This window comes from Butyrivibrio sp. AE2015, assembly GCF_000420825.1.
In the GTDB taxonomy this organism is placed as follows: Bacteria; Bacillota; Clostridia; order Lachnospirales; family Lachnospiraceae; genus Butyrivibrio.
In genome coordinates this window covers 1-115,343 of record NZ_ATVR01000005.1, presented here as the reverse complement: position 1 = coordinate 115,343, position 115,343 = coordinate 1, and the positions used below count along the sequence as shown (strand labels likewise).

Sequence of the window (115,343 nt, the reverse complement as noted above, 5' to 3'; positions counted from 1 at the left end):
TATCATGGATGCCTGCCTTGAGTGCAAGGTTGATTACATCGATACAGCAAACTATGAGCCTGAGGATACAGACGAGCCTGTATGGCGTGCTGCATATGAGAAGAGATGCAAGGAAAAGGGCTTTACAGCTTACTTTGACTACAGTTATCAGTGGGCATACATGGACAAGTTCAAGGAAGCAGGAATCACAGGTCTTCTTGGAACAGGCTTTGATCCCGGTGTAACAAGCGTATTCACAGCTTATGCTAAAAAGCACTATTTCGATGAGATCCACACTATTGATATCCTGGACTGCAACGGCGGCGATCATGGCTATGCTTTTGCTACAAACTTCAATCCTGAGATCAACCTTCGTGAAGTTAGCGCAAACGGAAGCTACTGGGAGGATGGCCACTGGGTTGAGACAAAGCCTATGGAGATCAAGAGAGTATACGATTTTCCACAGGTTGGACAGAAAGACATGTACCTTCTTCACCACGAAGAGATAGAGGCTCTTGGTAAGAACTTCCCTGAGGTTAAGAGAATTCGCTTCTTCATGACATTCGGACAGAGCTATCTTGATCATATGCGTTGCCTTGAGGATGTTGGAATGCTTTCAACGAGCCCTATCAATTTTGAAGGAAAAGAGATTGTGCCTATTCAGTTTTTGAAAGCTCTTTTACCTGATCCTGCAAGTCTTGGACCAAGAACAGTCGGAAAGACTAACATCGGATGTATATTCCGCGGAATTAAGGATGGAAAAGAGAGAACAATTTATATCTACAACGTATGTGACCATCAGGAGTGCTATAAGGAACTTGGCAGCCAGGCAATCAGCTACACAACAGGTGTTCCTGCTATGATTGGAACTGCACTTGTTCTTAGCGGCAAGTGGAAGAAGCCTGGTGTTTATACAACTGATGAGTTTGATCCTGATCCATACATGGATATGCTTAATGAATATGGCCTTCCATGGGTTGTTGATGAGAATCCACAGCTTGTTGACTGATATGGGATTGATATTTATAGCTGTATTGATGAGGGGAAATTATGAATCTATCTGAAATACGTACGCCGGCGTATGTTATTGATGAAAAGAAATTACGCGAGAATCTTGAAATTCTTGACAGAGTACAAAAAGAGTCAGGAGCTAAAATACTCCTGGCTCAAAAGGCGTACTCTATCTATCAGACATATCCATTGATATCAAAATATTTAACTGGTGCGACAGCTTCAGGCCTTTTCGAGGCGAGGCTTGCTCACGAAGAGATGCAGGGCGAGAATCATGTTTTTGAACCTGCTTTTGGTGATGAAGAGATGGTTGAGCTATGTGATATTTGTGATCACATTATTTTTAATTCTCTTAATCAGCTTGAACATCACAGATCTGTGTGGGAGAAAAAAGCTGCCGAAGGAAAGCTTTCTGTCGGTCTTAGGATAAACCCTGAGTTCAGTACACAGGAGGGGCATGAGATCTATGATCCCTGTGCAAAAGGATCAAGACTTGGAATAAGGCTAAAGGATATGCCTGAAAGACTTCCTTCAGGAGTTGAGGGACTTCATTTCCATACGCTTTGTGAGCAGGGATTTGAGCCTTTGGAGACCACATTTTTAAAAGTTGAAGAAGAGTTTAAGAGATTCTTTCCAAGTCCTGTACAGGAAAATCTTGAAGGATTTGATGAGGATACACGTGGCAAGATCAAATGGATCAATCTTGGTGGTGGACATCATATAACAAGGGAAGATTATGATGTTGATGGTCTTATCAGACTTGTAAAAAGAATCAGACAGACCTATGGAATAGATGTTTATCTTGAACCTGGAGAGGCAATCGCGCTTGATGCAGGATACCTTGTGACTACTGTCATGGATATTGTAGAAACTGACAGGATACCTGTACTTATTCTTGATACTTCTGCAGCCTGCCATATGCCTGATGTTTTGGAGATGCCATATAGACCGCCTCTTAGAGATGGTGAGGAACCAGGGGAGATGAACTATACTTACAGATTATCTTCCAGAACATGCCTTGCAGGGGATGTAATCGGAGATTACAGCTTTGATACCCCAAAATGTATTGGGGACAGGCTTGTGTTTGAAGATATGGCTATCTACAGTATGGTTAAGAATAATACTTTTAATGGAATGCCGCTTCCGGATATAGATATTCTTCATGAGGACGGAAGTGTCGACCTCATCAGAAGATTTGGCTATGATGATTTCAAGTGCAGGTTATGATATTACCGATAGTTACAGATTTATGATTATACGCAGGTATTTGTAATGGAAATAATTAGTAAGAGAAAGCCTTATGAAGATTCTTTTTTCATGCCGGCAGAGTATGGTGCCCATGAGGGAACGCTTATGATATATCCTGTTCGTCCCGGAAGCTGGGGGAAGGATAGAAGTGGTGCATTAGAGAGCTTCAAGAGGATTTTTATCGAGATAATCAAAAGAGAAAATTTATATCTTCTTGTGAATGAAAAATATTATAGTGAGGCATCCCGGCTCATTTATGGAGCTATAAATGAGTATTGTGATGAGCTTAAGCTTTCAGGTGATTACAATAAGGTTTTCGAGAAGTACATTGATTCATCTGATGATGATGAACTGATACTTGAGGATATCCTTGAAGAGAGATGCTTTATTCTAAAAATTGACTCAGATGATTCCTGGGCAAGAGATGTGGGTCCTACCTTTGTTGTAAATAAGAACAGGGATCTGCGAGGAATAAACTGGAAGTTTAATGCCTGGGGCGGTGAATTTGATGGACTGTACGCTTCATGGGATAAGGACGATGCTGTAGCTGAGTCTTTTTGCAAGATTCTGGAGGTGGACATGTATGATGCAGCACCTTTTGTTTTAGAAGGTGGCTCCATACATACTGACGGAGAGGGCACTTTGATGGTTACAGAGAGCTGCCTTTTAAGTCAGGGAAGAAATCCTTCCATGAGCAAAGAGCAGATAGAAAAGACTTTAAAAGAGTACCTTGGCATTTCAAAAGTTCTTTGGCTCCCAAGAGGAATCTACAATGATGAGACTAATGAGCATGTAGACAATGTGTGCGCTTTTATTGCACCTTCAGAGGTTGTGCTTGCCTGGACTGATGATGTAAATGATCCTCAGTATGAGCTTTCTAAGGCTTGTATTGATTATCTGGAAAAAGAGACGGATGCAAAGGGAAGAAAGATCAAGGTTCATAAACTGCCGATTCCTGAGCAACCGGTATTGGTAAGTGCTTTGGATCTTCAAAACTATGAGTTTGAAGAGGGCGAAGATATGAGAGATGAAGGAGAGCGCCTGGCAGCCAGCTATGTGAATTTATACTTTATAAACGGAGCAGCGCTTGTTCCTCAGTTTGGCGATGATAATGCTGAGAGTGATAAGAAAGCTTTGGAAATACTAAAAAAGATCTGCCCTGATAGGGAGATAATCGGTATTCCTGCCAGAGATATTCTTTTAGGCGGTGGCAATATTCATTGTATTACACAACAGATTCCTGCCAGAAAATAAGTAAAAGAAAATGCGGTGAAAAATATGAATAATAAGATAAAGGTTGCCTGTGTTCAGTTTGCATGCGGCGCGGTTGCTGCAAGTGATGAGGAACAGGTAAAAAGAAATATAGAGAAGGCGGGACAGCTTACAAGAGAAGCTGCAGCAAATGGCGCAAAGATAATTCTTTTGTCAGAGCTTTTTGAGAGAAAGTATTTCTGCCAGGAGAGGCGCTATGACTACTATGAGCTTGCAGTGCCTGTCCTGGAGAATCCTGCAGTTCTTTATTTTAAAGAGCTTTGCAAAGAGCTTAAGGTTGTTATGCCCATAAGCATTTTTGAAAAGGATGGCAATGTTTTTTATAATTCGGTAGCAATGATAGATGCGGACGGAGAGGTTTTAGATGTGTACCGCAAAACTCATATACCAGATGACCATTACTATCAGGAAAAGTTCTATTTCACTCCCGGAAATACCGGTTTTAAGGTGTTTGAGACTGCTTATGGAAATGTGGGAGTTGGAATATGCTGGGATCAGTGGTTCCCTGAAACTGCAAGATGCCTTGCTTTAAAGGGTGCTGATATTATTCTTTATCCTACTGCAATTGGTTCAGAGCCTATTTTGGAAGTTGACAGTTCAGGACATTGGATGAGAACAATGCAGGGACATTCTGCGGCTAATATTATTCCTGTGGCAGCTGCCAACAGAATAGGAAGAGAAGATGTTGAACCGACAGAAGAAAATGGCGGACAAAGATCAAGCCTTACTTTCTATGGATGCAGCTTTTTGACTGATGAAACAGGGGATATTGTTTCAAGGGCAGGTCGCGATACAGAAGAAATAATATATGCAGAGTATGATTTTGAAGAAAATAGAAAAATGAGATCTTCCTGGGGGCTTTTTAGAGACAGAAGACCCGAGTGTTATAAAACTATTACAGACTAATAAATAACTTGTTATGAATTGTTGGGGGAATTATGACAGTTGATGCTTACTTGAATCCGGATTTTACTATAACAAAGAAACTTATTTTTTTATTGTTAACGTTTGCAGGGATGCTTCTTTGTAGCCTTGGCATTTTCATTTATTCGAAAGTCTATGCCCGGAAATATCCATCAGATAAAAGAGAAGAGTATCTCAGCATAGATTTTGAGATAAGACTTCAGAAATTTTTTGAGATGCTCATTGCAGGAACAGCCGTAATGTCTTTTTCCTGTTCTTATGTGATAATCAATCATGTATACAGCCTTGTTGCCTCAGGAAAGGCAACAAATCTTACGAGAATTGAGCGGTATCTTACAAGTACCTGGGCAGATGGTAAAGATTTTATCCTACTGTTTCTGATTCTTTTTTCATGTGTCATAAATACGGTGCTTGATGGCTTTATTATAAGGCTAAAGATCCTGACCAACGAAGAAAAAGCAACAATGCGTATGCTGGCGATGTTCTATGTTATTCTGATACTTATGTATTTAAACAACATAGGCGATGAAAGCGAATATGGTCCTGTAATGATGTATTACTTTGGACTTATGATAGGACGTTTTGTTTACTTTGATGCTTCATTTAAAGACTTTGTGACCAACATAAAGAATGTGTTCATAAATCTTCCATACATGCTTATAGATATAGCGATTACAGGAATTTTGTGCTACACAGGCTTTGTTTTAGGGTATTTTCTTGAAAGGAACTACTATATTGTGGGCCTGTTTCATACACAGATATTTATTCTTGCTTGTACCTTTATAATTCATCATGCAATGCGCTTGCTTTACTTTAATAAAAAGCATTAAATACAAAAAGCCTCTTCCGCAGTGGAAGGGGCTTTTGTTTCTATAAAAGAGATTATTTAGCTTTTTCCTTGATTATTTTAAGGTCGTCTACTGAGAATGTGTAGGCTTTGTTGCAGAAGTGGCATCGAAGCTCAACATCTTTTCCATCGTCAATCATTTCCTGTATTTCTTTTTTGCCGATGAGCATAAGAGCTCTTTCTACGCGGTCTTTATCACAGTTGCAATAGAAGTTAAGATCAACCTTATCAGTAAATTCAATATCAAATCCCTCAAGGATTATCTCAAGGAGCTCTTCAGGTGTCTTGCCGGCTTTTAAGATATCTGTGACTGATGAAAACTTCTGGAGATTGAACTCTAAGTGAGTTATGGTCTGTTCATCAGCAAAGGGCAGAAGCTGAATGATAAATCCGCCTGCTGCTATAACTGAAAGACTTTCTCTTTCTACAAGAACACCAAGGCCAACTGAGGAAGGAGTCTGCTCTGATTTTGTAAAATAGTATGTGAGATCTTCAGCAACTTCGCCTGAGTAGAGGGGGACCTGACCAACATAAGGCTCTTTAAGACCCATATCCCTTATTACAGTGAGGGTTCCTTCACCGATTCCACCGCCTACATTCAAATGACCTGCTGCATTGGGCTCCATGATAACATATGGATTAACTGCGTATCCCTTTACATTACCGTGCCTGTCTGCTGTGGCAAGAACTCCTTTTAAAGGACCATCGCCGTCCATTTTTACGGTGATAAGGTCATCGTCATTATCCATCATTGTTCCCATCATAGCGGTACCTGTCATGAGTCTGCCAAGAGCAGCAGCTGCTATCGGGGAGAGATTATGCGCTTTTCTGGCATATTCTGCCAAATCTCTGGTAGTTGCTGCGAAAGCTCTTATCTGCGCATTTCCTGCTGTTGCACGTACCATGTAATCTTTATATGACATAAGTTTATACCTCATCTTTCAAGTATTAAGCTTTTCCATGATAATTTATTTTACTGGATATGTAAACAGTAAAGCTTAATCAAAATTTAATAAAAATAATATCGATATTACAGGAATTATAATTTGGTTTGCAATATAATAATAAATAATAGTCTGTATTTTATATATTAGTGTTTGATGAAGCAGGAGGGATAAATGGAAGTCAAAGAAAGAAATGGTAAGCTTGTCTTAAAGCTCATTATTGCAGCAGTGCTGGCTATTATCTTTGTGGCAACTGTTTTGACTATAATTAGTGGCATTGAGATTAACAGAATATATAGTGATATGGTTCAGGAAGAACTCAGGGTTGCTGCTGAACAGCTTAACAGTGAAATGAGCAATGTCTGGGATGGAGATTGGAGCCTAAGTGATGGTAACCTGTATAAGGGCGATGAAAATATCATGGAAGAATATAATGAGATCATAGAAGAAATGAAATCTCTTACCGGCATCGAATATTCTGTTTTATATGGCAAGACAAGACAAATCACAACCCTTCTTGATGGAAACGGGAATAAAGCTGTAGGTTATGATGTATCTGATGCTGTATATAATCAGGTTGTTGGGAATAAGTTGGAATACTATGCAAAGAGCATTCCGGCAGGGACCAATGAACAATATTATTTATACTACCTTCCTCTCATGAATGATGACGGTACAGCCATCGGTATGGTATTTGCAGGAAGAGAGAGCGATTCAGTAGATGGCAAGGTCAGAGGTATCATTATCACGATGACTGTTATTTCAATCATTCTTGCTCTTGCTACTTCAGCAGTTGGTTATTTTGTAGCCAATACTGTATCAATCAAGATGAAAGCAATTGCGGATGAACTTGGAAATCTTTCAAGAGGTGAGCTAAAGCTCAATATTGACGAGAAATCTTTACAGAGAACTGATGAGATAGGTCTTTTGGCTGATGGGGCAAAGACACTTAGCGATAAGCTTGGTGATGTCATTACAAGAACCATGGACATGTCCAATGAGCTTAAGAAATCAGGTGCAGAACTTGCTGATTCAGCTAATCAGGCGTCAACAGCTTCAGGTCAGGTGAGTCAGGCTGTGGACGATATTTCAAAGGGTGCTGTAAATCAGGCGGAGAGTGTTGAAACGGCTGCGGGAAATACTCAGGATATCGGTAGAGATATTGAGCAGGTAGCAGATAATGTTGAACAGCTTAATTCTTATTCTGAACAGATGAAGACCTCCTGCGAGGCAGCTATGGAAGCTCTTACCAAGCTGATAGAACAGAGCACTGAAGTTCAGGAATCCGTTAAAGATATTGGAGCAACTATCGATTCAACCAACGAATCGGCAAAAGAAATCTCGAAGTTTTCAGAGGCTATTACAGAGATTGCGAGCCAGACAAATCTTTTGTCACTTAATGCTTCTATTGAGGCAGCAAGAGCAGGCGATGCAGGTAAAGGCTTTGCAGTTGTTGCAACTGAGATTGGACAGCTTGCTGTACAGAGTAGCAACAGCGCAGAAGAAATAAAGAAGATAGTTGAAAAACTTGTGGCTGATTCAGAAGCTTCCGTAGAAGTAATGCAGAGGCTCAACGCCAGCTTTGACCAGCAGTCTCAGCAGCTTGATGATACTAAGACCAACATGCAGAGCATGGCTGAAAATGTAGACAATGTTGCTGATAGTACTGGAAACATTGCAGGATATGTTGATCAGCTCAATGTAGCTAAAGACAAGCTTGTCGAGATTATATCTGACCTTTCTGCTATTTCTGAAGAAAATGCTGCTTCTACAGAGGAAACCAACGCATCCATGCAGGAGCTCAATGCAACCTTTGCAATTATTACAGAATCGGCAGATAAACTTCAGGAGCTGGCTTCAAATATGACCGACGTAATAAGCTATTTTAAGCCATAACAGAGCGCTTTTTCAATTGACATATATTTAACGTGTGGCTATAATATTTTTTGTATAATTATTAACAAACACGCATATTTATATGTATAAGATAGGAGCAGCATATGGCAGAAAAAGAAATTTCTCAGGCGGTTATCGCTAGGCTTCCAAGGTATTTCAGATATCTGGGAGACCTTAAAGAGAAGGGTGTTGAGAGAATTTCCTCTCAAGAACTATCAAGCATCATGAAGGTTACTGCTTCACAGATAAGACAGGACTTTAACAATTTTGGTGGCTTTGGACAGCAGGGATACGGATATAATGTAAGCTACCTTTATGAAGAGATCAGTAAGATCCTTGGCATCGACAAACAGCACAGTTTGGTTATTATCGGTGCAGGACACCTTGGTAAAGCTATTGCAGGTTATACTAACTTTACAAGAAGAGGGTTCGTATTTAAGGGCGCTTTTGACTGCAATCCATCACTTTACGGTACCAGGATCCGAGATGTAGAAGTAAGACCTATCGAGGAGATGGAGCAGTTTGTAAGGGACAACAACATAGAAATAGCAGTTCTTACTATTCCTAAGGATCAGGCAGTTCCAATGGCACACAAGCTCGCGCAGTGTGGTATTAAGGCTATTTGGAATTTTGCCCATGTTGATCTGGAAGTTCCTGACAATATTCAGGTAGAAAATGTTCATTTATCTGACAGCTTGATGAAATTATCATATAATATTAATAGATACGAAAAAAACATTTAACAGTGAGAGAAACTGATGGCAAAGAGTGATGAAGTGTATATGTCTGCTCTTGAGGGGAAAAGTATTCCTATACTGACGCTGGATAATAAATGGCATCAGTTATTTACTCAGACAGAAATGACACCTGAGATCGAGCAGCTAGCAGATCAACTTAATGCACTCGTTGAACGTGATGGCAAGATCCGAAGCGAGACTAAGGATATCAAGAAGCTTAAGAAAAAGCTTCTTGGTGAAATTGTGCCGCTCAGAGATAAAGCCAACAAATCAGGTAATTCAGCCGCCATCGAAAAAGAAATACAGGATAGAACCAGACTTATAAATGATTGTAATGACAGACTTGATTCCCATCAGGATGAACTTCTTGATCTGTCCAGAGAGATATATGATGTTGACTATAAGCTCATGATCGAGACTATGAAGGTGTGTTATGAGACACTTCATGAGAATACAGATTATATCAAGACCATGGATGAGTGGATCTCAAAGGTCAGAATAGAGCTAAAGAAAAATGTTATTCGTCTTCAGGAAACTGAAATGGAGAATTATAATCTATATTCTTATATGCATCAGATTTTTGGACCGGAAGTTATCGAGATTTTTGATCTAAAGTATGATCCTGATAGAAGACATCCAATAAGAAGACCTCTTGCAGGTGACGAGTCGGAATATGTTGAATAAATTAGGCTGCCCTTTGGCAGCCTGCTTTTATATTGGGGAGGGGCAAGAATGAAGTATGCAGTGAGCAGTCAGGAAATGAAGATCTATGACAGAAATACTTCTGAAGTTTTTGGTATTTCCAGTGAAGTGTTGATGGAAAGAGCATCTCTAAAGGTTGTGGAAAAAATAGACCTGTGGGCAAAAGAAAGACAGTGCCAGCGAAGATATAGAGCACTTATTTTTGCAGGTGTAGGAAATAATGGTGGCGACGGCGCTGTTATTGCAAGACTTCTTAAACAAAAGGGCTATCTTGTCACTTTGGTGATTGTAGGGGATCCCACCAAAATGAGTGACCTTCTTCTTAAACAGCTTAAGACCTGTGAAAAATATGGGATCACAACTGACACATTTTCCAATGTGACGGGCAACCTTTACTCCTTGGAATGGGATATCATTATAGATGCATTATTCGGCATCGGATTATCAAGGAATATTACCGGGAGCTTTTTAAAGGCAGTTGAGTATATAAATGCCTGTAAGGAAGAAAAAAAGAGCGACATGCTTGTTATATCAGTTGATATACCTTCCGGTGTTAATGCTGATAACGGCAAGGTTATGGGAACTGCTGTAAGAGCAGATGTCACAGTTACCTTTAACCAGGTTAAACTTGGCGAGATCCTTTATCCCGGATGTGAGTACTGCGGCAATCTTTATGTGGAAGACGCAGGGATAACTAACGATAGCTTTTTGGGAAGAGAACCGTCAGCTTTTTACTATGATGAAAAGATAACTGAGCTTCTTCCTAAGAGACGCAAAGATGCCAACAAGGGAACCAACGGAAAAGTGCTTATAGTTGCCGGCTCCAAGAATGTCAGCGGAGCCTGTGTACTGGCAGCAAGTGCTTGCATTCGCTCAGGTGCGGGAATGGTCAAGATCATGACTGCTATTGAGAATGCAGAAATTGTTAAGTCACTTCTTCCTGAAGCTCTTATTGATGTATATGAAGATTTTGAGCCTGTGGCTGATAAGCTCATAAAGGATATTGAATGGGCAGATGCTGTGGTCATAGGACCTGGAATCGGGATTGATATGAAGGGCGATGAGCTTCTTGGCATCGTTCTTAATAACTGTAATAAGCACCTTGTAATGGACGCAGATGCACTTAATCTAGTAGCTATGAACAACGAGTACAGAAGGCTTTTGGCTCATTACTCAGTTGGAGGCAGAAAACTTGTTTTAACGCCTCATTTGGCAGAATTTTCAAGACTCTTTGGAAAGCCTGTCAGTGATTGCAAGGAGAATATTCTTTTTTATCCAAAAGAACTTGCAAAAGAGCTCAGATGCACTGTTATCTGCAAGGATGCCAGAACTATAGTAAGTGACAGCAACGAGAAAAAGATATATATTAATGTGAGCGGTAATGACGGTATGGCGACTGCTGGATCAGGAGATGTTTTATCCGGCATAATAGGAGCGCTTGTGTGTCTTGAAAACACCAGTTTTGAGGCTGCGTGTCTTGGCACATATATTCATGGTGCCTGTGGTGATAATGCCGCTGCAAAGCATGGTAAATATGCTATGGTCGCATCTGATATTGCGGCCGAACTTGAAGATATACTGAGGTGAAGTTTAGAAATGTTAGAAGAATTTTCCAGAGTTTATGCCAAGATTGACTTAAAGGCAATTGATTACAATTTGGAGAGTATGAGAAAGAATATTCCTGCCGGAACCAAAATAATGGCGGTTATTAAGACAGATGCCTATGGTCATGGAGCAGTCAGAATAGCTAAGGAGCTGGAAAACAAGGATTATATCTGGGGATATGCTGTAGCTACAGCAGAGGAAGCTTTTGAACTTAGAGATAATGCTATCAAAAAGCCTATTCTTATTTTGGGATACACTTTTTCATATGCTTATGAGAGGCTTTTGATAGAAGGTATAAGACCTGCAGTATTTAGAATAGATATGGCAAAAGAGCTTGATGCCTGTGCCAAAAAGCTCCTTGAAAGAGGCGATATTAGTAAAAAGCCTGAGATTCATATAGCTATTGATACAGGAATGTCACGTATAGGAATTACTCCGGATGAAGAGGGAGTAAAGTTTATAAAGGAAGTAGCTGCTCTTAAAAATCTGGATATTGAAGGTGTGTTCACACATTTTGCAAGGGCCGATGAAAAAGATCTTACAAATGCAAAAGAGAGAGAACTTGTATTTAAAGAGTTCATTGACAGGGCTGAGGCTGAATGCGGAATTAAGATAAAGTTACGACACTGCGCAAATAGCGCCAGCATAATATCTATTCCTGAAAGCTCAATGGATATGGTGCGCGCAGGTGTGACTATGTATGGAATGTGGCCATCAGAGGATGTTCCAAAGACAATAGTTGATCTTAAGCCTACTCTTGAACTCATCAGTCACATTGTAATGATAAAGACAGTACCTGAAGGAACGCCTGTAAGCTATGGCGGAACATTTGTAACTGCAAGACCGACTAAGATTGCTACTATACCTGTTGGATATGGTGACGGCTATCCAAGAAGTCTTTCCAATAAGGGATATGTTCTAATTAATGGCGAAAGGGCAAACATCATCGGCAGAGTTTGTATGGACCAGTTTATGGTGGATGTGACACATATAGACAATGTCAAAGAAGGAGATGAGGTTATTCTCATCGGAAAAGATGAAAAATCAGGAGATGAGATAACTGCAGAAATGCTTGGAGAGATAAGCGGAAGATTTAACTATGAGCTTACCTGCAATATAAACAAAAGAGTTCCAAGGGTATTTGTATAAAGGGAAAATTTTGATTTGTACAAGATAACTATTTTGGAGGATGAGCAAAGTCAGCTTGATAAACTGCTGGGAGTCTTATCCAGATACAAAAAAGAAAATCCATCATTTGAATATAGTGTTGATACGTACGATAGAGGAATCAATCTTTTGACTTCTTATAAGCAGGATGCAGATATTCTGTTTTTGGATATCAAAGTGCCTGATATGCTTGGGATGGATGTAGCAAAAAAGATAAGACTTCGTGATGAAAATGTCATGATCATCTTTGTTACAAACCTCACTCAATATGCGGTTGAAGGGTATTCGGTCAATGCTTTTGACTATATCTTAAAACCTCTTCAGTATGCTTCTTTTTCGGCAAAGCTTTCAAGAGCATTAAAGACATTGTCATACAGGAATCCCGGAGTCCTCATTGAGCTGAAAAATAAGGAATCCGGAAGGCGTGTCAGTGCAGATAACATTACTTATGTTGAGAGCTCAGGACATGATATTTTGTTCCATATGGGGCAGGAGACTGTACGGCAGTGGGGGACACTTGGCAAATATGAGCTTCTATTGGAGAAGGCCAAGTTTGCAAGATGTAATGCAAGTTTCCTTGTAAACCTTAAATATGTTGAGGTTATACGAAAGGACGATGTTATAGTGGCAGGTGAGTCAATACCCATATCAAGGGGCAAGAGAAAAGAATTTCTGTCTGCTTATGCTCAGTATAAAGGAGGTACTTTGTGATGCCGGTTTGGTATATGAATCATAGGATAAGTATTCTCCTTTTTCAGTCTGTTGTTGGAGTTTTACCTTTTGGCAGCTTTCTTGGTAAAAGAAAAAACTATGCTCTCAGATTTATTCTTGGAACTTGTTTGGGAATAGTTTTAATAGAAATGCTCCTTGGCTTTGGCATATTAAATCTTGAGCAGCTAAGAAGCGGTATTACACGAGTAGCTGCATCTCTGCTCGTATTTTTCCTTACTATAATTGTTTGTTTCTTGGCTTATGAAGAGAATTTTTATACAGCTCTTTTCGTTGCTTCGTCAGGGTATATTGCGCAGGATATAGCAGGTACTTTCAAAACTGTATTAAAACTGATCCCTGGAATTGGCGAAATAAGTACCACCTTAAATGGGGTGCTTATTCTTGATTTTTTAGTCTACGGGTCTATATATTTGGTTTTGTTTGTCATGTTCAGACCCTTTACCAGAAAAAGGGAGAGTATATTCCATAATAAGGAAAAGGCTATATTTTCAGCTGTGGCGCTTGTTTTCTGCATTGGAATGGCGCGCCTTTCTCAGGACAATTATGATAGAAATTCTCTTGCGGTTGGAGCGGAGGCTGTCTATCAGATATTATGTGATTTCTTTATTCTGTTATTACAGTTTGGTGTCATGGAAAGAGTTGAACTCCGAAATGGTGTTGATACTATGAAAGAGCTCATGCATCAGCAGTATGATCAGATGAAACGCAGTAAAGAGAGTATAGAACTTGTTAATGAAAAGTATCATGATCTGAAAGGCTTTCTTGATGGCTATGATATTGAGCTTCCAAAAGACCAGCTTCGTGCTTTGAAAAAGAAAATTGAAAAGTACGAGGAATTTGTAAGTACCGGAAATCATATCCTTGATGTGGTCATAGCTGAGAAAAAAGAAGTATGCAGTAAAGAAAATATAGAGCTTACGACTCTTGTAAATGGTGCCGAGCTTTCTTTTATGGATGATGTTGATGTATACAGTCTTTTCGGAAATGCTTTCAACAATGCTATCCATGCGACAAAAAAGCTTCCCGAAGATGAGAGATTCATCACGCTTACAGTTTCAAGTGGTGGAGGTACAACAACCATACATATTGAAAATTCCTTTGATGGGAAGGTTATCATGGAAAATGGTATGCCTAAGAGCCAGCGAGATCCAAGATATCATGGTTTTGGAATGAGGAGTATGGAGCGAATAGTTAAAAAGTATGATGGAACTATCGCTGTGAAGACAGAAGATAAGGTATTTAATCTTGATATCATTATGCTTTAATTGAAAATTATGATGTAGAATGTACTGATTGTGCGGTTCGTCTTTAGACGAATCGCATTTTTTGTTATTTTTTTCATAAAAAATTGTTGGAGGTATTTTTTATGAAAAAGTTAGGGATGGCAGCTATGGCTATATTGTTGGGGACAACGATTTTAGCAGGCTGCGGAAAGAATGCGGCACCAGTTAGTGAATCTGCAACTGCATCAAGTGAGTCCATTTCAGTCACTGCTGAGGAATTTGACCTTACAAGCGATGGAAAGAAGATTTATGGCATGATGTACAAACCTGAGGATGGTAAGGAAAAGCATCCCACAGTGGTTTTGTGTCATGGTTACAACACAAATGCTGATATGCTTGACGGTTATGGAAAGTCATGGGCTAAAAAGGGTTACCTTTGCTACGCATTTGATTTTTGCGGTGGAAGTATTGGATCAAGATCTGAAGGATCAAGTCTTGATATGAGCGTACTTACGGAAGTTCAGAATTTGTCAGATGTTATGGATCAGCTTTTGGCACTTGATTATGTTGATTCTTCAAATTTCTTTTTGATGGGACAGAGCCAGGGAGGATTCGTTGCAGCTCTTACTGCAGCAAAGAGATCAGAACAGGTAAAAGCACTTGTTTTATATTTCCCTGCGCTTTCAATTCCTGAAGGACGCAGAGCTCTTTACAGTTCTTTGGACGAAGTTCCCGATGAAGAAGAAATTATGGGTATGACAATCGGAAGAAAGTATACAGAGGATGCATTTAATCTCGACGCCTATGAAGAAATATCCAAATATCACGGTGATGTTCTTATCTGTCATGGAGATAAGGATCAGGTAGTTGATCTTAGTTATTCAGAAAAGGCTGTTGATGTATACGATCATGCTGAACTTAAAGTGATTGAGTACGCCGAGCATGGTTTCCAGGCAAAAACTGCAAAAAAAGCAACAGAGTATACTCTTGAGTTTTTGGATGCTCATTTGGATTGATAAATAGAAAAAGGTCAATGATTTTTTTGTACAGCAAATTATGATGTGAGAAATACCATTTTTGATGTACGTATGTAAATGAAAATTTGTAGATGTTAAATTGTGAAAAGTAAAAAACATATAATTCTTGGAGGAAATCAAAAATGAAAAAATTTTCAAAGTTTTTAGCAGTTCTTATGGCTCTTGTAATGACTTGTGCAAGTCTTACAGCGTGTGGAAGCTCAGCTTCTCTTAGCAAAGCATTTACTTGCGGCAACTCTTTTTACATCGATGCTATCGGCTGGTACAGCAGTGATGTAGTAACTCTTAAGGTTAACAGCGACAACACATATGAGCTCACATATCAGGAGCACATCTTTGGAACAACAGATCCTGGAGTTAAGGGACTTAGAACAGTTGTTTATACAGGTAAGTGCACATCAGCAGCTTCAGCAGATGGTTGGGCAACTCATGTAGACTATACACTTCAGCCTGCTGACAGAATTTATTTTGAGCAGCATGAAAAAGGATACGGTAGAAGCAATATTGCTGGTCACTGCGTTCTTGATACAGCAAACTGGACTGACGACATGAAGGAAATCGCTGATCCTGAGAATGGTGCTATGGATGGAAAAGCATTCCTTTCAAAGTATGCTGAGACACTTACTATCACAGTTGAGGATCCTTCACTTGATCCTGAAGATGTAAGTCTTGGATACAGAATTATCACAATGCCAGAGATTAAGCTCATAACAGAGGCTTGATGGAGGATTTATTTTGAAGAAGAAAAAGAATGTACTTTGGGTTGTCCTTAGTATTGTTTTTACGCTTTTCTTCCTTATCACATTGATTGGTGGCCCCATTGCCAACAACTACTCCCAGATCATAAATATGGTCCTGGGAGTAGAAGGGTCTAAAGTCATAGGTGATGAAGGAATTACATATTTTGAGCCTGATTACACAAGTGATCAGCAGGTTGAAGAAGGGCAGAAAGTGGTAGAAAACGTTGTTGCAAATGGCGCAGTTCTACTTATGAATAAAGATAATGCCCTTCCTCTTAAATCAGGTGACAAGATCACACTGGCTAGTATCAATTCATCTAAATTTGTTTACGGTGGTACCGGTTCAGGCGGAATGAACACTGACGGTGTTGACAGCCTTAAGGATGCACTTGAAAAAGATGGATTTGAAGTTAATCCAACCATGTGGTCTTTTTATACAGAAGGCGCTGGTAAGGAGTATGGAAGAATTCTTGCTTCAGGAAGTTTGAACAACTATATCTTTGAAAATAGCGAGTTCAAGGTTAATGAAGTACCTGTAAGCAAATATTCAAGTAATGAATGGGATTCAATTAAAAGCTATGGTGATGCAGCTGTAGTTGTTTTTTCAAGAGTGTGCGGCGAAGGAGCCGATCTTCCATGGTATGGAGCAGGAGATGCTGATGGTAATATCCTGCAGCTTTCCAAGGATGAAAAAGATCTTTTAGCTAAACTTTCAGAGCTTAAGGCAAACGGATCTTTAAAGAAGATTGTAGTTCTTTTGAACGCTGCAAATGCGATTGAGCTTGATTTCCTCAATCCTGATATATGTGGTGTCGATTATGGGATTGATGCCTGTATGTGGATTGGAGAAGTAGGTCAGGGAATCAGTGCAGTTGGTGAACTTTTGAATGGTACAGTTAATCCATCGGGTAAACTGGTAGATACCTATTGCTATGATAACCTCACTTCACCTGCGCTTCAGAATGCCCATGCAACATCTTATACAAATTCCAAGTCAAAAGGTCTGTCTTTTTCTGAAGGTAATAATGAATATTACGTTGCGTATCAGGAAGGCATCTATGTGGGTTACCGTTACTATGAGACCCGTTATGAAGATGTAGTAATGGGAACTGAAAATGTTGGTGAATATGATTATGCTTCTACAGTTGCATATCCTTTTGGTTATGGTCTCAGCTATAGCGATATCTCCTATGAGAGCATCGCAATGGAAGAAGATGGCGATAATTTGAAATTTACTGTTAATGTAAGCAATAGCTCAAATGTTGACGGAAGAGAAGCTGTACAGATCTATATGCAGTCACCGTACACCGATTATGATAGGTTAAATGGCGTAGAGAAGGCTTCTGTTGAGCTTGTTGGATTTACAAAGGTAGATGTACCTGCAGGTGGAAGTGCTGTTGCAGAAATAACAGTTCCTAAGACTGAGCTTAGAGCTTATGATGCAAACACTGCAGGAACCTATATTTTGGATGCCGGCGATTACTATTTTACATCAGCAAATGGTTCACATGAAGCGTTAAATAATATTCTGGCAGCAAAAGACTATACAGTAGAAAATGGTATGACATCAGACGGCAATAGAGAAATGGTTTGCCAATATAATGTTGCAGTTCAGGATAATACTGTTTTTGCTACAGCTATAACAGGAAATGAAATCCAGAACCAGTTAGACCATGCAGACCTCAATAGAAGGGAAGGCAATAATGGTGATGGAATTGTTTATCTGACAAGATCAGACTGGGAAGGCACAATGCCTGTTGCTAACATTACAAATGGTAACTATGAGGCAGCTTACAAGATGTCTGCATCTGATGACATGGTTGCACAGATGAACGAAGTCTATACAAAGAATACTGATGGAGAAATGCCTGTTGTTGGTAAGGAAGGAAATCTTAATCTTGCCCAGTTTGTAGGTGTTCCAATTGATGGAAGCATTGAAATTGATGGCAAGACTTACACATGGGATGATCTTGTTGATCAGGTTTCATTTAATGAAATGGCTAAACTTATTGGTCAGACATATCATTCCACAGCTCCTGTAGCTTCAGTATCAAAGCCTGCTACAAAGGATGAGAATGGTCCACAGGGTATTACGGCTACACTTACAGGCGGTGGTTCTTCTACAAGTTATACATCTGAAGACCTTATGGCTGCTTCATTTGATGCTGAAGTAGCTACAGCTGTTGGCCGCAGCATGGGTAACGACTGTTTGCTGGCAAATGGCAAGGCATATTCAGGAATTTATGGTCCTGGTGTAAATATTCACAGAACACCATACAGTGGCAGAAACTTTGAATATTATTCTGAGGATCCATTTATTTCAGGTAAGATATGTGCTGCTGAAGTTTCTGGTATTCAGAGTAAAGGTGTATATGTTTATATGAAGCATTTTGCACTTAATGACCAGGAAACAGCCAGAGATGGTATCTGTGTATGGACAAATGAGCAGGCAGCCAGAGAGCTTTATCTTCAGGCCTTTGAGTACCCTGTAGTTGAAGCATCTGCTTATTGTGTCATGACAGGCTTTAACAGACTTGGTTGCGTTTGGGCTGGTGGAGATTATGGTCTCATTACAGGAATTCTTCGCGGAGAGTGGGGAATGCCCGGATTTGTGCTGACTGACTTCTCAAACAATAATAATTACATGGATGTTTTAAATGGTCTTATGGCAGGCGGAGATGGCTGGGATTGCAACGATGGTGCAAAGTGGACACAGAAGCTTGTTGAATACAAGGATGATCCTACAGTTGTTGCTGCGATGAAGGAAGCTACTAAGCACATCCTTTATACAACAGCCAATTCAAATGCAATGAATGGTGTTTCTGCTAATATGCAGGTTGTAGAAGTTGTCACATGGTGGCAGATCCTTATAATCGTTCTTGATGTTGTATTTGGAATCCTTGCAGCATTTAGCATATTCATGCTTGTTCGCAGTATTAAAAAGAATAAATAATATAATATGAATTAAAAGTCTCAAAAATGTAATTTTTGGGACTTTTAGTTTAAATATTGGGGTGAAAAGATGAAAAAAGGAAATTGGGTAGTTTTATTTTTAGTTATAGTATTCATTTCGTTTAACAGTATGGCTTGTGGCAGCAAAGCATCACCGGAAAATTCAAAGGCAGTAAAAGCAAATACTCCTTGGTTTACAGAGGGGAGAAGTCTTGAGAAGAATGATGATTTTGAATCTACTGAATATTACTTGGAAAATAGCGTGACAGGACGACACATCTATTCAGTTGAAACGAAACCAACTGGAATTGCTGATGGTGAAAAAGTACCGGTTGTTATATATACACATGGTCAAAGTGGTTATGCTACAAATTTTTATGCCATATATTCAAGACTTGCGAAGGAAAAGATAGCTGCTTTTTCTTTTGAATGTTGTGGTGGAAATAAAAGCGGAGCGAAAAGCGAGGGAAGTAAGCTGTTTCCAGCTCATTACACATCAAGAATGACTGATCTTGAAACTGTACTTGCCAAGGTAAAAACATTGGATTATGTAGACACCGATAGGATTTTTCTATTTGGCGAAAGCTACGGAGGAGTAACATCTTCATTTGTTGCTGCAAGTCATAATGAAATAGCAGGACTGATTCTTTTGTCAACTGGAATAAATGAGCAAATGATGGCGCGAGAAGAGGATGATGAAACATACATTCCCGAAAATGATTCCGATGAACCATTCGAAAAGATAAAAGGATATACCGGGGATGTAATATTATTTAATGGCGAGCAGGACTTTGCATATGAGGGCGGAAAGAACCAGATTGATGCCTATAATAAGCGAAGCGAAGGAAGTGCAGTCTTTTATTCTTTGCCTAATTCAGGACACAGCTATTCAGAACTTGATGATGCAGGTAAGGAATTTGTCATTACGACTATGATTGATTTTATTGGGGAGAGATGAATATGAGAAAAGGTATTATTTAAAAATTAAACTATATTTTTGCGAGTGCATGCGCCTTGCTTTCTCTCATGTTTATTCAAAACAGAAAACAAGGCGCATTATTTCATCTTAACTGTCTGTTTATGAAAATTTCCGTTTAGCTTTATCGTACTGGACATTTATTTCTTGAAGAGCAGCAGTGTCACCGTCCATGTTATCAGGATGGTAGAGTTTTACGAGAGACTTGTATTTTTTATCAACGCTTTCTTTTGTAGTACAACCGGCAAAGAAGTCGAATGAACTTGATGCAGCTTGTGTAGCGCTACCATTAGTGTTCTTATTGTGTTTTGAATTATTGTATCTTTTGCCATTGCCTGAGTTGTTATAGTTATACTCGTCATTATCTATATCATCGTAATTATCATCAGACTCGTCATCGTAGTCTACATCATCTTCTCCATATGTATCACTTTCATCATAGTCTTCATCGTAATCTTCATCATATTCATCATCATATTCTTCGGCGTAGTCTTCATCATAGTCTTCATCATAGTCCTCATCATAATCCTCATCGTAATCCTCGTATTCGTAGTTTTCATCTTCATAATCATCATCTTCATAGAATGAGGCTCTTTTACTGCGGTGATGATCGTGTTCATCCTCGGAATCGGCATAGGATCTGTTCTTGAGCCATTTCTCATAGTCTTTTTCATAATGTCTTTTGCCTGCATCGGGGAAAAGACGGTAGTAGCGATCGAGAGCCTGGGTTAAAAAGCCTTTGCCAATTATGGCTCTTAAAACGTAAATTACGGCATCTGCAATGATACAGAAGAAAATTATCTTGCTAAATGACATGAATACTGAGATGGAAAGAAGAATAGTTCCAACCGGGATTATCATTATGATGGTAAGTATCAAAAGGAAAATATAAAGTGGAGCACCTTTGTATGAGTAAACCGATTCGATCCACCAGGTTCTGATATCGTTGTAAAAGGAAGTAACAACATAGTTATTTTTTGTAAAACTGTTGTTGGCCTCTTTTACCATCTCCTCAGGAATATTCAGGTCACTGCCCTGGATGTCAAGGGAGTGGGGCGCCTGAATCTGAGAATCCGGCCCGCTTCCAATAGATAATAGACCGAAGTTTCCTCCAAAGAGCAGAAACACGTTTATACATAGTAATAGAAAAAATGAAATTGATGTAACAGGAAGAATACAGAAAAACAGCTTAAGAAATCTGACATAAGCTTTTATAAACCAGGAAAGCATTGAGAAAAATGCTTTTAATACTGAAACAACAATACTTGAGATGGCATTAACGGCCATCATTAAAAAAGAAACCATAATTACTAAAACTCCTTACCCTAAATCCCCACACAAAGAAAATTTTATATGAAAAACGAAAAGGTGTCGAGAGTCTTGAAGAAGTCTCTTTTAAATGATAAGGTTAAAGGTGGCGTTTAGCCGGAAAAGGTGGGTGTATGAAAATAGTAAAGAAGCTTTTGGAAAAATATCCATGGATAAAATATTTGGCAGGGCTGGTTCCTTTTATTCTTGCATGCATAGGTTATGCACAGTCCGGGGAGTTGAATGTATTTCAGGTAATCTACGCAGCTATGGCGATTTATTTTGTAAACCCTGTAACTGACTATGAAACACCAATAATACTGTTCTCAAAAATAGCTGCCGTTGTAGTTACAGCCGGCATTATTTTGAGTTTTGTAAAATACGCATTTTATAAGATTGAGCATTTCTTTTCAAGGTTTTCAAAGGATGCAACAGTAGTTTACACAGATAACGAGCTGGGAAGAGCATTGGGTAAAACTTTAAAACATGGCTATGTGGCTTACGAGTTTTCAAAGCCTGAGAGAGTAAAGGATCATATTCTTATGCTTTCAGATGATGCAGAGAGCATAAGATTTGTCAGCCAGAATGCTAAGGCTTTATCCAATAAGAATGTATACATGATGATGAACAGTATTGATTCATCACTTTTAGGAGCTGGCAATCTTATTAATACCCAGATGCATTTCTTTAATGTTAATGACCTTATGGCCAGAGACTATTGGAAAAAGAATAATCTGTACGACAACAGGGATGACAACTATAAGATAGCTATAGTAGGTTCAGGTGATATAGCATTTGCCATTTTTAAATATGGATATCTTAATAATATCTACGGTTTAAAGCACTCGTTTGAGTATCATCTCTGGGGGATAGAAGGCTCAAGAGCAGACTTTTTGAAGAATCTTTCAACTGAGAATAATGATAAGATCATTGTTCATGAGAATCCATGGGATATGGAAATGGATATTCTTGCTGACATGGACAGGCTTATCTACACTGAAAAAGAAGACCAGATCGATTTTATCCAAAAAGTTCTTTATGTTAATCCTCTTGCTGAGATCCATTGCTATTCAGATGAAAAGATAAGTTACGCCGATATTTATGAAACAGATAAGATCATGGTCTTTGGTGATATGGAGAATATTCTCACTGAAAATAATGTAAAGAGTGAAAAGCTCTATAGACAGGGTAAGCTCTTTAACTATGACTACGCACTTAGATACAGCAACAGGACTGCGCCTTCTGATTATGAAAAAGAGATGGAAGACGAGTGGAAGAAACTTGATGGATTTAAAAAGAGTTCAAGCATAGCAAGAGCAGATCACTACTGGATCGAAAAGCGCCTTAAAAATGATGGCATTATGGATGAGGACAGTGAGGATGCCTGGAGAATCGAGCATATCAGATGGAGCAGATTCCACCTGATCAATCATTGGACCTTTGCTGAGAAGAGGGATAACAGCCGCAGAAAGCATCATCTGCTTGTCCCTTATGAAGATCTTCCTATGTCAGAAAAAGAGAAGGATGGCATTTATGACAGCACAATAAAGGCGGAAATTGACAGGCTTGATAGAGAAAACTAAAATGTGTTATAGTTTAATTTGATATTATGCGTCTTTTTGCAGGTAGGAGGATTGATTATGGACGAAGGCTTGCCTTCTGTCATTTTTATTGCAGTACTTATAGTTCTTTTTATTGATATACTTATTCATTCCATTTTCCGCGTTGTATGGCACTTCAAGGGCGATGAAATGGAAAAAGAAGAGAATATCAGGGTGTTTAAGTTTTTTAATGATGATGCCACAAGTATCGAAGGCTTTCTTATCAATGTTTTTTATAAAGCCATTTTGTATTTGTGCGGAGATCGCGGTGATGCCAGCCTTTCGGATGTGACTGAGGAAGAGATCAAGTCCATGGTTACAGAAGGACAGGAACATGGCGTTATCCTGGAGTCAGAAGCAGATATGATCTCCAATATTTTTGAGCTCTCAGATAAGGAAGCTCAGGATATCATGACAAATAGAAATGCCATGGTGGCTATCGATGCAAACATGACCCTTAAAGAAGCTGTTAACTTCATGATGGAGACCAATAACAGCCGATTCCCTGTATATCTTGATGATATTGACCATATTATTGGAATAATGCATATAAGAGATGCCATGAAAAAGCTCTCAGAGGAAACAGATGAGGAGCTTCCTATAAGGAAGATAAAAGGTCTTCTTCGTCAGCCTAAATTTGTACCTGAGACAAGGAACATTGATTCTCTTTTTCATAGCATGCAGTCATCTAAGACTCAGATGGTCATAGTAATTGATGAATATGGCCAGACTGCAGGACTTGTGTCCATGGAGGATATCTTAGAGGAAATAGTAGGCAATATCCTTGATGAATATGATGAGGATGAGAACTATATTAAACCTACCAAGAACAGAGGCGAATTTATCGTCGATGGTATGACTCCATTGGAAGTCCTTGAAAAGAAATTTGAGATCTCTTTTGAGGATTCTGAGTTTGAAACAATAAACGGTTATCTTATTTCCAAATTGGACAGGATACCGGAAAGTGACGAAGAATTTGATACTTCAGTTGAAGGCTATAATTTCAAGATCCTTTCTGTACAGAATCATATGATCCAGAGCGTTCTTATGACCAAGCTTCCGGAAGATGAGGCGGGCAGTGAGGAAAAAGAATTAGAAATAGCAAAATAGTTAATTATTATGAAAGGAAGTTTTTATGTCAGGACATTCAAAATTTGCTAACATCAAGCACAAAAAAGAAAAGAATGATGCAGCAAAGGGAAAGATTTTTACTATTATCGGTAGAGAAATTGCCGTTGCAGTAAAGGAAGGTGGACCAGATCCAGCTAACAACTTTAAGCTTGCACAGGTTATTGCAAAGGCTAAGGCAAACAACATGCCTAACGATACAATTGATCGTGGAATCAAGAAGGCTTCAGGTGCTGACGGAGCAGTTGATTACAAGAATATTACTTATGAAGGATATGGCCCTGGCGGAACAGCTATCATTGTTGAGGCACTTACAGACAACCAGAACAGAACAGCTTCAAATGTTAAGAGTGCATTCACTAAGGGAAATGGTAATGTTGGAACACCTGGATGTGTATCTTACATGTTCGATAAGAAAGGTCAGATCATTATTGATAAAGAAGAGTGCAAAATGTCTTCTGATGACCTTATGATGCTTGTTCTTGATGCAGGCGCTGATGATTTCAATGAGGAAGAGGACAGCTATGAGATCCTTACTTCTCCTGAGAATTTCCAGCCTGTAGTTGAGGCACTCGGCAGAGAGAATGTTGAGTCTGTTTCAGCAGAAGTAACAATGATTCCTCAGAACTACGTATCTGTAACAGATGCTGATACAGTTAAGTACCTTCAGAGAATCCTTGATCTTCTTGATGAGGACGATGATGTTCAGGCTGTTTACCATAACTGGGAAGAGGCAGACGAATAATTATTATTTTTAATATTTGATAGGCGGGGGGAGTCCTAAAATGAAATTGAAACGTATGTGGCCAGCGTATTGCATCTGGGCTTTGTTTATTATTTTTGATGTGGTGATGGTAGCGAGTTCCAGCTTCTTTTTAGGACTTTTTCCGTCTGATAAAAAAATAATGTATACAGCAGTTCTGACGGTTCTGGGAATTCTTTTGATGTCAGTGCTGATGGTGTTTTTTGGAAAGTTATATGACAGCATTGAAGATGGGGTTGCTTCAAGAGAAAACCTTTTTCACATTCTTTATGGGCTTTTGCTGGGAATCATAGTTGCCAGTGCATTCATTTTAAGGATGAAGGTCTGTGCCAATGGGGCTCTTGAAGTTTCAGGTAAGCTTTCTCTTTATGAAAATGCTGTGATCGGCGGCACAAATGTAACTCCCGAAAATGATCTGTTGTCTATCGTATACACCTTTATTCTCAGAGGTATCCTTTTTCTTACAGGTAATGACATAAACGTTGCGCTGTTCTTTGAGATTGTTTCATTCTGCATTTTTATCCTGTTTTCATCGGCTTCGGTAAAAATGTTATTAGGAAGCCTTCCGTCTATTGTTTTTGCTTCCTTTGTTTCATTTATGCCGATATTTGTTGACAGGTTCAGAATACCTTCTCTTGGAACTGACAATCTTTTTTACGCAATGTTCTCTGTAGAACTCTTTTTGATAGCGGCGCTTTTGAGAGGCACATACCGTGGACACTTTATATCAAGAGTTTGGATCATTTGGTACCTGATTGTTGGTGCTGTAATTGGCTTTATGGGCTATACAGATGCCGGAACACTTTTTACTATTGCACCATTTGTTTTCTCCATTCTGTTTATTGTCGGTCAGCAGTTAAAGAGTGGGCTGTTTAAATTAGTATTTGTTTTACTTGGTGGCGTATGTAGTTTCTTTGGAATGATCATCCAGGAACTTGGACCTGAAAATACGCTTAATACATTAGTGAAATGGGCTACATATTATTTTAAGAATCTTAATACTTTTAGCCTTTTCATGATCTATACGGATTATAAGATCATATATCTTATTACTGTTATCGCCATGTCCGGTATTATCATTGGATTTTGGAAAAACAGAAAGATTGACAGAATCTCTCCATGGCTTTTATCTATGCTTATTATTTATCTGACAGTTCCTTTTATGGGAGCTACACAGATGAATTCTCAGATAATGGTCACTATATTCTATGGCTTCGTACTTGCCTGCGTAGTCAGCCTTATTACAGTATCTCCGGAAGATGATGGACTTATTGTGATAGTGGATGAAGAGAATATAGAACAGGAGGAAACACAGGCAGAGGCAGCTGAAGAAAGCGCTGACGATGCTGATGAGGGCAAGGAAGAAATTGAGGATATTGCAAAAGAAATAGTGAATAAAAAAGTTAGTGAAGTTATAACAAAGGAAAAAGAAGTCAAAGAAGAACAGCGCTTTGTGCCGGAAGGAATGGTACTTCCTATGGAAACAGAAGCGGATTTGGGCGAACGAGATGAGGCACCAAGAATGAAGATGCCTAAATTTGAGGGAACGATCTCCATTGATAGAAAAGAGATCGAACAGGCCCTTAAGGATGATTTTGATATTCCGCTTAAGCCAGGCGATGATTTTGACTTTTAAAATATATAATTTGAAGGGACAATTATGAGAATAGAAGATTTGGACGCTTATGAGATAGTTGAAAAGAGAAGAATAGAAGATCTCAACTCTGAAAGCTATCTTTTGAGCCATAAAAAGACAAAGGCAAGAATTGCTCTTTTGTCTAATGATGAAGAGAATAAGGTTTTTTCTATTGGATTTAGGACACCACCAAAGGATTCTACAGGTGTTGCACACATTATAGAGCATACAGTTCTTTGCGGTTCAAAAGAATTTCCTATAAAGGATCCTTTTGTAGAGCTTGTTAAGGGATCGCTTAATACATTTTTGAATGCTATGACTTATCCGGATAAGACCGTGTATCCTATTGCCAGCTGCAATGATGCTGACTTTCAGAATCTGATGCACGTTTATCTTGATGCGGTTTTTTATCCCAATATTTATAAGACTGATAAGATCTTTAAGCAGGAAGGCTGGCACTATGAGATGGAGGATGAGTCCTCTGATCTCACAATTAACGGTGTTGTCTATAATGAGATGAAAGGTGCATTTTCTTCTGCAGATGATGTCCTTTCAAGAGAAATTCAGAATTCTCTTTATCCTGACACTACTTATGGCTTTGAGTCAGGCGGGGACCCTGATCATATTTATGAGCTCACTTATGAGGATTATCTTAATTTCCACAGGAAATATTATCATCCTTCAAACAGCTATATTTATTTATATGGAAACATGGATATGGCTGAAAAGCTTGATTATATCGATAAAAACTATCTCTCAAAGTTTGATTATCTTAAAGTTGATTCTGAGATTGCATCGCAGGAAGGATTTTCTTCACCTAAGGAGGTCAGAAAGCCATATTCTATCCTTGAGTCTGACAGCGAGTCAAAGAATACATATCTTTCTTATAACTGCAGTATAGGTTCAACCTTAGACAGAAAGACATATATTGCGTTTGATATTCTTGATTATGCACTTTGCTCAGCTCCGGGAGCCCCTATAAAGAAGGCTCTTATTGACAAGGGAATCGGACAGGATGTTTACAGTGAGTATGATAATGGAATCAAACAGCCTGTATTTTCAATAATTGCCAAAAATGCTGACAGTTCTCAGAAGGACGATTTTGTAAAAACTATCGTTGAAGTTCTTGAAAAGCAGGTTAAGGATGGCATTGACAAGAAAGCTCTGATGGCCGGACTTAACTATGATGAGTTTAAGTATAGAGAAGCTGATTTTGGAAGATTTCCAAAGGGACTTCTGTATGGCCTTCAGATTTATGACAGCTGGCTCTATGATGACAAGCTGCCATGGATTCACGTTGAAGCAAACAATACCTTTGCTGAACTGAAGAAAGAGGTTGATGGAGACTACTTTGAAAAGCTAATCGTAAAGTATCTTCTTGATAATAACCACAAGACAGTTCTGATGCTTGAACCTGAAAAAGGTCTTACTGAGAAAAAAGATGCGGAACTTTCAAAAAAACTTGCTGCTTACAAGGATTCCTTATCTGCAGATGAGATAAAGAGAATTGTCAAAGAAACAAAAGAGCTCAAGGAATATCAGGAAACACCTGATGATCCTGAGGACCTTAAAAAGATTCCGCTTCTTAAGCTTGAAGACCTTAAAAAGGAAGCTGAACAGTTCAAATATGAAGAAAGAGAAATGGATGGTGTTAAGATTCTTTTCCATGACATTTTTACTAATGGAATTGACTATCTGACATTTGTCTTTGACCTTAAGAATATAGATGCAAAGGACCTTCCATATGCTGCAGTGCTTAAAAAAGTGCTTGGCATGATGGATACTAAACACTATACATATGGAGATCTTTACAACGAAATCAACATACGAACAGGTGGAATAAGCGGATCTATCAGCACTTATACAGATTCTTCGGATGTTAAGAAGTTCGAAACTGCCTTTGAGATCAGCGTGAAGGTACTTCATGATAACCTTTCGTATGCTTTTGAACTGGTAAAAGAAATCCTTACATGTACTAAGTTTGATGATACAAAGAGATTAAAAGAGATATTTGGTGAGCAGTATGCAAGACTATCATCTGATCTTTCATCTGCAGGACATCAGACAGCGGCTCTTCGTGCCATGTCCTATGTTTCACCGGCAGCTTTTGTTTCAGACCAGGTAAGTGGCATTGGATACTTCAGAACTCTTGAAGAACTTTTGAAAAAAGTTGAAACAGATGAAGGAGCAAAGGAAATATCTGAACATCTTTATAGACTTTGCAAAATTATCTTCAGACCTGAGAATCTTTTTGTTGATATAACAGGAACAGAAAAAGAATATGAAAATGTTCCAAAGGAGAGCGTTTTGTTCTCAAAATCTCTTTTCACAGAAGAATGTGAAAAGGGCCATTTAGAGATCACAACTAGAAGGAAAAATGAGGCGTTTGTTACTGCAGGGCAGGTTCAGTATGTATGCAGAGCCGGCAATTACGCGAATAAAGGTCTAAAGTACAATGGGGCACTAAGAGTATTGAAGGTAATGATGGGCTATGATTACCTTTGGAAGAATATAAGAGTCGTTGGTGGTGCTTACGGATGCATGAGCAGCTATGCTAAAAATGGTGACAGTGCTTTTGTGACTTATAGAGATCCTAATCTTCAGAATAGTATTGATGTATTTGAAAAGGCATCTGATTATCTTAAGAACTTTGAGGCAGATGACAGAGTAATCCTTCAGTATATTATTGGCGCGATCTCTGATCTTGATACACCAAAGACACCTTCAGGCAAGGGAACTTATGGTCTTACTGCTTATATGTGTCACGCTAAAATGGAGAATATTCAGAAGAACAGAGATGAACTTCTTGGAACTACCAAGGAGACGATCAGAAGTCTTGCTGCGTACGTGGATGCATTTATGGAAGATAACTGTGTTTGTGTAATCGGAACAGCAGATAAGATTGAAGAGAGCAAGAATTTGTTTAATGTTGTGGAGCAACTTGTAAAAGCTTAATAGGGGGATTAGTTATGAAAAAGGGGAGCATTAAAGCTTTATTGTTAGGGGTTACAATTGGAACAACAGTAGGTCTTTGCGCATGTGGAAGCAGTGGATACACAGGCGCAAGCTATACAGAGGAATCTGCCGTAGAGTCTGCATATGACGCTAAGGGTTATAATGCATATGAAACGATGGATGCAGAAGCAGCAGAAGCGCCAAACGAATCTGTAGAGATGACAGAGAATGCAAATAGAAAGCTCATTACAACAGTAAATCTTAGCACTGAAACAGAAGATCTTAATAAGACAATGGCACAGGTCGAGAATAAGACCAAAGAGCTTGGCGGATACATTGAGAACAGCAACATCTATAATGGAAGCACATACTCCTCGTATAAAGAAAGCAGAAGTGCCAGCTACACCATCAGAATTCCTGCTGATAAGCTTGATCTTTTTATTGAATCTGTTGAAGCGGGAACCAACATCACTAATAAGTCAGTAAATGTCGATGATGTTACACTTCAGTATGTTGATATAGAAAGCAAGAAAAAAGCATTAAAGACAGAAGAACAAAGACTTTTAGAGATACTTGAAAAAGCGGAGACGGTTGAGGATATCATAAAGGTTGAAGAGAGACTTTCTGATGTAAGGTATGAGCTTGAAAGCATTGAGTCTCAGCTTAGAACCTATGACAACAAGGTCGATTACAGTACAGTTTATATGGACGTCTCAGAAGTTGAGCAGTATACGCCGGCTGAGAAAAAGGGCGTGATCGAGAGAATCGCAGAAGGATTTGTATATAACTTTAAAGAAGTGATCAATGCTTTGGTTGAGCTCTTTATATGGATAGTGATACATATCCCTCAGATCATTATTCTTTTGATCCTATGCTTGGCAGCCACATTTGGTTGCAGAGCATATGCTTCTTCCAGAAAAAAGAAACGCGAAATGAAAATGAGAGCATATATGCAGGCTCAGGGGCAGGTACAGCCACAGGTTCAGCCATCGGCAGGACAGGTAAATACACAAGGAAATGATAATGGAAATAAACAATAATTTTAAAACAGGCTTTATAACTTTAATTGGTCGCCCAAATGTAGGTAAATCTACACTTATGAACCATCTTATTGGACAAAAAATTGCTATAACTTCCAATAAGCCACAGACCACAAGAAACAGGATCATGACTGTTTATACAGATGATGATGCACAGATGATATTTCTTGATACGCCGGGCATCAATGAAACCAAGAATGCTCTTGGCGAATATATGTCAAAGGTTGCCAAAAGTGCCATAGAAGAAGTAGATATGGTACTTTGGCTTGTGGAGCCCAGCACTTATATCGGCGAAGTAGAGAGATCAATTATTGAAGAATTAAAGACATTAAAAAAACCTGTGATCCTTGTAATCAATAAGATAGATACTGTTCCGGCTGAAAAGCTTGAGCTTTTTGAAAATGCTTATAAGAAAGAAATGTCTTTTTCTAAGATAGTTCATGTGGCAGCCCTTAAGGGACAGAATATTGACGGTGTGATGGATGTCATCAAGGAATTCTTACCTGTGGGACCTCCATTTTATGACGAGGATACAATTACAGACCAGCCTGAACGTGATATTGTAGCTGAAATAATCAGAGAAAAGGCTCTTAGACTTTTAAAGGATGAAGTTCCTCATGGAATAGCAGTTACTATTGAGAGCATGAAGATGCGTGAGAAAAAGGCTGTAGAGGAAAAAAGTAAGAAAAAGAGACATTATCATCCCCCTAAACAGTCAGCTTTAGACCTTGATGCAATGCTTAAGGATGCAGCTATTGATTCATCAAGCGGAATGATGGATATAGATGCGACAATTATTTGCGAAAAGGATTCTCATAAAGGAATTGTTATAGGTAAAGGCGGGGCTATGCTTAAAAAAATCGGCACAGCAGCCAGAAAAGATATTGAGGATCTTTTGCAGTGTCAGGTTAATCTTCAGATATGGGTTAAAGTCAGAAGAGACTGGAGAGATGACAAGACTCAGATGAAGAGTTTTGGGTATGATGTGAATAGCTTTAAAAAGTAAGGATTTTTATGGAAGAACTTGTCTATGTACGTGGAATTATAATAAAGCATTCACCTGTAGGCGATTACGACCTTGTGGCAACTATTTTTACAGCTGAAAGAGGTAAGATAACAGCTTTTGCCAGAAATGCCAGAAAGCCTGGCAACAGACTTTCCGGTAATGTTGAGCCATTTAGTTTTGGTACATTTAAGCTGTATGAAGGAAGAAATTCCTATACTATTGTTGAGGCAAATATTGAAAACTACTTTGAAGGATTCAGACAGAATTTTGAAAGTGCCTGCTATGGCTCTTATTTTTTGGAAATTGTAAGTTTCTATACGAGAGAAAATAACGAGGATAAAGAACTCCTTAATCTATTGTATGTTTCACTGAAAGCTCTTTTGAAAAACAATATTCCCAACAAGCTTGTAAGATGTGTGTTTGAACTAAGAACATTAAAGACTCAGGGAGAATATCCGGGAATCCCGCAGAACATCGATCTTCTTGATTCCACCAGGTATGCAATGAATTATATTGCGACAAGTAATCTGGAAAAGCTTTATACTTTCACGGTTACAGATGAAGTTCTTTCTGAACTTGAAAGAATATCGAGCCGCTATATCGAAGATAGTATAGACAGACCACTAAAGAGTCTTGAAATGCTTAATATGATATAGCAATATGTTCTATTGAAAAAGAAAAACTATTTGGATATAATTACTTTGTTTGTTTTGAGGAAAAATCTATGAACGGGTTTATTATGAAAAGATTTGTCGGAGTTATCAGCGCGTTCATGTTGCTGTCATGCCTGTATGGATGTGGAAGTGATGAAGGGCAGCTTACAACTGTAGCACTAGATAAAAATGGGAAGATCACCAATACTATTTATGAAGATTTTGAAGAAGAGTATTATGATGTCTCTGAACTGACTCAGATGACAGAAAATGAGATTTCTACTTTTAATGCAGAAAGACTTACTGAAAAGATCACATTAGATTCAGTTGACAAGATTTCTGATGGTAATGCTGTTAAAATGGTTTTAAAATATGCAACACCGACAGATTATGCTGAGTTTAATGACACAACTCTTTATTTTGGAACTGTTCAGGATGCACTGGACAGAGGCTTTACTATATCCCCAGATCTTATTGATGAAAATGGTCTTAAGATAAACTCGGATACTGTAGAAGATAATAAGAACAACCATATTATTATCACAAAAGATAAATCGGTATTTATTACGCCTTACAATATAGTTTATTCTTCAAACGGAGTTTCTTTAAAAGGAAAAAAAGAAGCTGTTTTGTCTTCATCAACAAGTGAAGAAATACAGCTCATTCTTTCAAAATAATTTTTTTATTAAAATCACTTGCTTGTGATTGATGGGAGGAACATGGAAGCAAAAGCAAAATCAATGGAAAAGATCATAGCACTGGCCAAGGGAAGAGGATTTGTTTACCCTGGTTCTGAGATTTATGGAGGTCTTGCCAATACCTGGGATTACGGTAACCTTGGTGTTGAGCTTAAGAACAACGTAAAAAAGGCATGGTGGCAGAAGTTTGTACAGGAGAATCCTTACAACGTCGGCGTTGATTGCGCGATCTTAATGAATCCTAAGACATGGATTGCATCAGGTCATTTAGGAGGCTTTTCTGATCCTCTTATGGATTGTAAGGAATGCCATGAGAGATTCAGAGCAGACAAGATCATAGAAGATTTTGCTTCTGAGAATGGAATTACTCTTGAGTCTTCAGTTGATGGCTGGAGCCATGAGGAAATGGAGAACTTCATTAAAGAGCACAGCGTTCCATGTCCAACATGTGGCAAGCATAACTTTACAAGCATCAGAGAGTTCAACCTTATGTTCAAGACATTCCAGGGTGTAACAGAAGATGCTAAGGATACAGTTTATCTTCGTCCTGAGACAGCACAGGGTATTTTCGTAAACTTCAAGAATGTTCAGCGTTCTTCACGTAAGAAAGTGCCTTTTGGTATTTGCCAGATCGGTAAGAGTTTCAGAAATGAGATCACACCTGGTAACTTCACTTTCAGAACTAGGGAGTTTGAGCAGATGGAGCTTGAGTTCTTCTGCAAGCCTGGTACACAGACAGAATGGTTTGAGTATTGGAGAAAGACATGTTATGAATGGCTTCTTTCTCTTGGTATCGACAAAGAGCACATCAGACTTCGTGACCATGATCCTGAGGAGCTTTCATTCTATAGTGATCACACAACTGATATTGAGTATGCATTCCCATTCACAGATTGGGGCGAGCTTTGGGGCATTGCTTCAAGAACAGATTACGACCTTACAAGACATCAGGAGACATCTGGTGAGCCTATGGAATACTTCGATGATGAGACTAATGAGAAGTACATCCCATATGTAGTTGAGCCTTCTCTTGGAGCTGACAGAGTAACACTTGCATTCCTTTGCGAAGCATATGATGAAGAGAATATTGGAACAGAAGAGAAGCCTGATATGCGTACAGTTCTTCACTTCCATCCGGCAATTGCTCCTGTTAAGATCGGTGTTCTTCCTCTTTCAAAGAAGCTCAATGAGGGCGCTGAGAAGATTTATGCTCAGCTTTCAAAGAAATATAACTGCGAATTTGATGATCGTGGAAACATCGGTAAGAGATATCGTCGTCAGGATGAGATCGGAACACCATTCTGCATCACATACGATTTTGATTCAGAAGAGGATCACAAGGTTACAGTTAGATTTAGAGACAGCATGGAGCAGGAGCGTATCGCTATCGATGAGCTTGATGCTTACTTCGCTGATAAGTTTACATTTTAAGGAGTTTGTTTGATTATGAAGCAATATACTGCTAACGAGCTTAGAAAAGCTTGGAAAGATTTTTATATTAAAAGAGGTCACGTTGACTGTGGTGCTGTATCTCTTGTTTCTGACGGTTCAACAGGTGTTATGTTCAACGTTGCAGGAATGCAGCCACTTATGCCTTATCTCTTAGGTAAAAAGCATCCTCTTGGAACAAGACTTTGCAATGTTCAGGGATGTGTTCGTACTAACGATATTGATTCTGTTGGTGATAAGAGCCATGGAACATTCTTTGAAATGATGGGAAGCTGGTCTCTTGGAGACTATTTCAAAAAAGAGCGTTGCCAGTGGAGTTTCGAACTTCTTACTGAGCTCTTTGGCTTTGATGCTGATCATCTTGCAGCTACTGTATTTGCAGGTGATGAGAATGCACCAAGAGATGAAGAAGGTGCTAAATACCGTATTGAGTCAGGTTTCAAGCCTGAGAATATTTATTATCTTCCTGCTGAGGACAACTGGTGGGGACTTGAATATGGTCCATGCGGTCCTGACAGTGAGATGTTCTATGTGAAGGATATTCCTGATTGTGGCCCTAACTGCGGTCCTGGATGTCACTGTGGCAAGTATACTGAGATTGGTAATGATGTTTTCATGCAGTATGAGAAGCACCATGACGGACATCTTACACCACTTGCTCAGAAGAACGTTGATACAGGTTGGGGACTTGAGCGTATTCTTGCTTTCCTTAACGGTACTGATGACGTTTATAAGATTGATCTTCATGCTCCTGTAATTTCTTATATAGAAAAAGAGAGCGGAATTAAATATGACACTGATGAGAAGAGCACGAGATCAATGAGAATCCTCGCTGATCACACACGTACTTCTGTTATGCTCATTGGTGACGAAGCTAAGCTTTTACCTTCTAACACAGGCGCCGGATATATCCTTAGAAGACTTATCCGCCGTGCAGTCAGACATGCAAGAGCTCTTGGACTTAAGAAAGATCATATCCTTGGAGTGGCTTCAATTTATCTTGATGAGTATTCTGAGAGCTATGAGAATCTTGTAAAGAACCGTAGCTTTGTTCTTCAGGAACTTGGAAGAGAAATCGACCGTTTTGAGTCTACTCTTGAAAACGGTATGAAAGAGTTCAAGAAGATCCTTGATAAGACAACTTCTGAAGGAAAGAAAGTAATCGAAGGAAAAGATGCATTCTTCCTTTATGATACATTTGGATTCCCTGTAGAGCTTACTGTAGAGCTTGCAGAGGAAGAGGGCTTTACTGTTGATGAGAATGGTTTTGCTGCAGCAATGGAAGAGCAGAAACAGAAAGCAAGAGATAATCAAAATTTTGCTGCAAATCTTACAACAGGCGCAGGCTTATTCGATGAACTTGCAGAGGATATTAAGTGCGAATTTGTAGGATATGATTCACTTTCCTGCGAAGGAAGTGTTGTTGCTATGGCAGGTGCAGAGGCGCTTACAGACAGCCTTTCAGAGGGACAGCAGGGAACAATCATTACTGATAAGACATCCTTCTATGGCACAATGGGTGGCCAGGTTGGAGATATCGGTGAGATAACAGGAAAAGATGGAGCTAAGTTCAAAGTATCAGAAACTGTTAAAGTTGCTGGTGGAAGAACAGCTCATGTTGGAACTGTTGTTGAAGGAAGCTTTAATGTATCTGATAAGGTAACATTAGTTGTTGACGCTGAAAACAGAGCTAAAACATGCAGAAACCATTCAGCTACACATCTTCTTCAAAAAGCTCTTCAGGAAGTTCTGGGCGATGGTGTTGAGCAGGCCGGTTCTTACCAGGATCCTGACAAGACAAGATTTGACTTTAGCTATCATCAGGCTATGACTGCTGAAGAGATCAAGAAAGTTGAAGATATAGTTAATGCCAAGATTTTGGAAGCACTTCCTGTTGTTACAAAGGAAATGACTTTGGAAGAAGCCAAGAAGACAGGAGCTATGGCTCTGTTTGGTGAGAAATATGGCGATACAGTAAGAGTTGTAAATATGGGAGACTTCTCTATTGAGCTTTGCGGTGGTACACATGTATCTAATACAAGCCATATCGGTCTCTTTAAGATCGTTGCAGAGAGTGGTGTTGCAGCAGGTGTGCGTCGTATTGAAGCACTTACTGGAAGCAACGCAAGAGATTACTATCTGAATGTAGAGCAGACACTTAATGCATCAGCTAAGCTTGTTAAGGCAAATGCTTCTGATCTTGTTGAGCATATCAAGAAGCTTCAGGATGAGCTTAAGGCACTTAGAAGTGAGAACGAGTCACTTAAGAGCAAAGAGGCACAGGCTGCACTTGGTGATGTTACAGATCAGGTTAAGGAAGTTGCAGGAGTTAAGCTCCTTGCTACATCTGTTAAGGGCGTAGACATGAATGGTCTCCGTGATCTTGGAGATCAGATGAAGACAAAGCTTGGCGAAGGCGTTGTAGTTCTTATTTCTGAAACTGATGGTAAGGTCAACCTTATTACAATGGCTACAGATGAAGCTCTTGCAAAGGGAGCTCATGCAGGTAACCTCATTAAGGCAATTGCGCCAATAGTAGGAGGCGGCGGTGGTGGTCGTCCTAATATGGCTCAGGCTGGTGGTAAGAATCCTGCCGGAATTAGTGATGCTCTTGCAGAGGCAGAAAAAGTTCTTGCAGATCAGATAAAATAATTCTTGACGCATATACTTTTTGTGTTATAATTGATAATGTTATGTGAGCTATCATGCTCAGAATAAGCATAATAAATAACCCAATCAGTCATGTACTTGAAGGGACTGAAGGGAGGGTAAGAGTAGAGATGTCAACTGTAGTAGTAAAAGAAAACGAGACTTTGGATAGCGCACTGCGTCGTTTTAAGAGAAGTTGCGCAAAGGCTGGTATCCAGCAGGAGATCCGTAAGAGAGAACACTACGAGAAGCCTAGCGTTAGACGCAAGAAAAAGTCTGAAGCAGCAAGAAAGCGCAAATATAACTAAATCTAATAAAAAGCCTTTGGTTTATACCAAAGGCTTTTTTGTTGCACAAGACCGGCATGCATAATGCAATTACAATAAAGGTAGATTGCGTAGAAGGTATTGGAACAACAGTGTTGTATATCATGCTAAAAAAGAATATAATTTTATAGTTATTTTATATTAAGATGCTTGAATGAAATATTGGGGGATAATGGAGAAAATAAGTGATTTTTTCGAAAAAAACTCAGGAATTATATTAAAGTGCCTGATAGCCTCGTTTGTCATATTGGCTATCTGCTCAAAGTCCTCATTTTTATACCCTTTAAACGATTGGGGAGATGTTAGTTGCTATTATATTGAAGGGGAAGGAATATTGCATGGATTAGTTCCGTATAGAGATTTGGCAGAGCAGAAAGGACCAGTAATATTTTTTGTATATGCACTTGCTTTAGCGCTTAACGATAGAACATTTTTTGGTGTTTTTATCGTGGAGCTGATTAGTGCAACGATATATTTGTATTTTTCGTTAAAAACGTTAGGTATTTTGTGTGATGTTGAAAAAAAGAAATTGGTATAGCATTTGCAATAGCTGCTATTACTTTTTCGTCGCGTTTTTTTGCTTCCGGAGGTGGTCCAGAGGAACTTAGCTTGAGTATATTTTCTTTTCTTCTTTATTTGGAAACCAGGTATTTAGAAAATGATTCTTTTCCCAATAAAAGAGAGTTGATCCTTCTTGGCATCGGTGCAGGTCTTTTGTTTTGGACTAAATATATTCTTTGTGCGATGTATCTTGTAATATTTATTTTTGTTCTATTACACGCAATTTCGCGCAAAGAAGTATCCAGGATATGGGAAGCTATATTTTGGATAATCATAGGCATAATAATTGTGTCTGTGCCAGTATTAGCTTACTTTTGGGCGAATAATTCTCTGGAGATATTTTTCAAATCATATTTTCTTGATAACATTTTCCTGTATGGAACCGGTCGTGGCTTTATAGGAAACTTACGATTTGCATTGTTTATGCAGTTAGCAAAAAGAAATATACCTGTTTTGGCTTTGATTTTTGCAGGGTTCATTTGGATGCTGCATAGAAAGAAGACCCGCACTTTTATGTACATGTTTTCTTCTTTCATACTCACATTCGTTCTTTTGAATTGTGGTCATCCACATGCTTATAGTTCTATGCCATTATTGGTTTTTGTTATATGTGGAATATGGCCATTTGTAGAATATGCTAATAAGCATATCGAATGGAAACCGTGGCAGAGCATTTGTATTACATTGTTATTTACAATTGTATCTTATGTTTTTTGCCAAAATACAAATGAAATTCTTGTTTCAAAAGAAGATACAATCCAGTATGCTTTTGTTAGAAAGATGAATGAGGGGAAGAAAGACTATTCGCTATTATATTATGGACAGCTTGATGAAGGCTTTTATTATGCGGCTGATTATACTCCTAAGTGGAGGGCGTATGTTTCTCTTAACCAGGGAGGAACGGAACTTGAAGATTTACAGTATAGTTATGTGGACAATAAAGAACCGGATTATATTGTAACCAGAAAAATTTTATGTGATACTGAGGAATATCATAAAGTGACACAAGGCATGACTGAAGGGCAGATTAAGGACGTTGTTTCTTTCGATGATTTTAGTTATGAGATTATCGAAGAGGGCAGTGTCAATGATAATGGTCAAAAAGCAGCAATCAGGCTTTATAAAAAGAAAAGTTAATAGATTTCCTTTACAATGTTATGCTAAGAGAGAAAGAAAAAGTATGGCAATATATTTGGTAATAGCACTGATTGTGCTGATAATATTATGCGTTCTGGTAATTTATCATGACACGCACAGTTTTGTTGTGAGAAATTATGAGATAAAGTCAAACAAAGTAACTGAAGATTTTAAGTTTGTTTTTCTTTCGGATCTTCATGGGTACGTTTTTGGGAATAATAATGATAAACTTATTACCGCGATTGATGAGATAAATCCTGATGCAGTTATCTGCGGTGGCGATATGTTTACAGCTCATGCCAAAGACGGAAAAATTAAATACGAACCTGGATTTGATCTTATCAAAAATCTTTCCGGCAAGTATAAGGTCTATTATGGAAATGGCAATCATGAGTATAAGGTGAAAACTTTTACAAGAGAATTTGGCAATTTCTATGACAGATATAGGAGCAGACTGACAAAAGAGGGAGTTGTTTTTTTGGAAAATAACTCTGTTTTGCTGAAGGATAAGAATATCAGAATAACCGGGCTTGACCTAAACCATGAATACTTCAGAAAAGTTGTAAAAAGAAAAATGGATCCTTCACTGATGGGGAGGCTTGTTGGAAATATAAATGAAAAAGAAAAAGAGGAGTTTAGGCTTTTGATTGCTCATAATCCCCAGTATTTTGAAAATTATGCATCCTGGGGTGCCGATCTTACGATGTCAGGCCATGTTCATGGCGGAATTGTGAGACTCCCGATACTTGGCGGTGTAATTTCTCCGTCGATAGCTCTTTTTCCAAAGTATGATGGAGGTTTGTATAGAAAGGGCGATAAGACAATGATCCTTGGCAGAGGACTTGGAACTCATACTATACATGTGAGATTTTTTAACCCCGGGGAAGTTTGTGTAGTAAATATAAAAGGCGGAATTTGAGATATTCGGTATGAATTGTTTTTGTGAGGAAATACTATGTCACTAGAGATTAAGCTTCAGGTCTTTGAGGGGCCAATGGACCTTTTGATGCACCTGATAGATAAAAACCAGATAGATATCTATGATATTCCTATTGTAACCATTACGGAACAGTACATGGAATACATCAATGCCATGCAAAAAGAGGATATGGAAGTTACCAGCGAGTTCCTGGTAATGGCTGCAACTCTTATAGATATCAAGTGCAAAATGCTTCTTCCTAAAGAAGTCAATGAGGACGGAGAGGAAGAGGATCCAAGAGCTGAACTTGTTGAAAAGCTTCTTGAGTATAAAATGTATAAATATATGGCCTATGAACTTAAAGACAGGCAGATGGATGCGGGCTTGTCCTGGTTCAGACATAAAGATATTCCCAAAGAGGTAAAAGAATACGAGGCGCCAATAGATTTTAGCGGTCTTATTGGTGATGCGACTCTTACAAAACTTAACGAGATCTTCCAGGAACTTTTAAAAAGGCAGGAAGATAAGGTGGATCCAATCCGTAGTAAGTTTGGAAATATCGAAAAAGAGACTGTGGATATGGATGCCAAGACACTTTATATCAAGGCATATATTAGAGAGCATAAGAGCTTTAGCTTTAGGCAGCTCTTGGAAAAACAGCACAGTAAGACAGAGGTTATAGTTACTTTCCTTATAGTTCTTGAGGAAATGAAGCTTGGAGAAATAGAGATACAGCAGGACGGAACCTTTGCAGATATAATAATTACTTCCAGAAAGGCAAGCTGATATTATGACAAAAGAAGAAGGCGCAGGAATAGTAGAGGCTATTCTTTTTACTATGGGCGATTCAGTTGAAATAAGCGCTTTGGCTAAGGCAATGGAGACTGAGTCAAAAGAGATAAAGAAATATATTGAGTATTTAAAAGAGAAATACGAGAAAAAGGACAGCGGTATAGGCATCATAGAACTTGAAAACGCTGTTCAGCTTTGTACCAAGAAAGAAATGTATGAGTACTTGGTAAAGATTGCAAAAACTCCTAAAAAGGCAGTTTTGACTGACTCTTTAATGGAAACACTTTCCATAATCGCTTATAAGCAGCCAATCACAAGGCTTGAAGTGGAAAAGATAAGAGGAGTAAACAGTGATCACGCAGTTAACAGGCTTGTAGAGTTTGGCCTTGTTCAGGAGCTTGGCAGACTGGATGCTCCCGGAAGACCACTGCTTTTTGGAACAACAGAAGAGTTCCTTAGGAGCTTTGGAGTAAGGAGCCTTGAAGAGCTTCCAACAATAGGCCCTGTGCAGGTTGAAGAGTTCAAAGCACAGGCTGAAGAGGAAGTAAATGTAAAATTGGATATCTAATTTATTAAAAGATAGGGAAAATACTGAATTTTTATGTATTTTCTCTTTTTTTTGGCTTTTTTTATGATATACTATACTCTGACTTAAGTTGCGGGTTTATGCGATTTGAGATTGTGAAAAAATGCACAATAATCAAATAACATAGTTGCACACATTCACATAAAATTTATTGGAGGTTAAACACATGAGTAGTTCTTCACAAGCGAGTCAAAGAATAAATGCTTTGCTCGACGAAAACAGTTTCGTTGAAATTGGCGGCCTTGTGACAGCCAGAAACACAGATTTCAATCTGAAACAGGAAGAAACACCATCTGATGGAGTAGTTACCGGATATGGTGTTATCGACGGCAATCTTGTATATGTATACAGTCAGGATGCGTCAGTACTTGGCGGATCTATTGGTGAGATGCATGCAAAGAAGATTGTTCGCCTGTATGAGCTGGCAATCAAGACAGGTTCACCTGTGATCGGTCTTATCGATTCAGCTGGACTTCGTCTTCAGGAGGCAACAGATGCACTTAATGCATTTGGAGAAATTTATCTTAAGCAGGTGGAGGCTTCCGGAGTTGTTCCACAGATAACAGCTATCTTCGGTACATGTGGTGGAGGACTTGCACTTATTCCTTCAATCACTGACTTTACATTTATGGAAGCTGATAAGGCTAAACTTTTCGTTAATTCTCCTAATGTACTTGCAGGAAATTACAAAGAGAAATGCGATACATCAGCTGCTAAATGGCAGGCTTCAGAGGTAGGTAATGTTGATGTTGTAACAGATGAAGCATCTATCTACACTCAGATCAGAGAACTTGTTTCAATCCTTCCTTCAAATAATGAGGACAGCGATTCATATCAGGAATGCACTGATGATCTTAACAGAGCATGCGAGAACCTTGACGGCGCAGCTGCAGATCCTGCACTTGTTGCTGCACAGGTTTCTGACAATGGTCTTTTCTTTGAGACAAAGAGAGATTATGCAAAAGAGATGGTTACCGGATTTATCAGACTTAATGGCGCAACAGTAGGTCTTGTAGGTAACCGTACAGCTATTTTCGACGAAAACGGCAAAGAGGCAGAGAAGTTTGAAGATAAGCTTACTGCACATGCTTGTGAGAAGGCTGCAGATTTCGTTAACTTCTGCGACGCTTTCGACATCCCTGTTCTTACACTTACAAACGCAACAGGCTTTGGCTCATCAAAGTGTGATGAGAGACATGTAGCTAAGGCTGCCGGAAAGCTTGTTTACGCACTTGCAAACGCTACAGTTCCTAAGGTTAACCTCGTAACTGGTAAGGCTTTTGGTAGTGCTTACGTTATCATGAACTCTAAGGCAATCGGTGCAGATGTAACTATCAGCTGGCCTGATACACAGATCGGTACAATGGATGCAAATCTTGCTGCCAAGATCATGTGCGATGGAAAAGATGCTGAGACAGTAGCAAAGGCTGCATCTGATTATGCACAGCTTCAGAACAATGTTAAGAGTGCTGCAGCAAGAGGCTATGTTGATGAGATCATCGAGCCTGCTGATACAAGAAAGTATGTTATTGGCGCATTCGAGATGCTTTTTACAAAGAGAGATGAGCGTCCTGCTAAGAAACACGGCACAGTTTAATGAAGGGAGCACTCAAAATGAAGAGTAAATTTTTGGTTTTGGGAGTTGTTCTTAGCTGCTTCCTGAGTCTGAGTGCTTGTGGACAGGAAACAAAGACAAAGACAATCGATAGCAGCAAGTACCCGGCTGAAATGTTCAACGAGTCTTCTATTGTTTCTTACATGAATAACTTAGAGGATCAGAATTTCGAAGCATGGTACGCGGACGGAATTACTCCTGACAATTTCGAAGAAAAACTTTATGTTGCACTTGCCATGAAGTTCAGAACTGAAACTTCAAATGGAATGGAGAGAACAGTACTTGATGGCGTTGATGAAGATTTTTACAATGCTATAAAGTCTGGTTACACAAGCTGGTATAAAGCCCTCGATGAGATCGGATATACCAGTGATGCAACACTTGCTGATGAACTTTATATCTCAGATGTTAATTACTACACTAACGATGATGAGCAGCTTGTGATTGATGCTACACTTCAGGGCACAAAACATTCTGCATTGTTCCAGGTATATATGAACAATGAGACAATGGCTACTGACATGGGTATCACAGTTAATAAGTCAAGCGCTGAGAAACTTGAAAATGCCGGTCTTAATACGCTTCTTGGTATGGGAATGGCTTTCACTGTTCTTATAATCATTTCACTTATTATTTCTCTGTTCCCTATCTTTATTGGTGGAAACAAGAAAAAGAAAGTAAATGATAAAGAACTTGCAAAAGAAGCAATGGACAACACAATCAGCCAGATCGAAGAGAAAGAAGATCTTGTTGGTGATGCTGAGCTTGTTGCAGTTATAGCAGCTGCTATTGCAGCTTATGAAGGAAGTGCAAGCACAGATGGCTTCCAGGTTAGATCAATCAGAAAAGTAAATAAAAATTGGAAAAGATAAGGAGTATACACAATGAAGAACTATACAATAACCGTTAACGGAAACGTATATGATGTAACAGTAGAAGAAGGCGCAGGTTCAGGAGCAGCTCCTGTAGCAGCTGCAGCTCCTGCAGTTAAGGCTCCAGCAGCTCCTGCAAAGAAGGCAAGTGCTGGTGCAGGTTCAATCAAAGTTGAAGCTGGTGCAGCAGGAAAAGTACTTAAGATCAATGCAAGCGTTGGCCAGGCTGTAAAGAAGGGTGACACAGTTGTTACTATCGAATCTATGAAGATGGAGATCCCTATGGTTGCTCCTGCAGATGGAACTGTAGCAAGCGTTGATGTTGCTGCTGGCGATTCTGTTGAGGCTGGAACTGTTCTTGCAACTCTTAACTAATTAAATTGTCAGAGAATATTATTGTTGTTTTATAAAAACAGAAATGAGGATAAAAAATGGATTACGTTGTTAATACATTATCTAATCTCTGGCAGCAAACTGCATTTACAACCATGACTCCTGGTAACTATATCATGGTAGTTGTTGCTCTTGTATTTATGTATCTTGCTATAGCTAAGGGATTTGAGCCTTTACTTTTGGTACCAATTTCATTTGGTATGCTTCTTGTTAATATCTATCCGGATATTATGGCAGAGCCTGTAGGCGGAGCAGCCGGCGGACTTTTGCATTATTTCTATATCCTGGATGAATATGCAATTCTTCCTTCACTGATATTCCTTGGTGTTGGAGCGATGACAGACTTTGGACCACTTATTGCCAACCCTATCAGCTTCCTTATGGGAGCAGGTGCTCAGTTTGGTATTTTCTCTGCTTATTTTATGGCTATTTTCTTTGGCTTTAATGATCAGCAGGCTGCAGCAGTATCTATTATCGGTGGTGCAGATGGCCCTACTTCAATCTTCCTTGCAAGTAAGCTTCATCAGACTTCAATCTTAGGACCTATTGCCGTTGCTGCTTATTCATACATGGCTTTGGTTCCTATGATCCAGCCACCTATCATGAAGGCTCTTACTACAGATAAAGAGAGAAAAATCAGAATGTCACAGCTTCGTGAAGTATCAAAGCTTGAGAAGATTCTTTTCCCTATTATCGTTACTATCGTAGTAAGTATGATTCTTCCTACAACAGCACCTCTTATTGGTATGTTGATGCTGGGAAATCTCTTTAGAGAGTCAGGAGTTGTTCGTCAGCTTCAGGAAACAGCTTCTAATGCACTTATGTATATCGTAGTTATCCTTCTTGGTACATCAGTAGGTGCTACAACAAGTGCTGAGGCCTTCCTTAACACAACAACTCTTATCATAGTAGTACTTGGACTTATAGCGTTCGCATTTGGTACAGCAGCCGGATGTCTTTTAGGAAAGCTCCTTTGCTTTATTACAAAGGGCAAGATCAATCCTCTTATCGGTTCAGCGGGTGTATCTGCTGTTCCTATGGCTGCCCGTGTATCCCAGAAGGTTGGTGCAGAGTATGATCCTTCAAACTTCCTGCTCATGCATGCTATGGGACCTAACGTAGCCGGTGTTATTGGTACAGCCGTAGTTGCTGGAACATTCATGGCTGTCTTCGGTGTATAAAAAGACTTTTTATAACTTAGAAAGGATGTAATAGATATGGCAGAATTAGAGAGAAAACCAGTTCGTATCAATGAGACTGTTCTGCGTGATGCTCATCAGTCACTTATTGCAACAAGAATGCCTACAGAGGTTATGTTGCCTATCATTGATACAATGGATAAGGTTGGATATAACGCAGTAGAGTGCTGGGGCGGTGCTACATTTGACGCTTGCATGAGATTCCTTAAGGAAGATCCATGGGAGAGACTTAGAAAACTCCGTGACGGCTTTAAGAACACAAAACTTCAGATGCTTTTAAGAGGACAGAATATCCTTGGTTACAAGCATTATCCAGATGATGTAGTAGAGTATTTCGTACAGAAGTCTATTGCAAATGGTATTGATATCATCAGAATTTTTGACTGTCTTAACGACCTTAGAAACCTTGAGGCTTCAGTTAAGGCTTGTAAGAAAGAGGGCGGTCATGCTCAGATAGCTCTTGCTTACACACTTGGTGATGCTTATACAGAAGAGTACTGGATGAACATTGCAAAGGATATCGAGTCAATGGGTGCAGATTCTATCTGTATCAAGGATATGGCAGGACTTCTTCTTCCTTACGAGGCAGAGAAGCTTGTTAAGGCACTTAAGAGTGCTACAAAACTTCCTATCGACCTTCACACACATTACACTTCAGGTGTTGCCAGCATGACTTACATGAAGGCAGCTGAAGCAGGTGTTGATATTATTGACTGTGCTATTTCTCCATTTGCACTTGGAACATCACAGCCAGCTACAGAAGTTATGGTAGAAGCATTCAAGGGACAGCCTTTCGAGACTGGCCTCGATCAGAAACTTCTTGCTAAGATTGCAGATCATTTCAGACCATATAGAGAAGAGTGCCTTGCTAGCGGACTTATGGATCCTAAGGTTCTTGGTGTTAATATCAAGACTCTTATGTATCAGGTTCCTGGTGGAATGCTTTCAAACATGGTTTCACAGCTTAAAGAGCAGAACGCAAGCGATAAGTATGATACAGTTCTTGAGGAAATCCCACGTGTTCGTAAGGACTTTGGTGAGCCACCTCTTGTTACACCATCATCACAGATCGTTGGTACTCAGGCCGTTATGAACGTACTTATGGGCGAGAGATACAAGGTTGCTACTGACCAGACTAAGGACCTCCTTGCTGGTGAGTATGGTAAGACAATTAAGCCATTCAACCCAGAAGTTCAGAAGAAGATCATTGGCGACAGAGAGGTTATCACATGCAGACCTGCAGATAAGCTTGAGCCAGGACTTCAGAAGTTTGAGAAAGAAGTTGCACAGTGGAAACAGCAGGATGAGGATACTCTTTCTTATGCATTGTTCCCACAGGTTGCTACAGATTTCTTCAAGTATCGTCTTGCACAGCAGGAAAAAGTTGATGTTACAGCTGCTGATACAAAGAATGGTGCATACCCAGTGTGATCTATCACATATAGTAACGGCATAAATGAATAATAAAAGATGGAATTTTGTTATATTTACATACAAAATTCCATCTTTTTTAATTTTTTTACATGATTCATTTGAACAAGCATATGTTAAAATATTAGTATGAATGAGTATAGACGTCATAGACAAAATAGAAAACTGGTCGAAATAGGCGAGCGTCAGGTAAGAGAGCTTAGAAAAACAGATCTCAACCGACAGATGCTGGCCTTAGATGAATGCAATGGATTCAGGATCAGACCGGGATTTTATAATATGAATGGTGCGACCATGCTGGCAGATGGTGTAAACTTTACTGCTTATTCTAAGGGCGCAACTTCAATTACACTTCTTTTGTATAACCGAGGAGAGGCAACTCCTTTTGCGCATATTCCTTTCCCTGAGAGCTACAGGATAGGAAATGTGTATTCGATGATAGTATTTGGCCTGGATATTGAGAATATAGAGTACTGTTATAGCGTTGATGGCCCCTGGGACCCGGAAAAAGGCCTTTTGTTCAATAAAAATCATCTTCTTTTGGATCCTTATGCCAAAGCAGTTTCGGGCCAAAGAATATGGGGACAGAATCCAAATAAAGACGGTGCGTACAGAGCCAGGATCGTAAGAGATAATTTTGAATGGAATGATACAAATAGTCTCTGTACACCGATGAATGACACCGTTATTTACGAGATGCATGTTCGTGGATTTACCATGGATCCTTCATCAGGTGTAAAGTGCAGAGGCACATTTGAAGGCATAAAAGAAAAGGCTGAATACCTTAGAAAACTCGGTATTTCAGCTGTTGAACTTATGCCTATTTTTGAGTTTGATGAAACAAGGGATAAGCGAATTGTAAATGGTAAGACCTTGCTTGATTACTGGGGATATAACACCATAAGCTTTTTTGCCCCTAATACGAGCTATGCTTCGGAAAGCGAATATAATAAAGAGGGCGTAGAATTAAAGCGCATGATAAAAGCTCTTAAGGATAACGGAATTGAAGTTATCCTTGATGTGGTGTTCAATCATACGGCTGAAGGCAATGAAAACGGACCATTTATATCATTTAAGGGCTTCGATAATAATATCTACTACCTGCTGACACCTTATGGTCAGTATTACAATTTCAGTGGATGCGGAAATACCATGAATTGTAATCATCCTATGGTACAGGAGCTGATAGTAGAGTGCCTCAGATACTGGGCTATTGAATACAGAGTGGATGGATTCAGATTTGATCTTGCAAGTATTCTTGGAAGAGACCAGGATGGCTCTCCAATGGAAAGACCACCTCTGATCCAGAGGCTTGCCTATGACCCTATACTTGGAAATGTAAAGCTGATTGCTGAGGCATGGGATGCAGGCGGAATGTATCAGGTTGGAAATTTCCCTGCATGGAAGAGATGGGCTGAGTGGAACGGAAAATACCGAGATGATATCAGATCTTATCTAAAGGGCGATATATGGGCTGCGCCTGAAGCTGTAAAGCGTATTACAGGGTCGATGGATATGTATGGTGGCTCATACCTTGGATATGACTCTTCAGTAAACTTCATTACCTGTCATGACGGTTTTACTCTTTACGATCTGTATTCATATAATGGTAAGCACAATGAAGACAATGGCTGGAATAATACAGATGGGGCCAATGATAACAGAAGCTGGAACTGTGGAGCTGAAGGAGATACCACAGATAAGAATATTCTGGACCTCAGGTTTAGAATGATGAGAAATGCCATAACTGTTCTTATGTGCAGTCGTGGAACTCCAATGGTTTATGCGGGAGATGAATTTGGCAATACTCAGTTTGGCAATAATAATGCTTATTGCCAGGACAATGAGATATCTTGGCTTAACTGGGATCTTCTAAATAAGAATAAAAACTATTTTGACTTCTACAGAAATATGATCCAGTTTAGAAGAAAGCATCCGGCCATAAGGAAGGACTTATCACCTTCACATTGTGGTTATCCTCATATCAGCGTTCATACAGAAAACCCTGATAACGGGAATATTACCAAAGATTCTAAGGTGATCTGCGTAAGATACGCCGGATTTATTGAAAAAAAGAATCATGATGATATAGTTTATATTGCGATCAATGCATACTGGGAGGATATTCAGATCATGCTTCCGAACCCTCCGGAAGGTGCGTATTGGTCACTTTGCGTTGATACAGGTGATGAGAGTGGTAAACATTTCTATAACAGACCAAAACCTCTTACCTGGAGGAACAGGACATTGAAAGCCAGAAGTGTAAACGTATTTATTGTTTCTTTTGGAGCGGAGTATGGCGTCTAATAAAGAAAATAAAGACAAGTTTATAGTCGGTGGCTACGAGTTTTTAACAGAAACAGATGCTGAAAAGGGCACACTTGATCTTTCAAAGATAAAAGTTTTGGAGACCAAGGTTAAGGTCAGCAGACCTGATGATATGCTGGCAGTTTATGAAAAGGCAATTCAAAACAGAATTTTTAAAACTCCTCTTGGCTGGAGATATTTGACTGACCTTAGAGAAAAGCTTCTTGCAAGCGGATTTGAAGAGCAGGATCTTGTTCCTATACCACTCGAGATTCCTATGACCAGGCAGTCTTCTCTTGATAAGCTTTCCTCAAGAAAGAAGGAGAACCCATCAGGAGAAAAAGTACATTTTGGAAGAATTTTATCTATTGTTCTTAACGTAGCGCTTATTATTGTGGTAATCTTAATGTTTGTAATTGCTTCTACAAGTGAAAATGATAATATCATTAATTACAAAAGAAATATCACAAACCGCTACTCTGCTTGGGATGAAGAACTAAAAGAGCGAGAAAAAGCTGTGCGTGAAGCAGAAAAAAGGCTTGGCATCACTGACTCTAAAGGGTATGATGAGGGAGATGTAAGTTACTGATTTTAGGAGGACATAATTAATGGATGATCTTAAGATTCTTGTTGTTGATGACGAGAGCAGAATGAGAAAACTCGTCAAAGACTTTTTGATAAAAGATGGATATATAGTTCTTGAAGCAGGCGATGGACAGCAGGCACTTGATATGTTTTATGAGGATAAGGATATAGCTCTTATCATTTTGGACGTTATGATGCCAAAGCGTGACGGATGGGAAGTCTGCAGAGAGATCAGAACTAATTCCAAGGTTCCGATCATTATGCTTACAGCCAAATCGGAGGAAAGAGATGAGCTTCTCGGATTTGAACTTGGAGTAGATGAATATATCTCAAAACCATTTAGTCCAAAGATTCTTGCTGCAAGAGTTTCAGCTATTCTTAGAAGAACTAATCAGGCAGCAAATAACCAGGTCATGGAACTTGGCGGTATTGTAGTTAACAAGGTTGCACATAGCGTATTTGTTGATGGAAAAGAGATTGAACTTAGCTATAAGGAATTCGAGCTTCTTTCATTCTTCTTTGAAAATAAGGGAGTTGCTCTTTCAAGAGAAAAGATCCTTAACAACGTTTGGAATTATGACTATTTTGGAGATGCCCGTACTATTGATACCCATGTTAAAAAGCTTCGTGGCAAACTGGGATCTAAGGGTGACATGATCAAGACAATTTGGGGAATGGGGTATAAATTTGAAGAAAACTGATGCTCCTATAGAAAAAACCAAAACTCATTCCATAAGATTTGAAATCAGTTCAGCATTTATTTTTACATTGATAATGGCGTTTGGTTTTTGCCTGGTAATAAATCTTTTCTTTATGGAGCAGTTTTATGTTCAAAACAAGAGAGAAGCGATCATTCAGGCTTATAGAAGCATTGCACAGGCCATAAGCGACGGAGACATTACCTCAGAGGAATTCGATGTTGAGATCACCCACATCTGTGAGCGATACAATATTGAGATGATCGTTCTTGATGCTGACTCTTTAACTATAAAATCTTCTGCCAATAATGCTGAGCAGCTGACCAAGATATTATGGGATAATATCCTTGATTCAGGCAATTACAATGATAAGGAGATTATTGATATTGGGGAGGGCTATACTCTTCAGATCGAGAAAGACCGCGCTACCGGACGAAAATATCTGGAAATGTGGGGAGTTGTAGGAGCAGGAAACCTTATTCTTGTCCGCTCGACAATGGAAAGTATTAAGGATAGCGTATCAATATCTAACACCTTCATGGCATATGTAGGTGTTATTGCTATTGTTGTAGGTTCTGTGGTTATTCTTTATATTTCCAAGAAGATAACCGATCCTATAAAGCGTCTTTATCTTATTTCCGATAAGATGAAGAACCTTAACTTTGAAGCCAAGTATGAAAATTCAGAGAACTATAACAACGAGATTGATATTCTTGGCCATAACATGAATGAACTTTCTGAGACTCTTGAGCAGACAATCAAAGAGCTCAAAAATGCGAATATTGCCTTAAAGCAGGATATTGCTCAGAAGGAAGAAATTGATGAAATGAGAAAAGAATTTCTTTCTAATGTATCCCATGAGCTTAAAACACCAATTGCTCTGATACAAGGTTATGCAGAGGGACTTAGGGAAGGCATAAATGACGATCCTGAGAGCAGGGATTTTTATTGCGATGTCATCATGGACGAAGCGTCCAAGATGAATATGATGGTAAAAAAGCTTCTTACCTTGAATCAGCTTGAGTTTGGTAATGAGAAGGCCAATATGGACAGATTTGATATTGTTGAAATGGTCCGTAACTATATTAAATCAGCAGAGCTACTGGCAAGGCAAAAAGAAGTCACAATACAATTTGATGTTGAGGAACCTATATTTGTCTGGGGGGATGAATTCAAGGTAGAGGAGGTCTTGCAGAATTATTACAGTAACGCTCTTAACCATATTGACGGTGAAAAGATCATAGAGATAAAAGTGGTCAAACTTGATAATCATGCAAGAGTTTCAGTATTTAACACAGGAAAACCTATTCCCAAGGAAAGTATTGGACATATTTGGGAGAAATTCTATAAGGTTGATAAGGCCAGAACCAGAGAGTACGGGGGAAGCGGTGTAGGCCTGTCTATCGTAAAAGCTATAATGGAGAGTATGAATCAGGCTTACGGCGTGATCAACTATGACAACGGTGTTGAGTTTTACTTTGAACTAGAGACAGAATAAAGTAATGATATGAGGGTACTTTTATGAGGGTTAAAAGAGCTGTATTACTTTCACTTACTGTTATGATCGTCTTATCTCTTTCAGGCTGCGGAGAAAAATTTCCGGAGCTTACTGAAGATGAGTATAAACAGACTGTCGAATTTGCTGTAGGTCTTTTGATGAAGTATTCAAATAACGATAAAGAGAAACTGACCTACGTCGATGCGAAAGAAGTTCAAAAAGAGCGCGAAAAAGAGGCAAGAAAAGCAGCTAAAGACGAACAGAAAAAACAGGAAAGTCAGGCTACAACTACTCAGCCGACCACTCCTGTAAGAGTAGAAGAGGTTGTACCAACAATGGATTCAAGCGAAGATTTTTCTGAAGTGCCGGATAAAACGGATGATGCTTCATCAGCAATCGGCTCATCTGAGCCAGGTACTGAAGTGGGAGCTGCCGCTACAACTGCATCTACAGCTGCCCAGGAAACTGATGAGGAAGAAAAACCAACTGAAGTAAGCAGCAATGCAATCGTGCTTTCTTCAGATCAGACGCAGGAAATAGAAAGCAATATATTCCTTTCTTACCAGGGATATTCTGTTTCAAGTACATATCCTGAAAGCTCAAAGAGCTATGTTGTAAATGCTGATAAGGGTAAAAAACTACTTGTTCTACGATTTGATCTTTATAATGCATCAGGTTCTACCAAAAAGATCAATATGATAAATCAAAAGCTACTTTTCCAGATACTTTTAAACGGCAAGAATTTGGGCTATTCAGCTGTTACTTTTTTGCCTAATGATCTGTCATCCTATATTGGTGAGGTTGAGTCAAAGGCCCATGAGAGCCTTGTTATACTTACTCAGATAAGCGAAGATGATTCCACATCTATCAAGTCACTTGGTATGATAGTTAGTATGAATGGCGCGGAGCAGGAAGTTGCCCTTAAGTAAATGGCTTGTCAAAATGCTAACAATTGATATATACTATGCAAGGAATTACAAAGCTTTTTAATTGCTTTTAACGTATTACACGTGAAATGGAGGATATATATAATGAGAGGTTCTAAACCAACAGTTCTTTTGATCCTTGATGGATATGGACTTAATGATAATCCGGAAGGAAATGCCATTGCAATGGCTAAGACTCCTGTAATGGATGGTCTTATGAAGGATTATCCTTTTGTAAAGGGATATGCGTCAGGTCTTGCAGTAGGTCTTCCTGATGGACAGATGGGTAACTCAGAGGTTGGACATATGAATATGGGTGCCGGCCGTATTGTTTACCAGGAACTTACAAGAATCACAAAATCTATTGAAGACGGTGATTTCTTCACAAACGAAGGTCTTTTGGCAGCTATCAATAACTGCAAAGAGAAAAATTCAGCTCTTCATTTATATGGTCTTGTTTCTGATGGTGGTGTACACAGCCACATCACACATATCTACGGACTTTTAGAGCTTGCAAAAAAGAACGGACTTGATAAGGTCTTTGTTCATTGCTTCCTTGATGGTAGAGATACTCCACCTGAAAGCGGAATTGATTTTGTTGCTCAACTTGAGAACAAGATGAAAGAGCTTGGCGTTGGGCAGATTGCTTCTATCTCAGGTCGTTACTATGCAATGGACAGAGATAATAACTATGACCGTGTTGAGGTTGCTTATAACGCTATCACAAAGGGCGAAGGCAACAAGGCAAACAGTGCACATGAGTGCATGGAGCAGTCATACAAGGATGGCAAGACAGATGAGTTTGTTATTCCTACAGTTATCATGAAGAATGGTGCTCCTGTAGCAACAGTTAAGGATGGAGATTCAATTATTTTCTATAACTTCCGTCCAGACAGAGCAAGAGAGATCACACATTGCTTCTGCGATGATGAGTTTGATAAGTTTAACAGAGGACAGCGTCTTGATGTTACATATGTATGCTTCACAGATTATGATCCTCTTATCCCTAATAAGGAAGTTGCATTTAAGAAGGTTCTTCTTAACAATACATTTGGCGAGTGGCTTGCTGCTAAGGGAATGAAGCAGGCACGTATCGCAGAGACTGAGAAGTATGCTCATGTTACATTCTTCTTTAACGGTGGTGTTGAGCAGCCAAACGAGGGCGAGGACAGAGTTCTTGTTAACAGCCCTAAGGATGTTCCAACTTACGACCTTAAGCCTCAGATGAGCGCACCTGAAGTTTGTGAGAAGATTCTTGATGCAATAAATTCTCAGAAATATGATGTTATCATTGCTAACTTTGCTAACCCTGATATGGTTGGACATACAGGTGTTATTCCGGCTGCAGTAAAGGCAATTGAAACAGTTGATGAGTGTGTTGGCAAGATTGTTGATGCTGTTAAGGCAACAAACGGAACAATGTTTATCTGCGCTGACCACGGTAACGCTGATATGATGATCGATTATGAGACAGGTGAGCCTTGGACAGCTCATACAACAAACCCTGTTCCATTTATCCTTGTTAACTATGATGAGGCTTATACTCTTAGAGAGAATGGATGCCTTGCAGATATCATTCCTACACTTATAGAGTGCATGGGTGAGGAACAGCCAAAAGAGATGACTGGTAAGTCACTTCTTATCAAAAAATAAGGTTGCATTGTTTGACGATATTGCATAAATATGATAAAGTAATACGTGCTTGTGACTTTAAAAAATTAGCAAGACTATTTTTATACAGGTACTGGGAGGGAAGTTTTTCGTGAGTGCTTTAGATTATGTTTTCGGAGTAGTATTTATTATAGTTTGTGCCGCATTGGTTGTTCTTGTACTTGCACAGGAAGGCAAGAATCAGGGACTTGGAGCAATTCAGGGAACAGTAGAGAATACATACTGGAGCAAAAACAAAGGCCGTTCAAGAGAAGGTGTTCTTAAGAGAGCTACATTTGTTTTATCAGTTTTGTTTATCGTATTTAGCGTAATTCTCAACATGAATATGTTCTAAAGATTATTATTGTTATGTGAGGCACTCTAGAAATAGAGTGCCTTTTAAAATTCCAAAGTCTGGCACTTGCCGAGGTATATATGAGTAAGGGAAAAAAGTTAAAAAGAGTAGAAGAGAGTTCTTTTGGAACTTCAAAGAAACATAAAAACTATATAGTAGGACAGTTCGTAGCAAACCCAAGAGGCTTTGGTTTTGTTGAAGTAGAAGGAATGGATGAAGATATCTTTATTCCTGAAGAGTATGTTCATGGCGCCTTTCATTCAGATACTGTAGAAGTTGAGATTTTGCCTGAATCAACAGGTAAAAGGCAGGAAGGTCGTATCAGGAATATTCTTGTAAGAGGAATGGAAGAGCTTGTGGGAACATACCAAGGGGAAAAGAACTTTGGTTTTGTTATTCCTGACAATTCAAAAGTTCTTCAGGATATTTTTATTCCTATAGAACACCATGGAAGTGCTGTTACAGGTGATAAAGTAGTTGTAACTATAACAGATTATGGCAATCAGGCACTTCACAGAAAGCCGGAGGGCAAAGTAAAAGAGGTCATTGGCAATATAAATGACCCAGGTGTTGATATTTTGTCCATTGTAAAAAACTATGATATTCCTTATGAATTCCCGGAAAAGGTCATAAATCAGGCCAACAGATGCCCAGATCAGATAAGCGAAGCCGACATGTACGGCAGAGAGGACCTTCGCGATGTAATGATGGTGACGATCGATGGCGAGGACGCAAAAGATCTTGATGATGCAGTCAGCCTTACTATAGATGATAAAGGTCTTTATCATTTGGGAGTTCATATTGCTGACGTTACAAATTATGTGCAGGAGAGTTCTGCGCTTGATAGAGAAGCCCTTAAAAGAGGAACAAGTGTCTATCTCGTGGACAGGGTAATCCCTATGCTTCCACACAGACTTTCAAATGGTATCTGCTCTTTGAATCACGGAGAGGACAGACTTGCACTCAGCTGTCTTATGACAATAGATAAGAGCGGTAAAGTTATAGACCATGATATTGTTGAGTCTGTGATCAATGTCAATGAAAGAATGTCCTATACTAGCGTTGCCAAGATTCTTGAAGATAAAGATGAAGAGGAAACTCTGAAGTACAAAGAGCTGGTTCCTATGTTCGAGGAAATGGCTGAGCTTTCAAGTATCCTCAGAAAGAAAAGAGAATCCAAGGGCGCAATTGACTTTGATTTTCCTGAAACCAAGATCATTTTGGATGAAGAAGGAAATCCGATCGATATAGTTCCTCATGAGAGAAATACTGCAACAAAGCTCATCGAGGACTTTATGCTTGCTGCGAACCAGACAGTTGCAGAGCATTTCTTTTACCTTCAAAGTCCTTTTGTATATCGTATCCATGAGCAGCCGGATCCGGAGAAGATCAGCTCCCTTGCTGCATTTGTAAACAATCTTGGTTATCATATAAGAACCAGAAAGGATGAAGGTGTAAGGCCAAAAGAGCTTCAGAAACTCCTAAAGGGAATAGAGGGGACAAAAGAAGAAGCTGTTATCAGCAGAATGACATTAAGGAGCATGATGCAGGCCAAGTACAGCACAGAGTGTACAGGGCATTTTGGACTTGCTTTTGACTATTATTGTCACTTTACTTCTCCTATAAGGCGATATCCTGACCTTCAGATCCACAGGATCATCAAGGACCACCTGAGGGGAAGAATGACAGCGGCCAAGTCCTCGCACTATGAAGCGATTCTTGATGAAGTTGCAAAGCACTCTTCAGAAACTGAAAGAAGAGCTGAGGAAGCCGAGAGAGAGACTGATAAGCTAAAGAAGGCTCAGTATATGGAAAATCATATTGGTGAGCGCTTTGAAGGTATTGTTTCTGGAGTTACAGCCTGGGGATTATTTGTTGAGCTTGAGAATTCCTGTGAGGGCATGGTCAGAGCTGCAGCAATGAGCGATGATTTTTATGTGTATGATGAAGGAAACATGAAGCTTGTAGGCGAGAGAACTCATAAGGAGTATACTCTTGGTCAGAGAGTTGTGATCAAAGTAGCCGGTGCTGACAGACTTACAAAATCTATTGATTTTAAGCTTGTTTTGTCTGAAGATGAAGACGATGAGTTTGACTATGATGGATTTGAAGATATTCCAAAGGCCAAAAAGGTAGCTTTGGACAGAGCAAGGAAGGTCAGAAAGCTTGGAGAAATCGCTCAGGAAGAAAGAAACGGTGACGATGGTTATGAAGAGAGCGATGACATTCAAGCCACTGAGGGACGCCTTGTAGAATATAACGGCAAGCTTATTGATCTTAGCGAGTATGAACCGGATACACTAACTGGCGAGTTTAGGAAAAAGCGTAAATCAGGAAGCGATAAAGGAAAAGGAAGAAAAAACGTCTCTTCCAATAAGGAAAAATCTAAGTCTTCCCGAAAGGTCTATAAGGTTCATAAATATAAAAAGTCTGCTACAAGTAAGGCAGCAAGAAGCTCGCAGCAAAAAGGCAGAAAAAAGAAAAGATAAAATATAAAGTGCAGGTGTATTATGGCAGAAGATAATAAGGCAAGAAAACTGGTAGCAAATAATAAAAAGGCATATCATGACTACTTTATAGAAGAGAAGTATGAGGCAGGTATCGAACTTTTTGGAACAGAAGTTAAATCCATAAGACAGGGAAAATGTAGTATCAAGGAAGCTTGGATCAGTATTGATAAGGGGGAAGCTTTCATTATGGGTATGAACATAAGCCCATATGAAAAGGGTAATATTTTTAATAAGGATCCCCTTCGTGTAAAGAGGCTTCTTTTACATAAAGCTGAGATCAGAAAACTTGATCAGCAGAAGATGGTTCAGGGATACACTTTGGTTCCTCTTGAAGTTTATTTTAAGAATGGCAGAGTAAAGGTGGAGCTTGGACTTGCCAAAGGTAAAAAGCTCTATGATAAACGAGCAGATATGGCCAAGAAAGATCAGCAAAGAGAAGCAGAAAAAGAGTTCAAGGTCAAATTTAAATAAAAACTAAACTGCCGGAGTATTGATTTTATCTGTGCTTACCGATATAATGGGTAAGCACAATTAAATAAGGGTTAGTAAAGGTTTCGACAGGGATTTTGAAGCTGGAGAAGCTATCCGCAGGATGGTCGCGTTAAACCTCAAATTAAAATTAAACGCTAACGATAATTTAGCACTCGCTGCCTAAGCGCAGCCCGTCAGCCCGTGTGCACCTACACACTCGGTAACTGGCGTCAAACTTTGTAGGAAACGACATAGCCTAAGCTTTGCGGTTATGGTCGTATCATGAAGCTACCGATTATTTGTAGTTGCTTGTTACCGCAGGTAAGAGGGAACAGAGATGAAGAATCTCGGAATAATAAGCTATGATAGTAGAAGTACAGGGGATGAATTTTTGGACAGGGGTTCGACTCCCCTCTAATCCATTTTTTAAGGACTACCATTGATTTATGGTAGTTCTTTTTATATAGTATTAACATATGATTTAGCAAGGTAAAGGGGAAAACTATGAGCGTCAGTAAGAAGAGAATAGTTGTAAAAGTAGGTACTTCCACAATAACAAATAGTGATGGAAACGTTGATATAAGGGCTCTTGACCATCTCTGCAGAGCTTTGGCAGGTGTTGAAAATCTGGGGTATGATCTTGTGCTTGTTTCATCAGGTGCTATTGCCGTTGGTGCAGGTAAGATGAGACTTGCCCAGAAGCCAAAAGAGATCAGGATGAAGCAGGCTGCAGCTGCCGTTGGGCAGACAGAGCTTATGCATCTTTATGATAAGTTCTTTAGTGAATACGGAAGAATGGTAGGTCAGATACTGCTTGACAATGAGGATATTGCAGATCCTATAAGGAGTAAGAACTTAAAGAACACTTTTGATGCTCTTTTAGAGAATCATATTATTCCAATTGTTAATGAGAATGACTCAGTAAGCCACGCAGAGATTGAATCTGAAAAGAAGCTCTTTTCTGATAATGATATGTTGTCAGCTTTTGTTGCAGCTTTTTGCAACGCAAGTAAGCTTATAATTTTCTCAGATATTGATGGACTTTATGATGGCAATCCAAGTACTAATCCTGATGCAAAGCTTATTAGCAGGGTTGAAGAGATTACAGATGAATTAAAGTCAATTGCATCAGGCTCGGGTTCAAATCGTGGAACAGGCGGAATGATAACAAAGCTTGATGCAGCAGAGTATGCTACAGAGCATGGAATCGATGTGATCATCACAAATGGTAAGAATCCTGAAAAGCTCTATGATGTCATTGAGAAAAAGATTGTGGGAACTTTGTTTGTGGCAAAATAAGAAGCTTATGCGTGCTCTGACATTGACAATGCGGGCATTTGATGTTATTTTTGTCAGTGCAAATGGTGGCCCAAGGGAGATTCTCCGGGGCACTTAATAGGTAATAAAGTGAGGGAGAATTATGAAAAAGAAAATTCTATCTATTGTCATGGCTGTTGCCATGATGTCTACTTTTGCTGTTGGATGCGGAAATACCACAGCAGAAACAGTTTCAGAAACAGTAGCTGAGGAAAGTGTTACAGCTACCAGCGAAGCATCTACTCTTCAGACAGAATCCACTGAAAATACAGATGTATCAGCAAAGCCAACCACTGATAGAAGTGGCAATGAAGTTACAATTCCTGAAGAAGTAAACTCAATTGTATCAATGGCTCCTTCAACAACACAGATTCTTATAGACCTTGGACTTGGTGATAAGATCGTTGCATGTGATACATATTCATATGCAAGCTACGCAGATTCACTTAGTGCTGATATTCCACAGTTTGACATGATGACTCCTGATCAGGAGCAGATCATTGCTCTTGGCGCAGATGTTGTTTTCACAACAGGTATGAGTGCCAGCCATGGAGATGATGTTTTTGCAGCTGTAAAAGAGGCTGGTGTATGCGTTCTTGATATTCCAAGCAGCGCAAGCCTTCAGGATATTTCTGATGATATCAGATTTATTGGAGCAGCTACATCAACAAGTGAAGCTGCAGAGGCTATTGTTAAAGAGATGGAAGCAACTATTGAAGAGATATCAAAAATAGCTGCTACTATTCCTGAAGAGGAGAAGAAGACTGTGCTTTTCGAACTCTTTACTCCATCTGCTGATTCACCAACAATTTATACATGTGGTTCAAATACTTATATCAATGAGATGATAAGTCTTATCGGAGCAACTAATGTTGCAGGAGAGGAAGAATCACAGTGGCCTGCACTTACAGAAGAAGCAGCTGTAGCTATGGATCCACAGGTTATTCTTACTGCTGACATGTACACAGATGATGTTATAAATGTTATTCTTAAGATGAGTGGATGGGAGAACGTATCTGCTATTAAGGAAGAAGCTGTATATCAGATTGATAATGATACAGTTAACAGACCAAATCATCATGTTGTAAGTGCTATGATCGAGATGGCTAAGGATATTTATCCTGATTACTATGAGGCGTTAGTTGATCCATTTAGCACAGAAGATAGCAAGGAGCAGCCTGCTGCATAATATGAAAAAAGAAAAAGAGCTTAAGATAGTAATTTTAGTATTGATATCGATATTAGTGCTGATCCTTAGTATAGGGCTGGGCAGTGTATATATCCCAGCGTCAGATATAGTATCAGTACTGTTAAACAAGCTCTTTAACCTGCCTTTGACTAAGAGTATTGAGGGTTCTTATATCTCAATACTCTGGGATATAAGGATACCCAGAGCCTTGACCGCTTTTTTTGTTGGTGCAGCTCTTTCGGTAAGCGGGGCAGTGATCCAGTCTCTTTTGCAAAACCCCCTTGCCTCATCCTATACTCTTGGCGTTTCTGCCGGTGCATCTTTAGGAGCTGCAATCGTTATTACTTCCGGAATAACAAGTTCATTACTTGGCTTTTTTCTGCTACCTGCTGCAGGCTTTTTGGCAGGACTTTTTACAGTGTTTTTTGTTATTGCTGTGTCCGGAAGGCTGGATCATAACATGAGCAATCATACGATCATTCTGTTCGGAATGGTCTTTTCTCTTTTTGTAAATGCTATTTTGACTCTTATAAGTGCTTTGAACAGTGAACACATGCAGAGACTTATTTTATGGCAGATGGGTTCATTTTCCGGAAGAAGATGGATACATGTGGCTGTTTTGAGCGTGTGTGCAGTGCTGGGAACACTTATAATATGTCTCTTTGTCAGGGAACTTGATATTATGACCTTTGGAGAGGAAGAGGCCATGAGCATCGGAGTTGAGACAAAGAAAGTAAAAGTTTTTCTTTTGGCTGTTTCAACGTTTTTGACAGGAGCAGCTGTTTGCTTTTCAGGTATCATTGGCTTTGTTGATCTCACAATTCCTCATATCGTAAGACGTTTATTTGGTTCAAAACATAAATATGTGATTCCTATGTCCTTTGTAATGGGCGGGGCCTTTATGGCTTTTGCAGATATGTTGTCGAGAACTGTACTTGCTCCGCAGGAGATACCCGTTGGGGCTATTACAGCACTGGTTGGAGCACCGTTTTTTGCATATATATATTTTAGAGGTAAGAGATAATAAATGCTGCTTGAGTGTAAGAATCTGATCTGCGGATATGGAAAAAGACCTGGTGATAACCCGGTTATAAAGGATATCTCTTTTGGTGTAAATGAAGGGGAAAGTATTGCTGTTTTGGGTGCAAATGGATGCGGTAAAACTACGCTTATCAAGACTCTTGCAGGCATGCTCTCATATGACGGAAGCATCCTTCTTGGCAATAAAGAAGTAAGAAATCTTAAGAGAAAAGATATAGCAAAAAAGATTTCTGTAATGATGCAGTTTTCTGACATCTATTTTTCATATACTGTCGAAGAAACGGTCATGCTTGGAAGGTATCTATATTCCAACAATGTTTTTGGAATTGCCAATAGCCGTGACAAAGAGATTGTATATAAAAGCCTTAGAGAATATGGCCTTGAAGATATTAGAGACAGGCAGATAAGCCAGTTATCCGGAGGTCAGCTCCAAAGAGTGTTTCTGGCCAGGACCATGGCTCAGGATACTGATATTATCATTTTGGATGAGCCCACCAATCATTTGGATCTTAAATATCAGTCTGAATTTCTAAGTTACCTTTCTGATTGGAAAAAAGAGAGCAAAAAACATACACTCATAGGTGTTTTTCATGACATCAATATTGCGTTGGAAGCCTCAGATAAGCTTATTTTGCTTAAAAATGGAAAAATTCTTGCTGACGGAAGTAAAGAGGAGCTTATAGAAAGCAAGTACCTAGTCGAGGCTTTTGATATTGATGTAAAGCAGTATATGAAAAAGCAGTATTCACATTGGATATAAGGTTTATTTATGGAAGAAAACAAAGATTATTATCATGGCGGTGAAATTAAGAGTGATTCGCTGATTGATTTTAGCGTTAATACCAACTTTTTTGCAGATGAACTTGAGTTTACGAAAGAGGAGATTCAAAAGGCTACTTGTTTGTATCCTGACAGGGAGAGTAATGACCTTGTTCTTAAAGTAGCTGATAAAAATGATATTTCAGCAGACTATATAGTTATTGGAAATGGTGCATCTCAGATCATAACGCTTTTGCCTTATTGCCTTGATATAAAAAATGCACTTATTATAGAGCCTACTTTTTCCGGATATGAGAGAGCTCTTTGGGCGAAAGGCGCTAGCGTAAGCTACCTTTTTCTTGATGAGAAGGATGACTTTTTATTTGGTGAAAGCCGGTTAAAAGAAATAGAGAGATTTGTAAAAGATTACGAAGGCCAGGAAAACAGTGCTGTTTATATCTGTAATCCCAATAATCCGACAGGAAGAGTAATTAAAAAAGATACCTTGAAGGATGTGCTTGATATTTGCAAAAAATATGGGGCTTTTCTTGTGGTTGATGAGTCTTTTATTGATTTTACTGATGACAAAAGGGATAAGAGCCTCATATGTTTCATAGATGATCATAAGAATCTTTTTATCATCAGGTCTTTTACCAAGATTTATTCTATACCGGGGATCAGACTTGGATATGGCATATGTAGTGATGAAAAGGTCGTAGAAAAGATGAGGCTTATGCAGCCTGAATGGAGTATTTCGGGGCTGGCTCAGGTTGCCGGTGCAAAGCTGTTAGATCGTGATCTTGATATAAAAAAGTGTCTTTTGGATATTAAAAATGAAAGAGAATACCTGAAAAGAGAACTTGAAAGGCTTGGAATCAGAGTATTTCCTTCAGATGTAAATTTCCTTTTGATAAAGGTGAATGCAAAAGATGGTTTTTATGAGAAGCTTTTGAGTAAGGGGATATATCTTCGGAAAAGCTCCAATTTCCCGGGACTTACAGATGAATACTATAGAATAGCCATAAGAGGACATGAAGACAACAAAAAGCTCATAGAGGTTATAGAGAAACTTATCTGAGGTGCAGACATTGAATTTTGAATTAGAACTTAAGGAAAAAATTAAAGATATAGATAGCGTAGATTCTGAAAAAATGCGCGAAGCTTCAGAATATATCGACAGCCTTATCAAACCTCCAAAAAGCCTTGGAAAGCTTGAAAAGATAGCAATTTCACTGGCTGGTATCACAGGGAAGGTTAAAAATACACTTAAGAAAAAGCGCATAATCGTGCTGTGTGCAGATAATGGCGTAACCTGTGAGGGTGTTTCTTCAGCTCCTGTTTCTGTAACGGCAAGTCAGGCTGTTAATATGACAAAAGGCATTACCGGTATGTCTTCAATGGCTAAGCATTTTGGGGTTGAGACTGAAATCGTTGATGTTGGGATCGCAACAGATTATAACTGCGAAGAGGTCCTTAACAAGAGAATAAGGAAAGGCACCGGGAACATTGCTATAGAGCCTGCTCTTACAAGAGAAGAGGTTATAAGAGCAATCCTTGTAGGAATGGAAAGCGCAGACAGGGCTGCTTTGGATTATGTAGATATTTTGGGTGTTGGAGAGATGGGGATTGGAAACACCACAACAAGTGCTGCGGTTTTAGCTGCCATTTCAGGGGCTTTGCCCGGAGATTTGGTTGGAAGAGGAGGTGGCCTTACAGATGAGGCCTTTCAGAAAAAGATAAGCGTTGTTGAAAGAGCTGTAAAGAGGTTTTTAAATAGCAGCTCAGATAATGGAGATATAATTGATATACTTTCTGAGCTTGGAGGCCTTGATATAGCAGCTATGTGCGGAGTCTTTTTAGGCGCCGCTAAAAACAGGATCCCTGTTGTGATAGATGGTTACATATCAGTGGTTGCGGCTCTTTGTGCCAGCAGATTAAACGAAAAGGTTTCGGGATATCTTTTTCCATCTCATGAGTCGAAAGAAAAGGGCTACAAAATTGCAATCTCGCTTCTTGATCTTAAGCCCTGGTTTAATCTTGATATGGGCCTTGGAGAAGGAAGCGGCTGTGTTGTGGCGTTTCAGATAATGGAGGCCGCCTGTGCTTTTGTCTGCAATATGGGAACATTTAAAAGCGGCGGCATATGTGATGATTATCTGGAAGAAATAAGAAAACAGGAGAAATAAGAGTGCTTGTACTAATTACAGGTGGCTGCAAAAATGGTAAGTCTTCAAAAGCTGAAACTATAGCCTTTGAACTTTCAAAAGGTGAAAACCTCTACTACCTTGCGACCATGATCGCCTCTGACAATGAGGACAAAGAGCGTATAAAAAAGCATATAGACAGCAGGAAAGATATGCCTTTTTTTACAATAGAAAAAGGTAGGAATATTGATGCTGTAATAGAAAAGATCCCTGAAAATGCGACAGTTCTTTTGGATAGTCTCACAGCTCTTTTGTCCAATGAAATGTTCAAAACTTCAGATGATGGCAGGTTTGTTATTTTTAAAGAAGCTGCCGGGAAGGTACTAAAGGATATCGAAGCTTTGAATGACAGAGTTTTAAATCTTGTTATAGTTAGTGACTATATTCAAAGCGACGCTGCTATGTATGATGAATATACGCAGCTGTATAGAAATGGACTTGCATTTTTGGAAGAAAGGCTTTGCGGCCTGTCTGATAAAGCTATTGAGATCGCTGCAGGAAAAGAGATGCTTATAAAAGGAAGATCAGTTATAGAGACCAAAACAAAAAATAGAAATGTTCTTGTTTTAGGTGGTGCTTTTCAGGGAAAAAGAGATTATGTGATCGAGAATTTTGGTATTTTACCGGAAGAAATATATACCTTTGAGGAAGATGATGCCGAGATTCCATTGGGATACAGGTGCTATGAGCATATTGAAAGGTATGTCTATGCCTGTATAAAGAATGAGAAAGAACCTGTTAACAGTTTTCCTGAAAATTCTGTTATTATAATAGACGACATCTTTTGCGGTGTAGTGCCCATGGATGAGCTGATAAGGCGCTATCGCGAAGAAGCGGGAAGATTCATGCAGAAGATCGCTGCACATTCAGATGTTTACAGAGTTTTTTGCAAAAGAGGAATAAAGCTATGAATGTCTTAAAATCTATTGCAATTGCTTTTTCCATGTACTCACGGATACCTATGCCAGTATTTGAGTGGAAGAAAGAAAACATGAGATATAGCATCTGCTTTTTTCCATTAGTTGGTCTTGTTATTTCTTTTGCCATGTCCTTGCTGAGTTATCTCTTTACAGGTTATTTGGCGTCTGTTCCGGATGTTGCCAAAACGCTTTTTATTTTGGCAGTTCCGGTTATAGTATCCGGAGGGATACATTTAGACGGATATATGGACACCAGTGATGCGCTAAGTTCATACAGGGACATGGAAAAGAGGCTAGAGATTCTAAAAGACCCTCATATTGGGGCTTTTGCTGTGATAAGACTTCTTTTATACGGCTGTATTTTCTTTGCTACGGCACTGACAATTATAAGTGCTCATACAGGTTCTGATATGTTTTTTGCATGGGCACTTATATTTTTCTATTCCCGTATCCTTTCCGGAATAGCAGTGGTTAGCTTTAAATGTGCTAAAAGTAATGGAACTTTGTACACTTTTGCAGAAGGGGCTCAAAAGGAGTGGTGCAGAGTTCTGCTTATCGTTGAGGCTATAATTTGCTCTTTATTTATGATTTATTTTGGAAAAATTGCCGGAGTGTTGGAAACTATTGCTTCATTATTAGTTTTTGTATATTATCATCGTATGGCAAATGACAAATTCGGAGGAATAACAGGAGACATTGCGGGCTATTTTGTCTGCATTTGTGAATTGATTTCCTCTTTTGTATATATGATCTGGCTTTTGATGTAGGGGATTTGTTGTGTTAACGGGGGCTTTCTTGATACGTTGAGGAGTTTGTAGTGGCTTTATTTTACAGGGATTTTTTGGTTTCTTTTTTGATTGGAATTACGCTTGATATGTGTTTCGGCGATCCAAATTGGCTTTATCATCCTGTGCAGGCAATCGGTGCTCTTATATCATGTTTGGAAAAGAGATTGCTTAAAGAAGATGATTCCAATGAGAAAAAAAGAGCAAAAGGAGCACTTTTAGTAATAATAGTTCTTGCAATTACCGGAGGTGTCACAGGACTTATTGCGTATATTTCATTTAAAATAGGCCGTGTGTTTGGAGTTTTGATAATGAGTGTGCTGTCATCTTTTGCAATTGCCGGAAAAAGCTTAAGGGATGCAGCGATGGATGTTTACAGGCCTCTTGCCGGACTTCCAAAAGATATTGAGAGTGCAAGAAAAGCTCTTTCAATGATCGTTGGGAGAGATACACAGAGCCTTGACGAAGCAGGGATACTTCGTGCGACAGTTGAAACTGTTTCTGAGAACACCAACGACGGAGTAATATGTCCGATGTTTTATCTTATCATCGGCGGACCGGTGCTTGCTTTTCTTTATAAGGCAGTTAGTACAATGGATTCAATGATCGGCTATAAAAATGATAAATACAGGTATTTTGGCACTGTAGCAGCAAGGCTGGATGATATTCTTGCTTTCATTCCGGCTAGAATAAGTGCTATATATATGATCTTTTCGGCTCTTATACTTGGCTATGATCCTTTTGGAGCTTTCAGGATATGGCGCAGGGACAGGTATAATCATGAGAGTCCCAATTCAGCCCAGTGTGAGAGTGTGTGCGCAGGAGCCCTTGGTCTTAGACTTGCAGGTCCTGCTTCATATTTTGGCAAGATTAAGGACAAACCTTTTATCGGTGATGATATAAAGCTGATAGATAAAGAAGATGTTTTGAGAAGTATCAGTTTAATGCATGCCACAGAAGCGCTGTTTGCGCTTGTTTGTCTTTTTATCTATCTTGGTATCAGATGATTTTTGACAGGAGTTTTTTATTAGTATGGTTTTATTTTTTGACATTGACGGCACTTTGTGGGATTACAACAACAACATAAGGGAAAAGACAAGGCTTGCAATTAAAACAGCCAGGGAGAATGGCCACAAGTGCTTTATAAATACCGGAAGAGCAAGGGGATTTGTTACTAACAAAGAACTCTTATCTATAGGATTTGACGGAATAGTTTCTGCCTGCGGGACCATGATTGAATATAATGGTGAAGTTATTTTTAACAGGATAATTCCGAAGGATGATGCAATAAGAACAGTAGAAACTGTCAGAAAATATGGATTTCGCCCTATTTTGGAAGGTCCCAAATACCTGTATATGGACAGGTCTGATTTTGACGGCGATATGTATGGCGAAAAGGTCATGCAGGAGATGGGCAGTCACTTAAGGGGAATCAAAGAAAACTGGGGCAAGTGGGAAATGAATAAGCTCTCATGTGCAACAGATGTTTCTAAAGAGGAAAGAAATGCCTGCTACAAAGAGCTGCTTGATCTCTACAGTTATATTATTCACAGCGATACTGTAGTTGAGATGGTTCCAAGAGGGTTTGACAAAGGGACAGGAATTAAGAAAGTCTGTGAGCTTTTGGGAGAGGATATTAAAAATACCTTTTCTTTTGGCGACAGCATAAACGATAAAGAAATGCTTATCGCAGCGGGAACAGGCGTGGCAATGGGAGGCACATATCATGACCTGTCTGATTATGCGGACTATATCACTTTGCCCCTTGATGAAGATGGTATTTATCACGCTATGAAACATTTTGAAATTATCTAAAATTTGCTATTTTAAAACATTTCGTTTATTATGTTAAAGATATCCTCATAAGAAAGGGAAAAAAGTATGTGCGGAATAGTAGGATTTATCGGAAAGCATCAGGCAGCACCTATACTGCTTGAAGGCCTTTCAAAACTGGAGTATAGAGGTTACGACTCAGCAGGAATCGCTGTTCGTGATGGTAATAATAAGGCAGAGGTTGTTAAGGCAGTCGGAAGACTTAAGAATCTCGAAGAGAAGACTGATAACGGAATGAGCGTTGTTGGATGTTGTGGTATCGGTCACACAAGATGGGCAACACATGGTGGTCCTTCACAGATCAATGCGCATCCTCATGTATCAGGCAACTGCACCGGATCTGCTTCCGGAACAGTAGAATCTGAAGTTGTAGGTGTTCACAACGGTATCATCGAAAACTATCAGGAATTAAAAGAAAAGCTCTTAAAGAATGGTTATGAGTTTTATAGTGACACAGATACAGAGGTTGCTATCAAGCTCGTTGACTATTACTACAAGAAGTATAAAGTTGGACCTATCGATGCCCTTGCTAAGACTATGGTGAGAGTTCGTGGTTCATACGCTCTGGAAGTAATGTTTGCTGATTATCCTGATGAGATTTATGTTGCCAGAAAAGACAGCCCAATGATCATCGGAATCGCAGGTGATGAAACATTTGTTGCATCAGATGTTCCTGCTATCCTTAATCACACAAAGAATGTTTACTATATTGGCAACAATGAGATGGCAAGACTCCTTCCTGGTAAGGCTGAGTTCTATGACTTAAACGGCGATCTTATTGAAAAAGAGCTTGTTGAGATCAAGTTTTCAGCTGAGGCTGCTGAGAGAGGCGGCTTTGAGCACTTCATGATGAAGGAGATCCATGAGCAGCCAACAGCAATAAAGAATACAATCAATTCACTTATAACTAATGGAAAAGTTGATCTTTCCAAGTTTGAAATGGATGAAGAGACAATTAAATCCATATCAGCGATCACGATTGTTGCATGCGGAAGTGCATGGCACGTTGGAATGGCAGCCCAGTATGTAATAGAAGATATTGCAGGAATACCTGTAAGAGTTGAGCTTGCATCAGAGTTTAGATACAGAGGACCACTTCTTACAGATGATCATCTTGTTGTGGTTATCTCACAGTCTGGTGAGACAGCAGATACTTTAGCTGCTCTTCGTGAGGCTAAGGAAAGAGGCGTTAAGACACTTGCTATTGTTAATGTAGTAGGTTCTTCAATTGCAAGAGAAGCTGATTATGTAATTTATACTGTAGCAGGTCCTGAAATTTCAGTTGCTACTACTAAGGCATATAGCTGTCAGCTTGTTGTTACATACTTACTTGCGCTTGAATTTGCAGCTGTACGTGGGAAAATCGAAAAAGATATTTACGATAAATACCTTGCAGAAATTTCAAGAATACCTGAATGCATTCAGAAGATTCTTGATGACAAGGAAAGACTTCAGTGGTTTGCAGCTAAGATTGCTAACTCAAAAGACATCTTCTTTATCGGAAGAGGTATCGACTATGCAATCGGACTTGAGGGCAGCCTTAAGATGAAGGAAATCTCCTACATCCATTCAGAGGCTTACGCTGCAGGTGAGCTTAAGCATGGTACTATCAGTCTTATTGAGAATGGTACTTTGGTGATCGGCCTTCTTTGTCAGGATAATCTCTATGAGAAGACTATTTCCAACATGGTAGAGTGTAAGAGCAGAGGCGCTTATCTTATGGGACTTGCACCATATGGAAGATATGAGATCGAAGATACAGCAGATTTCGTTACTTATGTTCCTAAGATGGATAAGCATTTTGTTGGATCACTTGAAGTTGTTCCGCTTCAGCTTTTAGGATACTATGTATCAGTTGCAAGAGGACTTGATGTTGATAAGCCAAGAAATCTTGCTAAATCTGTTACAGTAGAATAAGAATAAATAAAAGGCTGTGAAAAATGAGTAATATATTTTTCACAGCCTCTTTTTATAAGAATAATTTAATTATTAGCAATAAGCTTTTTATTAATCGATATTCTCGTGATACTTGTCATATATCTCTGTGAGATAAGTCTTTACGATCTGGATGTTTGCCATTTTGCGAAGCCCTGCATTTCCCATCATTACAGAAATTTCATCTGCAAGAAGAAGCATATTATAAATGGCAAGTTTAAATTCATCTCTTGTAAGTTCATCTATGTTGACATTCATAAGAGTTGAGCCAAGCTTCATTGTGATGTTTTCGTCTGCAATTCCTGTAGACATTTTATGTGTATCTGGGTCGAAACTTACATATAGAATAAGATTTTCTTTCTCATGTTTTTTGAGTGTCTCAGGAGTCTGGTGAGATGTCTCCATCCATTCGTAAAGATCAGCTTCATCAGGATTCATGAGATATTTTGTGAGATCTTCTTTGTGCTTTTCAACATACTGCATATATTTGCTGGCGTTAGGACCTGTATACGCAAGTTCAACCTTAACCCCGTTATCTGTTTTAACTAATCTGCACTTTGTTGCAACTTCCTTGATCTTTAAAGATGTATCAGTGTTGCTGACAATTTTAAATGTGCCAGTTTCAACTTCCTGTTTAAATTCCATTTTTTTCTCCTATTCATTATTGAATGCGTTTCAAATGCATATTAAATCAGTTGTTAGTATAGCATAAACCTGCTAAAAATGATATACTATTAAGAGTTTTGTATGGAATAAGGGGATCATATGACACAGTCTGGTAAGGGGAGAAAACAGTCTAGAAAAACAACTACAAGAAGTTCATCGAAAGCCAGAAGCACTCGTGCGCCCAAAAGGCAGGAAGAGGAATTCGATTACTCTCTTAAAAGTGAGCTTGTTGTGATTCTTGTGATAGCTCTGACTATTTTCCTTTTTTTATGTAATTTTGGAATATGTGGAGATTTTGGCAACGCTGTAAGTTCCATTCTTTTTGGACTTTTTGGAATTACGGCCTATGTTGCTCCTTTGGTTATGCTTGGAGCAGTTGCTATTGGTATAGCTAATTTTGGATCAAGTGCCTCAGTCAGGAAAATTGTATCCGGAATAGTTATATTCTTTGTGATTGGAATAATTGCGGATCTGATCACCGGAAGACCTCAGTCATTAACTAAATACGATATTGCTTTTATTTATAGTCAGTCCAGCGCCGCAAGAAACGGCGGTGGATTCTTCGCTGGGTCTTTAGCATATATAATCTACAAATATCTTTCATTTGCAGGAACAGCGCTGCTTTTGCTGGTTATAGGAATAGCGAGCATAGTGGTATTTACCGAGCAGTCTTTTGTCGGAGGCCTTAAAAAGGGTGGAAGAAAGATTATTGAGCGCACCAGGGAAGATGCTGCCAATTACAGGGATTATGCTGAACGCCGCAGAGAAAAGATGGAACAAAGACGCGCTGAAATAGAAGAGGAAAGACGTCTTGCCATCGAGCAGAAAGAGGATGAAAAGATTCTAAGAATGGAAAAGAATGTCCGAGGGGTTATGCTTGAAACTGACCTTAAGGATGAAGAGGACGAGGAAGAAAATCGTTCTGAGATCCATGTTCATGATGAGAATGAACCTCCTGCAAAGAATATATTTATTCCTGATGAAGAGGATTTCCATGATGACATTCATGAGATCGTTCTGAACCATAATGAAGTTAGAACAGAGGTTGAGCCAGATGGTCAGAGGGTTCTTATAACTGATCCTGTTATTCATGGAATGGGATTTGATGATGAAAATCCTGATACATATGAGGAATCAGATATCAGAGAGATTCATTCAGAACCAGCTACTGAGCATGCGATCAGGCAGGTGCCCCCTGCAATAGAAGAGCCTGAGTATGAGCCTGAAATGCCAGTAGCGCACGGCAGGCTTGTGGCAGCGACTTCTGAGCCGGTAGAAGAAGAGGATATTTTACCCGATGTTCCTATTCATGCAGAGGATATCGGCAATGGTATGAACGGAGAGTATTCTATTCATGCGCAGGATCATATTTCCATGAGCAAAAATGCTTCTACCAGAATAGACTCAACAGCGCCTTCATCTTCACATTCTGTAATTAACGCGTCAGGACCTGTTACTACAAGCCCCGGAATGGAAAAAGAGATTGAGGCTCATAAAAAAGCCATTCCAAAGAAATATGTATTTCCACCGGTATCTCTTTTGGAAAAGGGAACAAAGAACAAGAATGCGGATTCTGCAAGACAGCTTAAAGAAACAGCACTTAAATTGCAGGAGACACTTAAGACCTTTGGTGTTAATGTAACTGTCACAGATATAAGTCAGGGACCTGCTGTTACAAGGTTTGAACTTCAGCCTGAAGCGGGAGTTCGTGTCAATAAGATCGTCGGACTGGCTGATGATATCAAGATGAACCTTGCTGCCAAGGATATTCGTATTGAAGCGCCTATTCCGGGTAAAGCGGCGGTAGGTATTGAGGTTCCCAATAAGGAGAATCAGGCTGTTGCCTTCAGAGACCTTATTGAGTCCAAGGAATACAAGGAATTTTCATCAAAGCTTGCATTTGCCGTTGGTAAGGATATTGCAGGTAAAACTGTTGTTACAGATATTGCAAAGATGCCTCACCTTCTTATTGCGGGTGCCACAGGTTCAGGTAAGTCAGTATGTATCAATACCATTATCATGAGCCTTATATACAAGGCTAAGCCTGAAGAAGTTCAGATGATCATGATCGATCCTAAGATCGTCGAACTTAGCGTATATAACGGTATTCCACATCTTATGATACCTGTTGTCACTGATCCTAAAAAGGCTGCAGCAGCTCTGAACTGGGCCGTTGCGGAGATGACAAACAGATATAAAAAGTTTGCGGATTCCGGAGTCAGAGATCTTAAAGGATATAATAAGATTGCAGAGGGCTGCACTGATGGAAGTATGTCAGTAATGCCTCAGATCGTAGTTATTGTTGATGAGCTTGCAGACCTTATGATGGTATCTGCCAATGAGGTAGAGGACGCTATATGCAGACTTACTCAGCTGGCAAGAGCTGCAGGTATCCATCTTATTATTGCAACACAGAGACCTTCTGTTGACGTTATCACCGGCCTTATTAAGGCTAATATGCCTAGCCGAGTTGCTTTTGCTGTTTCAAGTGGTGTTGATTCCAGAACCATTCTTGATATCAATGGCGCTGAAAAGCTTCTTGGTAAGGGTGATATGTTGTTCTACCCTCAGGGGTATACGAAACCTGCCAGAGTGCAGGGAGCATTTGTATCTGATAAAGAGGTACAGGCTGTTACTGATTTCCTTCGAAATCAAGGAATTGAAACTGGATATGGAGAAGAGATCGAGATGCAGATAAGCAGCATCCAGAGTCAGGGCGGATCATCAAATGGTTCATCCGGTGATCCTTTCTCCGATAGGGATGAGTACTTCGCTGCGGCAGGCGAGATCATTATAGAAAAAGAAAAGGCATCAATTGGAATGCTCCAAAGAGTATTCAAGATTGGCTTTAACAGGGCAGCAAGGATCATGGATCAGCTCTGTGAAGCAGGTGTTGTTGGTGACGAAGAAGGAACCAAGCCCAGGAAAGTACTTATGACAAAGGAACAGTTTGAAGAAATACTTTGAAAGAGCTAGGAGGAGAGTTATTAATGGCTGTAAAAAGTGATATCGAAATCGCTCAGGAAGCAAAAATGCTTCACATTAGGGAAGTGGCTGAGAAATTAGGCATTTCAGAGGATGACCTCGAGTACTATGGCAAGTATAAGGCTAAGTTGTCTGAGGATTACTTAAAGAGAGCTAAGGCAAACAAAAAGGGAAAACTTATTCTTGTAACTGCTATTAATCCTACTCCTGCAGGAGAAGGCAAGACAACCACAAGCGTTGGACTTGGCGATGCCTTAAGCAGATTAGGATACAAAACAGTAATAGCACTTAGAGAACCTTCACTTGGACCATGTTTCGGAATTAAGGGCGGCGCAGCCGGTGGCGGATATGCGCAGGTTGTTCCAATGGAGGATTTAAATCTGCACTTTACCGGTGATTTCCATGCTATCACATCTGCCAATAACCTTCTGGCAGCTCTTTTGGATAATCACATTCAGCAGGGCAATGAACTTGGAATCGATACAAGACAGATAATATGGAAAAGAGCTGAAGATATGAATGACAGAGCTCTCAGAAATATTGTTGTAGGTCTTGGCGCTAAGGCTGACGGAGTACCGAGAGAGGATCATTTCGTTATAACAGTTGCTTCTGAGATCATGGCAATTTTGTGCCTTGCAAGTGATATGGATGATCTTAAAAAGAGATTATCCAAGATAATAGTTGCATATAACTTTAATGGAGAACCAGTTACTGCAGGCGACCTGAAGGCAGTTGGCTCTATGGCAGCTCTTTTAAAGGATGCTATTAAGCCTAACCTTGTTCAAACACTTGAGCATACACCTGTAATTGTTCACGGTGGCCCATTCGCCAATATTGCACATGGCTGTAATTCTGTAAGAGCTACACAGACAGCTCTTGGAATTTCTGATATTACAGTTACAGAAGCCGGATTTGGCGCAGATCTTGGTGCTGAGAAGTTTCTCGATATCAAGTGTCGTATTGCAGGCCTAAAGCCAGATGCAGTTGTTCTTGTAGCTACTATAAGGGCCCTTAAATATAATGGCGGAGTTCCCAAGGCTGAACTTGGCGCTGAAAATCTTGAAGCTCTTAAAAAGGGAATAGTAAACCTTGAGAAACACATAGAGAATATACAGCAGTATGGAGTGCCTGTTGTTGTAACACTTAACTCATTTATCACAGATACTGATGCTGAGACTGAGTTTGTTAAGAAGTTCTGCGAGGAGAGAGGCTGCAAATTTGCTCTTTCTGAAGTTTGGGCAAAAGGTGGTGAAGGTGGAGAGGCTCTTGCAAAAGAAGTTCTTGATACTATAAATACTAAGCCGTCAAACTATGCTCCAATATATGCGGATGATCTTTCACTTAAGGAAAAGATTGAGACAGTCGCAACCAAGATTTATGGAGCAGACGGCGTAAACTTTACTCCTGCTGCATCCAGGCAGCTTGCTAAGATAGAGGATATGGGCTTTAAGAATCTTCCTGTCTGCATGGCTAAGACACAGTATTCATTGTCAGATGATCCATCACTTTTAGGAAGACCAACAAATTATAAGATCACTGTCAGAGAAGCATATGTTTCTGCCGGCGCAGGCTTTGTTGTAGCGCTTACGGGATCAATTGTTACTATGCCTGGACTTCCTAAGCATCCGGCAGCTTTCGATATCGATGTTGATGCTGATGGCAAAATAACAGGATTGTTCTAAAGTAGATACCAGTACGAAAGGAATTTATATGGCAGCACAGATCATTGATGGTAAGCTTATTTCTAGCCAGATCAAAGATGAATTAAGAGAAAAGACAGCTCTTTTAAAAGAAAAAGGAATAGAGGTAACGCTTGCTGTAATATTGGTAGGAGAGGACCCTGCATCACAGGTATATGTAAGAAATAAGAAAAAAGCATGTGAATACATTGGCTTTAGATCTTTATCTTATGAACTTCCTGCAGAGACAACACAGGAAGAATTATTAAAACTTATTGATGTGCTTAACGGAAGAAAGGATGTAGACGGTATACTTGTTCAGATGCCTCTTCCGAAGCATATCGACGAGAAAACTGTCATCAATGCGATTTCACCTTCCAAAGATGTTGACGGTTTTCATCCTATGAATGTTGGTGCGCTCTGCATTGGAGAGAAGGGATTTGTATCCTGTACTCCTGCTGGTGTAATACAGCTTTTAAAAAGAGGTTGTGATGGCAAGATTAATATAGCTGGAAAAGAATGCGTTATTGTCGGAAGATCAAATATCGTCGGCAAACCAATGTCTCTTTTAATGCTAAGAGAAAATGCTACTGTAACAATTGCTCATTCAAGGACCAAAAACCTTGAAGAAGTCTGTAAAAGAGCAGATATTCTTATTGCAGCTGTCGGAAAAGCCGGTATGATCACCAAGGATCATGTAAAGGAAGGCGCAGTTGTAATAGATGTTGGTATTAATCGAGGTGAAGATGGCAAGCTTTGCGGAGACGTAAAATTTGACGAAGTATCAGAAATTGCCTCTGCTATCACTCCTGTACCTGGTGGTGTAGGACCAATGACTATAGCAATGCTTATGAATAACTGTTATGAAGCTGCTTTGATGCATATGGAATCATAACGAGAAAGAGAGCCTATGATTTGTCCTAATTGCGGCAAAGAAATTCCAGAGGGACATATGTACTGTGATGATTGCGGTACAGAGATTAACTTTGTCCCTGATTTTGAGCCGGAAGTAGAAAACAAAATAAAGGAAAGTCTCACTGGTCTTGCGAATGAGCTGACCAAAGATGAAAAGAAATGGCTTGAGCGCAAAAAGAAGATAATGTCTTTCTTTGCTGCTTGCAGAAAGAAAAAGCTTACTTTTCTTGTTTGCGCTTTGGCTGTAATTCTTGTGGTCTGTCTTTTTGTTACTTTTGCAGGCTATAACAGCAGGTCGCCCAAATATTATCTAAGGCTTGCCGGTGAATCAAAAAATTCAGGGGAAATGGACCAGGCCATAGATTATCTGGCCCAAGGAAATCAAGAATTTCCGAATGATTCAGATATTATTTTCAGACTTTCTGATTATTATCTTGAGGTCGGCAAGAATGCGGAAGCTGTTGATGCACTTAAACAGATAACAGGGAGCTCATCTTTTTCTGATGAAAAAGTCCTTTCTGCCTATGAGGGAATAATCTCAATATACAAGCAGGAGGGAGCTTATCAGGAAGTGACAGTTCTTTTGACTGAGAAAGATACAGATATAACAAGGACTCTTAGGGAAAAATATATTCCTTCATCACCCAAAATGGTTCCTGTTTCAGGTGCCTATGAAGGTACTGTAAATGTAGAAGTTACGGCAGATGAGAACTGTAGCATTTTCTATACTGTAAATGGAGACAATCCAGATAACAGCAGTATTGCATATGAGAATGCAATTGTACTTGATGAAAGCGGTGAGTATGACATAAAGGCTGTATGTGTAAATGAATACGGTCTTTATAGTGAGATGACCGAGCAAAGCTATGTAGTAGAACATGGAGCACCAGCTGCTCCGGAGATAATGGAACCAAGTGGTGAATATAATCAGAATACAATGATAGTTGCTGTGGCTGAAGCTGGCAGTACTATTTTCTACACAACCGATGGCAGTGACCCGACTGTTGAATCAAAGCAGTATATTTCACCAATAACTATGCCTGTAGGAACTTCTGTCTTCAAGTTTATTGCATTTAATCAGGATGGTGACTGCAGTGAGATAGTTGAAAGACAGTATCACCTTATCTATACGAGGCTTGTTTCTACTGAACAGGCTGTTAACAGTATTGTTAATACACTTGTAAGGCTGGATATCCTTTTGGATACAAGTGGTAAGGTGAGAGGCCAGGATGGACATAACGAATATATTTACAATTCTATTATTGAAATTCAGGGTGCTGGTGAATATTATGTTGTTATGGAAAATCATGTTTCCAATGACGGAACAGTTAAACCAACAGGACTTATGTATGCGGTAAACACACATGATGGTACAGTTAACAGACTTGGATATGATTCGAGTGGTAAGTATACACTTATCACAATTTCTAATAGATAGATATTTTAACACTTTACCAATTTAAATTACTAATTGAAATTTTAAGCAATTTATTTTATCATTGATGCAATGTAAATTTTTATTAATGTAGGAGGAAGACTATGTTCAAAATTTTAGAGGCAAATGAGCTTACTACAAACATTTATCAAATGATTGTTGAAGCTCCACGTGTAGCAAGCGCGTGTTTACCCGGCCAGTTCCTGATTATTCGTGTTGACGAGGAAGGTGAGAGAATTCCTCTTACTATATGTGATTACAACAGGGAAAAAGGTACAGTTGAGATCGTTGCTCAGGCAATCGGAGCTGAAACATACAAGCTCTCAAAGTTAAAGGCCGGCGATGAACTTGCAGATGTAGTTGGACCACTTGGCAAACCTTCTGACCTTTGTGAGATGAGCGTAGATGAACTTAAGAAAAAGAAAATTTTATTTATAGCAGGTGGTGTCGGTACAGCACCTGTTTATCCTCAGGCTAAATATCTTAAAGAACATGGTGTTGATTGCGACGTTATAATTGGTGCAAAAACCAAGGACCTTGTAATCCTTGAGGACAGATTTAAAGAGGTATGTAACCTTCATATCACAACCGATGATGGCTCTTATGGAAGAAGTGGAATGGTTACAAAGGCTTTGCAGGATCTTTGGGATGAAGGCAATAAATATGATCACTGCGTAGCTATCGGACCAATGATCATGATGAAATTTGTATGCAAATTAACTCAGGAACTTGGAATTCCAACAGTCGTAAGTATGAACCCTATTATGGTTGATGGAACCGGAATGTGTGGTGCATGCCGTCTTACAGTAGATGGAAAGGTTCAGTTCGCCTGCGTTGACGGGCCAGAATTTGACGGACATAAGGTGGATTTCGATCAGGCTATGAACCGTATGAAACTGTATAAGACAGAAGAAGGCAGATTGTTCTTAAAAGCACAGGAAGGTGATACTCATCACGGTGGATGCGGAAACTGTGAATGATAGGATTGCGAGAACGAAGTGGAGCAATCCGTATATCATTAACACCTTTAAATAAAAAATAAGGAGATCAACTATGGACGGATTTGTAAGAGTTCCTGTCAGAGAGCAGGATGCAAAAGTGCGTGCTACCAATTTTGAGGAAGTATGCCTTGGATATAATAAAGAAGAAGCTGAAAAAGAAGCACTTAGATGTTTAAACTGCAAGAATCCTCAGTGTGTTCAGGGATGCCCTGTTTCAATTGATATTCCTGCATTTATCTCACAGGTTAAAACAGGCGATGTAGAAGGCGCTTATCAGACTATCAGTAAGTCTAGTGCGCTTCCAGCTGTCTGCGGACGTGTTTGCCCACAGGAGAGCCAGTGTGAAGGAAAATGTATCAGAGGTATCAAAGGCGATGCAGTTTCAATCGGTAAGCTTGAGAGATATGTAGCTGATACAGCAAGAGAACTTGGAATCAAGCCAGAGGGCGCAAAGGAAAAGAAAGGTAAGAAGGTCGCAGTTATTGGTTCAGGTCCTTCAGGTCTTACATGTGCCGGAGATCTTGCAAAGATGGGTTATGATGTAACTATTTTTGAAGCTCTTCATGAGGCTGGTGGTGTATTGGTATACGGTATTCCTGAGTTCCGTCTTCCAAAGACAGCTGTTGTAAAAAAGGAAATTGAAAATGTTAAGTCTTTAGGTGTAAAGCTTGAAACAGACGTTGTTATTGGTAAGTCAGTAACTATAGATGAACTTATGGAAAAGGAAGGCTTTGAAGCTGTGTTTATTGGTTCAGGCGCAGGTCTTCCAAGATTTATGAATATTCCCGGAGAGCAGGCTATGGGTGTGTTCTCTGCCAATGAGTTCCTCACAAGAAGCAATCTTATGAAGGCCTTTGATGAGAATTCAAGAACACCTATAATGAGACCTAAGAAATGTGTAGTTGTTGGTGGTGGTAACGTAGCTATGGATGCTGCCAGAACAGCACTTCGTCTTGGTGCTGAGGTACATGTTGTATATCGTCGTGGCGAAGAAGAGCTTCCTGCAAGAAAAGAGGAAGTTGGACATGCAAAAGAAGAAGGGATCATTTTTGATCTTCTTACAAATCCTGTTGAGATCCACGCTGATGAAAATGGCTGGGTAACAGGTATTACATGTATCAGAATGGAACTTGGTGAACCTGATGAGTCAGGAAGAAGAAGCCCTGTTGAAGTTCCTGGTTCAGAGTTTGACATTGACTGTGATGCTGTCATCATGTCTCTTGGAACATCACCTAATCCTTTGATCTCATCAACTACTGAAGGACTTGAGATAAATCGCAGAAAGTGTATTGTTGCACAGGAAGAAAATGGACAGACATCAAAACCAGGTGTTTTTGCAGGTGGTGATGCAGTTACAGGTGCTGCAACAGTTATTCTTGCCATGGGTGCTGGTAAAGCAGCAGCAAAGGGTATCGATGAATATCTTTCATCAAAGCAGTAAATAAATATTATTTTTAACAATAAAATCTTCCCAGGCCTTTTAATAGGTTTGGGAAGATTTGTGTTTTATGCTATAATTAGTAGGATTGCGGATTGGAGAATAATATGGATAAGAATGAAAAAATTAAAGTTGCTATTACATCAGGTATAGTAGCTGCAATATTACTGATTTTAGTACTGTTTTTAGCTCTTTCAGGTAAAAATAAGAATGATGAAAAGCTTCTTGATGAGAACATAAGCGAGTATGCATCTTTAGAGAGTTCTTTGGACCAGAACCTTGATTCTGGTGTTTTGGCATCTTCAGAAGAATCAAACAGTGAATCTTCAGACAAAGCTGAAGATAGTTCAAGTACAGATGAAAGTAGTACAGAAACAGATTTACAGTCAAAAGAAACAGGAAGTACAACAAACGACATTTCAGGAAACAGTTTGTATTCAACTAAAGCGGCTGTTCTAAAGAATGTATACAAAGGTCTTGCCATAGATACTAATGCGCAGCTTAAGGAAATGTATACATATTGGGCAGATAATAATACTGAGGCGGTAAGAGATCTTGCTCATCTTGAAAGATTTGAGGCTATGTCTTATAAGCTTTCAGGTACTTCTGATTTCTATTATTACGGTGATCTTAATTCTTCCGGACTTCCGGAAGGAACAGGCCTTGCTGTATATGGAGATGATCAGTACTATTTTGGCGAATGGAAAAATGGAAAAAGAAACGGAAATGGTTCATGGATAAATTTCTATCCTGAGTATAGTAACTATGTTGTTACTGAGCATATGTATACAGGTGGATGGGTAGATGATCTTCCAAGTGGCGATGGTCAGGAGCATTATGACTATGACTTCACCAAAATGAATGGTGATGACATTTATGTTCAGAATGCTATTGGCAGTTTTGATAATGGCTTTTATGATGGCAAAATGTATATCATAACAGTTGATAGAGATCAGGACACAGAGGAGTGGTACGGAACCTGTGAAGATGGCGTTTTGATGCAGGTAGTAAATACACACTTAGACAAAAATGGAAAGATCCCTGTTCTTCAGAACAAGAATGATGAAAAGGACTTTGTTTACATGACAGAGGAAGGAACAAAGGATAACAAAGTTTCAGGTATCATAGTAGGCGAAAAAAAGGCTAATTGAAGATTTGAGTAAGATAACAATTATTTGTGTAGGGAAAATAAAAGAAAAATACTGGAATGATGCCATTTCTGAATATTCCAAGAGGCTGTCCAGATACTGTAAGCTTAACATAATCGAAGTGGCAGATGAAAAGACTCCTGATAATGCGCCACCAGCTATTGAAGAGCAGATAAAAGATAAAGAGGGAAAAAGGATAATAAAAAACATCGATCCTTCTGCCTTTGTCTGTGCACTTGCCATAAACGGTAAGAAGTTCACATCAGAGAGTTTTTCTGAGTTTATAGACAGTCAGGGAGTAAAGGGGATAAACCATATTCAGTTTATAATTGGCGGATCTTTGGGACTGCATAAAAGTGTTCTTGATCTTGCCAATCAGCTTATTAGTTTTTCAGATATGACTTTCCCTCATCAGATGATGCGGGTAATTCTTCTTGAGCAGATTTACAGGGGCTACAAGATCATAAGTGGTGAGCCATATCATAAATAAAGATTATTTATTGGGGATTAATTTTATATGAGTGAAATTACAGAACTTAGATTATCACTTTCTGCAGAAGATGAGAGAGGGATTTTTGGGGAGAATGATAGTTATATCAGAAAAATAGAAGACAGTTTTCACGTTGAGATAATCGACAGAAACGGCGAGCTTCATATCATTGGTGATAAAGAAGGCGCCGGGAAAGCAGCAAGTATCATCAGAGAACTTGTTCAGCTTTATAGAAGAGGTGGCGGAATAGAGGAACAGTCAATTAATTACGCCATAACACTTAAAGAAGAGGAAAAAAGCTCTTCAAAGCCGCGCTATAGTGAGAATGTTCTTGTGGATATAGATAAGGATGTTATCTGCCATACTATATCAGGCAAGCCTATAAAGCCCAAGACTATTGGCCAGAAAAAGTATATTGATGCAATCCGAAACAAAATGATAGTGTTTGGACTTGGACCTGCCGGAACAGGAAAGACATATCTTGCGATGGCAATGGCTATTACAGCTTTTCAGAGAGAAGAAGTAAGCCGCATAATTCTGACAAGACCGGCAATTGAGGCAGGCGAAAAACTTGGATTTTTGCCGGGAGACCTTCAGAGCAAGGTTGATCCATATTTAAGGCCTTTGTACGATGCGCTCTATCAAATAATGGGCACTGAAAATTTCATCAAGAATATGGAAAAAGGGCTTATAGAAGTGGCACCTCTAGCATATATGAGAGGAAGAACTCTTGATAATGCGTTTATTATCCTTGATGAGGCACAGAATACAACTCCTGCTCAAATGAAGATGTTTTTGACAAGAATCGGATTTGGATCAAAGGTCATTATTACAGGTGATGCCAGCCAGAAAGACCTTTCACCAGATGTTAAGTCAGGTCTTGATGTGGCTCAGAGTGTCCTTAAAGGCATTGATGATATTGAATTCTGTACTCTTACAAGTAATGATGTTGTAAGACATCCGCTTGTTCAAAAGATAGTTAAAGCATATGAGGATTATGAGAAAAAAGCAGTAAATAAACAGAAAACAAAATCTATTAGAAAACTGGAGAAGTCTCATAAGTGATGGAAAAGAAAGAACTGTCTTTCAACAAAATTGAGTTGTTATATGCTGGTATGTTTATTCTTACCGGCTTATTAGTTGGCTTATTTTCCTTTATACTCAGCAAGAGCTATGAAGCAATTTTACGGAACGTGATAGTTTCTCTTATAATGGCAGGAACAATTATTTTTATGCTTTTAGATGCTGCCGGCAGAGGAAAGAGCGGTTTTTCATATGATAATTATGATAAAAAAATAAGATTTATAATTGCATATGTTATAACTCTTATTCTTTCCTGCGTGTTGTCTCTTGTTCCCGACCAGTTTTGGCCATATATGTCATTCTTTGTGATATTGGCTCTTTTTTCAAATAATGAGATTGGAATGATATCAGGTACCAGCTTTGTGATGCTGACAGTGATGCTTGAAGAGAATGGCAGCTTTTCAGAGCTTTTCATGTATATGCTTGCAGGCGCTGTAGCTATAGCTGTTTTCAGAGATCTTAATGAGAATACAAAGATAGCTTTTCCTACATTTATTTCGTTGACCATGCAGGCTGTTTTACTTGTGGCTTTTAATGTGCTGTTTCAGAACAGAACTCTGGGAATTAAGGTGCTTTTATTGCCAATTCTTAATCTGATGCTAAATCTTTTGATCCTTTTGATCTTTCTTAATATGTTTGGAGTCTATGTTATCCGAAAGTCCAATGACATGTATATGGAGATCAATGACCCTGAGTTTTCACTTCTTCAGGCACTAAAAGAGAAGAATCCTGAAGAGTATTACAGGGCTATCCATACAGCTTATCTCTCAGAGAGAATCGCTATGGGACTTGGGTTTAATGCGAGAGCTGTTAAGTCATGTTCCTATTATCACAGGATAGGAATTCTTGATGGAAAGATGGACTATGATGATGTTTCACATTATTACACAGAAAACAGCTTTCCTCTTGAAGCTATTGAGTTTTTACGTGAGTATATGGTGCCTTCGAAAGCCTCAATAAGGTCTAAGGAGTCTCTTACAGTGCAATTGTCGGAGACAGTTATTGCGACCATAATGCTGCTTATAAAAAAAGACTCTAATGTGAATATTGATTATGATCATCTGATTGATGGAATAATAGATAAAAAAATAGAGAATGGTGAGCTTAACGCTTACGATGTTACCTTTAGGGAACTTAATGAAATGAGGAAAATCCTTAAGAAGGAGAAACTATATTATGGTTTTTTACGTAGATAATGAAGTAGATGCAAAATTTGATTTTGATATAGAAGAGGTCGCTACTCTTGTGGCAGCTAAGGTCCTTGAGACAGAGGGGTGCGATCATGAAGTTGAGATAAGTCTTATAATTACAGATGACGAGGGCATCAGGGAGATGAATAATGAATTCAGAGAAATTGACAGACCTACTGATGTTCTTTCTTTTCCTAATGTCAGTTACGATGCTCCCGGTGATTTTACCGTAATGGATGGTGAGCAGAATATAGATCTTTTGAACCCGGATACAGGCAATATAATGTTTGGGGACATTGTTGTCAATGAGAATAGGGTAAGAGAGCAGGCTAAAGAGTATGGACATAGCGAAAAGAGGGAGTTTGCTTTTCTGATAGCTCACAGTATGCTTCATTTATGCGGCTATGATCATATGGAAGAAGATGAAGCTGCAGTAATGGAAAATAAACAGAGAGAAGTTTTAGAAGCACTTGGAATTACCAGGGACTGACATTTTGGGAGCAGAAGTATGAAGCAGTATTTTGAGGAAAAAAGAATAAGACCTGATGTTATTACATCAATGTTTTTCTTTTCTGTTTTTATAATGATGATTTATGAGATCATAACCCTTAGGATCTATGGAGACAAGGGAGCTGGCTTTGTAGCAGGACCTATTGCCATTTTTTATATTTTATACCTGGCATTTATCCTTGCTGTACAAAAGTCAGTTTGGATAATGGTACGGCTACGAGCCAGAAGGTCACAGTATTTGAATGCTCAGACCAATATGGTAAGGTCATTTAGGATTTTTGCAGTTTGTGGTTTAATGGTTTTTGCTGTGCTTTTGATCAGCAGTTATTACTGCTCAGAAATCCTCTTTGGGTCTACAAGATCTTTGTTTCATTACATTATAGTAGCTATATGCGCTCTATTTATGTCAATACAGGGCGTGTTAAGAGGTTATCTTCAGGGACTTGGCTATACAAAGCCAATAGTTATTTCCGATGTGCTTATTGCACTGTGTGCTCTTGTATCAGGAACTATAATATCTGCAGTACTCTATAACTATGGCCTTAAGGTCAATAATCTTTTCCATGTTAATGAGCTCAGCAGCGTCTATGGCTCAACGGGAATGATGATCGGAATACTTATTGGTGTTGTGGCCGGCTTTATTCAAATTGTTGTAAGCTTTGTTCTCAGGAAAAATGAGATAAAAGAAATAGTAAAGCAGGGAGCACCAAGGTACCTTGATAATAAGAATGATGTTCTTATTACTATAAGGTCAATAATCCCTTTATATATCACACCTGCACTGGTGATCCTTTTTGATATTGTTTTTTATGTTATTAATCAAAAGCGCATTGCTGCAGAGGGAGATTATATTCTTAACTATGGAGTATATACAGGACGTGTGCTTAGCCTGATCGCTGTACTTGTTATATTATGCATCCTTCCGTTTATTAAGATGTGGAACAGGATAATGGCGCGTATAGAAAGAGATGAGATAACAGGTGCAAGAGACAGAATGAAGTCTATTGCTCACAGTTTCTTTGCCCTGTCTGTGCCGGTTATGGTCTTCATATTTGTCATGGCCAAAACGGTTGAAATTGCTGTATTTGGAAAGAATAATGATCTTTCAAATTATCTCATCGAACTTGGGAGCCTTCTTATTGTTTTTGCACCTATAGCAATTTTCTTTTCATGGCTACTTAATCATATGGGAAAGGCAATACTTGCACTTGTTTCAATTTTGCTCTCCTGGATACTTCATGTTGTAATGATGGTAGTTTTAGTGATCTTTACAAATATGGGAGCATATGGAATCCTTATATCACTTATAGTTTCATTTGTTTTGTATGACATTGTCTGCTATCTATTACTTTGCAAGATGCTCAAATACAGACAGGAATTCATAAGAACTGTAGGAGTGCCGCTTTTGTGTTCTGCACTTTCAGGACTTCTTGCTTTTATCATCAATGTGATCTTCCTGAATCTGATAGGAGATATATTGACTTTGGTTATTGCACTTCTTTTATATTCAGTTCTTTATATTGTACTTATGATCATCTTCAGAGGCCTTACGGCAAAAGAAATAAGCAGAATTCCTTTTGGAAATGTATTTATGATGCTGGCCGGTAATTTTGGAGTTCAAAAAAGTTTAGAGGATTAAAATTGGATAGAAGAATAATTGTAGCCGGTGGTGGTGCGTCAGGAATGTGTGCCGCTATATATGCTGCCAGGAATGGTGCATCAGTAACCATAATTGAAAAGAATAATCAGCTTGGTAAAAAGCTCTCAATGACAGGAAATGGCAGATGCAATATCTCTAACCTCAACATGAATGAGAAAATGTATAATGCTGCTGCTGAAAAGAGAATGAAACAGTGGCTTTCTGTCTATGGAGTTTTGGATGTTATAAGCTTTTTTAAATCCCTGGGAATAGTTGTAAAAAGCGAAGACGGATATTTATATCCTTTATCAGGGCAGGCGCAAAGCGTTGTGCAGGCCTTTGAAAATGAGATAAAAAGACTTGGGATCAATGTAATATATGGTGAGCAGCTAAAATCTGTTGAACCTATCGCTGACGGGCAGGAAAAAAAGTACCGCGTTATTACAAATAACACTTTCTATGAGGCAGATAGGGTGATTATCGCCACGGGCTCTTTATCCGGCCCTAAAACAACTATGTCTACCGGAGACGGATACTATATATGCAAAAAGCTTGGGCTTACCATTAAAGATACTTATCCGGCTCTTGTTGGATTTAAAGCTGATCCGGATGAGATAATGCCTGAGGGCGGTGTCAGAAGTCTTGCTGAGATTTCTTTTTTACTTGGAACAGAAGTCGTTGCAAAAGAATATGGTGAACTTCAGATAACTAAAGATGGAATTTCAGGAATCCCTGTAATGCAGGCGAGTTCTAAAATTGTAAGACTATTAGAAGAAAAAAAGCCCATAACAGCTGTTGTGAACTTTTTCCCTGATTATGACGATGACGATTATGCTTCCTTGGAAAAAGAGATGCTTAGGCTTCGTGATGAGAGAACACTTTCTGACTTTTTGACAGGATTTCATAATAGCTATATCACAGATATGATAATAAAAAAAATGAAAATGGGCAGATCCATGAAAATGAAGAACATATCTGAGAGTATGGCCCTTAGTATTCTTGACAGCTACAGGAACTATAAGATAAAGCTGGATTCCAATTATGGATATTTGCAGTCCCAGGTTACATCAGGTGGAGTAAGTCTTGGTGATGTGAGGGATGATATGACCACAATATCCCATGATGGAATATTTGTGGTCGGAGAGCTTTTGGATGTTGATGGAAGATGTGGAGGCTACAATCTTCAATGGGCCTTTACTTCAGGCAGCATCGCAGGAACTGTGGCATCTATATAACGCATAGGTAAAGATAAATGATAAGAATTAACCAGATAAAAGTAATACATGATGAGAATAAGAGCTATGACTATGACACGATAAAGGAGGTCCTGAAGGCGAAGGTTGCAAAGCTACTTCGAGTGTCTGCGGACAATATGGAATCCTTTGAAATCATCAGGCATTCAATAGATGCAAGGAAAAAGCCTGAGATTTATCATATTTATATTGTTGATGTTACTTTGAAAAATAATAGTGAAGCAGGTGTCGTAAAGAAATGCAGGAATAAGGATGTTTCTATAATTGAACCTGTACGATATGCATTTCCTTATGAGTATCAGCATAGTAAGGGGGAAGACCTTCGGCCTGTTATTATAGGTGCCGGTCCGGCAGGACTTTTTTGCGGATATGTACTTGCAAAGAACGGATTTAAGCCACTTATTCTTGAAAGAGGTTCTGACGTAGATAGAAGAACAGAAATTGTTGAACATTTTTGGAAGAGCGGTGAGCTTGACGAAACTACCAATGTTCAGTTCGGGGAAGGTGGAGCAGGAACTTTTTCTGATGGGAAACTTAATACAATGGTCAAAGATAAGGATGGCAGAGGAAGAGCTGCACTTGAGATATTTGTAGAAAATGGTGCTCCCATAGATATTTTGTATGATGCCAAACCACATATAGGTACTGATATATTAAGAGCTGTTGTTAAGAATATGAGAAACAATATCATAAAATGGGGAGGCGAAGTAAGGTTTAAATCAAGGGTCGATGAGATTGAGGTTTCAAAAGACAGTGAGATAAAAGCTCTCAAAGTTGGTGATGAATGTATCCCTTGCAGCGAAGCTGTCCTTGCAATCGGCCACAGCGCCCGTGATACATTTTATATGCTTAAGGACAAAAATGTAGAAATGAATCCTAAGCCTTTCGCTGTAGGATTCAGAGTTGAACATCCTCAGGCTCTGATAAATTATTCTCAGTATAAAATAGCTGATCCAAAGGCCTTGGAGCCTGCACCATATAAGCTTACAACAACTACAGATTCCGGAAGAGGAGTTTATTCTTTTTGCATGTGCCCCGGAGGCTTTGTTGTAAATGCATCATCTGAGAAGGGAAGACTTGCTGTAAATGGAATGAGCTATAGCAAGCGTGACAGTAAAAATGCCAATTCTGCCATAATTATTACAGTTGATCCTAAAGATTTTGGCGGTGATGATGTACTTTCCGGTGTAGAGTTTCAAAGAGGTCTTGAGGAAAAGGCCTTTAAAGCAGGAAATGGTAAGATTCCTGTTGAGTATTATGGAAAGTTTAAAGAAGCTGTATCAGGTGAGCCTGATTCCACTAATGAGGATGATACATTGGCTCAGACTCAGAAAGATTTTAAACTGATAGAGAACACTCCATCCATGAAAGGAGATTATGTATTTGCAAATGTACATGATATTCTTCCGGATGATTTAAATAATGCTTTTGTTCAAGGAATGGAAAAATTTGGACGAATGATTAAAGGATACAACAGCGAATATGCTCTTGTATCAGGAGTGGAGTCCAGAACATCTTCTCCAGTCAGGATAGTCAGGGGGGATAACGGGGAATCTGTTAATGTGAAAGGACTTTTTCCCTGTGGTGAAGGCGCAGGCTATGCAGGTGGCATAATGTCTGCAGCGATGGACGGAATGAAAATAGCAGAATATGTTGCAGGGAGGATATGTAAAAAATGAAAAAAAGTAATTCTTTTGGAACAAAGCAGATTGCGATAACGGCGATTCTTTTGGCAATCTGTCTTATAAGTCAGATCTTCAAATCTTTAAGTGTTTTTATTACAGGGCCGGTTATAAATGCGTGCCTTCTATTGGCAGCTTCACTTGTTAATCTGCCATGTGCGATCGTGTTATCTGTTATTACTCCGATAACAGCTTACTTTATAGCGGCATCGCCTGTAATGATGGTAGTACCGGGCATAATTCCATTTATCATGCTTGGAAATGTGGTACTTGTAGTAGCTATGAATTATCTCTTAAAGGGAAATCTAAATGATTTAAAACTTGATGGAAGATTTAGCCTTATGCTTATTCTAAAGGCAGTTTTATGTGCACTTTTAAAGGCAGCTTTTATGGGCGTAACAATTTCCTTATGGCTTTTACCTACATTTATTCCTGAGCAGTCACCACTTCGCCAGAAAATGCCTGTATTCCAGTACACATTTTCAGTAGTGCAGTTTATCACAGCATGTATTGGCTTTATTTATTTCGCTATTATTCTCGTAGCAATCAAGAGTTATGCAAAAAGAAATAGTTAAGGAAAAAGACAGGATACGAAAAGAGGTCCTGGATAAAAGAAATCAGATCTCACCAAAGGATCTTTTGGAAAAAAGCAGCTTAATTTCTGAAAAGCTTTTTGCGCTTGAAGACTATTATGCTTCAGAGAATCTTTTGATCTATGCTTCTATGAAAAGCGAAGTCATAACAGACGGCATAATTGACAGAGCTTTGAAGGATGGTAAAAAGGTTTTTTGCCCAAAGTGCATGAACAGGCAGGAAGGAATTATGGAGTTCATCCAAATAAAAAGCATATTGGATCTAAAGGAAGGCTACATGGGAATCAGAGAGCCGCAGATTCTTGACGATTCAATTATATTTGATGGACCAATAGAAAAAACTCTTGTAGTAGTTCCGGGGGTTGCTTTTGATAAAGGAGGCAACAGAATAGGGTATAAGGGTGGATATTATGACAGATTTCTTTTTAGGTTTACTGGTATCAGATCTGCAGCGCTTGCATTTACTGAGCAGCTTGTGGACGATGTTCCTTATGATGTACATGATATTCCAATTGATATTATATTAAATGCATAAAAAAAGCCTTCCACCTTTGTAGGTGAAAGGCTTTTTTTTATTATAAATGCTGATCTCTGTCAATTTTGTCGTAGTGTTTTTGAAGCCATGGATAAATGGCGGCAGTTAGTTTCATATCAAGATTAAAGATATAAACTCCAAATGTTACAACAAAGAGAATTAAAACAATGATAACAATTACTTTTAATATATGCAAAAATACGTACATTAGTGTTTCTCCTTTTACCAGCTCTTTTCATCAGGCAGAACCTCAAGTGATGGATCAATAGGCTCTTCCTGCATAACAGTTCTCATAAATGAGTTGATCTGATCTCTGACACCCTGTCGGGATATGATCCTTGGATCAAAGAGATCATGAGATACCCATACAAGAGGAATGCCTTTTTCTCTGGCCTTTTCTTCAAAAAGCCCGTGCATGCCATCCAGAGCCTTACAGCTCATGTGCTCCCAAAGTATTACCATATCTGCATTGAACATCTCAACAAATTCCCAAAGTTCATCTAAAAGAACCTTATATCCTCCATGAGTTCGGTTTCTCATTATCATGTTTTCTGTAAGCCAGGCCATATCATAATAGGCCTGTTCCCTGTTTTTAGGAGTATCTACCTCAGCAATTTCTTTTGTAGAAACCATAGAAAGCATATCTGTGAGAGGAACAATTCCCCAACAGTTTAAAAGCCATACAAGAAAATCCATGTAATAATGTGACTGAACACCCCATACGATGGCGCGGTGACGGTATTCTTTTGCAGCCATTTTCTTTTTGGCATATGCCGCTCTTGCTAGCTTTGTTATTGTCTTATCAGCCTTTTCAAAAGCGGGAACTCTGCCGCAGATAGCCATATAGTTGGTTTCAGTGTAGAGTGCAAGGTTTGAACCAAATACCTGGGGATATGGAGTTCTGTTCATTTCAAGCCATTCCTGTCTGCACTTTGTGGCATAGTTGACTCTTTTTGCACATTCAAAATATGCATCCCAGTTCCACTTGTGACCGGTGTGCTTTTCGACAAAAGCTATTGCATTACGGATTTCCTGAGCGGCATATTCCTGTACATCATCCTCTTTGTGACGAAGTGGAGCAGCAAGCTGGAATACAGGAATGTTGTCTTCGTGCTCAAGCCTCTGGGAAATGACACCATTTCCTAAAAGTGAACCATCACATGTAGTGTTACATTGAATTGCACAGGCACCAAGAATAGGAGCGTCATCATCTATTGAAACGCCGGCCTCGGCTTCAGGCATAGGACATACATCACCTGCAAGACCATATTCCTGGGCTACGTCAATGTAGTGGCAAGCCGCATACTGATTGAGAAGAACTGAAACATAGGTAGAAGGTGTTTCTCGACTTAATACCTTAAGATCAGGAAATCCCATCATTACAGCAGTCATTTCATTTTCATCAACCAGAACAACCTTGTCTGAAAATTTCTTGTCGTTACCAATTCTTCTGTCACCTCTAAAAAGTGAGTCTAGAAGATTAGCTACGTCTTTTATTACAAGATCCTGCTCAGTATGACATATTCTAAGATATTCTCCGCGAAGGCCCTGAGTGTGCCTGTCAACCATCATTGGAACAGCCAGGTAGTTTGACATCCATCTATAGCGGAACATTGCTTTTACATTTCTTGGTTTTGCAACGAATTTACCAAGAGTTAACATGATACCAAGCCATTTGGAATAGTCATACATTGTATCAACAAGACCGCGCCATTCACGTCTTTTTCTGACAAGAGAACCGTCTTTATAAAAATCGCCGAGTCTGTCGGCACCAATTTCTTTAGCCATTTACATTACCTCGCTGTATTTTTTTGATTTCTATGCTTTCAACAAAAGCCTGGACTCTTGTCTGCATCTGACCTGAGATTCCAATAGAATATGGTCTGTCTACAGCAAGTACCGGATAACCATATTTATTTCTTAGGATAGTAGAGCCCATCATTTTTTCGTAAGCCCATGGATCGCAGAATTTCATCTGCTCATAAATGATTCCGTCAGCTTTGTATTCTTTAGCAAGTTCATTTACATATTCGCGTCTGTGGTCCATTTTTTGTGTGTTCATGAAACGAGGGCATTCTCCTCTGTTCATATATGCGCGGCATATCTGGGTAAGAGCATCTTCCTCATCATTAAGGATAATAGGATTCCTTCCGGGAAGAGATCCGTAGCAGTAGCGGTCAGCGCAGACATAAGCACCTGAGTTTTCTATGAGTTTTATAAAATCTGTGTCGTCCATTTCTGAACCTACCACCAGGACTCTGGCTCTATAATTTTGCTTTTCATCAGGTTCACGCGTTTGCAGTTCTTTAAGAGTTTCTTCTAATTTTTCTATCAAAAGATATTTTGGTGCTACATAAGTTGCAAGAGTGATCACGCTAAATTCATAGCCTGTTATTCTTGGGTTATCCTCTTTTCTGAATTCCCCAATAGCACGTATAAGTTCGCAAACATGATTGTGTTCAGTCACAGCTTTTCTTATAGCTGCATCGCTTACGTCGATTCCGTAGGATTCTGAGAGCGGCTTTAATATATGATTTTTACACTGTAATACATATAAGTTCAGCCCATTATCATCGGCTTTCATGGGGACTTCCATATACTCAAAAAAGAAGTTCTTCTTATCCTTGCCAAGAGCCTTAAGGACCTCCATGTTTTCTATGCATCTGTTTATCATAGAGCAGCCATCGGGCGTGATAATACAATCTGCAAAGTTAAAACCGCCTTCGATAGCTCTTTCTAAAAGAGCACGAGAGTATTCGCATAAAAAGCTTGTCATGTAATAAGTGGAAATATCAAGAGAACCTGTCCTTGGAGCACGGAGCCTTGCAGAAAAGCATCCGGGAAGATTTAGGAGCGGTTCAGGAGTGTTTTCGCAGGTATATGCAACGCATATCTTTCCCCCAGCCTGCGCTTTTTGAACCAGCTCATTGTTTGCCTCAAGGAGCAGGTTTTCAAAGAATATTAGATTTTTTAAGTCTTTCACTAAGTTCCCCTACCTTTATAAAAATTTAATAAATTTATATATTTAGTCTAATGTAATACTTAATTAGTGTCAATTTATTGTGCATTTTTATTGGAACACTATGAAAATTTTGATAAATCTTTATAAAATGAGCACAATATATCGTTATATTGATATAATCATTTATATAATATGGTTTATTGTGGAGAGTTTATATGGATTTACGAAAAGATGAACAGATTTTAGGCAAAAGTAAGAGACCTTTAAAACGTAGCATTTTTTTGTTTGTTCTTTCTTTTATAACACTGCTTTGTCTTGTGCTGAGCATACTTACTTACAGGTCATTCAATTATTCACTCTATGAATCCTACAATAAGCGAATGATTGATGTCTTAGAGTATGTCTACAGCCATATAGATATTGAAGATCTCTCAGAGTGCGTGGAAACAGGAATTGAATCTGAAAAATATACTGAACTTGTTTCTTTTATGGATTCAATTATGGAGGATTTTGATATTCATTACCTATATATAATAAAGCCATATATTAATGGTGATGATTATGTGATGATGAATGTTATATCTGCTGATACAGCGGAGGGAAGAGAAACAGATCCTGATGGATATTATCTTGGATTTATACTTAAAGATGTCTATGAACGCGAGGAAATTGTGCGTTATCAAATGTATCTGGATAAAGATAACATTTCCTACTTTAAAAATTTTAGTACTTGGGGCTATGACTACACTGCTATGATGCCTCTTATAAATAGCAAAGGCGAACATTTTGCAGCTCTTTGCGTAGATATTGAGGTCGATGATGTAGAGCGTACAATTCAGACTTACACAGTAGCCAATGTTATTCTTATTGCCTTTTTGGGAGCAATGTTCTTTATTCTGTTTCTTTTATGGATGAATCGCAATATTACAGAACCAATAAGAAAACTTGAAAGAAGTGTTGTCTCTTTTGCTCAAAGAAGTCACTATCAGCATGATCCTTCGCTCCTTCATTATGAAGATCCCGGGATTCACACAAAGAATGAAGTTGAATCTCTTTCTAATGCTGTAAATCAAATGTCCAAGGATATGCAGGTGTATGTGAAAAACATCATCGATGCAGAAGGTAAAGTTCAGGACATGAAAAATCAGGTGAGCCATATGGATATTCTGGCTTATCAGGATGCTCTTACACACGTAAAAAATAAGGCATGGTACGATAAAACAGAGATTCGTGTAAATGATGATATTTCAAAGGGGGCAGCCAGATTTGGAATTATCATGATAGACCTCAACAATCTGAAAAAGATCAATGACAATTATGGCCATGAGCATGGTAATGACTATATTTTCGGAGCCTGTCATGAGATATGCGTAATTTACGATCATTCTCCTGTATTTCGCGTGGGCGGAGATGAATTTGTAGTTCTTTTGGAAAACAGGGATTTTGATAACAGAGAAACTCTATTACAAGAACTTAAGAATTCTTTCAAATTGTTTATGGAAGACGATAGCAGGGAGCCTTGGGAAAAATACTCGGCAGCAATTGGAATGGCTGTATTTGACAAGGATAAGGATTCTTCTATGAACGATGTATTTAAAAGAGCTGATAAGCTTATGTATGAAGACAAAATGAAATCAAAAGCTGCAAGAAACTAATTTGAAAACTAAAAAGGCGATTGAAGATCAGGTATCTTCATCGCCTTTTTCACGCATTTCATAGTTTTTATCTTCGTCGATCATCTGAAGCATGATAATATCTTGCCATTATTACGAGTATAAACAGTTTGTAAAAAATAATAAAAAAATAGCTTTTGGGTATTTCGATTTTTACAAAAAGAATTTTGAATATTTCATTTTTTTAGAGATTATTTTTTCTTATACTGAATACTGTAATCAATATATGAGTTTCCCCAAGGGAAGCCATTTAGAGAAGGGAAGGGAATTATTATGAAAAAGAAGATTTTAAGTTCTCTGCTTTGCGCTACAGTTGCGGCTACAACAATTATTGGCTGTGGGCAGAGCGCACAAACAACTACAGAGACTCAGAGCGAAGCACCAAGTGAGGCTGCTACAGCTGAAGCTACTGCTGAGGCAGAAAATACTCAGGCTAAGGAGCCAGGGGAGAAGGTTACACTTTCAATTTACACACAGTATGCAGATGATGATACAAAAGTTCCATATGATTATGCAGTAGAGCAGCTTAAAGAAGCTTATCCTAATGTTGAGCTTAATCTTATTGTTCAGGCTCAGGATGACGGACAGACACTTAAAACTCTTGCAGCTACAGGACAGTTACCTGATATCTACCAGGCAAGTACTGATATTATCAATACTTTCCGTGAGTCAAATCAGATCATGGTATTAAATGATGTTGCAAAGTCAACAGGCTTCCTTGATAAGCTTTATGAAGCCAATAAGGATCTTGCATATGCAGAAGATGGAAATATCTACGCATTCCCATTTTCTGGACAGGAATATGTGCTCTGGTATTACAACAAGGCTCTCTTTGAAGAAAATGGCCTTGAAGTTCCAAAGACATATGATGAATTAAAGAATTGTATTGAAGTATTTAAGTCAAAGGGAATTACTCCTCTTGCACTTTTTGGACAGGAAGGCTGGAATACAGCAGCTGCCTATGACGTTGTAGCTACAAGATACACAGAGGGCGGTATTAAGGCACTTGATGAGGGAACAGCAAGCATCACTGATGAAGCTTACCTTACAGCAGCAAAGACATTGGAAGAGCTTGTTGCAGCAGGTCTTTTCCAGGATTCAGCAACAACAACAAATTATGATCAGGCATCTGAGATGTTCCTTTCAGGAAATGCTGCAATGTTCATAAATGGACAGTGGTATATTGAGGATGCAACAGCAGCTCTTGGTGAGAATGTTGACTGGATGTTCTATCCTGCAGCAGATGAAGCTTCTTATGAAGCTGGTAAGAGCGTATTCTCAGGCGGTGGAAGTGCATCTGGATTTGCAGTTAACCCTGATTCAGAGAATGCTGAGCTCGCAGCAGAAGTAGCAGAGTTTATCACAGAGAAGTACTGCGAAGCAAAGGTTATGTACAGACATAATCCACTTGTTGCTCTTGATACAGGCAAAGAACCAGATTCTGAGTATCCTGCAATGATGAAGAAGCTTTCAGACACACTTCCTTCAATCACAGCAACAACAAAGTTCACATGGGGACTTACAAATTCAACATTTAACGATGGTATACAGTCAGAGTCACAGGGACTTGTTTCAGGTCAGTTTACAGCAGATGAGTTCATTGCAGATATGAAAGACGTGATGGAATAATAATTATCAAAACTTGATAAACCAGGCGGCTTACAACGGCCGCCTGATTTTATGATAAGGGAGAACCACCATGAAAAAATACATGGGCAACAAGCTTGCAATATTTCTATTTGTTTTACCTGCACTTGCAATTTTTATAATTTTTGATTTTTTTCCGATCATCCAGGTATTTGCTTACAGCTTCACTGACTGGAATGGTCTTACAACACCGACTTTTCTGGGTTTAAAGAATTACATAGACCTTTTTAATGATAGAGTTTTTTATACCTCCAACAGAAATCAGCTTATTTTTGCAGTTATTATAACTGTATATCAGATGTTTTTTGCAACAGTATTTGCCATAACAATCTCTGACAAAAAGATGAAGGGCAGAAAGTTTTTGAGAGTTGCTTATTTCATACCTGTAATCCTGTCAGTAACAGTTGTATGTCAGTTGTGGAGCGCGATTTTAAGTGGCCAGGGACTATTGAATAAACTGTTTGAGACATTTGGTTCTGACTATACTCAAAACTGGTTAGGAGATAGATATAAGGCAATCTATGTCATTGCATTTGTAAATGCATGGCAGTGGATGGGCTATCAGTTTGCACTTATTGTTGCAGGAATCAAGTCAATACCTGCAGATTATTATGAAGCGGCTAAAATTGACGGATGCTCAAATGTGAGAGCACATATGAAGATCACGATACCTCTTCTTGCGGAAACATATAAGTTTTGCCTGATCATATCCTTAACAGGTGGTATAAAGGCATTTACTGAAATGAATATTTTGACAGGTGGTGGCCCGAATAAATCAACGTTCACGCTGACGTACATGATGTATAATGCAGCATTTAAGAAGTCTGATTACGGCTATGGTCTTGCATCTGCATCAATCATGGTTATTGAGTGCATGCTTGTAATGCTCCTTATCAACTTCATTTTCAGAGAAAAGAATCAGTTAAAAGAGGAAGAAAAATCTAAGAAGAGGAGGCTGTCATATGGAAACTAAAAGAAGCGTTTTACATAAAGTTTTTGTATGTTTTTGTTGGATATATGCAGCTTTTTCACTATATCCACTTATATGGATGCTCTTTTATTCATTTAAGACCAATCAGGAAATATTTGTCACAAATCCTTTTGGATTTCCATGGCCTTTACATTACGAAAATTACATAACTGCATGGACAAAATATGACGTGCCATTATACTTTTTAAACTCACTTCTTGTATCTATAGGAACAGTAGTTATTACAATCTTTTGTGCATTGCTATTTTCCTATGCAACAAGTAGAATGATTTGGAAGGGCAGAACTTTTACAAGACTGTTTTTAGGGCTTGGAATGTTTATTCCTGTACAGGCGATCATGATACCTGTAGTTAAGGTTGTTCAGAGGTTTAATCTCATGGGAACAAGATGGTCCCTGATTTTCCCTTATATAGCTATAAACCTTGCATTTGCCTGTATGGTATATTATGGATTTTTTAAAGGAATTCCTATGGAACTTGAAGAGGCTGCATGTATGGATGGAGCCAATATTTATCAGACATTCTTTAGGATCATTGAACCACTTGTAAGGCCGGCTACAGTTACGCTTGTAATTTATATTTTCCTAAATGCATGGAATGAATTCATTCTTGCCAATGTAGTAGTTGGAAGTATTCCTCAGCTTAAGACACTTCCTCTTGGAGTGTTGTTCTTCCAGGGGGAGTTTACGACAGACTGGGGTGGAATGGGAGCCACAATGGTTATAGCATCATTCCCTGCAATTATAGTTTATTCGATCTTCTCTGAGCAGGTGGAAAGCGCCATGACTATCGGAGGAGCAGTAAAGGGTTAATCTTGAATATGACATTAAAGGACATGGAGAGGCAGCATTCTGACAGGAAGCTTTCCGGTAAGGATAAAGCCCGCAACATGTCAATAAAGTATAAAATAGCATCAATGACAGTTGTAGTAGCACTAATACCAATAGTGCTACTTACTGTTTTGATGCTTATTTTTTATAACAGAGCAATTATGCAAAGAGCAGAAAAACAGATTGAAGAAAATATCAGGATCATGTCGGACAGGATCACATCTGTTTTGAAAAATGGCGAGCTTTGCTCAAATAATCTGACGATCGAGTTTAGTAATTTCTATAACGAAAGGATCATGAAGCAGGTAACAAGGGATGCGAGGATAACATCGCAGCTTTCCCAATCACTGCTTATTTATAATGGAATATCATCTATTGTTTTTATTGACTCTGAAGGGAGATTTTACTCAAGTGATCCCAAGCTTGAAGATATAAAGGATAAGATAATGGCTTCGGAGTACATATCATATTTAAAGGATATGGGCGGTAAAACTGTAATGATGGATCAGGCTGAAAACATTATGAACAGGGATGACAAAGAGATAGTAACCATGGGAAAACATGTCATAAATATTGTGACAGGAAGCCCTATAGGATATCTTTTTGTGAATATGGACAAGGATTATCTTATTGAATCTTCGCAAAGTGAGATAAGCTATTATTTCCTTTATGATACATTGGGAAACTGTATTTCTGAAAGCGACAGTAAAGAGCAGTTCTATTCTGATACAGATTTTTTAAGTGGCCTGATCAAAAGTCCTAAGGAACGCTTAAAGTATGGCGGCGAGACCTATCTTATGGCAAAGGACACACTTGATGAATTTAAGTGGACTGTTGTCGGGATCACAAATTTAAACAAGTTTAATGTGACAGGTAAGGACCTTTGGTTTATTTTGCTTACTACAGGTTCTATTTCTGCAGTTCTGCTTCTTTTATCAGTTGTTTTCTCAACCAATATAATAACAAGGCCTCTTAAGATATTGCATGACGGAGCCCAGCAGATAGCCGAGGGTGATATGAGCTACAGGTTCAGATTCAAGACAAGGGATGAAATAGGAAGACTTGGAAGAATCTTTAACTATATGACTCAGAGGAACTTAGAACTCCTAAATCAGGTAGATGAAGAGGCCAAAAAGAAAAGAGAATACGAGCTTGCCTTGATCCAGGAGCAGGTAAAGCCGCATTTTTTATATAATACTCTGGATATTATCATAATGCTCATTGAGATGAACAGGTCAAAAGAGGCTGCGAGAGTCACTCAAAAACTTGCTAACTACTACAAGAATTCTTTATCCGGCAGTGAAGAGATTGTCAGTATTGAACGGGAAATTCAGATAACAAGGGATTATCTTGATCTTCAGACCATGCGATATGGAGATAAGTTTAAGTACGATTTTGATATTCCTAAAGAGCTATTTGGGATTAATATTCCTAAGATGACGCTTCAGCCACTGGTAGAAAATGCAATTTACCACGGACTTAAGTACAAGGAAGACTGGGGCAAGATCACTATAACAGGGCAAAAAAACGGCGACATTATAAAACTGTATGTAACAGATGATGGAATTGGTATTGATGAAGATAAACTTGCGTCAATGCAGGAAAATCTAAAGAGAAATGAGATTCCTGAAGATGCGGACAGAAAGCATTTTGGCGTATATAGTGTTGATCACAGGCTCAGATTATACTTTGGTGATGAGTATGGCCTTAGCGTTGACAGCCAAAAAGATCAGGGGACGACTTTTACGATCAGGATACCTGACGTAAGCGAAAAGAGGTAAATTGTTTTGAATAAGATTATGATTGTCGATGATATGCCTATTTTTTTGGAGTATTTAAGAGGCTGCATTGATTGGAATGCATATGGTTTTGAAATCTGCTGCGAAGCCCATGATGGCAGAGAAGCGCTGCAAAAGATGGAGGAATATCTTCCTGATGTAGTTCTGACAGATATAACTATGCCATACCTAAACGGTCTTGAGCTTTCTGAAAAGATCATTAAAGATTATCCTGACACTGCAGTAGTTCTGATAACAGGAAATAATGAATTTGAATATGCGAGAAAAGCTGTAAAGATCGGTGTTTGCGATTATATAGTAAAGCCTTTTGAAAAAGAAGAACTGATCCTTAGTCTTTTAAAGCTACAGGATAATATTGGAAAAGCTGTAGAGAACTCTCTTAGAGATGATTACGTTTTGACAGATGAGCTCAAAGCTCTTATATATGCCGGGATATCAGATTCTGAGCATTCAAATGAGATTGAAGAGAAGATATTTGGATGGGGCTCCGGGGCAGGATATTTGCTGGGGCTGGTTAAATTTGACGGGGATATAAATAATAACAGTTCAAGGGAAGAACTAATGAACTGGGAGCGCCTCATTGCAAAAATGCTTGAGGATAAACTCGATATAGATGGTGAAGTAAAGATTTTTAATGATTTTGAAAATAACATCATCATTCTCATGCGCTTCAATAGAGCTTTTGATATAAGCAATTTCAAGGGATATGAGTTTACAGATATTATCGATGTAGTAAAGAACCAGCTTGGCTTTGATATTACAATAGTTCTTTCAAGGGCTGATGAGCTAAAAGGTGTAAAAAAGGCCTATGAAAGAGCGCTTGGAACAGTGATGGTCAAGGGACATGGAAAACTTATAGACCTTAGAGAAGAGTCAGAGCCACCTGTTTTTACTTCACTTGACGCAATCTTCAGGCTCAATAAGGATATTGAAAATCTCTTATCAGATGACGTTGAAAATGTTATCAATACGATGTGGCAGCATATTAGAGAAGCGCATCCTAAGGAAGATGGCCACGTTATCACGGATATGAATATTATAAGCAGTGCTCTCAGCGTACTTATGACTAATATTATCAATTCGGGATTTTCAATAGAGAAGATTTATGGCGATGGCTTTTCGCCGGAAGACTTTTTTTCCGGATCGATAGGTTCTGATGAAATGAAGGATAAGGTGATATATCTTTTTAAAAAGAGGATTGAATTTGAAAAGGATAAGAAAAAGTCCAAGTCAAGAGATGTTGCGCTTTCTGCCAAGGAATATATAGAACAAAACTATATTAACAGTGAACTATCAGTTGCTGACATATCGGAAGTGCTTTGCGTTAACCAGACTTATCTCAGAAAGATGTTCAAAAGTGAAATGAATATGACTCTCTCTGAATATATAACACAGGTGCGTATGCAGGAGGCAAAAAGACTTATCGCTGCAACAGATGAAAAATTATCATTGATTGCAGAAAAAGTTGGCTATAGCGATGTGAGTTATTTTTCAAATGTGTTCAAAAAATATTATGGAAATTCTCCACGTAGTATGAGCAAAGAGTAGTGTATTTTAGGCCATTTGTGGTATTATTTTAAATAACGAAATTTTCTGGTGACTTGATCTTAGAAGTGGAGGAGCTATGGTATTACTTGATATTTGTAAAAATGCGAAGGCTGCAAAGCCAGCAATGATAAAGCTTTCAACAAAAGAAAAAAATGGGGCTCTTTTGGCGGTTGCAGATGGTCTTATTAAAGATTGTAGCAAGATCCTTGAAGCAAACCGCATCGATTATGAAAATGGTGAAAAAAATGGCATGAATCAAGGGCTTTTAGACAGGCTAAAACTCGATAAAAAAAGAGTAGAAGCTATGGCTGAAGGTATCAGAGAAGTATCCGCACTTGAAGACCCTATAGGGCAGGAAATTGAACATTTTGAGAGACCAAATGGCCTTAAGATAAAAAAGATAAGAGTTCCACTTGGCGTTGTTGGAATAATTTATGAATCACGTCCAAATGTTACAGCTGATGCATTTGCTCTTACTTTTAAGTCAGGCAACGTGACTATTCTTAAGGGTGGAAGTGATGCCATAAACAGCAATATTGCAATTACAAATTCTATCAGAAACACTCTTCAAAGTCTTGGCATTACAGCAAATGCCATTCAGCTCATAGAAGCTACGGACAGACAGGTTACAACTGATTTCATGAAGATGAAAGAATACGTTGATGTTCTGATCCCAAGAGGAAGTGCAGGACTTATAAGAGCGGTTGTAGAAAACTCCAACATTCCTGTTATTGAGACCGGAACAGGTAACTGTCATATTTACGTTGATAAGGATGCTGATTTTCAGAAGGCAATTCCTATCATAATTAATGCTAAGACCCAGAGAATTGGCGTGTGCAATGCGGCAGAATCACTTATCGTTCATGAAGATATAATGGAGAAGTTCCTTCCTGAATTTGAAAAGGCCATGAAAGAACACTCTGTTGAAGTCAGAGCAGATAAGCCAAGTAAGGCATATATGTCTTTGGCCATTGATGCAACAGAAGAGGACTTCGGAAAAGAGTATCTTGATTACATTATTTCTGTTAAGTCTGTAAAGAGTGTTGACGAGGCAATTGACCATATAAATAAATATGGCACAGGTCATTCAGAGGCTATCATCACTGAAAACAAGGACGCAGCAGATAAGTTTTTGGCACTTGTTGATGCAGCATGTGTTTATGTTAATGCATCAACAAGATTTACAGATGGTTTTGAATTTGGCTTTGGGGCTGAGATAGGAATTAGTACACAGAAACTCCATGCAAGGGGACCAATGGGGCTAAAAGAGCTTACTTCCTATAAGTACCAGATCTGCGGAAATGGTCAGACTAGAAAATAAGGCATAAGAAGGAGTGGGTTTTTATGTTACAGGGTAATGAAGAAATACTAGAAGCAAAGAAACATATTATTGAAGTAGCAAGAGAACTTCATGAGATAGGGCTTCTTGTAAGAACTTGGGGAAATGTAAGTCAGAGGATTGATGAAAAGAGTTTTTTGATCACACCAAGTGGCATCAAATATGAAGATCTTACTGAGGATATGGTAGTAGTGGTGAATATTGATGATCTTTCTTACGAGGGAGATATTTTACCTTCCACAGAAAAGTGTGTTCATGCAGCCTGCTACAAGGAAAGAAAAGATATAGATTTTATTATTCATACACACCAGGTTTATGCCTCCTGTGTGGGAACACTTGGAATTAAGAAAGTATTATCATATCTTGATGATGAGGATGTTGAGATTCCTGTCGCAGCATTTGCCCTTCCGGGGAGCGAAAAGCTTGTTGAAAATACGGTTAAAGCTATAAAAAAGTTCCCTGATTGCAATGGCTTTATTATGGCTAACCATGGAACATTGTGTTTTGGTAAGAATTCAAAAGAGGCTATTTATGAGGCAGAAAAAATGGAAGTTGCCTGCAACAATTTCCTTATTGATGTCTGCAAGACAGATATTAAACACGGCGTTGAGTTTGGCTTTAATTCGCATCTTGAAAATGGTGAGATAGTTTATGATATCCCTGACACTCCAAAACGTGTAAGGCATATTCATGAGCTTATTTATGCCAAGAGGAAAGATGTAAAATACATTATCCACAATAAATCGGAAGCTGTAATGACAGTATCAAGACGTGCCAACCATATGCGTCCCCTTTTGTATGATTTTGCACAGCTTATTGGCGTAAGCGTAAAGGTCCCAAGTAATGAACATGGCAAAGATGGTATGAGCTATCACAATATTAAAAAGAACGTTAATGTTGTCTTTTCACTATATGATGGAGCTTACTGCCTTGGCGATTCTTATGACGATGCCATGGATGTGGCAGATGTTCTTGATAAGGGATGCATTGCTCATGTTGCTGTAATGAGACATGGCGAAGGCCACTTCCTATCACTTTTGGAATGCATAAAGATGAATAGATTTTATAGAAAATCTTACTCAAAGAGAGCAGAAATTGTAAAAAAAATAAATTGAAAGGCAGCATATAACATGATCAGAAGGCCGGAAAGTATCAAAAAAGGAAATACGATAGGTATAACAGCACCTTCTTTTGGTGCAGCAACAGAACCCTACAGTGTTCTTATTGATATAGCCATAAAAAATCTAAAAGAGAGAGGCTATAACATAATAGAAGGCAAGACAGCGCGAATGGGCGATGGAAAGGGAATAAGTACAGACCCGAAAGTCACAAGTGCTGAGCTTATGGAGTTTTATAAATCAGACGCCATAGATGCCATTATATCTGCCGGTGGTGGTGAGCTTATGAATGAAACCATCACTTACGTAGACTTTGAAGAGCTTAAGAACTGTAAACCAAAGTGGTATATTGGCTATTCAGATAATACTCATTTTATTTTTCCTCTTGTAACTATATCCGGGACAATGGGAATCTATGGCCCTTGCATAAATGGATATGGCAAGACATGGGAGGACACAGAAAATGATGCTTTTGCACTTTTAGAAGGAACAAAGACGGATTTTAAGGGCTACGATATGTATTCCTACAGCGATGAGCCATCTGATCCTGATGCTCCTATAGATTACGATAAACTCATGACCTATGATCTTAACCAGAAAAAGATATTGAGTTCTTTTGACTGCAGCAGCAAGAAGGCTGTGAAAGTGGGGGAGGATAAAGAACTTAAGTGTGAAGGAATACTTCTTGGCGGTTGCCTTGATGTGCTCTTTGACCTTGTTGGTACCAGGTTTGACAATATGAAAGAGTTTAAGAAAGAGCACAAGGATATAATCTGGGTATTGGAAGAATGCGATCTTAATGTTATGTCATACAGAAGAGCGCTTTGGAACCTCAGAGAAGCTGGATGGTTTGATGATGCAAAGGGCTTTATCATCGGAAGGGCAAGAGGAGCAAGAGGCGAAGAATTTACAGGAGTTGATGAGTACAACGCTGTAACTGATATTTTGGAAGGCTTTGGTGTTCCTATCATAATGGACGCTGATATAGGACATATTTCTCCAATGCTTCCGGTTATAATGGGAGCTCAGGCGAGAGTTACTGCTAAGGGTAATCTGTTTAATATTAAATATCTTTCATAAAAATAGAGGTACTTTCCAGGTTATAGTGGAAAGTACCTCATTTTATTTAGTAATCAGCTGACTTTACTTCCATCCAGGCATCATTGTAGAGCCTGTCTGTCTCAATTCCCAGATACTGGTATGACTCAGTATTTATTTTGTCGAGGTCAGGAAAGGCAACCTTGGAGTTGCGTATTGCGTCGTCTTCAATATTATCCTGAGCGACTGTGTTAGGAGTGGAGTAGGTAATGTACTCAAAGTTCCTAAGAGCTATGTCTCCGCGGCACATAAAGTCTATCCACTTTTCTGCATTTTCGACATTTTTGGAACCTTTGGTTATTACCCAGGAATCAATCCATACATTAGTGCCTTCCTTTGGTACTACATATTCAAGATCAGGGTTCTCACGGGCTGTATAGATTGCTTCGCCTGAATAGATCACGCCAAGAGCTGCTTCGCCACCGATCATCTTATCCCTAACCTGGTCAACAACGTAGGCCTGAACAAGAGGCTTTTGAGCAATAAGATCATCTGTTGCAATATCAATTTCTGAAGCATCTTTTGTATTCATTGAAAAACCGTTTTTGAGAAGTGCCACCATGAATGCATCTCTGACAGAGTCCTGCATAAGGATCTGTCCTGAATATTTGCTGTCCCATAGAATATCCCAACTGTCTACAGTTTCGTCAACCATAGTCTTGTTATACAGGATTCCGACTGTTCCCCAGCAGTAGGGCACAGAATACTTGTTTTCGGGATCAAAATCTTTGGATGATTCAAAGTACTGGTCACCAATGTTTACAATATTTGGAATATTGTCAAAGTTAAGCTCCTGTATCATGTCATTTTCAATAAGCTTTTGAATCATATAATCTGACGGGCATATAACATCATAAGCGGAGGTGTCCTGAGCCAGCTTTGCAAACATTATTTCGTTAGTTTCAAACATATCATATATAACATCAATTCCGGTTTCATCTTCAAACTCTTTTATGACCTCTTCATCTATATATTCGCCCCAGTTGTATACATACAACTTCCCGTTTGGATATGAAGCGCTGTTTTTTACTCCGCATCCGGATATCAGTGTACTTAATGTTGTGAGAGATAGAAATATACTTAAGAATTTCTTTTTCATATGTAACTCCAAAGTTAGTCTTTATTCTTCTTTGCAGGAACTCTGTAGACAAGCATGAGCAGAGTCAAAACAACTACAAATATTATTGCAGAAAGAGCGTAAATTTCAGGCTGGATACCTCTTTTTACCTCGTTGTAAATAAGAGTTGAAAGGGTTTCAAAACCAGAGCCTTTTGTAAAGTAGGTGATTATAAAGTCATCAAGAGACATTGTGAAAGCCATAAGTGCTCCTGATACGATACCAGGCCATAAATCAGGGAGAACAGTCTTGTAAAAGGCGTACAAGGGAGCTGCCCCAAGATCCAGGGCTGCCTCATATACATAGACATTCATATTCTTTATTCTGGGCATTACACTTAGCATGACAAATGGAATATTGAATGTAATATGCGCCAAAAGAATAGTGGTAAAGCCGGAACTTATATGTAAAAACCTAAAGAGCAGCATAAGTGATATACCTGTTACAATATCAGCATTTATCATTGGTATATTTGTGATGCTCATAATAAAAGAACGAAGTCTGGTATTAAGCCCTATCATTGCGATACAGGAGATGGTGCCGATAATAGTCGAGATGATAGTGGCAAGTACTGCAATTGATAAAGTGTTTATAAGTGCGCCGGCAACGGCTTCATCTGAAAGAAGATTAACATACCATTCAAGTGTGAAGCCTCCCCATTTTGCTCTGGATTTACTTGAGTTAAAAGATAAAACAATTAATGTGATTATGGGGGCATACATAAAGATAAGTAAAAGCCCCAGATATAATCTTTCAAGAACTTTTCTCATTTTTATTTACCTCCATGATTGCCTGAAAGAGCTTCAATGATCATGTTTATGAAGATGAAGATCATAAGCACGATTGAAAGCCCACTTCCAAGGTGCCAATCATACAGCTGTGTAAATTCCTGCTCAATGATATTTCCGATAAGAAGGATTTTGGAACCTCCAAGCATAGAGGAAATGGCAAAAGTTGTGAGGGCAGGAATAAATACCATTGTTATTCCGCTTAAAACGCCAGGAAGTGACAATGGGAATGTTATCTTAAGGAAAGTCTGAAGAGAATCAGCTCCCAGGTCTCTTGCAGCATTTATGACATTTTCATCTATTTTGCTAAGAGAATTGTAGATTGGAAGTATCATAAAGGGTAAAAAGTTGTAAACCATACCAAGGACTATGGCTGATGGCGTATTGATTATATTTATGGTAGGAAGGTGAAGTGATTCCAAAACAGTATTGATAACGCCTTTTCCTTCAAGCAAAGTCATCCATGTCAGAGTTCTTAAAAGAAAGTTCATCCACATAGGAAGAATGAAAAGAGTAACTATATAAGTATTCCTTGTAAGCTTCATGGATGAAAGGATCATTCCAAGGGGGTATGCCAAAAGAAGGCACACCAAAGTGCTGATAAGGGCAAGTCTTATAGACCTTATCAGAGCTTTCATGTAACCTGGCTTTGCAATAGTTGCTATATTTTCAAAGGTAAAAAATCCGTCCTCAGTTGTGAAACCGTAATAGATGACCATTCCAAGTGGTACAAGTATAAAGATAAGAGCCCAGGCCATGTATGGTGATGACAGAAGAGGGGCGGTATTTTTGTTTTTAAATAGTTTCACTTATTGCCTCCTCGTCTTCTGACTCAGGAACGTTCATTATCTGAATATTGTATGGGTCAACATTTATACCAACATTAGTGCCTATAGGTGAAAGCTTTGTTGAGTGCACTAAAAGCTCACGACCTCCAACCTCAACATCCATTTCATAATGGACGCCCTTGAAGGTAAGGTCAGTAACTATGCCTTTTAAAGTGCCGTTTTCAGGTGCAACCAGTTCAATATCCTCAGGTCTTATCACAACGTCAACAGGTTTATTTTCACCAAAGCCTTTATCTACGCATGCGAATTTAGCTCCTAGAATCTCTACAAGTTCATCGCGGATCATTGTTGATCTGATAATGTTACTGTCGCCAATAAAGTCTGCAACAAAGGCATTTTCAGGTTCGTTATATATTTTTTCGGGAGAACCTTCCTGCTGGATGTAGCCCTGGTTCATGACAACGATGTGATCAGACATTGTGAGGGCTTCTTCCTGATCGTGTGTTACATAAATAAAGGTAATTCCCAGTTCTTCTTTAAGTCTTTTAAGCTCATACTGCATGTCCTGACGCATTTTAAGGTCAAGTGCTCCCAAAGGCTCATCAAGTAAAAGAACTTTTGGCTCATTTACAATAGCTCTGGCTATAGCAATTCTTTGCTGCTGACCACCGGATAAAGATTCAGGGCTTCTGTTTTCATAGCCTTCAAGATTTACAAGTTTAAGGGCATATTTGATCTTGTCTTTTATATAACTGTCAGATTTGTTCTTTATTTTAAGACCAAATGCGATATTTTCTGCTACTGTCATATGTGTAAACAGAGCATACTTCTGAAAGACAGTATTAAGCTGCCTTTTGTTGGGAGAAAGACTTGTTATGTCTTTTCCGTCAAATATAACATGTCCATTATCAGGTGTTTCAAAACCACCTATTATACGCAAAGTTGTAGTCTTGCCACATCCGCTTGGACCAAGGAGTGTAACAAAAGAATTCTCATATATAGAAAGATTAAGGTCATCCAATATAAGCTGGCCATCATATGACTTACTGATATGTTCAAGTGTAATTAAGTCTTTACCCATTTCCTGCTCCTGATTATTAAAAAAGTATAAAGTTGACTTACTTTATTTTAATAAAGTTGTAGTAAGTGTCAATTACTTTTTTGTGTGATCTTTATGCTGTTTTTGTCACAGACAGTAACGATTGTTCCGTAGGTGGTATCGTAAGTTTCTATACCAAGTGAAGATAATAGATCAATAAGCTTATCTTCAGCGGGCCTTTCGCTTGAAGTGCTAATAATAGCAAAATCAGGATCAACAATAGAAAGCAGGGTGGCTGTGTTTTTGGTATAGCCTCCATGGTGAGGCATTTTGATCCAGTCTGCGGTCAAAGAGTAATCATCATTTATTACCTGCTCAATCCTGTCTTTTTCAATGTCTCCCGCAAAAAGAAATTTCTTTGTACCAAAGGTTATCATTGAAACCAATGACATGTTGTTGTCCATATTCTGACTGTCTGAGAGTAAAGCTTCCGGTGATGATGCAGGGTAAATATCAACAGAAAGGTCATTATAGTCAAAAGAGATATTTTCATTTACAAAATAAACATTTTCCCTTGTCTTTATGCTGTCCATCAGACCTGCATAATATTCCTTCTGGCTCACATAGTCGGCAAGATAAATGTTCTTTACATCTACTGAGGATAGTATTTTTACAGCACTTCCTATATGATCTTGGTCATAGTGGGTGAGGATAAGAAAGTCTATTTCTGTAATTGAATTATCCTTTAGGAAACTATCGATAGTAGAATAGGCATCATAAGTTCCTGTATCGATCATTCCGACAATGTCATCGACCTGCAGTACGGCACAGTCAGCTTTTCCTACGTTTAAATTGGTTATGGTAAGACTACCTCCAGCGATTTCTGATGGTATATCAGAGGTGCTGGAATTGCCATGTGCTATAAACTGAGCAAGACCTATCAATAGGATCAAAAGACATATGATAAGAATTAGTAATAGACCTGAGCGTGATTTGTTTTTCTTCATTTGCTATCCTTTTTTGTTTTTTTATTAGTTTTATTATGGCATTATTTTGTGTCGGGTGTGTAAAAAAATAATAAAAAAGCTTAATTATTGATTACCTTCATGTACACATGATATATAATCAAATTAGAAATGTAATATTGATAATAATGCGAGGTGTTCCAATGAGTGGTGGATTAGGAATTATAGCTCTTGAATCATTTGCAGAATCAGCAAAAAGAATCGATAAGATCCTTTGCGAGTGGCGCGGCGCAGACAGTTTTCTAATTGAATGTATATGCCCAAGATTTTCAAGCGGTGAAGGTAAAGCTGTGTTAAAAGAATCTGTCAGGGAAAAGGATATTTTTATCCTGGTGGATGTGTGCAACAATTCTATAAAGTACAAATTCGACGGAGAGTATAACAGAATGTCTCCCGACGATCATTATGCTGATCTTAAGAGGGCTATTGGCGCCTGCAATGGTAAAGCAAAATCCATTACTGTGGTTATGCCGTTTCTTTATGAAAGCAGGCAGCACAGAAAGGTTTTGAGGGAATCCCTTGACTGTGCTCTTATGCTAAGAGAATTAGAGCTGCTTGGGGTTGATAATCTGATCACCTTTGATGCCCATGATCCAAGAATGCAAAATGTACTTCCTTTAAATGGTATTGAGAATATTTCTCCAACTTTACAGTTTACCCAGGCTCTTTTGACTGAGTATGATGATATTGAAATTGATTCGGAGCATCTCCTTATCATAGCACCTGATGAGGGAGCAACTGAGAGAGCGGTATTTCTTTCTTCCGTTTATGGCGTTAATCTTGGTATGTTTTATAAAAGAAGGGATTACAGCCGTGTTGTTGATGGGATGAATCCCATAATTGCGCATGATTTCTGCGGCGGCGACATAAGTGGTATGGATGCGATCGTAATTGATGATATGATCGTTTCAGGCAAGAGTATGCTTGATGTCTGCAGGCAGCTCAAGGATAGAGGCGCAAAAAGAGTATTTATTTTTGCAACCTTTGGTCTGTTTTCTTATGGCTTTAAGGAATTTGATGAAGCATATGAAAATGGCTTTTTTGAAAAGATATTTACAACTAATCTTATTTATCAGAAAGAAGAACTGCTAAGTAAAGAATACTATTACAGCGTCAATATGAACAGGTATATAGCATCTGCCATAGACACCTTAAATAGAGGAAAATCCATGTATAAACTTGTAAGACCACAGGACAGGATCAAGGAAGTTATTGCAGAGTATAAAGCAAAAGACGTTTAAAGTTTTGATTTCTTGTGATAGAATGTAGAAAATACGTAATTCTAGGAGGCAAACTAGTAATGGCTGGTAAAGATAAATACGTAGCTTATGTGTCAAGTTATACATCCGGACTGGGCACAAAGTATGGAATCAGAATTTATGATGTAGATCTTGAGAATGGAAGGCTTTATGAAAAGCAGAAGGTTGAAATAACCAATTCTTCTTATATTGGAATTTCACATGACAATAAAACTCTTTATTCCATAACTGATGCAGGAGTAGAGTCTTATCATATTCTTCCTGACGGAAGCCTTGAATTTTTAAATGAGGCTTCTATCAATGGTATGCGTGGTTGCTACCTCAATATGGATCAGAGTGATAAGTTCCTTATTACTGCAGGCTATCATGATGGCAAGGTTACAATATTGAGACTTAATAAGGATGGCAGCATCGGTGAGATCACTGATGAGAAATATCACAAGGGCCTTGGTACTGCAGCAGGACGTAATCATGTTCCTCATGTTCAGTGCATCAAGGTTACAAAAGACAACAAGTATCTTCTTGCAGCAGATCTTGGAATGGACAGGATCAATGTTTATTCACTTGATATGGAAACAGGAAAGATAAAAGAAGTTGATGTGATCCACTGCGATCAGGAATCATCTCCTAGACATATGCAGTTTTCAAAGGAGGGCAAATTCCTTTATGTTTGTCTTGAGCAGAAGTGCTCTATAGAAGTTTATTCTTATGAAGATAAGAACGGAGATCCTGAATTTGAAAGGATTCAGTCAGTATCAACTTCTGAAGAGGCTGATTCAATCGGTGTTGCAAGCAGCGCACTTACCTTCTCAGAGGACTACAATTATCTTGTAAGTTCAACAGCAGGTGAAAACAATGCACTTGTATTTAAAGTAGATAAAGAGACAGGACTTATCACTAATAAGATCCAGCTTCCTGTTGCAGGTGAGTATCCTAAGGATGCAGCTCTTTTCCCTGACAACAAGCACCTTGTATCTCTTAATCACGAGTCAGATACACTTACATTCTTTACAGTTGATATGGACAAGGGAACAATGGTCATGAACGGACCTGAGCTTCCTGTATCAAGACCTAACTGTATCGTTTTCCATAAACTTTAATTCTTGAAATCAGAGCCTTCGCCAAGGTGCGAGGGCTTTTGGCTTATATTGGGAGGAAAATATGTCAGGATCTGTATTTGGTAAAAATATAAAGATGTCTACCTGGGGAGAGTCGCACGGAAAAGCGCTTGGGGTAGTGATTGATGGATTTCCGGCTGGAATGGAGCTGGATATTGCAGATATTCAGAAGTTTCTTGACAGGAGAAAGCCTGGAACGTCTCCTGCAAGCACACCAAGAAAAGAGGATGATGCTGTTGATATTCTTTCCGGCGTTTTTGAAGGAAAGACAACAGGTACGCCAATTTCTCTTATTGTAAACAATACTTCCCAAAGATCTCAGGATTATAGCGAGATCGCACAGTATTACAGACCGGGCCATGCAGATTTTGGCTTTGACGAAAAGTATGGTTTTAGGGACTATAGAGGTGGCGGACGTTCCTCTGGAAGAGAGACAATTGGAAGAGTTGCAGCAGGTGCTATTTGCAGTAAACTCCTTAATGAGATGGGCATTAAAGTTATGGCGTTCACCAGAGCAATCGGTGATGTCGAGATTGATGAAAAGAAATTTGATGAAAAGAATATTCTTTTGACTCCGACAGCAATGCCTGATCCTGAAGCAGATAAAAGAGCGATGGAACTTATTTCCAAGTGTAAAGAAGAAATGGATTCTGTAGGTGGAGTGGTAGAATGCCGTGTTACAGGTCTTCCTGCAGGAGTTGGAGAGCCTGTGTTTGATAAGCTCGATGCTGTTATTGCTCATGCTGTTATGAGTATAGGTGCTGTTAAAGCAGTTGAAATAGGTGATGGTACGAGAGTATCAAAATTTCACGGATCAGAAAATAATGATGAGTTTGTGATGAGTGATTGTTCTGTTGAAAAAAGAACTAATCATGCTGGTGGTATTCTTGGTGGTATTTCTGATGGAAGCGAAATTGTGATCAGAGCTTATTTCAAGCCAACTCCGAGTATTGCAAAGACTCAGAATACAGTTAATAAGTCAGGAGAAAATATTCAGGTGAGCATCCATGGGCGACACGACCCTGTTGTAGTTCCGAGAGCTGTGGTTGTAGTGGAGAGTATGTGTGCTCTTTGTACACTTGATCTTTTGATGTCAAATATGCTCTCAAAAGCAGAGAATATAATTGGATTTTATAAGAAATAACCGGAAATTAGAAAAGAGGAGCCTTGTGTTGTGAAACAAAGGCTCCATTAATGTTTTTTATTTTGTAGTCATAGCCTGCTCGGAATCAACTTTGGCGAAGAGGTCGTTGATCATTTGATCAGAAAACTTATAAGTTTTATTTAGTAGATTATGAATTGTTTCATCTGGCAATCCATCTTCTCGGCCGAAACGGATAGTATTCAACGCATCTTCTTCCTTGGTTTCACGTTTTATAGATAACTCACGATCCCACTGTCTCATATATTCGTCGATGACCTCCTTGCGATTTTTAATCTTGGCAACGATATCCTCGATTGCATCAATATCATTATTAGGAGCAGAAGGTTTCTGCCCTGACACTATATATTTTAGCATTTCCTGAAGCTTTTTACTATGTTCCGGTGAGATACTGATTATGTGATTATTTTAGCTGTGATTACGGATTAGCACATCTTGTAGTTAACCCTGGAAATAAACTTCCGGATTTTCCATGAGCGGGGTAAGACACCATGTACTCCGAACATTTGATGAATATTTGCTTCTGGCTATTGACAATATGATTAATTGGGGTTAAGATTCATAAAATTGAATCAATAATGTTAATAGATAACGTTACCTTTTCCACATATCACCAAAGGAGAGGATCATGACTATCAGTGAGAGGATATTTGAGCGTTTAAGGCAGCTTGATATGACACAGAAAGAATTTGCCAAGAAAGCAGGGATTCAGCAGAGCACCATTAGTGAATGGAAGAAGAACAGGACCAATCCATCATCTGACAAGGTACTGGCAATATGTAAGGCTTTGGATGTATCCCCGGAGTGGCTTCTATCAGGAGTTGACCCGGCAGAGAGTCGAGGAAAAAATCAAATGTATTACACGGTTGATCTGAGTACAGATAGCGGAATCCTTTTATCTGAGTTTAATAAGCTTGATAAACAGGAAAGGAATAGAATACTTGGATATGTTGCGGTGTTTGCGGCAATGCAGAAGGAAAGAAAACAACGTGAATAGGGTGCAAATGCGCTGTTTTGTCCATTATATTTTTTAAGAATAAGATTCATAAAATTGAATATTAATGGATATACTGTAATTATAATATCAGGGAAGAGAGTATATATTAGTATTGAGAGTAATATATCAAAGGTAATTGATGTATCTTCTGAAAGGGCAAAGTATGATGAGAATGTTAAACAGATTCTTTCAGATAAGCAGATACTGGCCAGAATTCTGAAATATACATTAGAGGATTTTAAAGATTCAAACATCGAAACGATAGTCAAAAATATAGATGAGCCAGAGGTTTCAAAGGTGAGGATAGAACCCGGCTTAACTAATACACAAAAAATCAGGAAGGAGTCTGAAGAAGATAATGTTCCCGGAGAGGGGAAGATTTTTTTTGATATAAGGTTCTCTGCATATGTTGGTCGTGAACCGATAAAGATATTGATCAACATAGAGGCTCAAAAGAGTTCTGACAAAGGGAGACTCGGTTATCAGTTGGATAACAGAGTGATTTATTATCTTGGACGAATGATATCTGCTCAGAAGGAAGTTGAGTTTGCAAGGTCTGATTATGATAATCTTAAACCTGTGCGTAGCATATGGATATGTATGGATGCTTCGGATGATGAAGATTCTATTAATCGCCTAGTCCTTCGCCAGGAAACAATCTTCGGTAAAAATATGGAACTTTTTAATCTCGATAAGTTACAAGGTGTTATAATCAGATTAAGAAGTAATGAAAAAGTAGAAAAGTCCAGGAATACTCTGATAGCAATGCTGGAGGAACTACTTGGTAAAGAAAATGAGATAGAAAAGAAGAAAAGGTTGTCAGAAGAATTTGGTCTTGTGATGAGCATAGAGACTGAAAGGAGGCTGGGCGAGATGTGTAATTTAAGTGAAGTATTAGTAGAGAAAGGAATAGAAAAAGGACAGACCGATCTTGTCGAAGTAATAAAACGATTAAGAAATGGTGAGAGCAGTGCAGACATTATAGAGTCTGGTGTTGATGAGCGTACAGTAAATTTGGCGCTAACTATTAAATAAAAAATAGTTGATAGAGGCTTATACCTCCGGTCATCATCTGATGGCCGGAGGCATTTTTACAATTATTATTTGGTTAG

Annotated in this window: 99 protein-coding genes, 1 other RNA gene and 1 pseudogene (1 of these 101 running past the window's edge); 89 read left to right on the top strand and 12 right to left on the bottom strand. The window is 38.9% G+C overall.

From position 1 onward, the window contains the following. The 5 genes in view from G585_RS0104450 to G585_RS0104430 are tightly spaced (at most 45 nt apart) and all read left to right on the top strand, a layout consistent with a single transcriptional unit that may run on beyond the window. A protein-coding gene (locus G585_RS0104450) for a saccharopine dehydrogenase family protein (RefSeq protein ID WP_022773268.1) crosses the window boundary here: on the top strand, positions 1 to 988 show its 3' portion. Its footprint begins 275 nt before the window's first position; 988 of the gene's 1,263 nt are visible here — the last part of the coding sequence; the start codon falls outside the window, past its left edge; the stop codon is at positions 986 to 988. 41 nt (positions 989 to 1,029) lie between these two features. Next, on the top strand, positions 1,030 to 2,217 hold the full coding sequence (gene nspC, locus G585_RS0104445) for a carboxynorspermidine decarboxylase (protein ID WP_022773267.1): 1,188 nt from the start codon (positions 1,030 to 1,032) through the stop codon (positions 2,215 to 2,217). Positions 2,218 to 2,262: 45 nt separating this feature from the next. Then, positions 2,263 to 3,492: an agmatine deiminase gene (gene aguA / locus G585_RS0104440; RefSeq protein WP_022773265.1), complete on the top strand. Its 1,230-nt coding sequence runs from the start codon at positions 2,263 to 2,265 to the stop codon at positions 3,490 to 3,492. A 24-nt stretch (positions 3,493 to 3,516) separates the two neighbouring features. Then, positions 3,517 to 4,416 (top strand): N-carbamoylputrescine amidase, encoded by a 900-nt coding sequence (gene aguB / locus G585_RS0104435; RefSeq protein WP_022773264.1) that lies wholly within the window; start codon positions 3,517 to 3,519, stop codon positions 4,414 to 4,416. 32 nt (positions 4,417 to 4,448) lie between these two features. After that, positions 4,449 to 5,264: a hypothetical protein gene (locus G585_RS0104430; RefSeq protein ID WP_022773263.1), complete on the top strand. Its 816-nt coding sequence runs from the start codon at positions 4,449 to 4,451 to the stop codon at positions 5,262 to 5,264. 52 nt (positions 5,265 to 5,316) lie between these two features. Here G585_RS0104430 and hslO read toward each other — a convergent pair whose 3' ends face one another. Continuing rightward, positions 5,317 to 6,204 (bottom strand): Hsp33 family molecular chaperone HslO, encoded by an 888-nt coding sequence (gene hslO / locus G585_RS0104425; protein WP_022773261.1) that lies wholly within the window; start codon positions 6,202 to 6,204, stop codon positions 5,317 to 5,319. Positions 6,205 to 6,399: 195 nt separating this feature from the next. Between hslO and G585_RS0104420 the strand changes: the two genes are divergently transcribed. The 11 genes from G585_RS0104420 (at position 6,400) to G585_RS0104370 (ending at position 19,974) form a co-directional block, all read left to right on the top strand. Beyond that, positions 6,400 to 8,121 carry a methyl-accepting chemotaxis protein gene (locus G585_RS0104420; RefSeq protein ID WP_022773260.1) on the top strand — a complete coding sequence of 574 codons (1,722 nt, stop codon included), beginning with the start codon at positions 6,400 to 6,402 and terminating at the stop codon, positions 8,119 to 8,121. Positions 8,122 to 8,225: 104 nt separating this feature from the next. Further along, positions 8,226 to 8,864, top strand: coding sequence for a redox-sensing transcriptional repressor Rex (locus tag G585_RS0104415; protein WP_022773259.1), 639 nt, complete (start codon positions 8,226 to 8,228; stop codon positions 8,862 to 8,864). Between the two features lie 15 nt (positions 8,865 to 8,879). Then, positions 8,880 to 9,542 carry a hypothetical protein gene (locus G585_RS0104410; RefSeq protein WP_022773257.1) on the top strand — a complete coding sequence of 221 codons (663 nt, stop codon included), beginning with the start codon at positions 8,880 to 8,882 and terminating at the stop codon, positions 9,540 to 9,542. A gap of 48 nt (positions 9,543 to 9,590) precedes the next feature. Beyond that, a complete protein-coding gene (locus G585_RS0104405) occupies positions 9,591 to 11,147 on the top strand; it encodes a bifunctional ADP-dependent NAD(P)H-hydrate dehydratase/NAD(P)H-hydrate epimerase (protein WP_022773256.1) in 1,557 nt (518 codons plus the stop codon). Between the two features lie 9 nt (positions 11,148 to 11,156). Further along, complete coding sequence (gene alr / locus G585_RS0104400; protein WP_022773255.1) at positions 11,157 to 12,314, top strand: alanine racemase; 1,158 nt, start codon at positions 11,157 to 11,159, stop codon at positions 12,312 to 12,314. A 15-nt stretch (positions 12,315 to 12,329) separates the two neighbouring features. Next, a complete protein-coding gene (locus tag G585_RS0104395; RefSeq protein ID WP_022773253.1) occupies positions 12,330 to 13,043 on the top strand; it encodes a LytR/AlgR family response regulator transcription factor in 714 nt (237 codons plus the stop codon). Next, positions 13,043 to 14,329 carry an ATP-binding protein gene (locus G585_RS0104390; RefSeq protein WP_022773252.1) on the top strand — a complete coding sequence of 429 codons (1,287 nt, stop codon included), beginning with the start codon at positions 13,043 to 13,045 and terminating at the stop codon, positions 14,327 to 14,329. Before G585_RS0104395 ends, G585_RS0104390 begins: the two co-directional genes overlap by 1 nt. Positions 14,330 to 14,430: 101 nt before the next feature. After that, positions 14,431 to 15,303: an alpha/beta hydrolase family protein gene (locus G585_RS17100; protein ID WP_022773251.1), complete on the top strand. Its 873-nt coding sequence runs from the start codon at positions 14,431 to 14,433 to the stop codon at positions 15,301 to 15,303. Positions 15,304 to 15,446: 143 nt separating this feature from the next. Beyond that, positions 15,447 to 16,046: a hypothetical protein gene (locus G585_RS0104380; RefSeq protein WP_022773249.1), complete on the top strand. Its 600-nt coding sequence runs from the start codon at positions 15,447 to 15,449 to the stop codon at positions 16,044 to 16,046. A gap of 13 nt (positions 16,047 to 16,059) precedes the next feature. Then, positions 16,060 to 19,017: a glycoside hydrolase family 3 C-terminal domain-containing protein gene (locus G585_RS17095; RefSeq protein ID WP_022773248.1), complete on the top strand. Its 2,958-nt coding sequence runs from the start codon at positions 16,060 to 16,062 to the stop codon at positions 19,015 to 19,017. Positions 19,018 to 19,086: 69 nt separating this feature from the next. Then, positions 19,087 to 19,974 (top strand): alpha/beta hydrolase family protein, encoded by an 888-nt coding sequence (locus tag G585_RS0104370; protein WP_022773247.1) that lies wholly within the window; start codon positions 19,087 to 19,089, stop codon positions 19,972 to 19,974. Between the two features lie 120 nt (positions 19,975 to 20,094). Here G585_RS0104370 and G585_RS18750 read toward each other — a convergent pair whose 3' ends face one another. Beyond that, complete coding sequence (locus G585_RS18750; protein ID WP_022773245.1) at positions 20,095 to 21,297, bottom strand: J domain-containing protein; 1,203 nt, start codon at positions 21,295 to 21,297, stop codon at positions 20,095 to 20,097. Positions 21,298 to 21,434: 137 nt separating this feature from the next. Here G585_RS18750 and G585_RS17085 point away from each other — a divergent pair, with 137 nt between their 5' ends. The 43 genes and pseudogenes from G585_RS17085 to glmS all read left to right on the top strand — a co-directional run bounded on the left by G585_RS17085 (position 21,435) and on the right by glmS (position 69,674). After that, positions 21,435 to 22,883 (top strand): hypothetical protein, encoded by a 1,449-nt coding sequence (locus G585_RS17085; protein ID WP_022773244.1) that lies wholly within the window; start codon positions 21,435 to 21,437, stop codon positions 22,881 to 22,883. A gap of 57 nt (positions 22,884 to 22,940) precedes the next feature. After that, positions 22,941 to 24,011 carry a hemolysin family protein gene (locus tag G585_RS0104355; RefSeq protein WP_026663771.1) on the top strand — a complete coding sequence of 357 codons (1,071 nt, stop codon included), beginning with the start codon at positions 22,941 to 22,943 and terminating at the stop codon, positions 24,009 to 24,011. A gap of 25 nt (positions 24,012 to 24,036) precedes the next feature. Further along, complete coding sequence (locus G585_RS0104350; protein WP_022773242.1) at positions 24,037 to 24,774, top strand: YebC/PmpR family DNA-binding transcriptional regulator; 738 nt, start codon at positions 24,037 to 24,039, stop codon at positions 24,772 to 24,774. A gap of 40 nt (positions 24,775 to 24,814) precedes the next feature. Further along, positions 24,815 to 26,428, top strand: coding sequence for a hypothetical protein (locus G585_RS0104345; RefSeq protein ID WP_022773241.1), 1,614 nt, complete (start codon positions 24,815 to 24,817; stop codon positions 26,426 to 26,428). A gap of 24 nt (positions 26,429 to 26,452) precedes the next feature. Continuing rightward, positions 26,453 to 29,383 (top strand): insulinase family protein, encoded by a 2,931-nt coding sequence (locus G585_RS0104340; protein WP_022773240.1) that lies wholly within the window; start codon positions 26,453 to 26,455, stop codon positions 29,381 to 29,383. Positions 29,384 to 29,397: 14 nt separating this feature from the next. Then, entirely contained in the window at positions 29,398 to 30,423 is a 1,026-nt protein-coding gene (locus G585_RS17080; RefSeq protein WP_022773239.1) for a DUF4349 domain-containing protein, read from the top strand. After that, positions 30,407 to 31,429 (top strand): GTPase Era, encoded by a 1,023-nt coding sequence (era, locus tag G585_RS0104330; protein ID WP_022773238.1) that lies wholly within the window; start codon positions 30,407 to 30,409, stop codon positions 31,427 to 31,429. Before G585_RS17080 ends, era begins: the two co-directional genes overlap by 17 nt. A gap of 8 nt (positions 31,430 to 31,437) precedes the next feature. Then, on the top strand, positions 31,438 to 32,085 hold the full coding sequence (gene recO / locus G585_RS0104325) for a DNA repair protein RecO (RefSeq protein WP_022773237.1): 648 nt from the start codon (positions 31,438 to 31,440) through the stop codon (positions 32,083 to 32,085). Positions 32,086 to 32,153: 68 nt separating this feature from the next. Beyond that, positions 32,154 to 32,759 carry a hypothetical protein gene (locus G585_RS0104320; protein WP_022773236.1) on the top strand — a complete coding sequence of 202 codons (606 nt, stop codon included), beginning with the start codon at positions 32,154 to 32,156 and terminating at the stop codon, positions 32,757 to 32,759. A gap of 42 nt (positions 32,760 to 32,801) precedes the next feature. Further along, entirely contained in the window at positions 32,802 to 34,211 is a 1,410-nt protein-coding gene (locus G585_RS0104315; RefSeq protein ID WP_022773234.1) for a glycine--tRNA ligase, read from the top strand. A gap of 15 nt (positions 34,212 to 34,226) precedes the next feature. Then, complete coding sequence (gene alaS / locus G585_RS0104310) at positions 34,227 to 36,881, top strand: alanine--tRNA ligase (RefSeq protein ID WP_022773233.1); 2,655 nt, start codon at positions 34,227 to 34,229, stop codon at positions 36,879 to 36,881. Positions 36,882 to 37,009: 128 nt separating this feature from the next. Further along, positions 37,010 to 37,186 carry a 30S ribosomal protein S21 gene (rpsU, locus tag G585_RS0104305; RefSeq protein ID WP_013280615.1) on the top strand — a complete coding sequence of 59 codons (177 nt, stop codon included), beginning with the start codon at positions 37,010 to 37,012 and terminating at the stop codon, positions 37,184 to 37,186. 190 nt (positions 37,187 to 37,376) lie between these two features. Then, complete coding sequence (locus G585_RS0104300; RefSeq protein WP_022773230.1) at positions 37,377 to 37,742, top strand: hypothetical protein; 366 nt, start codon at positions 37,377 to 37,379, stop codon at positions 37,740 to 37,742. A 71-nt stretch (positions 37,743 to 37,813) separates the two neighbouring features. After that, on the top strand, positions 37,814 to 38,902 hold the full coding sequence (locus G585_RS0104295) for a hypothetical protein (RefSeq protein WP_022773228.1): 1,089 nt from the start codon (positions 37,814 to 37,816) through the stop codon (positions 38,900 to 38,902). 43 nt (positions 38,903 to 38,945) lie between these two features. After that, positions 38,946 to 39,821: a metallophosphoesterase gene (locus tag G585_RS0104290; protein ID WP_026663770.1), complete on the top strand. Its 876-nt coding sequence runs from the start codon at positions 38,946 to 38,948 to the stop codon at positions 39,819 to 39,821. Positions 39,822 to 39,857: 36 nt separating this feature from the next. After that, positions 39,858 to 40,607 (top strand): segregation and condensation protein A, encoded by a 750-nt coding sequence (locus tag G585_RS0104285; RefSeq protein WP_022773226.1) that lies wholly within the window; start codon positions 39,858 to 39,860, stop codon positions 40,605 to 40,607. A 4-nt stretch (positions 40,608 to 40,611) separates the two neighbouring features. After that, a complete protein-coding gene (gene scpB, locus G585_RS0104280; protein WP_022773224.1) occupies positions 40,612 to 41,181 on the top strand; it encodes an SMC-Scp complex subunit ScpB in 570 nt (189 codons plus the stop codon). A 184-nt stretch (positions 41,182 to 41,365) separates the two neighbouring features. Beyond that, the gene (locus tag G585_RS0104275) at positions 41,366 to 42,796 is read left to right on the top strand and encodes an acyl-CoA carboxylase subunit beta (protein WP_022773223.1); all 1,431 of its coding nucleotides are present in this window, start codon (positions 41,366 to 41,368) and stop codon (positions 42,794 to 42,796) included. Between the two features lie 17 nt (positions 42,797 to 42,813). After that, positions 42,814 to 43,686, top strand: coding sequence for an OadG family transporter subunit (locus tag G585_RS18745; protein ID WP_051142959.1), 873 nt, complete (start codon positions 42,814 to 42,816; stop codon positions 43,684 to 43,686). Between the two features lie 12 nt (positions 43,687 to 43,698). Next, positions 43,699 to 44,061 carry a biotin/lipoyl-containing protein gene (locus tag G585_RS0104265; protein ID WP_022773220.1) on the top strand — a complete coding sequence of 121 codons (363 nt, stop codon included), beginning with the start codon at positions 43,699 to 43,701 and terminating at the stop codon, positions 44,059 to 44,061. Between the two features lie 56 nt (positions 44,062 to 44,117). Further along, a complete protein-coding gene (locus G585_RS0104260; protein ID WP_022773219.1) occupies positions 44,118 to 45,260 on the top strand; it encodes a sodium ion-translocating decarboxylase subunit beta in 1,143 nt (380 codons plus the stop codon). 36 nt (positions 45,261 to 45,296) lie between these two features. Next, the gene (locus G585_RS0104255; RefSeq protein WP_022773217.1) at positions 45,297 to 46,709 is read left to right on the top strand and encodes an oxaloacetate decarboxylase subunit alpha; all 1,413 of its coding nucleotides are present in this window, start codon (positions 45,297 to 45,299) and stop codon (positions 46,707 to 46,709) included. A gap of 129 nt (positions 46,710 to 46,838) precedes the next feature. Further along, positions 46,839 to 49,016, top strand: a complete 2,178-nt coding sequence (glgX, locus tag G585_RS0104250) for a glycogen debranching protein GlgX (RefSeq protein WP_026663769.1) — start codon at positions 46,839 to 46,841, stop codon at positions 49,014 to 49,016. Beyond that, the gene (locus G585_RS0104245; RefSeq protein WP_022773214.1) at positions 49,006 to 49,605 is read left to right on the top strand and encodes a hypothetical protein; all 600 of its coding nucleotides are present in this window, start codon (positions 49,006 to 49,008) and stop codon (positions 49,603 to 49,605) included. The genes glgX and G585_RS0104245 overlap by 11 nt, the downstream gene beginning before the upstream one ends. A gap of 19 nt (positions 49,606 to 49,624) precedes the next feature. Continuing rightward, the gene (locus tag G585_RS0104240) at positions 49,625 to 50,302 is read left to right on the top strand and encodes a response regulator transcription factor (protein WP_022773213.1); all 678 of its coding nucleotides are present in this window, start codon (positions 49,625 to 49,627) and stop codon (positions 50,300 to 50,302) included. Further along, positions 50,289 to 51,797: a HAMP domain-containing sensor histidine kinase gene (locus G585_RS0104235; protein WP_022773211.1), complete on the top strand. Its 1,509-nt coding sequence runs from the start codon at positions 50,289 to 50,291 to the stop codon at positions 51,795 to 51,797. The genes G585_RS0104240 and G585_RS0104235 overlap by 14 nt, the downstream gene beginning before the upstream one ends. Before the next feature lie 23 nt (positions 51,798 to 51,820). Next, complete coding sequence (locus G585_RS0104230) at positions 51,821 to 52,726, top strand: hypothetical protein (protein ID WP_022773210.1); 906 nt, start codon at positions 51,821 to 51,823, stop codon at positions 52,724 to 52,726. Between the two features lie 102 nt (positions 52,727 to 52,828). Then, complete coding sequence (gpmI, locus tag G585_RS0104225) at positions 52,829 to 54,376, top strand: 2,3-bisphosphoglycerate-independent phosphoglycerate mutase (protein WP_022773208.1); 1,548 nt, start codon at positions 52,829 to 52,831, stop codon at positions 54,374 to 54,376. Between the two features lie 109 nt (positions 54,377 to 54,485). Then, positions 54,486 to 54,728 (top strand): preprotein translocase subunit SecG, encoded by a 243-nt coding sequence (gene secG / locus G585_RS0104220; RefSeq protein ID WP_022773207.1) that lies wholly within the window; start codon positions 54,486 to 54,488, stop codon positions 54,726 to 54,728. A gap of 44 nt (positions 54,729 to 54,772) precedes the next feature. Next, positions 54,773 to 56,812: pseudogene (gene rnr, locus G585_RS0104215) on the top strand (ribonuclease R); the annotation flags it as partial. Positions 56,813 to 57,238: 426 nt separating this feature from the next. Further along, positions 57,239 to 57,709, top strand: coding sequence for an SsrA-binding protein SmpB (gene smpB, locus G585_RS0104210; protein WP_022773204.1), 471 nt, complete (start codon positions 57,239 to 57,241; stop codon positions 57,707 to 57,709). 68 nt (positions 57,710 to 57,777) lie between these two features. After that, positions 57,778 to 58,134, top strand: a transfer-messenger RNA (tmRNA) gene (gene ssrA, locus G585_RS19285). A 79-nt stretch (positions 58,135 to 58,213) separates the two neighbouring features. Further along, the gene (gene proB, locus G585_RS0104205; protein ID WP_022773202.1) at positions 58,214 to 59,008 is read left to right on the top strand and encodes a glutamate 5-kinase; all 795 of its coding nucleotides are present in this window, start codon (positions 58,214 to 58,216) and stop codon (positions 59,006 to 59,008) included. 121 nt (positions 59,009 to 59,129) lie between these two features. Further along, entirely contained in the window at positions 59,130 to 60,215 is a 1,086-nt protein-coding gene (locus tag G585_RS17070) for an ABC transporter substrate-binding protein (protein WP_022773201.1), read from the top strand. Next, on the top strand, positions 60,169 to 61,239 hold the full coding sequence (locus G585_RS0104195) for a FecCD family ABC transporter permease (protein WP_330361372.1): 1,071 nt from the start codon (positions 60,169 to 60,171) through the stop codon (positions 61,237 to 61,239). The genes G585_RS17070 and G585_RS0104195 overlap by 47 nt, the downstream gene beginning before the upstream one ends. A 3-nt stretch (positions 61,240 to 61,242) precedes the next feature. After that, on the top strand, positions 61,243 to 62,016 hold the full coding sequence (locus tag G585_RS0104190) for an ABC transporter ATP-binding protein (RefSeq protein WP_022773198.1): 774 nt from the start codon (positions 61,243 to 61,245) through the stop codon (positions 62,014 to 62,016). Positions 62,017 to 62,025: 9 nt separating this feature from the next. Beyond that, a complete protein-coding gene (locus G585_RS17065) occupies positions 62,026 to 63,093 on the top strand; it encodes a pyridoxal phosphate-dependent aminotransferase (RefSeq protein ID WP_022773197.1) in 1,068 nt (355 codons plus the stop codon). A 10-nt stretch (positions 63,094 to 63,103) separates the two neighbouring features. Beyond that, positions 63,104 to 64,201, top strand: a complete 1,098-nt coding sequence (gene cobT / locus G585_RS0104180) for a nicotinate-nucleotide--dimethylbenzimidazole phosphoribosyltransferase (protein WP_022773195.1) — start codon at positions 63,104 to 63,106, stop codon at positions 64,199 to 64,201. A 2-nt stretch (positions 64,202 to 64,203) separates the two neighbouring features. Continuing rightward, positions 64,204 to 65,130, top strand: coding sequence for a bifunctional adenosylcobinamide kinase/adenosylcobinamide-phosphate guanylyltransferase (locus G585_RS18740; RefSeq protein WP_022773194.1), 927 nt, complete (start codon positions 64,204 to 64,206; stop codon positions 65,128 to 65,130). Next, a complete protein-coding gene (locus tag G585_RS0104170; protein WP_022773193.1) occupies positions 65,127 to 65,906 on the top strand; it encodes an adenosylcobinamide-GDP ribazoletransferase in 780 nt (259 codons plus the stop codon). Before G585_RS18740 ends, G585_RS0104170 begins: the two co-directional genes overlap by 4 nt. Positions 65,907 to 65,956: 50 nt before the next feature. After that, on the top strand, positions 65,957 to 66,931 hold the full coding sequence (gene cbiB / locus G585_RS0104165; protein ID WP_022773191.1) for an adenosylcobinamide-phosphate synthase CbiB: 975 nt from the start codon (positions 65,957 to 65,959) through the stop codon (positions 66,929 to 66,931). A gap of 25 nt (positions 66,932 to 66,956) precedes the next feature. Continuing rightward, positions 66,957 to 67,739, top strand: a complete 783-nt coding sequence (locus tag G585_RS0104160; RefSeq protein WP_022773190.1) for an HAD hydrolase family protein — start codon at positions 66,957 to 66,959, stop codon at positions 67,737 to 67,739. A 66-nt stretch (positions 67,740 to 67,805) separates the two neighbouring features. Beyond that, positions 67,806 to 69,674: a glutamine--fructose-6-phosphate transaminase (isomerizing) gene (glmS, locus tag G585_RS0104155; protein WP_022773188.1), complete on the top strand. Its 1,869-nt coding sequence runs from the start codon at positions 67,806 to 67,808 to the stop codon at positions 69,672 to 69,674. A 90-nt stretch (positions 69,675 to 69,764) separates the two neighbouring features. Here glmS and G585_RS0104150 read toward each other — a convergent pair whose 3' ends face one another. Further along, positions 69,765 to 70,337, bottom strand: coding sequence for a hypothetical protein (locus G585_RS0104150; protein ID WP_022773187.1), 573 nt, complete (start codon positions 70,335 to 70,337; stop codon positions 69,765 to 69,767). 120 nt (positions 70,338 to 70,457) lie between these two features. Between G585_RS0104150 and G585_RS0104145 the strand changes: the two genes are divergently transcribed. The 16 genes from G585_RS0104145 (at position 70,458) to G585_RS0104070 (ending at position 89,934) form a co-directional block, all read left to right on the top strand. After that, positions 70,458 to 73,325 carry an FtsK/SpoIIIE family DNA translocase gene (locus tag G585_RS0104145; protein WP_026663765.1) on the top strand — a complete coding sequence of 956 codons (2,868 nt, stop codon included), beginning with the start codon at positions 70,458 to 70,460 and terminating at the stop codon, positions 73,323 to 73,325. A gap of 23 nt (positions 73,326 to 73,348) precedes the next feature. After that, positions 73,349 to 75,025 carry a formate--tetrahydrofolate ligase gene (locus G585_RS0104140; protein ID WP_022773186.1) on the top strand — a complete coding sequence of 559 codons (1,677 nt, stop codon included), beginning with the start codon at positions 73,349 to 73,351 and terminating at the stop codon, positions 75,023 to 75,025. Positions 75,026 to 75,053: 28 nt separating this feature from the next. Further along, positions 75,054 to 75,917, top strand: coding sequence for a bifunctional methylenetetrahydrofolate dehydrogenase/methenyltetrahydrofolate cyclohydrolase FolD (gene folD / locus G585_RS0104135; RefSeq protein ID WP_022773184.1), 864 nt, complete (start codon positions 75,054 to 75,056; stop codon positions 75,915 to 75,917). Between the two features lie 15 nt (positions 75,918 to 75,932). After that, complete coding sequence (locus G585_RS0104130; RefSeq protein WP_022773183.1) at positions 75,933 to 77,375, top strand: chitobiase/beta-hexosaminidase C-terminal domain-containing protein; 1,443 nt, start codon at positions 75,933 to 75,935, stop codon at positions 77,373 to 77,375. A 101-nt stretch (positions 77,376 to 77,476) separates the two neighbouring features. Beyond that, entirely contained in the window at positions 77,477 to 78,352 is an 876-nt protein-coding gene (locus G585_RS0104125) for a sulfide/dihydroorotate dehydrogenase-like FAD/NAD-binding protein (protein WP_022773182.1), read from the top strand. A gap of 73 nt (positions 78,353 to 78,425) precedes the next feature. Next, positions 78,426 to 79,814, top strand: coding sequence for an NADPH-dependent glutamate synthase (gltA, locus tag G585_RS0104120; RefSeq protein WP_022773180.1), 1,389 nt, complete (start codon positions 78,426 to 78,428; stop codon positions 79,812 to 79,814). A gap of 104 nt (positions 79,815 to 79,918) precedes the next feature. Further along, positions 79,919 to 80,962 (top strand): hypothetical protein, encoded by a 1,044-nt coding sequence (locus tag G585_RS0104115; RefSeq protein ID WP_022773179.1) that lies wholly within the window; start codon positions 79,919 to 79,921, stop codon positions 80,960 to 80,962. 4 nt (positions 80,963 to 80,966) lie between these two features. Continuing rightward, the gene (rlmH, locus tag G585_RS0104110; protein ID WP_022773177.1) at positions 80,967 to 81,449 is read left to right on the top strand and encodes a 23S rRNA (pseudouridine(1915)-N(3))-methyltransferase RlmH; all 483 of its coding nucleotides are present in this window, start codon (positions 80,967 to 80,969) and stop codon (positions 81,447 to 81,449) included. 27 nt (positions 81,450 to 81,476) lie between these two features. After that, a complete protein-coding gene (locus G585_RS0104105) occupies positions 81,477 to 82,514 on the top strand; it encodes a PhoH family protein (protein ID WP_022773176.1) in 1,038 nt (345 codons plus the stop codon). Further along, positions 82,514 to 83,728, top strand: a complete 1,215-nt coding sequence (locus tag G585_RS0104100; RefSeq protein ID WP_022773175.1) for a hypothetical protein — start codon at positions 82,514 to 82,516, stop codon at positions 83,726 to 83,728. The genes G585_RS0104105 and G585_RS0104100 overlap by 1 nt, the downstream gene beginning before the upstream one ends. Continuing rightward, positions 83,709 to 84,212, top strand: a complete 504-nt coding sequence (ybeY, locus tag G585_RS0104095) for an rRNA maturation RNase YbeY (protein WP_022773173.1) — start codon at positions 83,709 to 83,711, stop codon at positions 84,210 to 84,212. Before G585_RS0104100 ends, ybeY begins: the two co-directional genes overlap by 20 nt. A gap of 18 nt (positions 84,213 to 84,230) precedes the next feature. Beyond that, the gene (locus G585_RS0104090; RefSeq protein WP_022773172.1) at positions 84,231 to 85,871 is read left to right on the top strand and encodes a polysaccharide biosynthesis C-terminal domain-containing protein; all 1,641 of its coding nucleotides are present in this window, start codon (positions 84,231 to 84,233) and stop codon (positions 85,869 to 85,871) included. Between the two features lie 2 nt (positions 85,872 to 85,873). Continuing rightward, positions 85,874 to 87,106: an aminoacetone oxidase family FAD-binding enzyme gene (locus G585_RS0104085; RefSeq protein WP_022773170.1), complete on the top strand. Its 1,233-nt coding sequence runs from the start codon at positions 85,874 to 85,876 to the stop codon at positions 87,104 to 87,106. Between the two features lie 17 nt (positions 87,107 to 87,123). Further along, positions 87,124 to 88,803, top strand: a complete 1,680-nt coding sequence (locus G585_RS0104080; RefSeq protein ID WP_022773169.1) for an NAD(P)/FAD-dependent oxidoreductase — start codon at positions 87,124 to 87,126, stop codon at positions 88,801 to 88,803. Beyond that, positions 88,800 to 89,381, top strand: coding sequence for an ECF transporter S component (locus G585_RS0104075; protein WP_022773167.1), 582 nt, complete (start codon positions 88,800 to 88,802; stop codon positions 89,379 to 89,381). The genes G585_RS0104080 and G585_RS0104075 overlap by 4 nt, the downstream gene beginning before the upstream one ends. Continuing rightward, the gene (locus G585_RS0104070; protein ID WP_022773166.1) at positions 89,362 to 89,934 is read left to right on the top strand and encodes a 5-formyltetrahydrofolate cyclo-ligase; all 573 of its coding nucleotides are present in this window, start codon (positions 89,362 to 89,364) and stop codon (positions 89,932 to 89,934) included. The genes G585_RS0104075 and G585_RS0104070 overlap by 20 nt, the downstream gene beginning before the upstream one ends. A gap of 40 nt (positions 89,935 to 89,974) precedes the next feature. On the opposite strand, the gene G585_RS19670 is transcribed toward G585_RS0104070, so the two are convergent. Genes G585_RS19670 through G585_RS0104055 form a run of 3 tightly spaced genes read right to left on the bottom strand, consistent with a single transcriptional unit; the run spans position 89,975 to position 92,917 of the window. Beyond that, entirely contained in the window at positions 89,975 to 90,142 is a 168-nt protein-coding gene (locus tag G585_RS19670; protein ID WP_022773165.1) for a hypothetical protein, read from the bottom strand. Between the two features lie 14 nt (positions 90,143 to 90,156). Continuing rightward, positions 90,157 to 91,722: a 2-hydroxyacyl-CoA dehydratase family protein gene (locus tag G585_RS0104060; protein WP_022773163.1), complete on the bottom strand. Its 1,566-nt coding sequence runs from the start codon at positions 91,720 to 91,722 to the stop codon at positions 90,157 to 90,159. Further along, entirely contained in the window at positions 91,715 to 92,917 is a 1,203-nt protein-coding gene (locus tag G585_RS0104055; RefSeq protein WP_022773162.1) for a 2-hydroxyacyl-CoA dehydratase family protein, read from the bottom strand. Before G585_RS0104055 ends, G585_RS0104060 begins: the two co-directional genes overlap by 8 nt. A gap of 194 nt (positions 92,918 to 93,111) precedes the next feature. On the opposite strand from G585_RS0104055, the gene G585_RS0104050 reads away from it, so the two are divergent. The 9 genes from G585_RS0104050 to G585_RS0104010 all read left to right on the top strand — a co-directional run bounded on the left by G585_RS0104050 (position 93,112) and on the right by G585_RS0104010 (position 104,920). Next, positions 93,112 to 94,551 carry a GGDEF domain-containing protein gene (locus G585_RS0104050; protein WP_022773160.1) on the top strand — a complete coding sequence of 480 codons (1,440 nt, stop codon included), beginning with the start codon at positions 93,112 to 93,114 and terminating at the stop codon, positions 94,549 to 94,551. A gap of 291 nt (positions 94,552 to 94,842) precedes the next feature. Further along, positions 94,843 to 96,198: an ABC transporter substrate-binding protein gene (locus tag G585_RS0104045; protein WP_022773159.1), complete on the top strand. Its 1,356-nt coding sequence runs from the start codon at positions 94,843 to 94,845 to the stop codon at positions 96,196 to 96,198. Between the two features lie 70 nt (positions 96,199 to 96,268). Then, positions 96,269 to 97,189, top strand: a complete 921-nt coding sequence (locus tag G585_RS0104040) for a carbohydrate ABC transporter permease (RefSeq protein WP_022773157.1) — start codon at positions 96,269 to 96,271, stop codon at positions 97,187 to 97,189. Beyond that, positions 97,179 to 98,018: a carbohydrate ABC transporter permease gene (locus G585_RS0104035; protein WP_022773156.1), complete on the top strand. Its 840-nt coding sequence runs from the start codon at positions 97,179 to 97,181 to the stop codon at positions 98,016 to 98,018. The genes G585_RS0104040 and G585_RS0104035 overlap by 11 nt, the downstream gene beginning before the upstream one ends. An 8-nt stretch (positions 98,019 to 98,026) precedes the next feature. After that, positions 98,027 to 99,817 (top strand): sensor histidine kinase, encoded by a 1,791-nt coding sequence (locus tag G585_RS17055; RefSeq protein WP_022773155.1) that lies wholly within the window; start codon positions 98,027 to 98,029, stop codon positions 99,815 to 99,817. 6 nt (positions 99,818 to 99,823) lie between these two features. Continuing rightward, positions 99,824 to 101,383, top strand: a complete 1,560-nt coding sequence (locus tag G585_RS0104025; RefSeq protein WP_022773153.1) for a response regulator transcription factor — start codon at positions 99,824 to 99,826, stop codon at positions 101,381 to 101,383. Between the two features lie 76 nt (positions 101,384 to 101,459). Further along, positions 101,460 to 102,704 (top strand): glutamate-5-semialdehyde dehydrogenase, encoded by a 1,245-nt coding sequence (locus tag G585_RS0104020; RefSeq protein ID WP_022773152.1) that lies wholly within the window; start codon positions 101,460 to 101,462, stop codon positions 102,702 to 102,704. A 23-nt stretch (positions 102,705 to 102,727) separates the two neighbouring features. Then, on the top strand, positions 102,728 to 103,837 hold the full coding sequence (locus G585_RS18735) for a class II aldolase/adducin family protein (protein WP_022773151.1): 1,110 nt from the start codon (positions 102,728 to 102,730) through the stop codon (positions 103,835 to 103,837). Between the two features lie 15 nt (positions 103,838 to 103,852). Beyond that, a complete protein-coding gene (locus G585_RS0104010; protein WP_022773149.1) occupies positions 103,853 to 104,920 on the top strand; it encodes a S66 family peptidase in 1,068 nt (355 codons plus the stop codon). 46 nt (positions 104,921 to 104,966) lie between these two features. Here G585_RS0104010 and G585_RS0104005 read toward each other — a convergent pair whose 3' ends face one another. The 5 genes from G585_RS0104005 to G585_RS0103985 form a co-directional block, all read right to left on the bottom strand. After that, on the bottom strand, positions 104,967 to 106,037 hold the full coding sequence (locus G585_RS0104005; RefSeq protein WP_026663761.1) for an ABC transporter substrate-binding protein: 1,071 nt from the start codon (positions 106,035 to 106,037) through the stop codon (positions 104,967 to 104,969). 14 nt (positions 106,038 to 106,051) lie between these two features. Then, positions 106,052 to 106,825 carry an ABC transporter permease gene (locus G585_RS0104000; protein ID WP_026663760.1) on the bottom strand — a complete coding sequence of 258 codons (774 nt, stop codon included), beginning with the start codon at positions 106,823 to 106,825 and terminating at the stop codon, positions 106,052 to 106,054. Between the two features lie 2 nt (positions 106,826 to 106,827). Continuing rightward, positions 106,828 to 107,601, bottom strand: a complete 774-nt coding sequence (locus G585_RS0103995) for an ABC transporter permease (RefSeq protein ID WP_034481221.1) — start codon at positions 107,599 to 107,601, stop codon at positions 106,828 to 106,830. Positions 107,602 to 107,638: 37 nt separating this feature from the next. Then, positions 107,639 to 108,712, bottom strand: a complete 1,074-nt coding sequence (locus G585_RS0103990) for an ABC transporter ATP-binding protein (protein ID WP_022773147.1) — start codon at positions 108,710 to 108,712, stop codon at positions 107,639 to 107,641. A 68-nt stretch (positions 108,713 to 108,780) separates the two neighbouring features. After that, entirely contained in the window at positions 108,781 to 109,677 is an 897-nt protein-coding gene (locus G585_RS0103985; protein WP_022773145.1) for a ComEC/Rec2 family competence protein, read from the bottom strand. A gap of 161 nt (positions 109,678 to 109,838) precedes the next feature. Here G585_RS0103985 and G585_RS0103980 point away from each other — a divergent pair, with 161 nt between their 5' ends. From G585_RS0103980 to aroC, 3 genes are all read left to right on the top strand, one after another. Further along, entirely contained in the window at positions 109,839 to 110,936 is a 1,098-nt protein-coding gene (locus G585_RS0103980; protein WP_242829983.1) for a ribose-phosphate pyrophosphokinase, read from the top strand. A gap of 59 nt (positions 110,937 to 110,995) precedes the next feature. After that, complete coding sequence (locus tag G585_RS0103975) at positions 110,996 to 112,054, top strand: lactonase family protein (RefSeq protein WP_022773142.1); 1,059 nt, start codon at positions 110,996 to 110,998, stop codon at positions 112,052 to 112,054. A 61-nt stretch (positions 112,055 to 112,115) separates the two neighbouring features. Next, positions 112,116 to 113,216 (top strand): chorismate synthase, encoded by a 1,101-nt coding sequence (aroC, locus tag G585_RS0103970; protein ID WP_022773141.1) that lies wholly within the window; start codon positions 112,116 to 112,118, stop codon positions 113,214 to 113,216. A gap of 57 nt (positions 113,217 to 113,273) precedes the next feature. Here the strand turns inward: aroC and G585_RS0103965 are convergent, their stop codons facing one another. Next, positions 113,274 to 113,576 (bottom strand): hypothetical protein, encoded by a 303-nt coding sequence (locus G585_RS0103965; protein WP_155827740.1) that lies wholly within the window; start codon positions 113,574 to 113,576, stop codon positions 113,274 to 113,276. A 286-nt stretch (positions 113,577 to 113,862) separates the two neighbouring features. Between G585_RS0103965 and G585_RS0103960 the strand changes: the two genes are divergently transcribed. Further along, positions 113,863 to 114,231 carry a helix-turn-helix domain-containing protein gene (locus G585_RS0103960; protein WP_022773138.1) on the top strand — a complete coding sequence of 123 codons (369 nt, stop codon included), beginning with the start codon at positions 113,863 to 113,865 and terminating at the stop codon, positions 114,229 to 114,231. 54 nt (positions 114,232 to 114,285) lie between these two features. Continuing rightward, positions 114,286 to 115,266 carry a hypothetical protein gene (locus G585_RS17045; protein ID WP_022773137.1) on the top strand — a complete coding sequence of 327 codons (981 nt, stop codon included), beginning with the start codon at positions 114,286 to 114,288 and terminating at the stop codon, positions 115,264 to 115,266. Positions 115,267 to 115,343: the final 77 nt, after the last annotated feature.

Coding starts and splice junctions, on each gene's coding strand:
- G585_RS0104420 (WP_022773260.1), top strand. CDS start 6,400: ATGGAAGTCAAAGAAAGAAATGGTAAGCTTGTCTTAAAGCTCATTATT.
- G585_RS0104285 (WP_022773226.1), top strand. CDS start 39,858: ATGTCACTAGAGATTAAGCTTCAGGTCTTTGAGGGGCCAATGGACCTT.
- nspC (WP_022773267.1), top strand. CDS start 1,030: ATGAATCTATCTGAAATACGTACGCCGGCGTATGTTATTGATGAAAAG.
- G585_RS0103995 (WP_034481221.1), bottom strand. CDS start 107,601: ATGGCCTGGGCTCTTATCTTTATACTTGTACCACTTGGAATGGTCATC.
- folD (WP_022773184.1), top strand. CDS start 75,054: ATGGCAGCACAGATCATTGATGGTAAGCTTATTTCTAGCCAGATCAAA.
- G585_RS17055 (WP_022773155.1), top strand. CDS start 98,027: ATGACATTAAAGGACATGGAGAGGCAGCATTCTGACAGGAAGCTTTCC.
- G585_RS0103990 (WP_022773147.1), bottom strand. CDS start 108,712: ATGGGTAAAGACTTAATTACACTTGAACATATCAGTAAGTCATATGAT.
- G585_RS0104140 (WP_022773186.1), top strand. CDS start 73,349: ATGGCTGTAAAAAGTGATATCGAAATCGCTCAGGAAGCAAAAATGCTT.
- G585_RS0104035 (WP_022773156.1), top strand. CDS start 97,179: ATGGAAACTAAAAGAAGCGTTTTACATAAAGTTTTTGTATGTTTTTGT.
- G585_RS0104090 (WP_022773172.1), top strand. CDS start 84,231: ATGAAGCAGTATTTTGAGGAAAAAAGAATAAGACCTGATGTTATTACA.
- G585_RS18735 (WP_022773151.1), top strand. CDS start 102,728: ATGTTACAGGGTAATGAAGAAATACTAGAAGCAAAGAAACATATTATT.
- aroC (WP_022773141.1), top strand. CDS start 112,116: ATGTCAGGATCTGTATTTGGTAAAAATATAAAGATGTCTACCTGGGGA.
- hslO (WP_022773261.1), bottom strand. CDS start 6,204: ATGTCATATAAAGATTACATGGTACGTGCAACAGCAGGAAATGCGCAG.
- G585_RS0103980 (WP_242829983.1), top strand. CDS start 109,839: ATGAGTGGTGGATTAGGAATTATAGCTCTTGAATCATTTGCAGAATCA.
- G585_RS0104415 (WP_022773259.1), top strand. CDS start 8,226: ATGGCAGAAAAAGAAATTTCTCAGGCGGTTATCGCTAGGCTTCCAAGG.
- G585_RS0104315 (WP_022773234.1), top strand. CDS start 32,802: ATGGAAGCAAAAGCAAAATCAATGGAAAAGATCATAGCACTGGCCAAG.
- G585_RS0104390 (WP_022773252.1), top strand. CDS start 13,043: ATGCCGGTTTGGTATATGAATCATAGGATAAGTATTCTCCTTTTTCAG.
- G585_RS0104075 (WP_022773167.1), top strand. CDS start 88,800: ATGAAAAAAAGTAATTCTTTTGGAACAAAGCAGATTGCGATAACGGCG.
- G585_RS0104260 (WP_022773219.1), top strand. CDS start 44,118: ATGGATTACGTTGTTAATACATTATCTAATCTCTGGCAGCAAACTGCA.
- G585_RS0104070 (WP_022773166.1), top strand. CDS start 89,362: ATGCAAAAAGAAATAGTTAAGGAAAAAGACAGGATACGAAAAGAGGTC.
- G585_RS0104380 (WP_022773249.1), top strand. CDS start 15,447: ATGAAAAAATTTTCAAAGTTTTTAGCAGTTCTTATGGCTCTTGTAATG.
- G585_RS0104245 (WP_022773214.1), top strand. CDS start 49,006: ATGGCGTCTAATAAAGAAAATAAAGACAAGTTTATAGTCGGTGGCTAC.
- G585_RS0104000 (WP_026663760.1), bottom strand. CDS start 106,825: ATGAGAAAAGTTCTTGAAAGATTATATCTGGGGCTTTTACTTATCTTT.
- ybeY (WP_022773173.1), top strand. CDS start 83,709: ATGGTTTTTTACGTAGATAATGAAGTAGATGCAAAATTTGATTTTGAT.
- smpB (WP_022773204.1), top strand. CDS start 57,239: ATGGCAGAAGATAATAAGGCAAGAAAACTGGTAGCAAATAATAAAAAG.
- G585_RS0104080 (WP_022773169.1), top strand. CDS start 87,124: ATGATAAGAATTAACCAGATAAAAGTAATACATGATGAGAATAAGAGC.
- G585_RS0104050 (WP_022773160.1), top strand. CDS start 93,112: ATGGATTTACGAAAAGATGAACAGATTTTAGGCAAAAGTAAGAGACCT.
- G585_RS17085 (WP_022773244.1), top strand. CDS start 21,435: ATGAAAATAGTAAAGAAGCTTTTGGAAAAATATCCATGGATAAAATAT.
- rpsU (WP_013280615.1), top strand. CDS start 37,010: ATGTCAACTGTAGTAGTAAAAGAAAACGAGACTTTGGATAGCGCACTG.
- G585_RS0104040 (WP_022773157.1), top strand. CDS start 96,269: ATGAAAAAATACATGGGCAACAAGCTTGCAATATTTCTATTTGTTTTA.
- alr (WP_022773255.1), top strand. CDS start 11,157: ATGTTAGAAGAATTTTCCAGAGTTTATGCCAAGATTGACTTAAAGGCA.
- G585_RS17080 (WP_022773239.1), top strand. CDS start 29,398: ATGAAAAAGGGGAGCATTAAAGCTTTATTGTTAGGGGTTACAATTGGA.
- recO (WP_022773237.1), top strand. CDS start 31,438: ATGGAAGAACTTGTCTATGTACGTGGAATTATAATAAAGCATTCACCT.
- G585_RS0104105 (WP_022773176.1), top strand. CDS start 81,477: ATGAGTGAAATTACAGAACTTAGATTATCACTTTCTGCAGAAGATGAG.
- G585_RS0103960 (WP_022773138.1), top strand. CDS start 113,863: ATGACTATCAGTGAGAGGATATTTGAGCGTTTAAGGCAGCTTGATATG.
- G585_RS0104150 (WP_022773187.1), bottom strand. CDS start 70,337: ATGGAATTTAAACAGGAAGTTGAAACTGGCACATTTAAAATTGTCAGC.
- gpmI (WP_022773208.1), top strand. CDS start 52,829: ATGAGAGGTTCTAAACCAACAGTTCTTTTGATCCTTGATGGATATGGA.
- G585_RS0104170 (WP_022773193.1), top strand. CDS start 65,127: ATGAATGTCTTAAAATCTATTGCAATTGCTTTTTCCATGTACTCACGG.
- G585_RS0104190 (WP_022773198.1), top strand. CDS start 61,243: ATGCTGCTTGAGTGTAAGAATCTGATCTGCGGATATGGAAAAAGACCT.
- G585_RS18745 (WP_051142959.1), top strand. CDS start 42,814: ATGAAGAGTAAATTTTTGGTTTTGGGAGTTGTTCTTAGCTGCTTCCTG.
- scpB (WP_022773224.1), top strand. CDS start 40,612: ATGACAAAAGAAGAAGGCGCAGGAATAGTAGAGGCTATTCTTTTTACT.
- G585_RS0104010 (WP_022773149.1), top strand. CDS start 103,853: ATGATCAGAAGGCCGGAAAGTATCAAAAAAGGAAATACGATAGGTATA.
- aguB (WP_022773264.1), top strand. CDS start 3,517: ATGAATAATAAGATAAAGGTTGCCTGTGTTCAGTTTGCATGCGGCGCG.
- G585_RS0104370 (WP_022773247.1), top strand. CDS start 19,087: ATGAAAAAAGGAAATTGGGTAGTTTTATTTTTAGTTATAGTATTCATT.
- era (WP_022773238.1), top strand. CDS start 30,407: ATGGAAATAAACAATAATTTTAAAACAGGCTTTATAACTTTAATTGGT.
- G585_RS0104060 (WP_022773163.1), bottom strand. CDS start 91,722: ATGGCTAAAGAAATTGGTGCCGACAGACTCGGCGATTTTTATAAAGAC.
- aguA (WP_022773265.1), top strand. CDS start 2,263: ATGGAAATAATTAGTAAGAGAAAGCCTTATGAAGATTCTTTTTTCATG.
- proB (WP_022773202.1), top strand. CDS start 58,214: ATGAGCGTCAGTAAGAAGAGAATAGTTGTAAAAGTAGGTACTTCCACA.
- G585_RS0104130 (WP_022773183.1), top strand. CDS start 75,933: ATGATTTGTCCTAATTGCGGCAAAGAAATTCCAGAGGGACATATGTAC.
- G585_RS0104350 (WP_022773242.1), top strand. CDS start 24,037: ATGTCAGGACATTCAAAATTTGCTAACATCAAGCACAAAAAAGAAAAG.
- glmS (WP_022773188.1), top strand. CDS start 67,806: ATGTGCGGAATAGTAGGATTTATCGGAAAGCATCAGGCAGCACCTATA.
- G585_RS0104290 (WP_026663770.1), top strand. CDS start 38,946: ATGGCAATATATTTGGTAATAGCACTGATTGTGCTGATAATATTATGC.
- glgX (WP_026663769.1), top strand. CDS start 46,839: ATGAATGAGTATAGACGTCATAGACAAAATAGAAAACTGGTCGAAATA.
- G585_RS0104100 (WP_022773175.1), top strand. CDS start 82,514: ATGGAAAAGAAAGAACTGTCTTTCAACAAAATTGAGTTGTTATATGCT.
- G585_RS0104340 (WP_022773240.1), top strand. CDS start 26,453: ATGAGAATAGAAGATTTGGACGCTTATGAGATAGTTGAAAAGAGAAGA.
- G585_RS0104145 (WP_026663765.1), top strand. CDS start 70,458: ATGACACAGTCTGGTAAGGGGAGAAAACAGTCTAGAAAAACAACTACA.
- G585_RS0104240 (WP_022773213.1), top strand. CDS start 49,625: ATGGATGATCTTAAGATTCTTGTTGTTGATGACGAGAGCAGAATGAGA.
- G585_RS0104115 (WP_022773179.1), top strand. CDS start 79,919: ATGGATAAGAATGAAAAAATTAAAGTTGCTATTACATCAGGTATAGTA.
- G585_RS18750 (WP_022773245.1), bottom strand. CDS start 21,297: ATGGTTTCTTTTTTAATGATGGCCGTTAATGCCATCTCAAGTATTGTT.
- G585_RS17070 (WP_022773201.1), top strand. CDS start 59,130: ATGAAAAAGAAAATTCTATCTATTGTCATGGCTGTTGCCATGATGTCT.
- G585_RS0104020 (WP_022773152.1), top strand. CDS start 101,460: ATGGTATTACTTGATATTTGTAAAAATGCGAAGGCTGCAAAGCCAGCA.
- G585_RS0104255 (WP_022773217.1), top strand. CDS start 45,297: ATGGCAGAATTAGAGAGAAAACCAGTTCGTATCAATGAGACTGTTCTG.
- G585_RS0104320 (WP_022773236.1), top strand. CDS start 32,154: ATGAACGGGTTTATTATGAAAAGATTTGTCGGAGTTATCAGCGCGTTC.
- G585_RS0104355 (WP_026663771.1), top strand. CDS start 22,941: ATGGACGAAGGCTTGCCTTCTGTCATTTTTATTGCAGTACTTATAGTT.
- G585_RS0104125 (WP_022773182.1), top strand. CDS start 77,477: ATGTTCAAAATTTTAGAGGCAAATGAGCTTACTACAAACATTTATCAA.
- alaS (WP_022773233.1), top strand. CDS start 34,227: ATGAAGCAATATACTGCTAACGAGCTTAGAAAAGCTTGGAAAGATTTT.
- G585_RS0104005 (WP_026663761.1), bottom strand. CDS start 106,037: ATGAAAAAGAAATTCTTAAGTATATTTCTATCTCTCACAACATTAAGT.
- G585_RS0104230 (WP_022773210.1), top strand. CDS start 51,821: ATGAGGGTTAAAAGAGCTGTATTACTTTCACTTACTGTTATGATCGTC.
- G585_RS17100 (WP_022773251.1), top strand. CDS start 14,431: ATGAAAAAGTTAGGGATGGCAGCTATGGCTATATTGTTGGGGACAACG.
- G585_RS0104405 (WP_022773256.1), top strand. CDS start 9,591: ATGAAGTATGCAGTGAGCAGTCAGGAAATGAAGATCTATGACAGAAAT.
- G585_RS0103975 (WP_022773142.1), top strand. CDS start 110,996: ATGGCTGGTAAAGATAAATACGTAGCTTATGTGTCAAGTTATACATCC.
- G585_RS0104300 (WP_022773230.1), top strand. CDS start 37,377: ATGGAGAAAATAAGTGATTTTTTCGAAAAAAACTCAGGAATTATATTA.
- G585_RS0104430 (WP_022773263.1), top strand. CDS start 4,449: ATGACAGTTGATGCTTACTTGAATCCGGATTTTACTATAACAAAGAAA.
- G585_RS0104275 (WP_022773223.1), top strand. CDS start 41,366: ATGAGTAGTTCTTCACAAGCGAGTCAAAGAATAAATGCTTTGCTCGAC.
- G585_RS0104265 (WP_022773220.1), top strand. CDS start 43,699: ATGAAGAACTATACAATAACCGTTAACGGAAACGTATATGATGTAACA.
- G585_RS0103985 (WP_022773145.1), bottom strand. CDS start 109,677: ATGAAGAAAAACAAATCACGCTCAGGTCTATTACTAATTCTTATCATA.
- gltA (WP_022773180.1), top strand. CDS start 78,426: ATGGACGGATTTGTAAGAGTTCCTGTCAGAGAGCAGGATGCAAAAGTG.
- G585_RS0104045 (WP_022773159.1), top strand. CDS start 94,843: ATGAAAAAGAAGATTTTAAGTTCTCTGCTTTGCGCTACAGTTGCGGCT.
- G585_RS0104410 (WP_022773257.1), top strand. CDS start 8,880: ATGGCAAAGAGTGATGAAGTGTATATGTCTGCTCTTGAGGGGAAAAGT.
- G585_RS17065 (WP_022773197.1), top strand. CDS start 62,026: ATGGAAGAAAACAAAGATTATTATCATGGCGGTGAAATTAAGAGTGAT.
- G585_RS0104345 (WP_022773241.1), top strand. CDS start 24,815: ATGAAATTGAAACGTATGTGGCCAGCGTATTGCATCTGGGCTTTGTTT.
- G585_RS19670 (WP_022773165.1), bottom strand. CDS start 90,142: ATGTACGTATTTTTGCATATATTAAAAGTAATTGTTATCATTGTTTTA.
- G585_RS0104160 (WP_022773190.1), top strand. CDS start 66,957: ATGGTTTTATTTTTTGACATTGACGGCACTTTGTGGGATTACAACAAC.